67 protein-coding genes (1 of these 67 cut by a window edge) are annotated in these 87,440 nt (G+C 37.7%); 36 read left to right on the top strand and 31 right to left on the bottom strand.

Annotated features, from left to right (window positions below):
* The first annotated feature begins 1,533 nt into the window (after positions 1-1,533).
* From metA to aceK, 4 genes are all read left to right on the top strand, one after another.
* Entirely contained in the window at positions 1,534-2,463 is a 930-nt protein-coding gene (gene metA, locus ACTH6U_RS05685; RefSeq protein WP_336428572.1) for a homoserine O-acetyltransferase MetA, read from the top strand.
* 365 nt (positions 2,464-2,828) lie between these two features.
* Positions 2,829-4,427, top strand: coding sequence for a malate synthase A (gene aceB, locus ACTH6U_RS05680; RefSeq protein WP_441831789.1), 1,599 nt, complete (start codon positions 2,829-2,831; stop codon positions 4,425-4,427).
* A 56-nt stretch (positions 4,428-4,483) separates the two neighbouring features.
* On the top strand, positions 4,484-5,791 hold the full coding sequence (gene aceA, locus ACTH6U_RS05675; RefSeq protein ID WP_294101347.1) for an isocitrate lyase: 1,308 nt from the start codon (positions 4,484-4,486) through the stop codon (positions 5,789-5,791).
* 111 nt (positions 5,792-5,902) lie between these two features.
* Positions 5,903-7,642, top strand: a complete 1,740-nt coding sequence (gene aceK, locus ACTH6U_RS05670; protein ID WP_441831788.1) for a bifunctional isocitrate dehydrogenase kinase/phosphatase — start codon at positions 5,903-5,905, stop codon at positions 7,640-7,642.
* Positions 7,643-8,146: 504 nt separating this feature from the next.
* On the opposite strand, the gene ACTH6U_RS05665 is transcribed toward aceK, so the two are convergent.
* On the bottom strand, positions 8,147-8,788 hold the full coding sequence (locus ACTH6U_RS05665) for a bifunctional 4-hydroxy-2-oxoglutarate aldolase/2-dehydro-3-deoxy-phosphogluconate aldolase (RefSeq protein WP_294350019.1): 642 nt from the start codon (positions 8,786-8,788) through the stop codon (positions 8,147-8,149).
* Positions 8,789-8,812: 24 nt separating this feature from the next.
* Positions 8,813-10,663 carry a phosphogluconate dehydratase gene (gene edd / locus ACTH6U_RS05660; RefSeq protein ID WP_441829000.1) on the bottom strand — a complete coding sequence of 617 codons (1,851 nt, stop codon included), beginning with the start codon at positions 10,661-10,663 and terminating at the stop codon, positions 8,813-8,815.
* A 341-nt stretch (positions 10,664-11,004) separates the two neighbouring features.
* Between edd and ACTH6U_RS05655 the strand changes: the two genes are divergently transcribed.
* From ACTH6U_RS05655 to ACTH6U_RS05645, 3 genes are all read left to right on the top strand, one after another.
* The gene (locus ACTH6U_RS05655) at positions 11,005-11,796 is read left to right on the top strand and encodes an N-acetylmuramoyl-L-alanine amidase-like domain-containing protein (RefSeq protein ID WP_441831787.1); all 792 of its coding nucleotides are present in this window, start codon (positions 11,005-11,007) and stop codon (positions 11,794-11,796) included.
* Positions 11,797-12,243: 447 nt separating this feature from the next.
* Positions 12,244-12,513, top strand: a complete 270-nt coding sequence (locus ACTH6U_RS05650; protein WP_294101358.1) for a helix-turn-helix domain-containing protein — start codon at positions 12,244-12,246, stop codon at positions 12,511-12,513.
* Positions 12,514-13,050: 537 nt separating this feature from the next.
* Positions 13,051-13,944: an N-acetylmuramoyl-L-alanine amidase gene (locus tag ACTH6U_RS05645; RefSeq protein ID WP_294101360.1), complete on the top strand. Its 894-nt coding sequence runs from the start codon at positions 13,051-13,053 to the stop codon at positions 13,942-13,944.
* 63 nt (positions 13,945-14,007) lie between these two features.
* On the opposite strand, the gene iclR is transcribed toward ACTH6U_RS05645, so the two are convergent.
* Positions 14,008-14,838, bottom strand: coding sequence for a glyoxylate bypass operon transcriptional repressor IclR (iclR, locus tag ACTH6U_RS05640; protein WP_294101364.1), 831 nt, complete (start codon positions 14,836-14,838; stop codon positions 14,008-14,010).
* A gap of 209 nt (positions 14,839-15,047) precedes the next feature.
* On the opposite strand from iclR, the gene metH reads away from it, so the two are divergent.
* The 3 genes from metH to ACTH6U_RS05625 all read left to right on the top strand — a co-directional run bounded on the left by metH (position 15,048) and on the right by ACTH6U_RS05625 (position 21,076).
* Entirely contained in the window at positions 15,048-18,734 is a 3,687-nt protein-coding gene (gene metH, locus ACTH6U_RS05635) for a methionine synthase (RefSeq protein ID WP_294350025.1), read from the top strand.
* A 67-nt stretch (positions 18,735-18,801) separates the two neighbouring features.
* Positions 18,802-19,392 (top strand): hypothetical protein, encoded by a 591-nt coding sequence (locus ACTH6U_RS05630; protein ID WP_294350028.1) that lies wholly within the window; start codon positions 18,802-18,804, stop codon positions 19,390-19,392.
* Positions 19,393-19,597: 205 nt separating this feature from the next.
* Entirely contained in the window at positions 19,598-21,076 is a 1,479-nt protein-coding gene (locus ACTH6U_RS05625; protein ID WP_441831786.1) for a tetratricopeptide repeat protein, read from the top strand.
* Positions 21,077-21,218: 142 nt separating this feature from the next.
* Here the strand turns inward: ACTH6U_RS05625 and lysC are convergent, their stop codons facing one another.
* Positions 21,219-22,595, bottom strand: a complete 1,377-nt coding sequence (lysC, locus tag ACTH6U_RS05620) for a lysine-sensitive aspartokinase 3 (RefSeq protein ID WP_441831785.1) — start codon at positions 22,593-22,595, stop codon at positions 21,219-21,221.
* Between the two features lie 354 nt (positions 22,596-22,949).
* Between lysC and pgi the strand changes: the two genes are divergently transcribed.
* The 3 genes from pgi (at position 22,950) to ubiA (ending at position 26,255) form a co-directional block, all read left to right on the top strand.
* Positions 22,950-24,596, top strand: coding sequence for a glucose-6-phosphate isomerase (pgi, locus tag ACTH6U_RS05615; protein ID WP_441831784.1), 1,647 nt, complete (start codon positions 22,950-22,952; stop codon positions 24,594-24,596).
* A 246-nt stretch (positions 24,597-24,842) separates the two neighbouring features.
* Positions 24,843-25,364, top strand: a complete 522-nt coding sequence (ubiC, locus tag ACTH6U_RS05610) for a chorismate lyase (protein ID WP_294101383.1) — start codon at positions 24,843-24,845, stop codon at positions 25,362-25,364.
* A gap of 36 nt (positions 25,365-25,400) precedes the next feature.
* A complete protein-coding gene (gene ubiA / locus ACTH6U_RS05605; RefSeq protein WP_294101385.1) occupies positions 25,401-26,255 on the top strand; it encodes a 4-hydroxybenzoate octaprenyltransferase in 855 nt (284 codons plus the stop codon).
* Positions 26,256-26,360: 105 nt separating this feature from the next.
* Here ubiA and plsB read toward each other — a convergent pair whose 3' ends face one another.
* Complete coding sequence (gene plsB, locus ACTH6U_RS05600; protein ID WP_441831783.1) at positions 26,361-28,877, bottom strand: glycerol-3-phosphate 1-O-acyltransferase PlsB; 2,517 nt, start codon at positions 28,875-28,877, stop codon at positions 26,361-26,363.
* Between the two features lie 126 nt (positions 28,878-29,003).
* Between plsB and ACTH6U_RS05595 the strand changes: the two genes are divergently transcribed.
* Together ACTH6U_RS05595 and lexA are read left to right on the top strand one after the other, a co-directional pair.
* Positions 29,004-29,378 (top strand): diacylglycerol kinase, encoded by a 375-nt coding sequence (locus ACTH6U_RS05595; protein WP_294101391.1) that lies wholly within the window; start codon positions 29,004-29,006, stop codon positions 29,376-29,378.
* Positions 29,379-29,514: 136 nt separating this feature from the next.
* Complete coding sequence (lexA, locus tag ACTH6U_RS05590; RefSeq protein ID WP_294101394.1) at positions 29,515-30,132, top strand: transcriptional repressor LexA; 618 nt, start codon at positions 29,515-29,517, stop codon at positions 30,130-30,132.
* Positions 30,133-30,404: 272 nt separating this feature from the next.
* Here the strand turns inward: lexA and zur are convergent, their stop codons facing one another.
* Positions 30,405-30,920 (bottom strand): zinc uptake transcriptional repressor Zur, encoded by a 516-nt coding sequence (gene zur / locus ACTH6U_RS05585; protein ID WP_441831782.1) that lies wholly within the window; start codon positions 30,918-30,920, stop codon positions 30,405-30,407.
* 991 nt (positions 30,921-31,911) lie between these two features.
* Here zur and ACTH6U_RS05580 point away from each other — a divergent pair.
* The 7 genes from ACTH6U_RS05580 (at position 31,912) to ACTH6U_RS05550 (ending at position 38,318) form a co-directional block, all read left to right on the top strand.
* Positions 31,912-32,505: a fimbrial protein gene (locus tag ACTH6U_RS05580; protein WP_441831781.1), complete on the top strand. Its 594-nt coding sequence runs from the start codon at positions 31,912-31,914 to the stop codon at positions 32,503-32,505.
* Positions 32,506-32,602: 97 nt separating this feature from the next.
* Complete coding sequence (locus ACTH6U_RS05575) at positions 32,603-35,092, top strand: fimbria/pilus outer membrane usher protein (protein WP_441831780.1); 2,490 nt, start codon at positions 32,603-32,605, stop codon at positions 35,090-35,092.
* A gap of 33 nt (positions 35,093-35,125) precedes the next feature.
* The gene (locus ACTH6U_RS05570) at positions 35,126-35,863 is read left to right on the top strand and encodes a fimbria/pilus periplasmic chaperone (protein ID WP_294101402.1); all 738 of its coding nucleotides are present in this window, start codon (positions 35,126-35,128) and stop codon (positions 35,861-35,863) included.
* A 10-nt stretch (positions 35,864-35,873) separates the two neighbouring features.
* Positions 35,874-36,365 (top strand): fimbrial protein, encoded by a 492-nt coding sequence (locus tag ACTH6U_RS05565; protein ID WP_441831779.1) that lies wholly within the window; start codon positions 35,874-35,876, stop codon positions 36,363-36,365.
* Between the two features lie 11 nt (positions 36,366-36,376).
* Positions 36,377-36,868, top strand: coding sequence for a fimbrial protein (locus tag ACTH6U_RS05560; RefSeq protein WP_294101406.1), 492 nt, complete (start codon positions 36,377-36,379; stop codon positions 36,866-36,868).
* A complete protein-coding gene (locus ACTH6U_RS05555) occupies positions 36,868-37,398 on the top strand; it encodes a fimbrial protein (RefSeq protein ID WP_336428591.1) in 531 nt (176 codons plus the stop codon). Before ACTH6U_RS05560 ends, ACTH6U_RS05555 begins: the two co-directional genes overlap by 1 nt.
* Before the next feature lie 65 nt (positions 37,399-37,463).
* Complete coding sequence (locus ACTH6U_RS05550) at positions 37,464-38,318, top strand: MrpH family fimbial adhesin (RefSeq protein WP_441831778.1); 855 nt, start codon at positions 37,464-37,466, stop codon at positions 38,316-38,318.
* 104 nt (positions 38,319-38,422) lie between these two features.
* On the opposite strand, the gene ACTH6U_RS05545 is transcribed toward ACTH6U_RS05550, so the two are convergent.
* From ACTH6U_RS05545 to ACTH6U_RS05510, 8 genes are all read right to left on the bottom strand, one after another.
* Positions 38,423-38,902 (bottom strand): FidL-like protein, encoded by a 480-nt coding sequence (locus tag ACTH6U_RS05545; RefSeq protein ID WP_441831777.1) that lies wholly within the window; start codon positions 38,900-38,902, stop codon positions 38,423-38,425.
* Positions 38,903-39,901 (bottom strand): winged helix-turn-helix domain-containing protein, encoded by a 999-nt coding sequence (locus ACTH6U_RS05540; protein ID WP_441831776.1) that lies wholly within the window; start codon positions 39,899-39,901, stop codon positions 38,903-38,905.
* Positions 39,902-40,362: 461 nt separating this feature from the next.
* The gene (locus ACTH6U_RS05535; RefSeq protein WP_441831775.1) at positions 40,363-42,372 is read right to left on the bottom strand and encodes a TonB-dependent receptor plug domain-containing protein; all 2,010 of its coding nucleotides are present in this window, start codon (positions 42,370-42,372) and stop codon (positions 40,363-40,365) included.
* A gap of 134 nt (positions 42,373-42,506) precedes the next feature.
* Positions 42,507-43,352 (bottom strand): ModD protein, encoded by an 846-nt coding sequence (gene modD, locus ACTH6U_RS05530; RefSeq protein ID WP_294101414.1) that lies wholly within the window; start codon positions 43,350-43,352, stop codon positions 42,507-42,509.
* Positions 43,349-44,167: a class I SAM-dependent methyltransferase gene (locus ACTH6U_RS05525; protein WP_434720933.1), complete on the bottom strand. Its 819-nt coding sequence runs from the start codon at positions 44,165-44,167 to the stop codon at positions 43,349-43,351. Before ACTH6U_RS05525 ends, modD begins: the two co-directional genes overlap by 4 nt.
* The gene (locus tag ACTH6U_RS05520) at positions 44,167-44,946 is read right to left on the bottom strand and encodes an ABC transporter ATP-binding protein (protein WP_441831774.1); all 780 of its coding nucleotides are present in this window, start codon (positions 44,944-44,946) and stop codon (positions 44,167-44,169) included. The genes ACTH6U_RS05525 and ACTH6U_RS05520 overlap by 1 nt, the downstream gene beginning before the upstream one ends.
* Complete coding sequence (locus ACTH6U_RS05515; RefSeq protein WP_336428601.1) at positions 44,943-45,947, bottom strand: FecCD family ABC transporter permease; 1,005 nt, start codon at positions 45,945-45,947, stop codon at positions 44,943-44,945. The genes ACTH6U_RS05520 and ACTH6U_RS05515 overlap by 4 nt, the downstream gene beginning before the upstream one ends.
* The gene (locus ACTH6U_RS05510; RefSeq protein ID WP_336428603.1) at positions 45,944-46,999 is read right to left on the bottom strand and encodes an ABC transporter substrate-binding protein; all 1,056 of its coding nucleotides are present in this window, start codon (positions 46,997-46,999) and stop codon (positions 45,944-45,946) included. Before ACTH6U_RS05510 ends, ACTH6U_RS05515 begins: the two co-directional genes overlap by 4 nt.
* Before the next feature lie 202 nt (positions 47,000-47,201).
* Here ACTH6U_RS05510 and gntR point away from each other — a divergent pair, with 202 nt between their 5' ends.
* The 3 genes from gntR to gntU all read left to right on the top strand — a co-directional run bounded on the left by gntR (position 47,202) and on the right by gntU (position 50,518).
* On the top strand, positions 47,202-48,197 hold the full coding sequence (gntR, locus tag ACTH6U_RS05505; protein ID WP_434720908.1) for a gluconate operon transcriptional repressor GntR: 996 nt from the start codon (positions 47,202-47,204) through the stop codon (positions 48,195-48,197).
* 423 nt (positions 48,198-48,620) lie between these two features.
* Complete coding sequence (gene gntK, locus ACTH6U_RS05500) at positions 48,621-49,157, top strand: gluconokinase (RefSeq protein WP_441831773.1); 537 nt, start codon at positions 48,621-48,623, stop codon at positions 49,155-49,157.
* Between the two features lie 2 nt (positions 49,158-49,159).
* The gene (gene gntU / locus ACTH6U_RS05495) at positions 49,160-50,518 is read left to right on the top strand and encodes a gluconate transporter (protein ID WP_294101424.1); all 1,359 of its coding nucleotides are present in this window, start codon (positions 49,160-49,162) and stop codon (positions 50,516-50,518) included.
* An 84-nt stretch (positions 50,519-50,602) separates the two neighbouring features.
* Here the strand turns inward: gntU and ACTH6U_RS05490 are convergent, their stop codons facing one another.
* The 7 genes from ACTH6U_RS05490 to ACTH6U_RS05460 all read right to left on the bottom strand — a co-directional run bounded on the left by ACTH6U_RS05490 (position 50,603) and on the right by ACTH6U_RS05460 (position 56,852).
* On the bottom strand, positions 50,603-52,099 hold the full coding sequence (locus ACTH6U_RS05490) for an ATP-binding cassette domain-containing protein (RefSeq protein WP_441831772.1): 1,497 nt from the start codon (positions 52,097-52,099) through the stop codon (positions 50,603-50,605).
* Positions 52,100-52,273: 174 nt separating this feature from the next.
* Positions 52,274-52,588 carry a hypothetical protein gene (locus tag ACTH6U_RS05485; RefSeq protein WP_441831771.1) on the bottom strand — a complete coding sequence of 105 codons (315 nt, stop codon included), beginning with the start codon at positions 52,586-52,588 and terminating at the stop codon, positions 52,274-52,276.
* On the bottom strand, positions 52,575-53,051 hold the full coding sequence (locus ACTH6U_RS05480; RefSeq protein WP_336428609.1) for a hypothetical protein: 477 nt from the start codon (positions 53,049-53,051) through the stop codon (positions 52,575-52,577). Before ACTH6U_RS05480 ends, ACTH6U_RS05485 begins: the two co-directional genes overlap by 14 nt.
* 4 nt (positions 53,052-53,055) lie before the next feature.
* Positions 53,056-54,306, bottom strand: a complete 1,251-nt coding sequence (locus tag ACTH6U_RS05475; RefSeq protein ID WP_441831770.1) for an HlyD family efflux transporter periplasmic adaptor subunit — start codon at positions 54,304-54,306, stop codon at positions 53,056-53,058.
* Positions 54,296-55,519, bottom strand: a complete 1,224-nt coding sequence (locus tag ACTH6U_RS05470) for a TolC family protein (RefSeq protein WP_441831769.1) — start codon at positions 55,517-55,519, stop codon at positions 54,296-54,298. The genes ACTH6U_RS05475 and ACTH6U_RS05470 overlap by 11 nt, the downstream gene beginning before the upstream one ends.
* A 3-nt stretch (positions 55,520-55,522) precedes the next feature.
* Complete coding sequence (locus tag ACTH6U_RS05465; protein ID WP_441831768.1) at positions 55,523-56,440, bottom strand: hypothetical protein; 918 nt, start codon at positions 56,438-56,440, stop codon at positions 55,523-55,525.
* Entirely contained in the window at positions 56,391-56,852 is a 462-nt protein-coding gene (locus ACTH6U_RS05460; protein ID WP_294101443.1) for a hypothetical protein, read from the bottom strand. Before ACTH6U_RS05460 ends, ACTH6U_RS05465 begins: the two co-directional genes overlap by 50 nt.
* 208 nt (positions 56,853-57,060) lie before the next feature.
* Between ACTH6U_RS05460 and ACTH6U_RS05455 the strand changes: the two genes are divergently transcribed.
* Positions 57,061-63,693 carry an Ig-like domain-containing protein gene (locus ACTH6U_RS05455; protein ID WP_441831767.1) on the top strand — a complete coding sequence of 2,211 codons (6,633 nt, stop codon included), beginning with the start codon at positions 57,061-57,063 and terminating at the stop codon, positions 63,691-63,693.
* A gap of 72 nt (positions 63,694-63,765) precedes the next feature.
* Here the strand turns inward: ACTH6U_RS05455 and ACTH6U_RS05450 are convergent, their stop codons facing one another.
* From ACTH6U_RS05450 to ACTH6U_RS05425, 6 genes are all read right to left on the bottom strand, one after another.
* Positions 63,766-64,587 (bottom strand): helix-turn-helix domain-containing protein, encoded by an 822-nt coding sequence (locus ACTH6U_RS05450; protein ID WP_441831766.1) that lies wholly within the window; start codon positions 64,585-64,587, stop codon positions 63,766-63,768.
* A 520-nt stretch (positions 64,588-65,107) separates the two neighbouring features.
* Positions 65,108-66,334, bottom strand: coding sequence for an SGNH/GDSL hydrolase family protein (locus tag ACTH6U_RS05445; protein WP_441831765.1), 1,227 nt, complete (start codon positions 66,332-66,334; stop codon positions 65,108-65,110).
* Positions 66,306-67,466 carry an SGNH/GDSL hydrolase family protein gene (locus ACTH6U_RS05440; RefSeq protein ID WP_294109836.1) on the bottom strand — a complete coding sequence of 387 codons (1,161 nt, stop codon included), beginning with the start codon at positions 67,464-67,466 and terminating at the stop codon, positions 66,306-66,308. Before ACTH6U_RS05440 ends, ACTH6U_RS05445 begins: the two co-directional genes overlap by 29 nt.
* A complete protein-coding gene (locus ACTH6U_RS05435) occupies positions 67,453-68,871 on the bottom strand; it encodes an MBOAT family O-acyltransferase (protein WP_336430997.1) in 1,419 nt (472 codons plus the stop codon). Before ACTH6U_RS05435 ends, ACTH6U_RS05440 begins: the two co-directional genes overlap by 14 nt.
* 263 nt (positions 68,872-69,134) lie before the next feature.
* Positions 69,135-69,941, bottom strand: coding sequence for a protein bax (locus ACTH6U_RS05430; RefSeq protein ID WP_294109832.1), 807 nt, complete (start codon positions 69,939-69,941; stop codon positions 69,135-69,137).
* 624 nt (positions 69,942-70,565) lie between these two features.
* Positions 70,566-71,582 carry a LacI family DNA-binding transcriptional regulator gene (locus ACTH6U_RS05425; protein ID WP_441831764.1) on the bottom strand — a complete coding sequence of 339 codons (1,017 nt, stop codon included), beginning with the start codon at positions 71,580-71,582 and terminating at the stop codon, positions 70,566-70,568.
* A gap of 314 nt (positions 71,583-71,896) precedes the next feature.
* Here ACTH6U_RS05425 and ACTH6U_RS05420 point away from each other — a divergent pair, with 314 nt between their 5' ends.
* From ACTH6U_RS05420 to ACTH6U_RS05405, 4 genes are all read left to right on the top strand, one after another.
* A complete protein-coding gene (locus ACTH6U_RS05420) occupies positions 71,897-73,156 on the top strand; it encodes an MFS transporter (RefSeq protein ID WP_294109826.1) in 1,260 nt (419 codons plus the stop codon).
* Between the two features lie 50 nt (positions 73,157-73,206).
* On the top strand, positions 73,207-74,415 hold the full coding sequence (locus ACTH6U_RS05415; protein WP_294109825.1) for an adenosylhomocysteinase: 1,209 nt from the start codon (positions 73,207-73,209) through the stop codon (positions 74,413-74,415).
* Positions 74,416-74,517: 102 nt separating this feature from the next.
* Complete coding sequence (locus tag ACTH6U_RS05410; RefSeq protein WP_336430996.1) at positions 74,518-74,835, top strand: putative quinol monooxygenase; 318 nt, start codon at positions 74,518-74,520, stop codon at positions 74,833-74,835.
* Entirely contained in the window at positions 74,832-75,833 is a 1,002-nt protein-coding gene (locus ACTH6U_RS05405; protein WP_441831763.1) for a Gfo/Idh/MocA family protein, read from the top strand. The genes ACTH6U_RS05410 and ACTH6U_RS05405 overlap by 4 nt, the downstream gene beginning before the upstream one ends.
* 76 nt (positions 75,834-75,909) lie before the next feature.
* Here the strand turns inward: ACTH6U_RS05405 and ACTH6U_RS05400 are convergent, their stop codons facing one another.
* The 4 genes from ACTH6U_RS05400 to ACTH6U_RS05385 all read right to left on the bottom strand — a co-directional run bounded on the left by ACTH6U_RS05400 (position 75,910) and on the right by ACTH6U_RS05385 (position 79,628).
* On the bottom strand, positions 75,910-77,055 hold the full coding sequence (locus ACTH6U_RS05400) for a DUF4056 domain-containing protein (RefSeq protein ID WP_441831762.1): 1,146 nt from the start codon (positions 77,053-77,055) through the stop codon (positions 75,910-75,912).
* Entirely contained in the window at positions 77,055-78,200 is a 1,146-nt protein-coding gene (locus ACTH6U_RS05395) for a BamA/TamA family outer membrane protein (protein ID WP_441831761.1), read from the bottom strand. The genes ACTH6U_RS05400 and ACTH6U_RS05395 overlap by 1 nt, the downstream gene beginning before the upstream one ends.
* Complete coding sequence (locus tag ACTH6U_RS05390) at positions 78,200-79,192, bottom strand: hypothetical protein (protein ID WP_441831760.1); 993 nt, start codon at positions 79,190-79,192, stop codon at positions 78,200-78,202. The genes ACTH6U_RS05395 and ACTH6U_RS05390 overlap by 1 nt, the downstream gene beginning before the upstream one ends.
* A gap of 253 nt (positions 79,193-79,445) precedes the next feature.
* Positions 79,446-79,628 (bottom strand): hypothetical protein, encoded by a 183-nt coding sequence (locus ACTH6U_RS05385; RefSeq protein WP_294109814.1) that lies wholly within the window; start codon positions 79,626-79,628, stop codon positions 79,446-79,448.
* A 258-nt stretch (positions 79,629-79,886) separates the two neighbouring features.
* Here ACTH6U_RS05385 and ACTH6U_RS05380 point away from each other — a divergent pair, with 258 nt between their 5' ends.
* The 6 genes from ACTH6U_RS05380 to ACTH6U_RS05355 all read left to right on the top strand — a co-directional run.
* Positions 79,887-81,344, top strand: coding sequence for a DUF4026 domain-containing protein (locus ACTH6U_RS05380; protein WP_441831759.1), 1,458 nt, complete (start codon positions 79,887-79,889; stop codon positions 81,342-81,344).
* 69 nt (positions 81,345-81,413) lie between these two features.
* The gene (locus tag ACTH6U_RS05375; RefSeq protein ID WP_434720850.1) at positions 81,414-81,872 is read left to right on the top strand and encodes a regulatory protein RecX; all 459 of its coding nucleotides are present in this window, start codon (positions 81,414-81,416) and stop codon (positions 81,870-81,872) included.
* Between the two features lie 253 nt (positions 81,873-82,125).
* Positions 82,126-83,529 carry a carbohydrate porin gene (locus ACTH6U_RS05370; protein WP_441831758.1) on the top strand — a complete coding sequence of 468 codons (1,404 nt, stop codon included), beginning with the start codon at positions 82,126-82,128 and terminating at the stop codon, positions 83,527-83,529.
* Between the two features lie 211 nt (positions 83,530-83,740).
* Entirely contained in the window at positions 83,741-85,099 is a 1,359-nt protein-coding gene (dcuC, locus tag ACTH6U_RS05365; RefSeq protein ID WP_294109806.1) for an anaerobic C4-dicarboxylate transporter DcuC, read from the top strand.
* Between the two features lie 336 nt (positions 85,100-85,435).
* A complete protein-coding gene (locus tag ACTH6U_RS05360) occupies positions 85,436-86,695 on the top strand; it encodes an aromatic amino acid transport family protein (RefSeq protein ID WP_441831757.1) in 1,260 nt (419 codons plus the stop codon).
* Between the two features lie 320 nt (positions 86,696-87,015).
* On the top strand, positions 87,016-87,440 hold the beginning of the coding sequence (locus tag ACTH6U_RS05355; protein ID WP_294109801.1) for a bifunctional O-acetylhomoserine aminocarboxypropyltransferase/cysteine synthase. The gene runs 850 nt beyond the window's last position; the window shows 425 of its 1,275 coding nt (coding positions 1-425); the start codon lies at positions 87,016-87,018; its stop codon lies beyond the right edge, outside the window.

The raw sequence follows: 87,440 nt of genomic DNA, 5'->3' as shown, positions 1-87,440 counted from the left end.
TGTTGAATCGCGGATAAACCGCAATGACAGTCAAGCCCTCGCTGAGGGAGAGTCGATGGCCGTTTAAACATTGATAATGAACCCATCAAAATGCACAGGTAAAACTGAGCCGTTTTACCCTCAGAATAAATCGATTAATACGTTTGGATGAAGATAGTAGGGAACTGCCAGACATTAATTAAGCCAAGAAGCCACCCATAGGGTGGCTTTTTTGCGTTTGGGGTTTGGTAATCCGATGCGGAAATGTTTAATCGCGGACAAACCGCAATGACTGTCAAGCCCTCGCTGAGGGAGAGTCGATGGCAGTTTAAACATTGACAATGACTCCATCAAAATGCACAGGTAAAACTGAGCCATTTGACCCTCAGAATAAATCGGTTAATACGTTTGGATGAGGATGTTAGTTGCATTTGAATGTGGGCACATATCTGTTATGAATGGATATGTGCAATATAAAGTAGTAAGTAACAGCTCACTTGTTTAGGGTAAAAATGAATATTTATCTGTTTAATACGTTTGGATGGGGATGTTAGTTGTATTTGAATGTGGGTACATATCTGTTATGAATGGATATGTGCAATATAAAGTAGTGAGTAACAGCTCACTTGTTTAGGTATAAAAATGAATATTTATCTGCTTAATACGTTTGGATGAAGATAGTAGGGAACTGCCAGACATTAATTAAGCCGAGAAGCCACCCATTGGGTGGCTTTTTTGCGTTTGGGGTTTGAGCAATCCGATGCGGAAATGTTGAATCGTGGACATACCACAATGACAGTCAAGCCCTCTCTGAGGGAGAGTCGATGGCAGTTTAAACATTGACAATGACTCCATCAAAATGCACAGGTAAAACTGAGCCATTTGACCCTCAGAATAAATCGGTTAATACGTTTGGATGAGGATGTTAGTTGCATTTGAATGTGGGCACATATCTGTTATGAATGGATATGTGCAATATAAAGTAGTAAGTAACAGCTCACTTGTTTAGGGTAAAAATGAATATTTATCTGTTTAATACGTTTGGATGGGGATGTTAGTTGTATTTGAATGTGGGTACATATCTGTTATGAATGGATATGTGCGATATAAAGTAGTAAGTAACAGCTCATTTATTTAGGTATAAAAATGAATATTTCTCTGCTTAATACGTTTGGATGAGGATGTTAGTTGCATTTGAATGTGGGCACATATCTGTTATGAATGGATATGTGCAATATAAAGTAGTAAGTAACAGCTCACTTATTTTTTAATCTATAGATTTCAATGGTAATCGTTCTACTGCTTTTATTGCCATATCTCATACAAAAAAAGTCTAAGATAATCGTTTATACAAAAATTATCATGGATGAATAAAAAACGTATAAAATCAATTGAATATAATTTTGATATACTCGGGTTCTTAATAGGGCAAGGTTATGAGTATGAAATTTTTTCAACTGACCTTGAAATGCTCGACAAGGTACGTAACATTAGTTAAATTATTTAGCATTCTAGAAGTCTAAACGTATAAATGTATATAAAAGGGGATGAACGATGCCAATTCGTTTACCAGACGAGCTACCTGCAGTGAATTTCTTACGTGAAGAGAATGTTTTTGTCATGACCACGACAAGGGCTAGTCTTCAGGAGATACGCCCCTTGAAAGTCTTATTATTAAATTTGATGCCAAAAAAAATTGAAACTGAGAATCAATTTTTACGTTTATTATCAAATACTCCGCTACAGGTTGATATCCAATTATTACGGATTGATCAGCGTGAATCTAAAAATACGCCAACAGAACATTTAAATAATTTTTATTGTGACTTTGAAGATATTAAAGACCAAAATTTTGATGGGCTAATTGTTACAGGTGCTCCTTTAGGATTGGTTGAATTTGAAGATGTTGCTTATTGGCAAGAAATAGAAAAAGTGATCGCATGGGCTAAGTCTCACGTCACATCTACTCTATTTGTTTGTTGGGCTGTACAGGCTGCACTAAAGGTTTTATATGAATTACCTAAATGGACAAGGAAAGAGAAATTATCAGGTGTTTACCAGCATGATACAGTAGCCCCATATTCGCTGTTGACTAGAGGGTTTGATGCTTCATTTTACGCACCACATTCACGCTATGCTGACTTTCCCGAAGATCTTATCCGCCAGTACACTGATTTAGATATTCTAGCGAGCTCACAGGAAGCTGGTGCATATTTGTTTGCTTCAAAAGATAAACGTTTAGCCTTTGTGACAGGGCATCCTGAATATGATGGAGATACCCTCGCTTTAGAATATTGGCGTGATTTTAATGCAGGGATCTCTCCTGAGTTACCTTGTAATTATTTCAAAGATAATGATCCAAATAATGATCCAATTGTTAGTTGGCGTAGCCATGGGCATTTATTATTTTCAAATTGGCTAAACTATTTTGTGTACCAGATCACACCGTTTGATCTTACTCATATGCAACCAACATTAGATTGAAATCAATATTAAATTCTAAATTTAATTGTCATTACTTAGACAATATTTTTATAAATTGAATTATACTAGTTTATAAGTTTGATTTAACTAATTCCCTCCGAGTTATGGCAGCTAATAAAAAGCTGCTTTTTTATTTTTAAGATAAATTATCAAAAATAAAATTCCCTTCGTAATCGCTTGATTTAACGAATATTTAACATTTTTATTTTAAGTAAAGGAATGTTAAGTCAATTTTTTAATTGAATTAAATTTATTATTTATCAATTAGATAATCTATTTTTTAATTAAAATGGAAATCGTTTTTGATTTATTTTGAATTTAATTCTATCCTTGATTCATAGTTAGCCATGAGCGAGGATTGACCAATGGAACAGCAGTTATCTATATCTGATTTAACATTTATAAAAGATATTACCCGTCAAGATGAAAAGGTATTACATGCTGATTCTATTGCTTTTTTATCGGAATTAGTTGACCGTTTCTTTGTTCGTAGGGAACAATTACTGAAAGATAGAATCGGAAGGCAAGAAATAATTGATTCAGGTACGTTGCCAGATTTTATTTCGGAATGTGATTCCATTAAAAATTCACAATGGAAAATACAGAATATACCTGAAGACTTACAAGATCGTAGAGTTGAAATAACTGGCCCTGTCGAACGGAAAATGGTGATTAATGCCTTGAATGCTAATGTGAAAATTTTCATGGCTGATTTTGAAGACTCTCTTTCGCCTTCTTGGGAAAAATTAATTGATGGCCAAATTAATTTAACAGATGCAATTAAAGGCGATATTTCTTATACCAGTGACAATGGAAAAGTCTATCAACTTAAATCTGATCCTGCTGTTTTGATTGCACGAGTACGTGGGCTGCATTTAGATGAAAAACATGTACTTTTTGACGGTGTGCCTATCCCTGGTGGTTTATTCGATTTTGCACTTTATTTTTTCAATAATTATCAAGCCTTATTAGAAAAAGGAAGTGGTCCGTATTTTTATATTCCTAAATTGGAGTCATGGCAAGAAGCCCTGTGGTGGAGCGATGTATTTAGCTTGGCGGAGGATATGGTAAACATACCAAGAGGGACAATTAAAGCCACTATATTGATAGAAACGTTGCCAGCAGTATTCCAAATGGATGAAATCTTGTACCACATGCGCCATCACATTGTGGGTTTAAATTGTGGCCGCTGGGATTATATTTTCAGTTATATCAAAACATTGAAAGAACACTCAGACCGAGTATTGCCTGATCGTCAGGTTGTGACTATGACTCAAGAGTTTTTAAGCGCTTATTCTCGCTTATTGATTAGAACCTGTCATCGCCGTGGTGCTTTTGCTATGGGGGGGATGTCTGCATTTATTCCTAGTAAGGATGCGCAAGAGAATCAAGCCATTTTGGTTAGAGTAAAAGCAGATAAAGAGTTAGAAGCTAAAAATGGACACGATGGTTCATGGATAGCGCATCCAGGACTTGCCGATACGGTGATGGATGTTTTTAATCAAGCACTTGGTGGAAATAAAAACCAGTTACAGGTATCTCGTGAATCAGATGATGAAGTAACCGCAGAGCAGCTATTGCAGCCTTGTGCTGGTGAGCGAACGGAAGCTGGAATGCGAGCTAATATTCGAGTAGCGGTACAATATATTGAGTCGTGGATTACGGGTAATGGTTGCGTGCCTATCTACGGATTGATGGAAGATGCTGCAACAGCCGAGATATCAAGAACTTCAATTTGGCAATGGATCCGTCATGGCAAGGTTTTATCTAATGGCGAAAAGGTAACTAAGTTTCTATTTGAAGAAATGCTAGATGAAGAGTTACAGGTTATTCAAAAAGAGCTTGGTGATAAGCGTTTCCAAAGTGGTCGTTTTCGTGAGGCAGCTGATTTGATGCGTAGGATAACGACACAAGACGAGCTTATCGAGTTTTTGACTATACCTGGTTACCAATTAATAGATTAATCATTCAGTAAATATAATCCGATAGACCTTACATATTCTTATAAAGGACATTAACCATGACAACATCGCGCTTAGAGCAAATCTCTCAATTAGAAAATGAATGGAAGAAGCCTCGCTGGAAAGGCATCACACGCCCTTACTCGGCTGAAGAAGTGATTAAACTACGTGGTTCCGTGAATCCAGAGCATACTTTGGCGCGTAAAGGAGCAGAACGCTTTTGGGCACAACTAAATGGTGGTTCTAAAAAAGGTTATGTAAATGCATTAGGTGCCTTAACGGGGGGGCAAGCTTTACAACAAGCTAAAGCTGGTATTGAAGCCGTTTATTTGTCTGGGTGGCAGGTTGCTGCGGATGCTAATACAGCATCGAGTATGTATCCTGACCAATCTCTTTACCCTGTTGATTCGGTTCCGTCTGTAGTACAAAAAATTAATAATACTTTTCGTCGAGCAGATCAAATTCAGTGGTCGAATGGAATTGGACCTGACAATAAAGAATATATCGATTTCTTTTTACCGATTGTAGCTGATGCTGAAGCTGGATTCGGTGGCGTATTGAATGCATTTGAATTGATGAAAAATATGATTGAAGCAGGTGCGGCAGCGGTTCACTTTGAAGATCAACTCGCAGCGGTTAAAAAGTGCGGTCATATGGGGGGAAAAGTGTTAGTTCCAACCCAAGAAGCTATTCAAAAATTAGTTGCTGCACGTTTAGCAGCTGATGTTTCTGGCGTACCAACACTTCTTATTGCAAGAACTGATGCAGATGCAGCGGATTTATTGACTTCTGATTGTGATCCTTATGATGCTGAATTTGTCACGGGTGAGCGAACGTCTGAGGGTTTTTTTCGTACCAATGCAGGTATTGAGCAAGCAATCAGCCGCGGTTTAGCCTATGCCCCTTATGCTGATTTAGTGTGGTGTGAGACGTCAAAACCTGATTTAGATGCGGCTCGTCAATTTGCCGAAGCTATTCATGAACAGTTTCCTGGTAAGTTGCTGGCTTACAACTGCTCTCCATCGTTTAATTGGAAGAAAAATTTAGATGATGCCACGATTGCTCGTTTTCAAGATGAACTTTCCGCGATGGGATATCGTTTTCAATTTATTACCTTAGCGGGTATTCACAGCATGTGGTTTAACATGTTTGATCTTGCTCATGCATATTCTCGAGGTGAAGGGATGAAGCATTATGTTGATAAAGTTCAAGAATGTGAGTTTGCTGCGATGAATAAAGGCTATACCTTCTCTTCGCATCAACAAGAGGTAGGAACTGGTTATTTTGATAAAGTGACCACAGTAATCCAAGGTGGAACATCTTCTGTGACGGCATTAACGGGATCGACAGAAGAAGAACAATTCTAGTTTTAGTGATGAGATATCGGTTTTATTTTGATTTTTGAATCTCTGTTGTTTTGGTGTATCTGTTTATTTTTAAGGCACGTCACGGTGCCTGTTTTTTTATTGGGGGATAAAATGACATTAGCGACTGAACAGATAATTGCCCAAACTATCTTGCAAGGATTTGATGCTCAATATGGCCGATTCTTAGAAGTTACCTCTGGGGCGCAAGAGAGATTCGAACATGCGGATTGGCATGGCGTTCAGTATGCGATGAAACAAAGAATACAACTCTATGATCATCATGTTGGTTTAGTTGTCGCACAATTGCAGTGCATGGGACTCGCTCAATCTTTGACACCGAATAGACTGTCACAGATTAAGCAAGTTTATGTGACACTCTTGCCTGATTATCCTCGTTTTGAAATTGCAGAAAGTTTTTTTAATTCAGTTTATTGCCGTTTATTTCAGCATCGAAAACTAACGCAGGAGAATCTATTCATTTTTACCTCGCAGCCTGCAAGACGTTTTCGTTATTTACCTCGCCCATTATCTCGTGAATATAAGTCTAAAGGTAATTTATCAAGTTTACTGTTTTCCATATTGAATGGTTTATCTTTGAGGTTACATTGGCGTGATTTAGCTTTTGATATTCAATGCATCATGGAAACGTTAAAAGGGCGATTTCCTCATATAGAAAATAAAAATATTAACTTACATGTTGCCAATGAATTATTTTATCGAAATAAAGCCGCTTGGTTAGTGGGGAAAATTTATATTGATGATGAAGTTCACCCTTTTTTATTGCCTATACATCATGATGATGAAGGTAAAATTTACATTGATACATGCTTAATTGAATTTGATGAGGCAAGCATTGTGTTTGGCTTTGCTCGCTCTTATTTTATGGTTTATGCGCCATTTCCAGCTGCGCTAGTTTTTTGGTTACGAGAAATTTTACCCAGTAAATCTATCGCTGAATTATATATGGCAATTGGTTGTCAAAAACATGGTAAAACAGAATACTACCGTGAATATCTTGCTTATATTAATTTCTCTCGTGAGCAATTTTCCATTGCACCCGGTGTTAAAGGTATGGTTATGTTGGTTTTTACATCACCATCATTTGATCGCGTTTTTAAAATAATTAAAGATGAATTTGCACCACAAAAAAATGTGACTAAAGAGCGGGTTCAAGAGTGTTATCGCTTAGTGAAAGAGCATGACAGGGTTGGTCGTATGGCTGACACTCAAGAATTTGAGAATTTTATTATTGAGAAACGTTTCATTAGTGATGAGCTAATGAATGAATTACAAAAAGAGGCAGCATCAAAAATAGAAGATCTTGGTGACAAGATATTGATCCGTCATCTTTATATGGAACGAAAAATGGTTCCGCTTAATATTTATATGGATGAGGCGAATGAAGAACAGCTAAATCACGTACTTGAAGAGTATGGCTGTGCTATCAAGCAGCTAGCAGCAGCAAATATCTTCCCCGGCGATATGTTATTTAAAAATTTTGGCGTAACGCGTCATGGGCGAGTAATTTTTTATGATTATGATGAAATTTGCTATATGACCGAGGTTAATTTTCGTCATATTCCAGAGGCTTTGTATCCTGAGCAAGAACTCTCTGCGGAGCCTTGGTACAGCGTTGGGGAACATGATGTTTTTCCCGAAGAATTTGCATCATTTATCTGTCAAAATCCCAATATTAGAGATTATTTATATCAGCACCATAATAATCTTTTTTCTGCTAATTATTGGCAAGAATTACAAAACAGAATTATTAATGGTCATGTAGAAGATGTTTTTGCTTATAGTGAGTCATTACGTTTTTGCCACCGTTTTACTGAGACGGTATGCGATTAAAAATGAAAATAAAAAAGTGTTAGATGGATGTCAGTGACGGGCGCCAATTGCGCTAGGCATGTATAAACTCATAAGCTAATTAATCTGCTGAGTATGGGAGAGTAAGTTAGCTAAAAGCTGACAGGCATCGACTAAATTGTTGGATATGCATAATGTGATCTAAGTGATTAGAGCTCAATTTTAATGCTACCTTATCGTATGATGATTATAGCTAGGAAGTGATTATTCTTATTGGTGATAATTATTTGATATTAAAGATTAAGAAATTTTTGATTGAAATCCATTTGATTAAAAAATGTTTTGCTTATTTTATTCTACATTGAGAGGCTCTTACCTAGTTGGGCTAGGTGGTGAACCTCTCATCTTGATTACGTTGATTATTAGATGAAGATTTTCAATTCAAACGCTTTTATAAAAAAAAACGACCTGTAAAAATTAACAACTTCTCTATTTAATGATTTTTGACGTAATCATTAAATATCTAATATTATGATGATCTAAAGTTTAGGCTTTAGTCCCTAAAATTGCTTCTTGTGCTAATTGAGTGATTTTTTCATAGTTACCAGAGGTTAGAGCCTCTTCAGGTACTAACCAAGAGCCACCAATACATAACACGCTATCTAGGGCCAGATAGTCACGATAGTTGGCAAGTGAAATACCACCTGTAGGGCAAAATTTGACTTGTGAAAATGGTCCGGCGATGGCTTTTAGTGCTTTAACGCCACCATTAGCTTCAGCAGGAAAAAATTTAAATTCTTTTAAGCCATAGCGCATACCTAGCATGAGCTCTGATACTGTCGAAATTCCAGGTATCAAAGGAATATTTCCTTGCGTCGCTGCACTTAATAAATCATCTGTAAGGCCAGGGCTAATAGCAAACTGCGCACCCGCTTCGGTCACGGCAATAAGCTGTTGAGCGTTAATTACAGTACCAGCACCGACAATTGCATCAGGTACTTCTTTGGCAATTAAACGGATTGCATCAATAGCACATTCAGTACGTAATGTGACTTCAAGTACCTTAATTCCGCCTTTAACTAAAGCTTTAGCTAAGGGCACTGCTTGTTCTAGTTTATTGATGACAATGACAGGAACAACAGGGCCTTGTTCAAGTACACTTTTAGCGGTCATTTTCCAATTATTCATACGTTATCCTATTAATAAAATAGATTAGAACTCGATACAGCAAGCGCCTTCTTCCGCGCCAGATAAGTTTCGCCTTAATGCACCAAATAATTCTCTACCACAGCCAATGCGTTCATTACTGAGGTCTGGCTGATAAGGTTGACGGGCTATGAGGTCTTTTTCATCGACCAATAATGATAATTCGCCCGTTAATGCATTTACACGAATAATATCACCGTCTTTTACTTTAGCTAAAAGGCCATTATTGTAAGCTTCAGGTGTGACATGAATGGCAGAAGGTACTTTACCTGATGCTCCAGATAAACGGCCATCAGTGACTAAGGCAACTTTGTAGCCTTTATCCATTAAAACGCCTAGGGGTGGCATCAGTTTATGCAGTTCAGGCATCCCATTAGCGGAGGGGCCTTGAAAACGTACAACGATGATGCAATCACGATTGAGCGCACCGGATTCAAATGCAGGTGTAATATCATTTTGGTTATTAAATACGATAGCTGGTGCTTCAATAACTAGATTTTCTTCTGGGACTGCTGATGTTTTTATCACTGCTCGACCTAAATTACCTGAGACTAATTTAGTGCCACCATGGGGAGAAAATGGATGTTTAATATCAGAAATGACCTTATTATCATAAGATGTTTCTGGGCCTTCACGCCATTCTAATTTCCCATTATTTAGCCATGGTTCTAAGGTGTAGCGAGAGAGACCAAAACCTGCAACAGTATGTACATCTGGATGTAATAAGCCTTTTGTTAGCAACTGTCTGATGAGTAGTGATACACCGCCTGCGGCTTGAAACTGATTGATATCTGCTTGTCCGTTAGGGTATATGCGGCAGATCAACGGTACGACGGCAGAAAGATCAGAAAAATCATCCCAATTGATAATAATGCCTGCTGCTCTAGCAATTGCAACGAGATGCATCGTTAAGTTAGTTGAACCACCTGTCGCAAGTAGTGCAACAATACCGTTGATGATGACTTTCTCGTCAACGAGTTGTCCTACGGGTAAATAGTGACCTGATTGCTCAGTTAGCCGCGTAATTTGGTGTGCAGCAGCATTCGTCAATGCTGTTCGTAATGGGGTATCTGGTTGAACAAATGATGAACCTGGAAGGTGTAGCCCCATCACTTCCATCATCATTTGGTTTGAATTTGCTGTGCCGTAAAATGTACATGTTCCTATGCCGTGATAAGACGCGGCCTCAGCTTCCAATAGCGCATTCCTATCGACTTTTCCTTCAACATAGAGCTGGCGGATACGTACCTTTTCTTTGTTTGGTAGCCCCGTGGTCATTGGCCCTGCAGGAATAAATATTGCAGGTAAATGGCCAAATGACAGTGCTGCAAGCATTAAGCCTGGGACTATTTTGTCGCAAATGCCTAAATATAAGGCACCATCGAACATATTATGAGAAAGGCCTATCGCGGTTGACATGGCAATGACATCGCGACTGAGCAGTGAGAGCTCCATGCCATCTTGTCCTTGAGTCACGCCATCACACATTGCAGGCACACCAGAGGCGACTTGCCCAATAGCGCCAGCTTCAAGTAGAGCGGTTTTTAACTGTTCAGGGTACCTATCATAGGGGCGATGGGCAGAAAGCATATCGTTGTATGAGTTGATAATGGCAATATCAGAGTGGGTCAGGCTTTTTAATATTGTTTTTTCGTTACTTTCACATGCAGCAAAACCATGAGCTAGGTTACCGCAAGCAAGTTCAGCTCTATGTACTGTTGAGCTACGAGCTTGTTTAATTTTGTTGAGATAAGCTTCTCGCGTTTTCTTAGACCGAGATATTACACGTTGAGTAATGCGTATTATGTCGTTATTTACAACTGGAGAATCTTCCGCTACAAGGTTGTTATTGCTCATAATAATTGCTCCATGTCACTAAAAAATGATATGTCTACAAAACGGGTGTTTGTTGTGACTAATGAATATTTTATTTGTTAATAAATCAATACAGGTATAAATGCATTCAAAATGTTACCGGTAACATTGTTGAATGAAAATGAAAATGTTGCAATGACAAAAATGATCATTCCAACTTATCTGTGATCTGTATCAAAATTAATTTTTAGTGTTTTTTAAAATAGTATTGGGTTTTATTATTAAATGTTCATATTGAATAGATGAATTTATTCATAAAATTAAGGTCTATTGATCTGTCATACGATGAGGAATATGTGTAATGAAAAGAGGAAAAAAGCACGATGTATAAATGTGTGGGTGCTGTGGTTATCTTTTTAGCTTCTCATTGGGTAAGCGCTGATGTGGTTTTTACATCGGGTTCTTATTCAATTTTAGAAAATGTACTAGTAGAGAGTCAAAATACCCGACAAGAGCTGAAAACTAAAGCTATCACACAGACCTTGCTAAGCACGCCTTATAGCAAGAGTACATTGAATATGAATCCATTATCAGTAGAACGGCTAATTGTGGATTTGAATGCGATGGATTGCATGACTTTCATTGAATACACGGAAGCGTTTAGGCGTGCTGAAAATTATCAACAATTTATTTCTAATCTTATTAATATTCGTTATATAGACCAACAAGTTACTTTTAGTAACAGACGCCATTTTTTTACTGATTGGGCTCAAGAATCTAAACCCATTGCCGTTGATATCACTACAATGATTAGCTCACACGCAGTTCCTATTGAGAAAAAACTAAATAGGAAAGGTAATGGAGGTTCATTCATTTCTGGTTTAGGCGTTAAGGCTAGGTTAATAAACTACATACCGACACGTTATGTAGATGAAGGTTTAATCGAATTATTAAAAACGGGAGATTATATTGGGATATATTCTAAAAATCAGGGGTTAGATGTTACCCATGTTGGTATTGTGATTAAAGAAAACAAGCAAGTTGTATTTAGAAATGCATCATCATTACGTCATAATTTAAAAGTGAGTGATGTAGAGCTTAGGCATTACTTAGATGATAAAGTGGGAATTATTGTTTTTAGGTCAAGTTTAGATTATTACTCTGACATAAACTAACTGAGTGCCTATTATTTAATACTTTAGTCATTATTTTCATATGAAAACATTTGTTTAATAAGTTTCTATAAGCTATTCATAATCTAAAGATTAACTTATCTTTATTTATAAAAAATAAAAATAAGTTAAATTTAATGTATTGAATTTATTTGTATTAGTTACTAATTATTTCTGGTGTTATTTAAAGTGTAAATGAATATTAAATTATCGGAATAATAAATGATTTTTTATTTTATCTATAAAACTAAGGTGATTGGAAAATTCATTTATAAAGCAATAGATTGCTCTTAAAAATAATACGGATGTCTCTTATCTTCATTAGAAAGTAAGGTTAATTCCTATCAATTTTTAACTTTTGATTGTTCATAACTATTTTAAATGTAAGGGATTAATTTTATAATGAATAATACTAGCTAAGTCTTTCTTTTTATTTTTTTGGGGGAAGGTATGCATATACCGGATAAAAAAAATATTTATGCATTATTAGGAAATCATTTACGTAAAGCTAGGGTTGGTAAAGGCTTATCGGGAAATGAGTTAGCCGCAATTATTAACTTAAGTCAGCAACAAATTTCTCGTTATGAGCTTGGAATTAATAAGTTAAGTTTAGATAAACTCATTGAAATTGTTATTTTTTTAGAGATAGATATTGATGATATTACGAGTCTTATATCTAAACAGGTTGAGTATGAAAAAGGAGTATGTCTTGCTGATTAAATAGCCTGTCGATATTTTATGATTTTAAAAAATAAAATTGTATAATTATAAATAACAACCGAAATCTTGACATGAGTTACCATTGTTATGTGTAATGGGGTAGATAAGAAATCTTATTTAATTTTCCTTAAGTTATCTTAGTAATCACAGTATAACCGCCAGATAATATATTATTAAGTCGTCATAATATAAAGTGAGTATTGTTACTATAACTTATTACTAACTGGATGTTTATGTTGTGATCTTTAAAATAAAAATCACACAGAGATTGAAAAATAAGCCTTTATTTTTAACGTTTAAAGAAAAGTTGTTCTTTAAACTAGAGAAGTATAAGGCTTTAAATTAACAAGTATAAATTTAAAATAATCACCTAATACTGTTTTAGGTCATTAGGGGTGAATATATAATTGTTGTATAAAAATAGTATCAGATGTTTTTATAAAAACCCTTTTCTAAGGTATATCACCTTTTTATAGTGTTATTTAGCACTGTATGTTTAAATAAACAACTAATAGAAATGGAATAGGGTACGATAAGATGTACAAAGGAATAGGGATATTTATTATATTCTTACTTATTGGGTGTTCAAGCCCATCATCACAAACAGGTTATTACCTCGACCATAGTTACTCGTCAAAAAATACCAGTGAAAGAATTCAGTATGTTGTGCTGCACTATACTGTTTCAGATGATGAGCAATCTATTAAGATACTGACAAAAGGCAAAGTGAGTTCTCATTATCTTATTCCAAGTCAGCCGCAACAGAAAAATAATCAACCTATTGTATTGCAATTGGTTCCTGAATCGTTAAAGGCGTGGCATGCAGGAGATAGCCGTTGGCTTTATCATACTAGTATGAATGATAGCTCAATTGGTATTGAGATTGTGAACGGAGGTTTCTCTGATGATAAAAAAGGGAATAAAACGTGGGCTCCGTTTAATGATATTCAAATTGTAGCGCTTATCCCGTTAGTTAAAGATATTATGCGGCGTTACAATATTCCTCCAGAAAATATTCTTGGTCATAGTGATGTTGCTCCGCGACGTAAACAAGATCCAGGAAGAGCTTTTCCGTGGCAGCGGCTATCACAACAAGGCATTGGCGCTTGGCCTGATCCTAAAACGGTCACTAAATATTTAGCGGGTCGAAATGTGAATGAGCCGACGAATATCTTACAATTACAAAAAGCATTAAAATTTTATGGCTACTCTGGAATACCATTAACAGGAAAACTTGATAGGGAGACACAAAGTACTCTTCGCGCTTTCCAGTTACATTTCCGGCCTCGAGATATTGACGGACGTGCAGATGCAGAAACTGAAGCTATTGTATTTGCGTTGATTGAAAAATATCGCGATATGTCACGATTTAAGGCATATCAGCAGAAAAAACAGTCAGAAGAAAGCTTTTCTAATCAACATGGGGATTAGTTCGTATTTTTCGTAACTGTTTAATCATCTTAGTGATCCATTTAAGTCTCTGTGAATATTTAATTAACGGTTCGCACCATATTCACGGCTGATTTCTTTTGCTGCTTTGATGACCATAGCGCCGAGCTCGGTAATTCGGTCATCAGTGATACGAGATAGGGGGCCTGAAATTGAAATAGCAGCAAAGGCCTCTTTATGCTCATCGTAAATACAAGCTCCGATACATCGTAAACCAAGGGCATGTTCTTCATCATCATAAGAAAATCCTTGTTTTTTAGCTTGTTGTAGATTCTCTTTTAATGCAGAAGGATTAGTTAATGTATGAGGCGTGTAGGCGTGTAAGCCTTTTTTACTGAGTAGCGAAAATAGTTTTTCTTCGGTAAGGTTCGCAATAAAAGCTTTACCTGCTCCCGATGCATGTAATGGGAGCTTGCCACCAATCGGTGCCGACATTCTCATCAAAGCATTACATTGAACCTGATCAACAATCACGGCATCGTATTCACTACGATCGAGAATGGCTAAATTAACCGTTTCACCAGATCCATCCATCAAACGACGTAATATTGGATGTACAAGTGCGAGTAAGTTGCGGCTTTCAAGAAAACTACTGCCGATAATGAATGCATTAGATGCGATGACCCACAGTCCTAAATCGCCTGTCTGGCGTACAAAACCATGTTGCTCTAACGTCATCAGTAGGCGATGAGTGGTTGAGTTAGGTAAACCTGATTGAAGAGCGATATCGGTTAATGCAATACCGCCAGTTGATTCAGAAATATATTCCAAAAGTGTCAGTCCACGACTTAATGATTGGACTTGTCCTGCTGCTGTAGCTCCACTGGCAGGGCCTTTTGCCTTTTTTAATTTTTTTGTAATTGGTGCAGTCGCCATTAAGTCTCTCCTGACTGGAATGTATTTTTGTTTCTATTATGAATGATTTCCCCTGAAAATACTCATCGGATCAGTGAGAAATTAGATCTGGAGGCAACCTGAGAAACTCTCATCACAGCGATAAATTTTCTAACTGAAAGTTGTGATAGGATGTGAGAGCGAAAAATTTAACTTATTATTTGGGTGTCCGATTTCAGGAGGGCAGTGCAGTGTCCAGTAAAATCAAACAATTAGAACAAGAATTAAAGAAGCGCATCTTAGTCCTCGATGGTGCTATGGGAACGATGATCCAGCGCCATAAATTAACCGAAGAACAATTTCGCGGTGAAAGATTTGCTGATTGGCCTAGCGATCTAAAAGGTAATAATGATCTTCTCGTACTGACGCAACCGGATATTATCCGTGAGATCCATAGCCAATATTTTGAAGCTGGCGCGGATATTATTGAAACCAATACATTTAACTCGACGCCAATCGCGATGGCTGATTACCGAATGGAAGCTCTTTCCGCTGAAATTAATCAGGTTGCTGCGCAGATTGCGCGTGAATGTGCTGATGAATGGACGCGCAAAACACCAGAGCAGCCACGTTATGTCGCGGGTGTTTTAGGTCCAACTAACCGAACTGCCTCGATCTCCCCCGATGTTAATGACCCTGCATTTAGAAATGTGACCTTCGATTTGCTGGTGGATGCTTATCGTGAATCAACGCGCGCTTTAATTAATGGTGGTGTTGATTTAATCATGATCGAAACCATTTTCGATACGTTAAACGCCAAAGCAGCTATTTTTGCGGTAGAAAGTGAATTTGAAGCACTCAATATTTATTTGCCCGTGATGATTTCTGGCACGATCACCGATGCATCAGGTCGAACGCTATCTGGGCAAACGACCGAAGCCTTCTATAACTCTTTACGTCATGCACAGCCATTATCATTTGGCCTTAATTGTGCATTAGGCCCTGATGAGCTACGTCAATATATCGCTGAATTATCTAGAATTTCTGAGTGTTATGTAAGCGCTCACCCAAATGCAGGTTTACCTAATGCGTTTGGCGAATATGATCTTGATGCACAAAATATGGCTGCGCAAATTCATGAATGGGCGCAAGCCGGATTCTTGAATATAGTCGGGGGTTGTTGCGGAACCACGCCTTTGCATATTCAAAAAATGGCTGAAGCAGTCAAAGGTTTGGCACCACGGCAGCTCCCTGAATTACCGATTGAATGTCGATTAGCGGGCCTTGAGCCACTTAATATTGGGCAAAAATCATTATTTGTTAACGTGGGTGAGCGTACTAATGTCACCGGGTCAGCAAAATTTAAACGCTTAATTAAAGAAGAAAACTATCAAGAAGCGTTAGATGTTGCTCGTCAACAAGTTGAAAGTGGCGCACAGATTATTGATATCAATATGGATGAGGGAATGCTGGACTCTCATGCTGCAATGGTGCGATTTTTGAACTTAATTGCCGGTGAACCTGATATTTCTCGTGTGCCGATTATGATTGACTCCTCTAAATGGGAGGTTATTGAAAAAGGTCTTAAGTGTATACAGGGTAAGGGGATTGTTAACTCTATTTCGATGAAAGAAGGAGAAACCGCTTTTATCGAACATGCTAAATTAGTACGTAAGTATGGGGCTGCAATGGTTGTTATGGCCTTTGATGAGATTGGGCAAGCGGATACTCGTGAACGAAAAATTGAGATTTGTCGCCGTGCTTATCAAATATTAACTGAAACCGTTGGTTTTCCACCTGAAGATATTATTTTCGATCCTAATATTTTTGCGGTAGCGACGGGTATCGAAGAACATAATAATTATGCGGTTGATTTTATTGAAGTCTGTAAAGATATTAAGCAACAACTGCCGTATGCGATGATTTCAGGTGGTGTATCCAATGTATCATTCTCATTTAGAGGAAATGATGCTGTTCGTGAAGCTATCCATGCGGTTTTTTTGTATTACGCGATTCGAAATGGCATGGATATGGGGATCGTAAATGCGGGGCAATTAGCCATTTATGATGATTTACCCTCAGAGTTAAAAAATGCAGTTGAAGATGTCATTTTAAACCGTCGGGATGATGGTACTGAGCGTTTATTAGAGCTTGCAGAAAAATATCGCTCGACAGGGTCAGAAGAACAACAAATACAGCAAGCAGAGTGGCGAAGTTGGGAAGTTGAAAAACGCTTAGAGTACGCCTTGGTTAAAGGTATCACTGAATTTATCGTTCAAGATACGGAAGAGGCGAGAGCACGTGCAACAAGTCCAATTGAAGTCATTGAAGGTTCTTTGATGAACGGAATGAACGTGGTAGGAGACCTGTTTGGTGAAGGAAAAATGTTTCTGCCACAAGTCGTGAAATCCGCCCGAGTCATGAAACAAGCTGTTGCTTATTTAGAACCGTATATTAATGAATTAAAACAGTCGAGTAGCAGTGCAGGTAAAGTCCTACTGGCGACAGTGAAAGGCGATGTACACGATATCGGGAAAAATATTGTTGGTGTAGTTTTACAATGTAATAATTATGAAATCATTGATTTAGGCGTTATGGTGCCGTGCGAAACTATTTTAAAAACCGCCCGCGAGCAAAATGTCGATATTATTGGTTTGTCTGGGCTAATAACACCATCCCTTGATGAAATGGTGCATGTCGCTAAAGAGATGGAAAGGCAAGGTTTCTCGTTGCCATTATTAATTGGCGGCGCAACAACTTCTAAAGCACATACTGCGGTTAAAATTGAACCTAATTATGTTCGTGGGCCAACCACTTATGTCTCTAACGCTTCTCGTACCGTTGGGGTTGTTTCTGCATTACTTTCTGAAATAAAAAAACCAGAATTTGTAGAACGTACACGTCGTGAATATGAAACCGTCCGTCAGCAACATGGGCGCCGTAGGCCAAAAACACCGCCTGTTTCTCTTGATGTTGCGCGTGCGAATTCGGTAAAAATTGACTGGACAAATTATCAGCCCCCTGTACCTAATTTCTTAGGTGTTCAAGAAGTAGAAGCCTCTATTGAGGTATTGCGCCATTATATTGATTGGACTCCTTTTTTCATGACGTGGTCTCTCGCGGGTAAATATCCGCGAATTTTAGATGATGAAGTAGTGGGCTCTGAAGCTCGTAGGTTATTAGCTGATGCCAATGAGATGTTAGATATGTTGGCAGAGAAAAAACTGCTGACGCCTAAAGGTATTTTTGGTTTATTTCCAGCAAACAGTGTAGGGGATGATATTGAAATTTATCACTCTTCATTGCGTGATAGCGTTCAGGCTGTTGGGCTTAATTTACGTCAGCAAACATTGAAAACTGATTTTCCAAATTATTGCTTATCGGATTTTGTTGCACCTAAAGAGAGTGGTAAGGCCGATTATATCGGTGCATTTGCCGTGACTGGTGGTTTAGAAGAAGACGCGCTGGCTGAGCAATATGAAAATGAGCATGATGATTATAATAAAATTATGCTTAAAGCATTAGCAGATAGATTGGCGGAAGCATTTGCAGAATATTTACATCAGCAAGTAAGAATGCGTTATTGGGGCTATGCCGCAGATGAAAATTTGAGTAATGAAGAGCTCATTCGTGAAAATTATCAAGGAACACGGCCTGCTCCAGGGTATCCGGCTTGTCCTGAACATACTGAGAAAGAAAAGATTTGGCAGTTACTGGACGTTGAAACGCAGGTCGGCATGAAATTGACGAGCTCATTTGCGATGTGGCCGGGAGCTTCGGTATCGGGTTGGTATTTTAGTCATCCTGATAGTAAATATTTTGCGGTGGCGCAACTACAGAAAGATCAAATCGAAGATTATGCAAAGCGTAAAGGGATGTTAGTGACTGAACTTGAGCGCTGGCTAGCACCTAATTTAGGTTATGACCCGGAGGACTAATGGATCAGTGGATTGATTTTTCATGCATTAGGCACCATCTTATAGCTATGACATTCAAAGGGGCCAAATGATGAGCTATGAATTTATTATTGAAGAAAAACTACCATCAGCGTCAGTTTTTCCTTATCAGATTCAAAATAGTGCAGCGCCAGAAACGTTCATATTGAGTGAAGATGCTGTAAGCGCCATGATGAGTATTTTACAAATTATGGATAAGCTTGATACAGATGATTCACTCAATGAACACTGTTTTAATCAGATATGGTTAAGAAGTGAGTTAACTCCGGCGAGAGCAGAAGAAATCTATTTATTTCTTGAAGAGCAAGAAAAAGTAGAACCTCTACCTTCTGATGAGGAAATTACGGCTTTTCATCAAGCACAAAAAGATGAAGATAAACTGTTATCTCAAGAAAGTGCTAAAGATGGGATGATACCGGTACATAAGTTTTCGACTAATGATGGCTGGTTAGTGACATCTAAAGAAAGTGGATTGATTGCAGAGACTTTTTCGCCTGAGTTAATTAAAGAAAATCATTTTGTGATCTCTCAGATTTCAAGTTTGTGTAATATTAGCCATCCAAAACTAGAAGTGATATTCATCGAATGGGGCAAGTTTAATTTATTTGCCAGTAAACATGGTGGTTATCGAGTTAATTAATCGATAGTGTTTATTTTTGATTTGGCTTCTTACTTGTAAATATGACTGTTCAGTGCAGCTAAGGTCTTGGAGTATTGAGTGGTTAGCTGCCTGAATTTTTATCCGCTATTCTTGCTCAATTTCATTATTTTAAGCTTGAGTCCCTTATGATTTTTTTATTGAGGTGTTATGTTAATAACATCATTCTAGTTAATGGATTAAATCGATGAAATTACACCATCTATTGCTGGGTCTGTGTATTAGCTATATCCCTTTTACACAAGCTGAATCGGTAAAAGGGGACTCAATAAAAGAAAAATCTCAGACCCTCTTAGTACAAACAAAACAGAATGATTTTCCTGCTGAATTTAAAAAGAAAATGACACAGGCATCTAATGGCGATGTGAATGCGATGATTGATATCGGCATTGCTTATATGGATGGGACTGAGTTTTTAGAGGCTGACGATAAAATCGCCTATCGTTGGTTTAAAAAAGTCGCTGATTTAGATAACACGGATGGTGATTATTACCTCGGTATGTTATTACAAAACCAGAAGAAATACACTGAAGCCGCAAATTGGTACCGCAAAGGTGCAGAGAAAGGTGACGCCTATTGCCAATATGCCATGGGATTTTTATATGAACGTGGTCTAGGGGTCAAAGAAGATGATAAGCAAGCCAAGGCATGGTATTCGGAAGCGGCAGAGCAAGGGCAAGCGCACGCTCAATTTGCGTTAGGTATGTTTTATCATGATGGTTTAGGGGGCGATGTTGATTATCAAAAAGCCCGTGAATGGTATGAGAAAAGTGCTGAAAATGGCATATCAGCAGCCTTTAATAATCTTGCCGTGATGTATGAGAATGGTGAAGGGCTTGAAAAAGATGATGCAACTGCCATTTATTTATATCGACAAGCTGCCAATATGGGCTCGGCAATTGCTCAAACAAACATGGGTGATTTTTATCAAAAAGGCCATCCCCTAATCGAAAAAAATAGTTATCAAGCAATTTATTGGTATAAAAGAGCGGCTTTGCAAGGTGATACATCGGGCCAGCTAGCGATGGCAAAAGCGTATGAGAATGGTGATGGCGTTGGTCTGGATTTAGTGGAAGCTTTTGCATGGTATCAACGTGCTGCACTCAATGAGTCATCGGAAGCAGGCATGAAAGTGGCTGAGTTCTATGAAAAAGGATTGGGGGGAGTAAAACAAGATAATGCTAAAGCCGTTGAATGGTATCTCAGTATGGCAGATGACGATATTACGTCGGCGCAGCTTAAGCTTGCATCGCTTTATTTAGCGGGCGGTTTGAAAGACATTGATATTAAGAATATTGTCGATTGGCTTCAATTGTCAGAAGAAAATAGTATTGATGCAAAAAATCAATTAGCGGTGTTTTATTTAACGGGTACTGGGGTTTCGCAAGATCCACGTAAAGCGCGAGAGTTATGGGAAAAAGCGGCTTTTAAAGAAAACAGTGACGCTCAAAATAATTTAGCGGTGATGTATGCAAGAGGTATTGGGGGCGATAAAAATATTTTTCGCGCTGTAATGTGGTTTGAACGTGCAGAAAAGTTAGGCAATACTAAAGCAAAACAGAATTTGACATTGCTCAAAAATGAAACAAAGGTAAAAGCAAATGAATTGCAATATACCGATGATTTACAAAAAATTTTGATGAAAAGTAAATCTAATAAAGTTTAATCTGAATTAAAATTAGCATAATGATTACCTCATATTTGAATATGCAATAAGGCTGTGTATTGGCTTGGTTTTAAGGCAGTGGCAGACTTAAATATAGACGGTCATGAATACCGTCTATATTTTTAGGAATACTAAATCGTTATTACTCAAACAAATTACTATGCAGTGTGCGAACAATTTCTTCAGCATCATCCCCTGGCACTAATAAGCAGATATTATGGCTACTTGCGCCGTAGCTTATCATGCGAATATTAAATGATTCTAAAGCTCCAAATATTTGTCGACCAAGTCCATTCACTTGTGAAAGTTCATTACCGATGATGGCAACTAACGCAAGATTCTCTTCAACTTCAACACGGCATAGTGCGGATAGTTCAGTCATTAAGGCATTGGTTAATAAGCTGCCGTTAGTGCCTGTTGAACCCGTCGTATCAAGCGTGAGTGCAATGCTGACTTCAGAAGTAGTGATGAGGTCAACTGAGATATTATGACGCAGCAAAATTGTGAAAATTTCAGCAAGAAAACCACGTGCATGGAGCATTTTAAGGCTATGCAGCGTAAGCAATGTTTGTTTACGACGTAATGCCAATGCTCTAAATTGTGGCGGGTTGGTAGTTTTATCACATACAATTGTTCCGCCATCTTCTGGTGCTTTGCTTGAGCCAACAAACACAGGTATACCTGCTCTTACGGCCGGTAGCAATGTGGCTGGATGAAGAATTTTTGCCCCAAAAGTGGCCATTTCAGCTGCTTCATCAAAGGCAATTTCATCGATACGTTTTGCATTCGGTACGACACGAGGATCTGTGGTATAGATTCCGGGTACGTCGGTCCATATGTCAACGCGAGAAAGGTCTAGGACTTCAGCAAGTAGTGCTGCCGTATAATCGCTACCGCCACGGCCGAGAGTGGTCGTTCTGCCTTTTTGGTCACGGCCAATAAAGCCTTGAGTGATCACTACTGCATCGGCTAAGCGAGGGTATAAATGTTGTTGAGCTAACGCTTTTAATTGGGAAAGCTCTGGTTCTGCGCGGCCAAAGTTTTCATCGGTTCTCATCACTTTACGGACATCAAACCATTGTGAGTTAGTACTTCTTTGACGTAAAACCTCAACAAATAACAATGTTGACATCAACTCGCCATGGCTGACCATTTCATCTGTTAGGGCATCAGATGTGGCAAGTGAGGCGGAGTCGGCTAGATGGGCAATATTTTCTAATAAGCGATTTACTTCTTCACGAATAATATCTGCGGTTTGTAGTTTATCAATGATCGCATATTGAATTTCTTTGATTTTTTGCAGTAGCTCGTTACGTTTATCTGCATCACAACCTTCAGCCAGTTCTATCAGTAAGTTGGTAATGCCTGCGGATGCAGACAGCACCACTACACGCACATTACGGTTGGATAGAACAATATCGGCACTTTTATTCATTGCGTCGAAATTTGCGACACTAGTTCCGCCAAATTTTGCGATAACAAACTGACTATTGTCTGGTGAAGGTACGGCAGTATTCATGATTTCAATCCCTTTAGATAAACGTGTTCTTATGCTTTATATATTTAAAATGGCGCTTAGACTCTAAGTATAGAAATATCGGGTTCTATGGGCTCAGTCAATGAAGAATCGATGGAAATCAGTAATTCTAATGATAGGTAATTAATTATTTGTTTTCTCGATATACTCGTTATACCTCAAGTCACATAGCTGTTGATGACTCTGAGCTTGAATTATTTAGGGTTAGATGTAATTAGGTCTGGCTAAATAGGCCATAATTGAGGAATATCACTAGAACGCAGAAAACCGATAAGTCTCGTTTCATTGACGGGGTACAATCTATTATTATTTAAAATTGTTTGGAGAGAGTTATTTATGAGAAGTATTAATCCAAGCCAGACGGCAGCATGGCGTGCGTTAGAACAACATTTCGACCAAATGAAAGAAGTTCATATGCGTGATTTATTTGCCCAAGATAAAGACCGCTTCACTAAATTTTCAGCGACATTTGATGACCAAATGTTGGTGGATTTCTCCAAAAATAGAATTACCCAAGAAACGTTAGATAAGCTTATTGCATTAGCCAAAGAAACTGAGCTGAAAGATGCAATTAAAAGTATGTTTAATGGTGAAAAAATTAATCGTACAGAAGATAGAGCGGTATTACACACGGCTTTGCGTAATCGTGATAACACGCCTGTTTACGTTGATGGCAAAGATGTGATGCCAGATGTCAATGCGGTGCTGGAAAAAATGAGCCAGTTTAGTCAGCGCATCATTAGTGGCGAGTGGAAAGGTTATACCGGTAAAGCGATTACTGATGTAGTGAATATTGGTATTGGTGGCTCTGATCTTGGTCCATTCATGGTAACGGAAGCACTACGTCCTTATAAAAATCATTTAAATATGCATTTTGTGTCGAATGTTGATGGCACTCAAATCGCAGAAACATTGAAAAATATTAATCCAGAAACTACGTTATTTTTGATTGCTTCTAAAACATTTACCACACAAGAGACAATGACGAACGCGCACTCTGCCCGTGATTGGTTATTGGCGAGCGCAAAAGATGAAAAGCATGTTGCTAAGCACTTTGTTGCGTTATCAACCAATGCGGAGCAAGTGGAAAAATTCGGTATTGATACTGACAATATGTTTGAGTTTTGGGACTGGGTTGGTGGTCGATATTCTCTGTGGTCAGCTATTGGCCTGTCTATTATTTTATCTGTAGGTTATGACAACTTCGTTCAATTACTGGACGGTGCTTATGCTATGGATAAACATTTTACGACTACAGAGCTTGAGAATAATATTCCAGTGTTATTGGCTCTGATTGGCATTTGGTATAACAATTTTTTTGGAACAGAAACTGAAGCGATTCTGCCATACGATCAGTACATGCATCGCTTCGCGGCATACTTCCAACAAGGTAATATGGAGTCAAATGGTAAGTATATTGATCGCGATGGCAACCCTGTTTCTTATCAAACGGGCCCAATTATTTGGGGCGAACCTGGCACTAATGGCCAACATGCTTTCTATCAGTTGATCCATCAAGGCACAAAAGTGATCCCGTGTGATTTTATTGCACCTGCAGTGACGCATAATCAGTTGGGCGATCATCATGAAAAACTGCTTTCTAACTTTTTTGCCCAAACAGAAGCGTTAGCGTTTGGTAAAACGCGTGAAGTTGTTGATGCAGAGTTTGCGGCGCAAGGTAAAAATGTTGCAGAGATGGAATATGTTGCGCCATATAAAGTGTTTGAAGGTAATCGACCGACAAATTCTATTTTGTTAAAAGAGATTACACCTTATTCACTGGGTGCATTGATTGCTATGTATGAGCACAAAATTTTCACTCAAGGCGCTATTTTAAATATTTTCAGCTTTGACCAATGGGGCGTTGAGCTAGGTAAACAACTGGCGAGCCGTATTTTACCTGAGTTAGAAGATGGTGATGCTGTAGAGAGTCATGATAGTTCGACAAATGGCTTGATTAACCGCTATAAAATCTGGCGTTAATGGATTAGATTTTTCGCTGAAACAGTCTGTTTAAACACAGGCTGTTTCAATATTAATGATTCATTTATATCTCTAACTCATTATTAATTAATATTATATTAACTTGTTTTTTACAATTCGTGTTGAATATGTGACTTTTTATATAAATTGTTAGCTAACTTTAACCTTGCAGCAAAACAACGTGATATCCTACTTAATAAGAAATAAGATAACTAAACCATGTATTTTATGGTGGAAATTTAAGTAATGGATGAAACGCTTTTTACCTCTCACCCGATTCATTGGTTGCCAGAGGATGATAAAGATAATGATAAATTAGTGCCAGCCAATACCCTTAATTGGTTATTAGAACTTGGCTCTATGACTCAACGATTTGAACAACATAGCCGACAAGTCACTGTGATACCTTATTTAGAACGCTATGTGTCACCTGAAATGTTGAGTGCAGAAGAGGCCAAATGTTTACCGGCAAGTCAGCGTTATTGGTTAAGAGAAGTGATCATGTATGGGGATAATATCCCATGGTTGTTAGGAAGAACGCTTATCCCAGAAGAAACACTCACCGATGATGACCAACAGTTAGTTGATATCGGCAGAGTACCATTAGGGCGTTATTTATTTAGTCGTGATAATCTCACTCGAGATTATATTCATATTGGCTCTAGTGCGAGTCGTTGGGTTCGTCGTTCCTTGCTAAGACTGTCAGATAAACCCTTATTATTAACAGAAATATTTTTACCTGAATCACCTGCATATATTATTAAATAATAAGTAAGAAAGGAGCACGACAAAGTGGAGGGAAGTATGACGCTAAGTAAATGGCATGCATACAGCCGTTTAATGCGTATTGATAGACCCATTGGCTCACTGTTATTACTGTGGCCGACGTATTGGGCACTATGGATTGCGGCTCAAAGTACACCTAGTTTGCATATCTTAATTGTTTTCACCGCAGGTGTATTTTTCATGCGCGCTGCTGGCTGTGTTATTAATGACTTTGCCGATCGCCATTTTGATGGGCATGTGGAAAGAACAAAACACAGGCCTTTACCGAGTGGTGATGTCACCGAAAAAGAAGCCAAAATCATATTTGTGGGTCTAGTTGGCCTTTCGTTTTTACTGGTATTGACCTTAAACTCAATGACTATTTGGTTATCCATCGCGGGTCTTGCATTAGCGTGGGTATATCCTTTTGTTAAGCGTGTTAGTCATTTACCTCAGGTTGTTTTAGGTGCGGCATTTGGTTGGTCGATTCCAATGTCATTTTCTGCCGTCAGTGAATCGCTGCCTTTAGTTTGTTGGTTATTGTTTTTAGTTAATATTCTTTGGTCAGTTATTTATGACACCCAGTATGCGATGGTTGACCGTAACGATGATTTAAAAATTGGTGTGAAATCGACGGCAATTTTATTTGGACGTTATGACAAGGTCATTATTGGTGGATTGCAGCTTTTAATGATTGGCTTATTGATTGTAATAGGCTCTTTAGCAAACTTAGGAACGGCTTATTATATATCATTAGTTTTTGTGTTAGCGCTGTTTATTTATCAGCAAAAATTAATGGTTAATCGTGAACGTGCTCCTTGTTTCAAAGCTTTTTTGAATAATAACTATGTCGGTCTTATTTTATTTATCGGTATTGTTGTGAGTTATTTCTAGCAGTATTAGGAAGATAATAAACGGACAATAAAAAAGGGTAATGCCATGACGCATTACCCTTTTGCTATTCTAATTATCTAACAAGATAACAGACTAAAAATCACGTTATTCTTTTGGTTCAGGTTTCACTTCAGCTGTTTGTTCGGCAACTTTACTTTCAATAACGGGTATCTTTTTAGGTTCAGAAAGCTCATCCGTTTGGCCGACACTTTCAATCGTTAAACGAATTTCTGGTGACATTAAACGGGCGATGACGGCGTAAAGTTTCTTCGCATTTGCTGTGAAAATGTCATTTTCATCGTTATCGATATAGCCTTGCTCTTTTAAGGTATCAACCAGTGTAGAAAATACTGCTTTATCAAAGAATTCAGGTGCATTGATACCATGAAGAACAGATAAACGTTGAGCCAAAATACGACTTTCTTTTTCCAAAGTGTTCCGGCTTATTTCTGGGCTAGCACTGAGTAGAGAAAGTGTAATTGCATAGCGTTGTAGTGTTTCACGGACACCTGCCGCTAACAATTGTAATGGTCGAATACGGCGTGGATTCAGTACTACCATATCGTCATCACGTAAGCCGATAAGTTTCTGATCACTTAGCTCATTAATCAAGGTATCCACGGTTTCTGCTAAAGACTCACTGTCATAACGCATAAACAGTTCAGTTTTAAGGAACGGGTATATTTGCCCTACCTGAAAATGGATATCTTGGCGACTAATGCGCTCATGGTGCAGAACGATACTGGTAATCAACGAAGGTAATACCAGTAGGTGATGGATATTGTTGCGGTAATATGTCATTAAGACGGCATTTTCACGAGGGAGGATAATAATATCCCCCATGCTGTCTTTTTCGACTTCGAATTTATCCATTTGCAATGCATGTTCGAGCAACTGTTCCGCCGTTTTGTTCGGCGTAGTCGCGTCGGCAGTATAAGGCACATTGCGCAATAGTTGCAGATAGCACTCAACTTGTTCGATAAGTTGCTCACGGGTTAAAGAACGTTGGCGCGAAGCAAGCAAAGCGGTTGAACAAAGATTAATGGCATTCGCCGCGGCGGCATTGTTAATATTGACCATGATATTATCTGCCAGCGCGCCAACTGTTGGGTTTAGCCAAGATGGGCGTTGCGGTTCAATAGGGTCAATGGAATCACGCCAATTAGGTACGCGTTGAGTCAGGTATTGAGATAGAGAAATCGGCTGTCCAAAGTTGACATAACCTTGCCCTAAGTTGCGTAACTTACGCAAACCTCGAATCATCGAAAGGAAACCTTCTTTTTCTTTCTCTGCGCCCCGTAGCTCTTTTGCATAGGTGCCGACTTCCATCACATGTTCATAGCCAATATAAATAGGCACAATAGTGATTGGACGTGAGTCTCCACGCAGCATTGCTTGTAATGTCATCGATAACGTACCAGTTTTAGGCGTTAATAAACGACCTGTACGTGAGCGACCTCCTTCAACGAAGTATTCTATTGAATAACCCCGGGCAAATAATTCACTCAAATATTCACGAAATATTGTTGAATAGAGTTTATTGCCTTTGAATGTGCGACGAATAAAAAAGGCACCTAGACGACGGAAAATAGGTCCTGCCGGCCAAAAGTTGAGGTTGATACCTGCCGCGATATGGGGTGGAACGAGCCCTTGGTGATAAAGCACATAGGAAAGCAGTAAATAGTCCATATGGCTACGATGGGATGGAACATAAACAATTTCATGGCCATCTTGCGCTAGCTGGCGGACTCGTTCAGCGTGTTGAACGTTTATCCCTTGATAGAGTCGGTTCCAAGTCCAACTTAGGACTCTATCCGATAAGCGAACAGCTTCGTAAGAAAAATTTGCCGCTATCTCTTCCATCATATTAACCGCATTTTGTTGCGCTTTTTTGAGTGGAATTTTTTTACTGCGCGCTTCATCTTCAACCGCTTTTTCAATTGTTTTTGACGTGAGCAGTTTATTGAACAGTTCATGGCGTACAGGAAGCTTAGGTCCTACCGCGGCTAACCGTTGGCGTGAATAGTGGATCCGAGCAACTCGCGCAAGTTTATTGGCAATAATGGTGTCGGTACCGTGGTCTTGCGCCATTTTTCCGATTGAGACAATCGGTGATAAACGAACAAAACTATCGCGCCCGAGCCAAAGAATGGCAATGAATTTCTGGATACCATTGAGCAGCTTTAACGGCGGTGTTGGTGTATGACCTTCACGTCCTGGCGAGCGACCAAACATCACGGATGCAGGTAGCATCTGAATATCTAAATTTGGATTATTACGATGCAAATCTAAATAAGCATGGAATATTTTCACTGACTCTTTACGTGGATCCGGAGAATAGTAACGAAAAACACGTGGGCCATCATCGATAAATACATAGGCAGGTAATTTAATACCATTGATGTCATTATCAATTAACGGGTCAGGTAGACCGATGGCTAAACATTGGTGACGTAGCGTTAGGAGGTCGGACTTAGAGTGGTATGGCAATACATAAAGCGTAGGCCTATTTGTATCCAATTGCAGCTCAGTAATTGGGTCCGATGGAATTAGTTTACTTTTTACCAATAATTTAAGTGGTAAATTCAACATGTTGTAATATATTTTACGCCATAGTGACATAAATGATTATAGCCTCTTGTTAACAATGCTTCGCAATCATACCAGAAATCAACTGGCAAATCTGTTACTGAGAATTCACTTTGACCGCAAAAAACGATTATTGTTTGCAAATTTTAAGGAATAAATATGGCGAATCAAGATAAGGGTTTAACCCGAGTAATAAAAGCCGCGGGATACTCCCTTAAAGGTCTAAAAGCCGCATGGATAAATGAAGCTGCTTTTCGGCAAGAATCGGTCGCAGCAATTATTGCGATTATTATCGCTTTTTATTTAGATATTAGCTATATAGATAGAATTTTATTGGTCAGTGTTGTTGTGTTAGTGGCAATTGTTGAGTTGATTAACAGCGCAATTGAGGCTGTGGTTGATCGTGTGGGGAGTGAATATCACGAACTCTCGGGTAGAGCAAAAGATATCGGTTCTGCGGCTGTTTTTATCAGTATTGGTTTAGCATTATTTGTTTGGGTAATTGTTTTATGGCAGCGTTATTTTACCATCTAGTCTTGAAAGGCCCTGAAACATAACAAAAGAACCTAAATAGATAGTAAATGCCTAAGTTCAGTGATTTAACTGTTTCAAATCTCAATTTACCTGTATATACTCACAGTCTGACTGTATAAACAAACAGGGGAACGGAATGAAAGCACTGACGGCTCGACAACAACAGGTTTATGACCTGGTGCGTGATCACATCGCGCAAACAGGCATGCCACCTACACGTGCTGAAATAGCAGCAAGCCTAGGTTTTCGTTCACCTAATGCGGCAGAAGAGCACTTAAAAGCCTTAGCTCGTAAAGGTGTAATCGAAATAGTTTCTGGTGCTTCCAGAGGTATTCGTTTGCTGATGGAAGAAGCTAATGATAACCCTGGCTTACCGTTAATAGGCCGAGTTGCAGCAGGTGAACCTTTGCTTGCAGAAGAACACATTGAAAGTCATTATCAGGTTGATCCTGAGTTATTCAAACCACATGCTGATTTTTTATTACGCGTCAGCGGCATGTCAATGAAAGATATTGGTATTATGGATGGCGACCTACTTGCAGTGCATAAAACACAAAACGTTCATAATGGTCAGATTGTGGTTGCACGTATTGAAGATGAAGTGACGGTAAAACGCTTTAAGCAGCAAGGTAACCGAGTTGAATTGCTGGCTGAAAACTCTGAGTTTTCACCTATTATTATCGATTTACGTCAGCAAAACTTTACTATTGAAGGCCTCGCTGTTGGGGTGATTCGTAATAGTGATTGGCATTAGTAGACTGTATTCGTTTTGCTTTAAGTATCTGAATTTTGGCTGGCAGATTTCACTCTGATGTTAGTTATTTCTTAGTGGCGTCTGCCCGCGTGTTTTTATTGCTTTAATATCTAGTTCACATAAAGTGAACAGTTGGCTAGATATTAAGTGAAATTTTTAAATCTTGAACTTAGTTTTTCAACAAGGGTTTTATAGCAATTATTTTATAATAACACTCTTATACCAATGCCGTTATAGGCGCGTTTTCTATCGGTATATTTTTATAACAGCACTCACTTCTTCTTTATAATGGCTTGTTGTTCATGGTTATGCTCACAATGGTCATGGTCTTGACAAGCATTCACTTCATAGCATTCATGACATAATCCATGGTTTTCTACTACGGTATGCCTTAGATGAAACTTATTCTCTCCTGCTAAATCAATAATCGCAGCTTCAATTGTTGTGCAATCACTTTCAGTGACACTTCCACAGATATCACAAATCAGCATGACTGAAATATGACTAGGGTTGTCAACATGATGGCAAATAACGTAGCTATTTGTTGATTCAATTTTATGAATAAAGCCTTGTTCCATTAAAAATTCAAGGCCACGGTAAACTGTAGGGGGTTTTGCTTGAGGTTCAACTTCACGTAATAGGTCTAATAAGTCGTAGGCACTGATAGCCCCGTGCTGTTTCGCTATTAGGCGTAAAACGGTTTCTCGTTGTGGTGTCAATCTAACACCTCTTGACTGGCAAATTCTTTCAGCCATCACAAGCAACATTTCTTCGTTCATTTTTTTCATCTTACTTGTTCCCAACCTTGAAAAACTGAAACGTCTGTTACTCACAAGTTTACCATAGTTTTGTTAGTGATAGAGACTGAAAGCAACAAAGGGTACTCATGGTGAACGGTAAGTAATAATAAGTATATTTGAAAATAGAAAGAAATATAAAAAATAATATAGGGTAGAGTTTATATTTTTTTTATTTATCTATTATTTATCTATTATTTATCTATTATTTATCTATTATTTATCCGGGTGATACATACGATAAACAATTCGCACCAAATATTTAACTTTTAATAAACATTTGATAGAAATGTTATGTTACGTTTTGAACCAATTTCTAATTGAGACTTATCTGAGCAATTTTTATAAAACAAACTATAAGTATTCATTATACGACTATTTTTATCTATTGGTCTTGATGTTTGATTTTAATTGGAATTTTAATTCAAGTTTTACTGTCTATATAGATTTAAATATTGCTTTATTTTTTGTGTTTTTTTGAAATGTTTTGAAATTTTTATAAATAAAAAAGAATGTTTTATATAAATTATTCTAAATAACTACTTTGATTTATGTATTTTATCATGTTTCTAGTTTGTAACTCTGGCATGGTGTTTTTTATTGAAATTTAAAGCTGTATAAACTCATTTCGTGTGTCTTTTTTGACAATAAATATCGAAGTTGTAGAATTGACATCAGAAAATATCAAACGGTATATGTAAAAAACTCATTAAGTGTTCTATATCAATTTTCAATAATTATGAGAGAAACTTAATAATTATTATAAATGAGAATGTTGGCTTCATGAGTTCTGGTCTTTTTAATAAAACGATAAATAAGATGGATCTTATTTATATATACACCTCTAACCTGAGTGAAATTAACAAAGTCGGATTGCTGGAATAATTTCAAGGTTAAATCGATTAAGTAAATGAACTTAATTATTTACCAATAAAAATCAGTAAAGAGGAAGCTTCTTCCTACTTATTTAAAGGTAACGTTTATGAAACTGAATAAATTAGCATTAACTCTAGCTCTTGGTTTTGGTGTCGGTGTTTCTGGTGTTGCATTAGCAGAAGATCCAGTTGTACCTGCAACAGTTGAAAGTTCACAAGGTGAAGTTCGTTTTATTGGCTTTATTAATGATGTTCCATGCTCAATTGATGCCGATAACTTGAAACAAGTTGTTGATTTCGGTGAAATTGCTTTACATGAACTGACTTCTAACCAATTCCGTTCAGATAGCAAAAATTTTGATATCGTATTAAAAAATTGCTCAACTGAAACTTACAAAAACGCGAAAATCACTTTCACAGGTTCTACAATTTCTGGTTTCACAGGTTTTACAGGTGAATTACTAGGCTTAGGTGGAAAAGTGAAAAATGCAGGTATCATTATCACTAATGGTTCTGACAAAGTTGTTGAATTTGGTAAAGAATTCCCAGGAACTGGTACTGGTTATGCTTTAAACAATGGTGATGGCTCAGAAACAACTTTGCATTTCGCGGCTTATGTTAAAGGTAACGAAGCTGCAGATGCAAAAGCAACTACTGGTCGTTTTGACACTGTTGCTAACTTCAAAATCATCTACCAATAAGCTTAAGCTTATTTAGATTGAAACATGTGGCGTTATTTACGCCATATGTTTCTAGCTTATTTTTTATTTTGTTGTTTTTAATTGGCGGCATTATTTAATGAAAAGCATGAAAATCAATTTAATTACAAAATTAATGCTTTTAATGTTAACGCCTATGCTTGCATTTTCTGAAGAAGCTGTCGATTTTAATACAGACTTTTTAGAAGCTGAAGGCACAGAAAATGTTGATTTCAGTAAATTCTCTCATGCTAATTACGTCCCGCCTGGAAATTATTCTCTTGCTATTGAAGTTAACCGTGTAAAGGTGGCGATTGAACAACCAATTATATTTTTTAATCCTAATTACGATGATAAGGTTTCTTTAGCCTGTATTACGCCCGAAATTTATGAATTATTGGGATTAAAAAATGATTGGAGCGCTAAAATAAAATGGCTAAATGACGGAAAATGTTTGGATATCCGTACTATTCCTGAAATGAGCATTCAAGGCGATTTAGCGAAGAATGTGGTGAGTATTAGCATTCCCCAAGCTTTTATGGAATATCAAGACCCTGATTGGGATCCGCCTTCTCGTTGGGATGACGGTATCTTAGGTGCCTTTATTGATTACAATGCTACAGGCCGTGTAGTGAATAAACAAAAAGGTGATAAAGGAACGGAATCTGGCGTAACAGCAACAGGTACCATGGGTGCTAACCTTGGTGTATGGCGCCTAAGAGCTGATTGGCAAGCTCAACAAGGTGATTTAAATAAAGGTAACCAGTCATGGGCTTGGAACCAACTTTATTTATATCGCGCTATCCGTGCATTGAATTCACGCTTAACCATTGGTGAGCAATACTTATCCTCAACGTTGTTTGACAGTATTCGTTATATTGGTGCCAGTTTAGAAACTAATGAATCTATGTTGCCACCGCGTTTACAAGGTTATGCACCAGAAATTGCGGGTGTAGCTAAGACTAACGCAACTATTATTGTTAGGCAGGATGGCCGCATAGTTTATCAATCTGAAGTGAGTCCGGGACCATTTCGTATTCAGGATGTAAACTCGTTTGGTGGCGGTACTTTGGATATCACTATTCAAGAACAAGATGGTAGTACTACAAATTATCAGGTAGAAACATCTCGATTGGGTACATTAACGCGCCCAGGACAGCTTATTTATCAATTTGTTGTTGGTAAGCCAAGTAAAGGTGAGCATAGCACTCAAGGTCCGGCATTTAGCTTAGGTTCCTTATCATGGGGTGCAACAAATAATACCACATTTTATGGTGGTATTTTAGGGTCGTCTGACTACCAAAATATGGCAATTGGTTTTGGTCGTGATCTTGCACCATTTGGTGTGCTATCTGCGAACTTGAATATATCTCGAGCTGTAATGGGGAGTTTAGATAATAACCGAACACTCACTGGTAATTCATATAATTTAACTTACTCCAAGCAGTTTGATGAAATTAACAGTCAAATTACTTTTGCGGGCTATCGATTCTCCGAACGAAACTACATGAATATGAGCCAGTTTATTAGTCGTCGCTATAATGGTGATACGGTTGATAGTGGTAAAGAATTATATACAATTATATTTGGTACGGCATTCCCTGATTATAATACCAATATGTATTTAAATTATTCGCATCAAACTTTTTGGAATAGAGCTTCGACGAATCAGTATAACGTGACAATTTCTAATTATTTTGATTTCGGTAAGATGAAAAATATTAGCTTAAGTTTGACGGCTTATAAAACCAAATCACGCGATAGTGATGATGATGGTATTTATTTAAATTTAAATTTACCACTAGAAAATAATGACTCCAGTATTAGTTACTCAGGATCTTATAGCGGTAACAACCATAGCAATAATGTAAATTACTATAATCGTATTGATAATCGTAGCTCTTATTCTGTTTCAACAGGGACTTGGGATAAAGAAAAAATCACCACATCAGGTATGTATAACTATGATGGGGATACAACTCAGGTGAATGTCAACGGAACCTATATTCAAGATAACCAATCAACGCTATCCATGCAGTTAAAAGGTGGTTTTACGATGACCCCAGAAGGTGGGGCATTACATCGTAATAATTCGATTAGCGGCGGCTCAAGAATTTTAGTTGATACAAATGGAATTGAAGGCATCCCTATTCAAAATGGTGTGACACCAGTAAAAACAAATCGGTATGGTAAAGCGGTGATAACCAGTGTTATGGATTATAATCGTAATAACTTAAAAATTGATTTAAAAAATGTGCCAGATAACGCAGAAGCAATACAGTCAACACAGTATGCAACATTAACTGAAGGTGCCATCGGTTATCGCAAATTTAATGTGATACAAGGTGAAAAATTATTAGGGACAATCAGTCTTGCAGATAATAGTTATCCACCATTTGGTGCTTCAGTTGTGAATGATAAAAAGGTTGAAGTAGGGATTGTTTCAGATAATGGATTTGTTTATTTAGCGGGTATTAACCCATCAGATGCGCTTGAGGTGAATTGGGGTGATAAAACCACATGCCATATTCAACTGCCTGAAAAAATAGATAGTACAATGGCAAATACTATATTACTGCCATGTCGATAATTATAAATATGTTTTAACGTCAACGGTGAAAATATGAAACTTTTAAATAAAGTCAGAATAATAACAGTAATAAGTACTTCTTTACTTGTTCAATCTGCTTATTCAGCGATTGCACTCGATAGAACACGTGTTATTTATAATGAAAATGATAAATCTGTGAGTGTTGGCTTAACCAATGAACACAAAACAAGCCCGTATTTAGCGCAAACATGGATAGAAAACGATAAAGACGAAAAAGTAAATTCACCTTTTATTGTTACGCCTCCGGTACATCGCTTGGAAGCTAATTCAAAGAGTCAGATTAAAATTCAAGCTATTCCTGCGGTTGCACAACTCCCAAAAGATAGGGAAAGTGTTTATTTCTTGAATGTGAGAGAAATACCGCCGCGTAGTGATAAAGCTAATGTTTTACAAATCGCTTTGCAGACTAAAATTAAGCTTTTTTATCGCCCGACTGCGATTTCTACAAAAGAAAGAATGGATATTATTCCTCAGGAAAATGAAATAAAAATCGCGAAACAAGGTGGTAATTATATTGTTAAAAATCCATCACCTTTCTTTTTATCAATAACTAAATTGAAAAAAGGTGCTACGGATACTGAAAACTTTGAACCTGTTATGGTTCCGCCTCGTGGTGAAATAAGTTTAGGAAAATCCGCTGGTGATATTGGTTCATCGCCTACTTTAGTTTATCTCAATGATTTTGGTGGCACCGTTGATTTGAAATTCAACTGTGGTGCAACTGAGTGCACTGTGATACCGAGAAAATAAGGTTGACGTTATGATGCCCATTAAGAAGTTAACTCAGGTATGTTTGTTTTTACTGGCCTTAAATGCCACAGGTGCATTTGGATTCTCAGGGTTTTTATACGTTGAGGTTAAAGGGGAAGTATTAGCAAGACCATGTTCAATTAATGGTGGGCAGACAATTGAAATTGATTTTGGTGATGTTATGACAACACGTGTCCAAGATGAATTTTATAAACAACCATTTGCCTATACTGTCACCTGCAAGGATGGTAGCAAGCCTAAGCTTAATATTTTCGTTGACGGAGTAGCAGCAACGTTTGATCAGCGTCTGTTAAAAACTAGTGTGAATGAATTAGGTGTACTTTTTAAAGCGGACACTAATGATTTTCCACTTAAGAGTAGGCGTAGTTTTAGTTTTGCTAATCCTCCTGCATTAGCTGCTGTTTTAGTTAAAAAAAGTGGTGCCGAGTTGCCTGCAAAAAGCTTTACCGCCAATGCAACACTTAAAGTTGAATATCAATAAGGGTGAGAGATATGCAAAACATGACTAACATTGTTGGTATAGCCTTATTGATGCTTCTATCTTTTGTTTCAATAGCAAAAGATAACGAAACTGCTATTACAATTAAAGGTAATTTGATTACACCACCACCTTGTCGTATTGATGATGGGAAAGAAATTGAAGTTGATTTTGGCAATGTTTCAATAAAATCAATTCAAGGTAACGATCAAAAACGACAAGTTAATTATCAGATTCAATGTGAAGAAAACAAAAATAATTGGGCGATGTACTTAATGCTTAGCGGTGTTAAAAGCACTTTTGATATTAATGGATTAAGTACAGGTGTTGATAATCTAGCAGTTAAGTTTCAATTAGCGGATAAAGAATTAGATCTTGGCAAAAAATATCTCATTAACCCAAGCTCTCCAGGTATTCTTTGGGCTGTATTAGTTAAAAATGGTAACAGTGAATTAAATACGGGTGATTTTGTCGCCAATGCCACATTACTTGTGGAGTATCAATAATGAAAAGTAAAATTTTGTTTATTGCGCTATTCGGATTTCTTGCAAGTCATCTCTCTTTAGCCGCCACCAATAATGTCAAAGTGAAAGGATCGCTGGTTAATGCACCTTGTGTCGTGATGCCCGCTGATAAGAATGTGGAAGTCGATTTTGGTGATATTCGATTGTTAGATATTTATGACTCTAGCTTTCAGTTTCCAAGAAAGGAACTTACTCTAGTTTTGTCTAACTGTGATTTAACTATCGCCAAGAAAATGAAAGTTAAATTCTCAGGTGCTGAACATAATCAATTATTAGGTTTTTTAGCATTAAGTGGTACTGATAATCAAGGTTTAGGTATTGGTGTTGAATTAGTCGATGGGACCGCCGTTAAAATTAATCAATTTTCATCTTTGCTTCCGTTAATACAAGCGGGGAAAAATGAACTGAGATTTAATACCTTTTTAAAGGCAACACCAGAGTCCATTAGCAATAAGCAAATTAAAGCTGGGCATATTGTCGCCACAGCAACTTTTCTATTTGAATATGAATGATTTCATTCTCAACATTCCATATCGTGTTGGAATTAGATGTTTAACTAAATAAAAAGAGAACTGAAATGGGAAAAAGAATACAGCAGTTATTATTTGTACCGTTATTTTTTATAACTTTTTTTAGTTATGCTTCAACTTATTTTTCCTATGTGGAAGAAGTTGTTAGCAGCGGTAGTAGCCATAAGTATTATTTTCAATTTGATTATTGGAAAGCCAGTTCTCCAACGGAAGGTAACCCTTGTGTTTCTGTCTTGGGAGCTGATGGTGCTAAAAAATGTTATTTTACAATAAACCATTTGCACTCAGGTAAAGACACAGGTGGTGTTACGTCACGTATAGCATGGGATTGTCGTATTAATTTTGCAACCTATAGAACAATGGAAGCCATTATTGCCGATGCAAGGGACCAATGTGGACTAACTTTTCCTAAAACAGGAATGAGTGAACATAGTGGGACGATTAAAACAGACGAATGTGTTGGGATTTTTTTAGGGGATAAGCAACGTGATGGGTTATCTAAAATGTTACCGGGGGGAATTTGCGGTATTGCCCCACCACCTGCGGGTAAATGTTATTTTGCGTCTGTCGAGAATAATACACTTGAGCTCGATCATGGAAGTTTGAATGCAGATGAACTCAATGGTAATACGGTATCAAGTATGTTCAGTATTTTGTGTAATCAGGATATGGGCGTGAGAGTATCTTCAAACTTGCAGCAAAATTATGTCAGCTTACGTCCTAATAATGAATTACAGTCTATGGTTACGCTTAATGATCAACCTGCGTCAGTGGGGGTTCTTGTCTCCGCCCGAGCTAACAGAGGTACGCCAATAATAGTTAAATCTATATTAAGAACAAGTGGCTCAGTAGCACCTGGTAAATTTAGTGGTCGTATTACCCTCGTTATGACTATTCCATGATCTAGTCAGCAGAAAAGTTTTGTATTCATCCGTTTTCCCATGTTGACGGTTTTGCCTACTTAAACGTAATTGTTGGTAGGCTTTTTTTTCAATTTATTTTGATGTTATTTTTCTACATGACATGTAAAAGAAGAATAAGCTTCATCTTTTAGAATATAAATATTGTCTTCCATTCTTGTAATGTTGACATAATACTTTATTTTATCTTGTTCTAATTGAATGAAGTTTGAGAATAAATCATCGGGAGTATTATCAGAGGTTGTAATTGATGAAGAGGTGAAATTAACTGCATAGTTACCTTTTTTATCAACAGGTTGATAATTAAAGTAAATTGCTCTATCTAATCGGTAGGTTGCATCTTTATCTTTAATATAGCCGTAAACATTGATTCTGCCTTGATTATCATTGGATGTCAGTATACTCATTTTTGACTTTAAACTGATGCCGTCTGGCGTGCCATTATCTTTAATCCACACAACTTCAGAATGACAAATTTTTATATTGTCATTTCTTTTATTTACGACGGCAGCTGAAACTAAAGCAGTGGTGACAACAATAATGGATGCGGCAATATATTTTTTCATTTAAATTCTCTGGTCATTAATTGATATACAATCATATTTATTGTTTTTTTCTTTACAGATACTGATAGCAATATTTTTATCAAATGAGTAAGTATAGTTTAAATCAGATAAAATAATAACGCGTTTTGGTTCATCACAAGATATATTATATTTTTCTAGTTTTTTATTAACAAAATTTATATTATCGCTTGTTGTTTTTCCTACCATGTCAGTCGGGGTTTGTATTATACAATTATCTCTTTTACTTACAGTAAGATAACTTTTCCCTACAATATTATCCTCTACTGGTGAATCGAATAACATATAAATTGAAGTTAAAATCACTATTATTGAAAAGCTTAATAATAGAGCTCGGGCTATTTTTTTCTTGTTACTGTTTATGATGACGTGTTGTTTATCATCAGAAAAAATATTGTCGTTTTCAATACTTTCATGTGAGGCGTTTTTAATTTTAATAGATTGATTTTCTATGATTTTTTGTTCTGTAGGATTTTGTTCCGCATTATGTGTTTCAGGTTCAATCAATAAATGTACGGGGGGTGTCTCTGCTTTTAATAGTGGAGGGGGTGGAAGATTATCATAAAAATCTAATTTATCATCATGCTGGGTATTAAATTCTTCACATAGAATTGTGTTATCACTATCTTCCATCTCAAATTTAGAGAGATGGCTATCAATACGAAATCCTTTTTTAGGGACAGTGACAATAGATTTAGGATCAATACCCACAATTTCGAGTTTTTTTCGTATCTCGCTGATATAAGTGTTTAAATTATTATTTGAGCCGACAAGTCCATATTCTTCCCATACATTTGTGAGAAGCTCATCTCGAGTTGCAATTCCTTTTTTCATATTTAATAAAATAATCTCATTAAATAATCGAGCGGCAGGTTTTGATAATTCAATGTTTTGATTTTGGTCATCTTTCAGGTAGATACGACTTGTTTTTTGTTCAAAAACAAATTTATTATCGATAGTGTAATCATGTTCTTCAATCATAAATTTTGTGTGCTCTCTAATTTAAAATGGCATAGCAGAGTCACTAAAACCTAGTGCTCAGTTTAAGTTAAATTTTATTTTTTGATAAATTAATTTTTATATTTTATTGTTATTTATATAGTCTAAATAGGGAACCGATTAACTGCAAGTATTGAGCGATGAGCTTTTTTGTAGACTAGTAGCAAATTTATTGAATTGAATGGTTTAGTGTTATTTTAATCTATATATTTTGCTATTGTTAGCTTTTAATTGATGCGATTGATTGCGTTCTGGGTGAGGAAGATATAATAATCTATAAATGGCTAATATTTTCGTTTGAAATGTTGATTATGGGAATAATCCTAGGTAATTGTACTTGCTTTATTTCTTGTTTACATCATTTCTATTATTTTAATAATGTTTTTCTCTATTATGTGTACTGATAGGTAAGGAAAAGAATCCTTACCTATCTTAATTAAGCTTTAGTATTTATATTCTAAACCTAGCCAATAGTTTCGGCCTTCTTCAATATATCCATCAGTATATTCATATGATTTATCAAATAAGTTGTTTGCTGAGGTATTAACAGATAAGCCATGACCTAAATTATAATCTAAACGCAAATCTGTTTTTGAAAATCCGCGAACTTTGTCTTCACTATCAATATAATTGAATGCCCAGCTTCTTGCTTCTTCAGTCACGGTTATGCTAAGTGGTTCATAAGGTGTGAATTTAATCCATGCGAAGGCTTTATGAGTGGGTAATTCGGAGACGTGACGGACGCTGTCATGCTTTGGATCTGCGTGAATATAACTGTAGTTTAAGCCCGCTTCCAACCAATCCGTAAATTGGCCTGTCGTGCCTACATCAATTCCAGCATAATTAACTTTTCCACTATTACGATTTTGTAGTAAATCGCCACCTTTGGGATTATCACCGATATGATGGGCCATAATGGCATCTGTAACTTGGTTATAGTAAGCACTGGTCGTATATGACCATAGTGGAGAAATGTGGCCTTTGTAAGTTAAATCATAGGTAAGTGCTCGTTCAGCATCAAGATGTGGGTTAATGATAAAGCTATCATTGTTTTTCATCTTATTAGTCGTGTAGCGTTCTTTCTGGGTTGGGAAGCGACTTCTATCTGATACAGAAAATTGTACAGTATCATCATTTTCTAAGTGATAGCGGGCCATAACTTCCCAATTGAAGGCACGTTGACGGTTATCATCATAGGTTTCAACACCCGTGACAACATTGTTTTTATTATATAGATAGCGTCTGCCATCATCGCTACTACGCCAGTCATAGCCAATTCCTCCGATAATATCGAGTTTGTCGGTTGCAACCCATTGGTATTCTGTCGCCACTGACCAAGTTTGGTCTTTATAGCGGTCAAAAGGGACAACTTTGTTACTACGAGAACGGTGAACATCTTCTTTCCAATGCCCTGCAAATGACAGCATATCCAGTTCACGTACAGTGAAATCAACTCGCATATCAGCGCCATTGCTGTAGTCATCATAACGACTGTAGTTATAGGTACCATTTTTGTAATCTTTTACTGATTTGTATTGGTGTAAGGTATTTTTAAATGAATCGTGATACAAGCGGCTTTGCAGTGCGATGTCGTTTGTGATCTGAGTTGTTCCATTGAAGTAAATACTTTCTTTATCATATGCAGGCCATTGCCAAATTTGTTGCTTGGCGTTGTTTACATCTGGAGCACTATTTTTATCACCGTCTTGTTTGATGTAGGTGACTACATATTCGTCTGTTTCGCGAGGTGTCCAGCCCATTTTTAACATCAAGCGCTTGTCATCAGTGGCTGAATTGGTACGTCGGCCATCGCTGCCGGCTAATGGATTATTATTTTCGCTATTTGGTAGTCCCATAAAGCGTTGTTTGTATTGGCTACCGCTGACTTGGATAAAACCGAGGTCATTACGCCCACCCAGACGTGCGCTGACGTTATGCGCATTGTCTGCACCGCGAGCAAAGCCTTGATTGAGGCTGATGTCAGCTTCAAATGGTTTTTTAGGCGTCGCTGTGGTTAAGTTAATTGCACCGCCCATTAAATTTGGCCCTTGTAGCAATGAGGTATAGCCAGTAGAAAGTTCCACACTGGATAACTCACTGGTCATGAAACGACCAAGGTCAAGCGTGCCGTCATAAGGTACGTAAGTTGGGATGCCGTCGAAAAATATTGGAACTTGGCGGCTATCAAAACCACGGACGTTCACTTGGGTTTCATTGCGATTCCCTGATTTTTGGATAGCCACACCCGGCAAGGTACTTAGCGCTTGTGCAACGTTTGTTTTATTAAGCTGTTTCATTTGAGATTCAGTGATGACATTTGCGTCAGCTGCGAGAGGGGTACTCCACACCGACATGACATCACGATTTTTTTCGGTCTTTACATCACTTGCAGCATGACCTTGTGCTGTGAATAAAGCCATCCCGACTAAATAGGTTATTTGTTTTATTTTCATTATTGATTTCCAGTTTTGTTTTTTACTTATGATATCGATGTATAATTTTATATATAACGAGTTGTGCGTTTAAATAAATGAAAAAATAACCAGCTCTGTTAGCTAGGCTATTTTTTCAAATGGTGTTTTAGTAATTATTGTTTGAATATATGAACTTTTATATCTCTCGGCGCAGCATAGTAAGGGGCTGAAGTTACTAACAGAGAAACGCCTGTCTGTGCATACTCAGCGATAGTTTGTAGATTGATACCGCCAGCAATCGAAAGACGGCATGATTTATTCTGGGCTCGGATAATCGATTGTAATTGCTCAATTTGCTTTGTAGGCAACTTATCTAATTGAATAATATCGGCTCCAGCTTCAATAGCTAACACCGCTTGCTCGCGATTATCTGCTTCAACAATAATTTGTTTTTCTGGTGCGGCTGTTTTTAAAGTTTGTATATGAGACCGCCAATCATTTGGTTCCGTTAAGCAATTTCGATGATTAGTAAACAGCAAAATACTTTCTGCACTGCCAGCCCTATGTATGATGGCGCCACCTGCAATAATTGCAGTGAGTGCAAGAGGTTTGGTATTAGGGATAGTTTTACGAGTACAAGCTAATTGTCCATCAGGTTGATATTGCTTTAAAATATTGACCATTTGATGGGTATAGTGGCTGATGCCACCACACCATTCTAGTATATTTTGTACTGCTTTCCAGCCTTGGTGCAGAGCTTCAACGGTACCTGACGCACGGATCAACAGGCTTTGAGGCTCGACAATTTGACCATCTTGAAAGAAGCATTGGGTACTGATACCAAGTTTTGCCAACATGCGTTCAGCAATCGCAATGCCACTCACACAGCCGCCTTCTTTTGAGGTAAATGTCATGGTGCCTTGTTGTGAATGCAATCCAAGGGAGCGGGTTGTGAGATCCCCATACTGAATATCATCCAAGAGCAGTTGGTCAATTAATGAGTCAGGTAAATAAATCATAAGGTGAGTTCCGATTCATTAATAACGTCCCAAGAGACCATTGCCCAATCACGAGATGGGTAGGGGATTTGTTTGCCTGAAGCAGTTTGCGCATCGTAATAATGGCGGAGTTTTTCAGTTTCCTCAGCGGTAAGGTTTTTTAACGACCAATTTACGCTATCGGCAAAAGCGGCAAAGCTGTCGAAGCCACTTTTAGTGGGATTTTTAATAAAATCGACGCGGGCATGAATACCTAGCTGATGCAGAATATTCACGGCATAAATATAAGTGGGGAGCCTAATAACTTCACGGCCAATTTCGCGAATAATATTTTCATCAATAAAGGTTGGATTGACCGTGTGGGTGGTGTAAACCCGTAAATTAGTTTGACGGTTAAGTTTTAATAACGCTGTTTTTAAGTCATCAACCAATGTTGAGCGTGAAGCGACGGCGATATCAAATTTCGGGAGCGCTTCCCAGCTGTCTTCCCATGCTAATTTCTTAAAGCTCGCATTATGGATATCCATTTCGTTTGCGCGCTGTTGAGCCATTTCAATCATGCCACCGCTGTAGTCGATACCCATAACTGATTGAAATTGGTTTGCGAGACATAAGCTCACTGAACCGGGTCCACAACCCACATCCAATAAAGTTTGTGCGCCAGTAAAGTCCATCAATTCACGAAAACGTAATAAATAAGGATCATTTGGATTGGCACAATTTTGTGCCATTTGCTGCGCTTTTTTATCCCAATGTTCAGGTTCTTTACGCGAGCGCTGAGCTTGCTGCATATGTTGTTGGTACATGTGTGCAAAATTTAACTGGTGAATTAACATCATTTTTGGCCTTCACAAATCAAGGTTGATGGAAGCTGGAAATGAGCCATGATACTTTGCTCATCCACTGAATAGAGTGCTGACAAGTTAGTGAGTGTTAACATACTTTTTGATGTACCTTGTCTAGCTTGTTGGTGTTTATCAAGCAAAATAACATTATCAGCAATGGCCGCAGCGTGCTGCGGGTGATGGGTGGACATAAATATGGTGATGCCATGGGCTTTTAATTGTTCTATTTGCTTGAGTAGGCGAATTTGGTTACCAAAGTCGAGGCTTGCTGCTGGCTCATCCATAATCAATAATAATGGGTTTTGGATTAAGGCTCTAGCAATCAATACGAGTTGTTTTTCACCCCCACTAAGTGTGCTATATAGGCGTGAAGAGAGGTGTTCGACACCTAACTTATTGAGTTGTTGGATGGCTAAGGTTTTCTCTTTCTCGCCGGGTAGTGAAAATAAAGAAATATGCGGCGTGAGTCCCATAACCACCATATCAATAACGGTGAACGTAAATGGGGTATCGTGAGCTTGAGGTACGTAAGCAATCACTTTCGCGATGTCTAGCTGTTTTAGCGAATTAATTGATTTATTTTTTAAATAAATATCACCACAAATGGCAGGAAGAAGGCCTAAAATGGTCTTCATTAATGTGGTTTTTCCGCAACCGTTAGCACCCAATAGGCAAGTAATCGCACCTTTGGGCAACGTAAGATTAATTCCCTCAATAATGGCTTGGTGATGATAGCCAATAGAGACATTTTTAAGGGATAGAATCGTCATTTAACCCGCCTTGTTTGCAATAAAATAGCTAAAAAGAAGGGGGCGCCGACAGCGGAGGTCAAAATTCCGAGCGGAAGCTCTATCGAAGCAATGGTGCGAGCCAGTGTATCGGTAATAAGCAACATGATTGCACCAATAATCATTGATGCGGGCAGCTGATAGCGAAAGTTAGCACCCACTATCATTCTGGTGATGTGTGGCACGATCAATCCTATCCAACCAATGATACCGGCAATAGAAACGGCACTGGCGGTAATTAGTGTGGCAGAAACGATAAATACTGCGCGGATTAAGCTCACATTAACCCCGAGGCTTTTGGCTTCTTCATCGGATAAGCTGAGTAAATTCATTCGCCAGCGTAATAAAAGCAATGGAATGATACCAATAACCATTAGAGGTAAAACCGCAATCAAATCTTCTTGGGTAATTGAAGATAATCCCCCTAATAACCAAAAAGTAATTGAAGGAAGTTGGGTATAAGGATCGGCTAATATTTTCATCAGTGAAATCGCGGAGCCACAAAGGGCGCTGATAGCGACACCGACTAAAACAAGCGACAAAATAGGGTCATGTTGACGGGCAAATCGAGCAATAAAGCAAACCAGAGCAACAGTAATAAGCCCACCAACGAATGCAGCGAGTTGGATATAAATTAAGGATTGACCAAAGAAAATGCCAATCACCGCCCCCACGCCTGCACCTGCTGAAACCCCTAAAATATCCGGTGAGACCAGCGGGTTACGAAACATACCTTGATAAGCCGCTCCAGCAATCGCCAATCCGCCACCAATTAAAATGGCCGCAAGTGTGCGCGGAAAACGAATTTGCCAAAAAACGGTTCCGTTGCGCGGGTCATCACTTGTGGCTGATGCAGTAAACTCATTGGTAAATAAATGATATAGCTCTTCAAGGGAGAGCGAATATTTGCCATTTGTCAGTGCAATAGTGAGGCTGATAAGTAAAATAATCAGCAGCAATAGGCGTTTTACTGTGCCATTCATGACATTTCCATTAGCTGGGTTATTTGTGCATCAGTCAGTAGTGAATGGTAAAATAAGTCATAAAATTGCTGAATATCTTGCCGAATTGTTTCTTGGATTTTTTTATCAAAATGGCTTTGTAACCTGCGCATACCTAAAAGACGATTTATGCCAGGAGGGCCATCAATCCAACCAAAAGGAACGCCACTAAAGACATATAGTTGACGAGATTTGATGGCATTCAAACCTGTCCATAGTGATGAGGTGTTGATGAATTCAACGGCTTCATTATATTGAGTTATAATGATGTCAGGGTTCCAGTCATACAGCTGTTCCATAGAAACTTCAGTGAGCCCACTAAAACCAGGGATGTCGGCAACATTGCGTAACCCGAGGATTTCAATTGCTTCAGTATGAATTGAGCCTTTAGTGCCTGTTTGTAACCCTTTCGCCCCTCTTGCAAGATAAAAACTGAGGGGTTTAGTTTGCTCAGTTTTAGGCAATTGATTCTGTTGTGCAAATTGAGTGGCATCAGATAAATACTGCTCGGCAAGGAAACTGAGCTTTTCAGCTTGCGGCTCCACGCCGAGTATCTCACCGAGCTGGCGTAATTGCTGCGGGGAATCTTGCAAACTACCCGCGATTAATAAATAAGGAACACCAGTCTGTTTTGCGACCTTTTGTGCTTGAGAACGGTAAGTTTCATCAATATTGCCAGTATCAATAATTAAATCTGGACGGTAAGACAATAATTTTTCTAGGGAAAGTGTGCTGCCACGCCCTGCTAGTCGACCATAAATGGGAAGATTAAGCCATTGCTGAGCAAAGAACCCTGTATCGCCTTTTTTCAGTGAAATAGAGGAAAACCCAACCATTTTTTCAGGGGCGAGAGCGAAAAGAAGCAAGTCAGATGGAGGTCCCGCACTGATAACACGCTGAATTTCAATAGAAATAGGGCGCTTACCAAAGAAAGCTTCTTCGATTTTGCTATGCGTTTTGGCAAAACTAGGTAAGCAGTAAAATGCGCTAAGGGTAACGCAGGACTTAATAAAGTGTCTTCGATTGATTGCCATAGTACGTGATTATCATTGCGCTGTATTTATTGGTATATAGCGCGAAAATTAACGGAGTCATGGCTGAGAGTCAACTATAAAAGTGGGGTTGTTAGAAAAAATCGACAGTTATGTGATGTAAATCAGGAACAAAGATTGCTATCCGGAAAAAGATAGCAGACCATAGCGATAGAAATGGTGCATTGTTGATTATATTGGATATATGAAGAATAGAAGACCCTCTTTGCAGGATGTTGCCGATCGTGTCGGTATCACAAAAATGACTGTGAGTCGCTTTTTACGAAACCCTGAACAAGTTTCTGAATCACTGCGTGGTAAAATTGCCCAAGCAGTTGATGAACTTGGTTATATTCCGAATAAAGCGCCCGATATTTTATCCAATGCAACTAGCCATGCCATTGGAGTATTGCTTCCTTCATTGACTAACCAAGTCTTTGCGGAAGTGATCCGCGGAATTGAAGCTGTTACCGACAAACATGGTTATCAAACAATGTTGGCTCACTATGGTTATCTGCCAGAAAAAGAAGAAGAACGTTTAACATCGTTACTTTCTTATAATATTGATGGCGTTATTTTAGCAGAGCGAACGCATACCGACCGCACACTTCGGATGTTAAAAACCGCAGGTATTCCTGTTGTCGAAATCATGGATAGCGTCTCTCCTTGTTTAGACATTGCTGTAGGGATTGATAATTTTGAAGCATCTCGCCAAATGACGCATGCCATGATTGCTCGTGGTTGTCGAAAAGTGGTTTATATAGGTGCACGTTATGATGAAAGAACCTTTATTCGTCTAAAAGGTTATGAACAAGCGATGCTTGATGCCAAGCTTGAGCCGCGTAATGTGATGACGCAAGAGAGTTCCTCTTATTCGTTGGGCGCGCAATTACTACACAGTTGCAAAGAAAAGTATCCCGATACCGATGGGCTATTTTGTACCAATGATGACCTTGCAATCGGGGCAATTTTTGAATGCCAACGCTTAGGCATAAATGTTCCGAAGGATCTAGCAATATCAGGCTTTCACGGCCATGATGTCGGCCAAGTTATGACGCCAAAGCTCGCCAGTATTTTAACCCCTCGTGACCAAATGGGTCGCAAAGCAGCGGAAATGCTGTTGGCTCGAATGTCAGGTAAGAAGGTGGCGGCGACGCATTTTGATGTGGGGTTTTTTCTTCTAACAGGCGAAAGCATCTAATTTTATCCGTCATATTTCGCGCTGTAGCATTGTTGCCTGCACTCGCTAACTCTAGTCACATACTTGTGTATGCTCCCAGAGCTTAGCTCGATTGGCGCCTAGCCACAACACGAATTATTTAGGATAAAGATCAGGTTATAATATGAATTATTAATTCATATTACTTAGGGTGTTTTATTTGTAATGTTTTAAAGTTTTAAAAATAAAAATATTTCTTATCTTTAAGAATTATTGAAAATTTATATCTTGGCATCCTCTATATTATTGCGATAACTATCACAGAACTGTTTTTTTCTTCGCCAATTTAATTGCTAAATAATGCCCTACTGATGATAATGTTACCCGTAACTTGTTACCGGTAACATTTGTATCGGTTTATAAATAAAAATAGATAAGACCATTTTAATACCTGAGGAGTTTCCTATGAGTGATACCCAAAATCAAAACTATACATTTGTCTTAATGGGGGTATCGGGTAGCGGTAAATCCGCGGTTGCTAACGGTGTCGCACAACAATTAAATGCGGCTTTTTTAGATGGCGATTTTTTGCATCCTAAAACGAATATCTTAAAAATGGCGTCAGGACAGGCATTAAATGATGATGACCGTAAACCTTGGTTAGTTGCACTTAATAGTGCGATTTTCGCGATGCAAAGAACCAATGCAGTTTCTTTAGTAGTTTGTTCTGCGTTGAAAAAAAGTTATCGCGATATTTTACGAGATGATAATAAAAATCTTTATTTTATCTACTTGAAAGGTGATGCGATTGTCATCGAAGAGAGATTGAAAGCGCGTAAAGGGCATTTTTTCAAACCCGAAATGTTGAAATCCCAATTTGATACGTTACAAGAACCAAGTGCAGAAGAAACAGATGTTCATGCTGTTGATATTCGTCCATCTTTAGAAGATGTGATTGCGAACACCTGCTCTGCAATTCGTCATGTTATGACTGAGGGCTGACCATGAACACAACTGTTGAAACATTAAGCACCATGACATTGGTATTGACCGCTGTAGGTTCGGTCGTTTTACTTTTATTTTTAGTGATGTACGCGCGTTTACATGCATTTGTTGCATTAATGATAGTCTCTATCGGTGCTGGTCTATTTTCCGGTATGCCAGTACAAGATATCACTGAAACAATGCAAAAAGGCATGGCAGGTACACTCGGTTTTCTGGCTATTGTTGTCGCACTCGGTGCTATGTTTGGTAAGATTTTACATGAGACCGGTGCGCTTGATCAGGTAGCAAATAAGCTTCTGAATCTTTTTGGTGAGAAGCGAGCGCACTATGCGGTCGGTGTGGCTGGATTAATTTGTGCATTACCACTTTTTTTCGATGTGGCAATTGTTTTATTGATTGGTGTTGTTTTTGCGGTAGCAAATCGTACGGGCCACAACGTTGTTCGCCTTGCTATACCACTATTTGCTGGGGTTGCGGCGGCTGCGGCATTCCTATTGCCGGGACCAACGCCTATGTTAGTGGCCTCACAAATGGGGGCTGATTATGGTTGGATGATCTTAATTGGTCTTTGCGCTGCGATCCCAAGTATGATTTTAGCGGGTCCTTTTTTCGGTAGTTTTATCAGTAAATTTGTTCATATTGATATTCCTGCGGATTATCAGGCACCAAAAACAGAACAAGGTAGAATGCCGAGTTTTGCATTCAGCTTATGTTTAGTGCTATTCCCACTCGTGTTAGTTGGCTTAAAAACGATTGGTACACATTTAGTTGAGAAAGGTTCAAATCTAGAACATTGGCTAGAGTTTATTGGTCATCCATTTACTGCATTATTATTAGCTTGTTTGTTAGCTATCTATGGTTTGGGATTCCGTTACGGCTTGAACAAAGAAAAAGTAATGGAGATTTGTTCAGCTGCAATTCAACCTGCTGGTATTATCCTGCTTGTTACCGGTGCTGGTGGCGTATTTAAACAAATTTTAGTGGACTCCGGCGTAGGCCCTGCGTTAGGGGATTCGTTGATTGGTGCAGGTTTACCAATTGCTATCGCGTGTTTTGTATTAGCGGGGGCTGTCCGTGTCATCCAAGGATCTGCGACTGTGGCTTGTTTAACGACGGTCGGTTTAGTTTTACCTGTGATTAGTGAGCTAGGTTATTCTGGTGCTCAGTTAGCGGCTTTAGCTATTTGTATTTCGGGTGGATCTTTGATCCTCAGTCATGTTAATGACTCAGGGTTTTGGTTGTTTGGTAAATTTACAGGTGCAACTGAGGCTCAAACATTAAAAACTTGGACTGTAATGGAAACTATTTTAGGTACTACGGGGGCGATTGTGGGAATGATTTTCTTTGCATTCTTATAACCCTGTTCTAGAGAGTATTAAAAATTAGCTGAGTTAAACTCTTTAAATTAGAACGCCTACTGTTAAGTAGGCGTTTTTTGCTTATTACCCTAGGGTGATTTTAGGAATAATAATTTCATTGTACCGTTGTGCAATATTAATGGATTTAACGTTGCCTGAGGATAACGCAATATGCCGTGTAAAAAATGGCGTTAATCCTACGTCGTGGGTAGAAAAGAAAATAATCGCATTATCTAGTTCAAATTCTTTTTTCATTAAATTAAGAAATTCGAGTGCATCATGGGATGCCATAAATGAAGTAGACTCATCGAGAAAGATAATTTCTGGTTTCTTGAGTAATGTAAGTGCAAGCTGTAATTTTTGCTTTTCACCAGTAGAGGCGGCGACATCATTAATTAAGGTATCATCCAAAGTTTCTTTACTAATGGGTAAGGTTGGGCAACATAACTTGGTGATATGAATAATCATCGAATTATCAAAAACACCGTGGAAATTAAAATTATCACGGATACTGCCATGAATAAATGTCGAGACACCACTGTGGTAGGAAACTTTTTCTGCGAAAAAGCACTGAGAAATTTCATCGATATTGACATCATTGATCGTAATATCACCTGATGAGTGTGCTGATGTGCCACAAAGTGCTTTTATTAATGATGTTTTTCCCGATCCAGAGACACCCGTAATACCAATAATATCGCCTGAATGAGCTTCAATATCGAGCTGATTAATAATGGTCTTACCGTTAATGTTAATCGTAAGATTTTTTGCACTGAAATGCGCCACAGAATCTGTTGTTATGCCATTAACTTTGAAGTGGACCCGTGGGTTAGTTGTTAATTGATTAATGCTCGATTTAATGTGAAATAGATGTGTTTTTACCATAAATAAGCGGTTAATAGCGCCTGTAATGGAACTTGAAAGACGACCATTAATTATCATAACAGCAATCACCGAAGCTAAGCTTAAACTACCATCTCCGATAGCCAAATAGCTGGCTATATACATGACTATCATGGACAAAAATGTATTTACCTTGATAACTTCCATCCAATGATGATTAGCTTCGTTAAGCTTTAATTTTATTTTTTCATCTTCATTAGTTTTTACATTAATATATTGTTTAAAATGAGTATTATTAGCAAAACAAAGCTCGTGCTTTTTTTGTTCTAAGGAGTAGTACATTGCTGATTTTTCATAGTTAAGACTATTAGCGCGTAACATATTTTTATATGAACGAAAACGAATGTGCAAACATAGAAAAATAAACCCTGCATAGTAGGCGAGTAGTAATAGCGAATATAGGCCTAACATGCCAATAATACAAAAGGAAAATAAAATGGCTAATCCAACATCATAAATTATTTGAGGCTTGATTTCCCATAATTGTAAAATAGAGGCTTCTGTTGTTCTGATTTTTATGGAGGCACTTTTACAGCTAGCCTGTTTTAATAAATTGACAAAATAGCGATTAAAAATACCAATGTTAAGCTTTATTTTTTTAATGTTTTGTTCGTGAATAATATGTTTGATAAAAAATTCTAAGCCAATAACGAAAATGAAAATAAAACTGATATACAATAAAGAACTTACAGATTCGCTATAGACTAACCGAGAGTTAAAAAGGTTTGAGTATAATGGCAGTAGCAGCGCAAACACAATTAAAGGTAATGAGAATAAACTAGACTTTGGTGTTAGGTTGAGTAGCGATTGATATATACCATCTTCACTAAGTTTTTTTTCATGAGAAGAAAATTAAAATAAATTTTTACTTTCAATTAGTTGTGGTGTTATAGCTAGTTCGGTTGTTAAGTTAGTCAACTGACCACTTTGATTTTTGATGATAATATATTTTCCATCTTTTATCTCCATAATGAAGAGTAAAGGTAGTTTTTTCTCACTGAAATCAATAATTTGGATATATTGATAAGTAAAGAAATCGTTATCAATAAACTCGTTGATATGATTCAGAATATATTTATTATCATACGAAATTGCAGGAGTGGTAAAAGGCTCTCCTAATATCTTAAAGTATTGGTTAATTATATCATGGAAATTACTTTCTTTCATTTTCTTCACTTTTAAGGAAGCAAGCATTAACACCGTCACTATCTTCAACAGGTTTTAAGGCTTTAATCGAAATGTTCGGTGTGTTTTTTTTAATTAAGATCGTATTATAAATGGTGTAAGTCATCGCGGCATCTAAAGATATATTATTGCCATAGCTGCAATAGACATCAATAGATTTAACTTTATTATTATCAATTAGCTTTAATGTATCATGGCTAAATGTTAATGATTTTATCATGCTATTACCGTTGCCACCTCCATAATTACGGCTATTACTATCGTTATTGCTATTATTGATTTCTGTGGAATCTTCTAGTTTATCGTCTTCAATTCCCATCAATGTAGCTTTTCCTTTATTTTGTTCGGCAGCCATGGTGCTCGATAATACATTGGCAAGAAGTACCGCCATCAATAAGGTCATGGTTGCCACAGCAGCGGATAATGCAGAGATAAAACCTAGCATGGGGTCACCAAACGTTAAATGTAATGTTATCGCTAATTAATGCGGTTAAATAATTAAGAACAGAGATTTTTTTACTTGATATATAGATCATGACAGGCAAGCCATCGTGTTCCGGCAAGATCATCGTATCCTGCTCTGGTGTAATTTGTACGGAATAAAAACGTTCTTGATTCATTTTTTCACGGTCATTAAAGGAGTCAGCACTAATTTTAGTCACTTTTCCGTGAATGATTTTTTTAAATCCAGGGGAATTCACAACTATTTTTGCAGAGAGCTGAAGTGTAATAAAAGGACGGTATTTTGCCAGTATTTTACCTTCAATAACTCTAGCATTTTGTTGTTTTTTAATAACCATTATTAAATTTGATGCTTCAACATATGAGCCTTTTTCTAAATCTTTTTCAATGCTTAATACAATACCATTGGCTGGCGATAACACACTGTTTGCCCTTATCTTATTTCTCAATAGTTCCATCTGCCCACTATTTTCTAATTTCTCTTTTTTGAGTCTATTGAGCTGAGTTTCATTTTCTTGAATCTCATTGATAAGACGAGCAGTATATTTTTTTTCGGACAGTGCGATTTCTCGTAATAATCCTTGAGAATTTAATTCGCCAGTTGTCATAAGGGCATTCGTTCTACTGATATCTGCATTGTTATTCAATTTTTCAATTTCAGGAGCATGTGCATTTTTTAGTAGAATCTCTTTTTTTTTCAAAATATTAATTTGATTTTCTAATTCACTTGATTCTTTAATTTGTGCAATATATTTAGCTCTTAAATTGTTTACTTCCATATGTAATAGAATATATTCATATAATTCTCTGTATGCACTTAATTTTTTGCTTTTTAAGCTACTTGAGACTGAAAAATATTCAGACTCATTACTAATTTCCCCATCAAGAATTTTATTCAACAAATTTTTGTTTTCTTCTAACTCATTAATTTGCTCATTAGAAAAATCGACTAAATTAGTTAATGTTTTTTCTTGATGAAATACATCTAAATTTGTATAGGAAAATAAAATTTGGTCTTTATTTACCTTATCCCCTGTTTTAATATTAAATTGATTGATAAATCCAGATGCAGGGCTTACTATCTCTAATCTATTTGATACCCCAGAGATGATACCTTCCCCTGGTGAAGAAATTTCAATTTTAGCTAATAGTATATAACCGATAAATATAGATGTTATACCAATTAGTATTTTTACTTTTTTAGATAATTGATACAGTTTTTTAAAATTAATTTTCAATTTCGATTAATTTCCCTGTTAAATGGATGTATTCCATCTTATTTTTCATATCTTCGATCATAAGTTCAGCAATGCGTTTCTCCATTGTTAGCATATCAAATAAAGTATTTACCATTTCATAGAAAGAAGATTGCGATATTTCATATTCTCTTTTTTGACTTTTAATAATAGAATGCATCGTTTTACGTTGCTGTTGCAATCCGGATAACTCTGCTGTATTTGAATTAGATATCAATTTTAGATTTTTAATTTTTGCGGCTGATTCCTTATATTTATAATCAGCTTTAGTTTTTGTTGCTTCATATAATTTTAGTTGAGATTTTTCATTGAGTACTTTATCTATATCAAAAACGTTTAACTTTACCTCCATGCCCATGTAAGACTCGTTACGATTTCTGGTTTGATCAAGATACCGTTCTTCGGCGATGAGACTAACATTAAAGAAAGAGTTTTGCTGATAAGCATTTTCTCTCATGGTATCAGCTTGCATACGTAGTATATTATATTCGGTATTTTGCTGAGTATTCTCACTATCAATAATGGTAGATTCTAGGTTTTTTAGTAAGACTTTTGGAATTTTAACACCTTCAAGCGGAAAAATAATTCCCGATGAAAGTTCAACATTTGATTTATATTGTTCAATTTCTCTTTCTATATTTTGTAGTTCTGCTTCAATTCGTTGGATTAACAAAGAAGCCTGTTCTACATCACTGTATTTAGCTATACCACTTTTATATCGATGAGTAATTAGCTTGAAAATATTTTTAGCATCACTATTTAGATTAGCTGTTGTTTTAGTTAGCTCATTGAGATAATAAATTCCAATTAGATTATTAGTTGTAGATGCATAAAGCTCTTCTTTTTCTTTATTTAGTGATAGCTCTGAAACTTTTAATCTTAGGTTTTTTTCATTGAAGCGATGACTTAATGTACTATCATATACCAACGAAGTTGCAGTAATGTTGTTACTTACACTGCTATCACTATTTTTTATTTTTCCTGAAGCTGATATTTTCGGAAGGTAATAATAATCTGTCTGTTTGGCTTTGAGGTTTTCAGCTTCCAACTCTAATGTTTTTATTTTGATCGGGTTTGAGTTTTCTAATACACGATTAATGAAGGAGTGAAAGCTTTCAACATCCTGAGTAGCTATACTATAACTTGATGATAATAGGCCAAATAATAACCCTAAAGTGATATTCTTAGTACGCATGTGCTACTCCATTGATAATAGTGTTAATAATTTTTTTCTGCTTTCAATGGTGTTTTCTTTTAGCCATTGCGTGGTGTGTTCAATTCTTGACATTTCCTCTGATATTTTTTCATTCTCCGTTTTTCGAGTTATTTGTTCTTCCAATAAATAGGTGGTTAATTTTATTTTCCAGTCGTCATCAGCCGTTTTTATTGATTTTAAAACCGATAAATTTTGTTGTGCTGTGGTGCATAAAGTTAAGAGATGTTCTGAAATTTCACTAGCTAGATCGTTATTTTCAGATGTGGAAATCACTTTTTGCGCTATATTTATATTCACTTTTTGTAATGTATTCAGTGTTTCTTGGATATTATTGAGCTCTTCTGTATATGTTGCTGTTTTTTCTTTTATTTTTTTACTTTCTTTTTGATAGAAAAAGTGAAAGAAATTCAAACTTACTAGTAGCAATACTGAAATAGAGACGCCAAGAATGGATGTTAAGAATGCAAAAGACATTGAATTAAGCGCCATAGAGATAGATGAAATCATGGCATTCATTTTCTCTGAAATATCTCCATCCCCTCCAAGTGATGCTGAAATAGCAGTGATCATCCCTGTTAATCCAATAAAAGTACCGATTAATCCTAATGACACAGTTACCGATGCGGATAGCTTTGTTTGGTTTGAAAGGAGTATATAGTTACTTTGCTTATTTTTATTACATAAGCGATGAAATAAAAAAATAATGAGAGGGTAAATATAAATTCCAATCATAGTGTAGCTTATTTCTGGAGCGAGTAGTAAACATTGCTGAATCATTTCTCGTACTGATTGTAATAAAAAACAAGCGAGAAATGTTGCGGCATAAAAAAATAGTCCAAGATAATACATTTTATTTATAATCCCAATAAATACATGAGTTCCAACCTGGGCAATATTCACTTGTTCCTTGTTTTAGAACAACTTCCTTATTAATTCCCAAATTTTTAATTAGTGATGCCATATAAAGAAGGTTATAGGTGCTTTTTTCTTTGCTGTGGCTTATTCGATCATTTATATAACTGCTTATTATTATTTTTTCATTCTTTGACTTTATTATTTCATTGTTTAGTAAGGATATTTCACTATTTGATAAATGAATTCCCCCCTTGAAATAAATTCGTTTTTTTTGTAGGTCTATTTGAGTCTCTTCAAATCTTAATTCACCATAATTAATATAGGTTTCTGCGGTTTTCATTCCGCTAAAAATAAATACCATGGAGACTAAAATTATGATACATAGCGTTCCACTTAACCCATCAACCATAGGTGCTAGTTCTTCATCTGAGCTGTCATCATCATCTTCTTCTATCATTATAGTTTCAATGCCATTATTAATTTAGGTTTATATTATATTCGCTATTTAAATTAACTCACTTGAGTTTAAGCTCAAAAAAAAGGAGTATCAGACCAATTTATGTTAGCTGAAATATTATCGTTAATTAAAGGTATATAATAATTTCATTGATGACGGCTAACTATTATTAGCTGAATAATCCACTTTTAACATAATGAAATAGAATATGATTAATGAAATTGGCTCGATTGAATCAAAAAATATAGAAATTAAAAAATTTAAAGTACAGGGGCTTGATTTAATCGTAACGAAGCCTGACGGCTCCATTGAAGTTATTAAAAATGGATTGTCTGAAATTATTTTAGGTAATATGAGCTTATCGACTGAGCAAGGGACTATTCTTTCACAAGATGAAATTTTATCATCTATAACATTAAATGTCGGTGCTGATGCGGTTTATATCAAAGAGCAGTTTACGAGTGATACTGTCGAGTTTGCTGATAGCCAGAACATGTCAAATAATAATGAGGAAGGGGTTAACGAACAGAAAGTATTTGGGGATAAGCTGGCAGAGCTAAATCAACAGAACCAAAAACTAGAGCAAACACTTCATATGCTGTCATCAGAAAAAGCTGAACAAGAGGCATTATTGAGCTCGTCACTTACAAAATTAACGGAAGTGAAAAAACAATTAAATCAAAAATCAGAAAAACAAAATCAAGATACCTCAAATGATATCTCTTTTTCTTCGCCCTCTGTATCCACGACCACCCAAGGCAATTCTTCATCATCATCTTCTTCTCAACCTGCAAATAATTCACCTATCACTCCATTGATCGTTAAGCCAAAGATTCAGGCTTTTATTCGAGGGGAATTAAGCGAAGAGTCTGGGAAAAAAAGCGACAATATTTCGAATACTAGCACGCCAACATTTATCGGAATTGTTTCTCCCGATAGCCAGGCTCACTTATCGATTAATGGCGTGAAATACCCTATCAAAGCAGATAAAGATGGTAATTGGTCACTAAAGATGATCCACCCTTTAAAAGATGATCTCTATGAATATACACTGATGGCATCAAACGGAGTGGACAAACCCGTTACGGTGAGTGGCAAATTTACGGTTGATACGCGGTTAGATAGCCTTTTTGTTTGTTTAGATGAGCATTCGGATAGTGGCATTTTAGGGGATAAATTAACCAATAATAAGCTCCCTACTTTTTCAGGAAAAACAGAAGCGGGTAGTCGAGTTACATTAACCATTGCAGGGCAAACATTACAGACAATTACGGATACGCAAGGTATATGGCGCATTAGTGTTGAAAAGCCACTGGTAGATGGAGAGGCAATATATCAAGTAACGGCTACGGATGTGGCCGGCAACAGCAAAACATTAACTGAGTCCGTGCAGATCAAAACGACATTGTTGCCGACAACCCTACAACTAAATGGTCGAGCTGACTTTCTCACTCATCAAACCACCCCGACATTATCAGGGCACTCGGAAGCGCATGCTGATATTCAAATCACCATTGGCGGTCAAGTTTACTCGACCATCGCGGATGAAAAGGGGAATTGGTCGATAGATATTCAAACCCCACTTGGGCAGGGCGCACATTCTTTAAAAGTTAAAATTACTGACAAGGCGGGGAACAGCGAGACACTCAGTGAAACGGTACAGATAGATACCGTGCTACCCGCGGCCGAGGCCACACTGGCACAAAACAGCGACTCGGGTGTGAAAGGTGACCATCTTACCCAAGAAAAAGCGGTGACCTTAGTCGGCAAAACTAAGCCGGGCTCGGCGGCAGTGGTTGTATTTACTGGGCAGGAGTACCCAGTAGTGGTGGGTAAGGATGGGGCTTGGCAGGTAACTTTGCCCGCCGTAACGGAAGATAAAGTCTATGACTATCAAGTCAGGGTAACGGATAACGCAGGGAATGTCGGGGTATTCCACGGGCAATTTACGGTTGATACCCAGGTGGATGCATTATCGGTACACCTAGATGCGGCTTCTGATAGTGGTATGATCGGGGATAACGTCACCAATGATATGCGCCCTCACTTTTCAGGGAAAGCGGAAGCCAATAGCGCCATTGTGTTAATTATAGGTGGGCAAAAACTCACAACCACCGCCGATGAAAATGGCGATTGGACAGCCGTTAGTCAAAAAGGGCTGGCCGATGATCTCTACCATTATCAAGTAACGGCTACGGATGTGGCAGGCAACAGCAAAACATTAACTGAGTCCGTGCAGATCAAAACGACATTGTTGCCGACAACCCTACAACTAAATGGTCGAGCTGACTTTCTCACTCATCAAACCACCCCGACATTATCAGGGCACTCGGAAGCGCATGCTGATATTCAAATCACCATTGGCGGTCAAGTTTACTCGACCATCGCGGATGAAAAGGGGAATTGGTCGATAGATATTCAAACCCCACTTGGGCAGGGCGCACATTCTTTAAAAGTTAAAATTACTGACAAGGCGGGGAACAGCGAGACACTCAGTGAAACGGTACAGATAGATACCGTGCTACCCGCGGCCGAGGCCACACTGGCACAAAACAGCGACTCGGGTGTGAAAGGTGACCATCTTACCCAAGAAAAAGCGGTGACCTTAGTCGGCAAAACTAAGCCGGGCTCGGCGGCAGTGGTTGTATTTACTGGGCAGGAGTACCCAGTAGTGGTGGGTAAGGATGGGGCTTGGCAGGTAACTTTGCCCGCCGTAACGGAAGATAAAGTCTATGACTATCAAGTCAAGGTAACGGATAACGCAGGTAATGTCGGGGTATTTCACGGGCAGTTTACGGTTGATACTCAAATTACATTGACAGCGAGCTTAGACTTAGCGAGCCAAGAGAATTCGAATACCTCAATAACGCAATTAAAGCGTCCACAAATTAGCGGTACAGCTGACCCTGATAGTAAAATTATTGCTGAGTTTAAAGGACAAATTAAAACGGTTTATACTGATAACCAAGGTAAGTGGTCACTGAGTTTTGATGTTGATGCGGAAGTGGGCAAAGAGAACAATTATAAGATAGTGGCGAAAGATGCCGCCGGTAACCAAAAAACGGTGGAACAGAGTTTTTCATATTTACCCTCGTCAGGAGGGGCGGGAGAAGTCCATCCTCCGATGCTTTCAGTGGTATTAGATGTTGGTAGCGATAGTGGTAAGCTAGGCGATTATATCACTAATATAAAAATGCCTAAGTTTACGGGAACAGCGACTAAGGATGCTAAAATAACCTTATCGATTAATGGTGAAGATTTTACGACAGTGGCAGATAGCTTAACTGGAAACTGGGACATTACCGTTAATGAGCAGCCTGAGGGAAATAATCATTATGTTGTCATGGCAGAGCACCCAACCAATGGGCAATTAAAAGAGATATCTGGGAACATTTTTATTGATAATATCGCACCAGTATCTTCAATCGAATTAACCGCAGAAACAGATACTGGCTCTAAAGGTAACTTTATTACCGCACATCAAAAACCAGTATTTACTGGGAAAGGTGAACCTGGATGCAAAGTTACGTTACATTTAAATAATGAATTAGTTTCAACGACGACGGATAGCAATGGTATCTGGAGCTTAACTTTACCTAATGAATTACCTAAATATTTTACTGGGAATTTTAAAATTAATGTCACGGATGCGGCGAGCAATGTATTTGAGAAAACAGCCAAATTGGTTATCAGTAGTCATAAACCAGAGCTTTCAGATATAGATCTTATTAATCCTTCAATATTGGGGAAATTTAATAAAGCTAAATCAATTAATAGTCTTACCCCAACGTTTCGGGGAAAAATAAATGATGATTCTAGTTTAGAGTTTAAGTTTTCTTATTTTCATCAAAATAAGAAACAGAACTATTTATTTCCTATTACTAAAATAGATAAAGATGGAAATTGGAGCTTCACTATTCCAGAAGGGATATTTGACAATGATCGTCGTTATGATGTGGATAATATATCTGTTGTTGCAACGTCTTCTTCTGGAGTTTCTTCGGAAAAAACATTTTATAAGCCTGGATTACAGATAAAAAACTGTATATTGAAAATAACAGGTGAAGTTTCAGCCGAATCTAGTAGTACAGGAGAAAATAATGAACGTCTTAGCTCTAGTCGCTCACCTTATTTACAAGGTTCTATTGAAGGGAGTTCAGATAGGGATGAATTGAAAGGAACCATTTATATCGGAGGTAAAACATATTCAGTAGATTTTGGTAAAAGCCGAAAATCATGGCATTTTAAAGTTCCTGATAATGTTCAACTCCCTTTAGGGGAAGTCCCCTATACCCTAACATTTAAAGATGTTTATGGTTCGGTAAGGGAGGCTTCTTTCTCTGTAGTGATCAGTGATTTTAAATTTTATCTTGACCCTGATACAGACTCTGGAGAGGTTGGAAACAACTTTACTAACCATAAACACCCCGTATATAAAGGCCAAATAACGGCAGGCGGCACGATTTCAGCTAAGGTGAATGGTAAAGATTATTCCATTCAAGCAAATGAGAAAGGGGAGTGGCGTTTCGAAGTGCCTATTAGCGGGGACGGAGCTTATCATATTAGTTTTATTCAAGATGATGGAAGCCTTGCTGTTGCACAAACGACATTAAATATCCTTACTACTGATCCGGTCTTTAATGACTTTCATATTGTGGATAAGCAACTTTATAGTGGCACTCAAGTTTCTAATGTAATTAATCCACAACTGGTTTTTACCTATTCTGGAAATATGGATTATTACCTGATAACGGTGAATGGCAAAACCACAAGACATAATAAACTACAAACTAAATATAATGGTTCTAAAACGACGTTTGCTAATGAGTTAACTTTATCAAATGGTGAGCATACCGCTAAAATTACAGCGTTTGATGTTGCGGGAAATAAAACAGAGCATAAAGTCATTATTAAAGTGCTTAGTGATGAACAAGGTATTACTTCACCGAATATTGAATTTGGTATTAATGATAAACAGTGTATTTCTACAAAAGATGGCAAGTTATTATTTAATCAAAACGAGATTAAGTTTACAGGGATAACAACTTCCGCAGGCCAAATTACGCTAAAAGACATGACGGGAAAAATCATTGGTACGACTAAGGCAGATAATAAAGGAAGTTGGGAATTAACATTGCCTAATAATATTGTTCCCATTGATATAAAGGATGGCAATAATATTTCTCTATCGATTACGGCAAAAGATTTAATTGGCCGCGAAACACAGTTTGATTTTGACTTACTCTATGACGTTACCCCTCCAGAAATAACCGCAACATTAGATGACTTACTTTCAAATAGCGGTGTTATTAATATTAATCAACCCACATTCAGTGGAATTACAAAAGCAAATGCCACGGTATGGTTAACGATTAGTAAACAAAAATATTCAGCCATAGCGGATGCTAATGGTAAATGGAAGATAAAATTAGACGATAAACAAGAGTTAAATGATGGCACTTATAAATATGAAATAGAAGCTCATGATATTCTTGGCCAAATTAGTTTAAATAAATTATCAGGTGATTTTACGGTAAAAACAATTGCCTCGATTAATGGTGAGCTAGACCCTGATTCAGATTCTGGGGAGAAGAAAGATAATCATACCAATGTAAATAAGCCAATATTTAAGGGAGTAACAGAACCAAATGCCACTGTACGGCTCGTTTTCAATAATAAAATGGCATCAACTTATGAAAGCATAGCAAATGAAAGAGGAGAGTGGTCGATCAATGTGGATACCGAATTGAGTGATGGTATCCATGATTATGTGATTTTTGCGATTGATAATATTCAAGGCATTAATGGTAAAATTAAGGGGCAGTTAACCATTGATATGACAGCCCCCGATTTGCTCATTGGCGGTGCAGTGGACCCTACGGACTTTACGACTAAACAGGACATTTTAGCTCGTATTACGACACCGACTTTTGCGGGGATTGCAGAGCCAGACGCTTATTTAGAAATCACAGTTGGTCAAGATATTTATAAGGGTATCCTTGTTGATAAGCACGGAAACTGGAGCTTTACGTTATCAGAACCACTAATAGATGGTGAACATGATTATCAAATAAGGATAACAGATATTGCAGGGAATCTAGGGATAGAAAGTTTAACCGGCAAAGTTACTATTGATACCAAAGCTCCTGAACTTTCTGGTTCCTTAGAGAATTCTACTAACTCTGGGGATAAAAGTGATGATATTACCAATATCAACACACCAAAATTCAGTGGCGTAACAGAGCCTGATGCGTTAGTCGAGCTTAAGATTGCTAATGCGACTTATCAAGGGAAGGCTGATAAAAGTGGTAAATGGACGATATCTGTTACGGATACCTTGATTGATAAAACCCATGATTATCATATTGAAGTAAAAGATGCTGCGGGAAATACGAAGGAGATGACAGGGCAAATTACTATTGATACCAAAGCTCCTGAACTTTCTGGTTCCTTAGAAAATTCTACTAACTCTGGGGATAAAAGTGATGATATTACCAATATCAACACACCAAAATTCAGTGGCGTAACAGAGCCTGATGCGTTAGTCGAGCTTAAGATTGCTAATGCGACTTATCAAGGGAAGGCTGATAAAAGTGGTAAATGGATAATTCCTGTCACCAAGCTACTGGCTGATGGTTCCCATAAATACACGATTGAAGTGAAAGATAAGGCAGATAATAAGGAAATTATAGCAGGCAAAATTACGATAGATTCAACCTTACCCGATACATCTGTTAGTCCTGCACCAGTACCAGTAGAAAATAACGTGGTGATGCCAATTGATATTCCACCAGTTGATAATACGATATCTCAAATAGATATTGATAATCACTATTTCTAGCAAAGCGATTTTAGAAAAAACAGTTGAACCTCAGCATAATAAATGGTGAGGTTCAATGTGTTAAATAATAAATTATTTGAATAATGGGAATGTAGCCGCTGGTTGTGCATGAAAACTTTTAAAGGCAAGTAAAAAATAAGAAACATCATCATAACCGACTTCATGTGCAATACGTGTCATTGGCATATTATCTGCTTTAGATAACATCATGGCTTTATTCATCCGAGACATTAAACTTATTTTAGAAAAACTGGTGTATTCACTCGATAGACGACGTTTTAGTGTTGATGCACTCATATGAAGTTTTTTAGCGACTGTATCTAAAGTACAGCAATGCTTTCCTGCACCATAAAAAATCAAGTCATAGACCTTATCTTTTACTGATATGTTCATTGAGGCATGCAGTGCGGGAATAAATCCATCCACAAATAGGAAAAAAGACAGTATAAAGCTTAAGTGGATGTTAATGACATTATTATTGGAAAGTAGAAGTAGTTCCTTCGTAGCAGAATAAAATACATTTTCAATAATAGGATTTTGTTGTAATTCGGTGTAGCAAATATTATTAACAGATTTTGATTTTGTTTTATTGAGAAACAAAGAAGAATGTTGTTGGTAAAAGCATTTTAGCATCTCGCTGGTTATCGGGATTACATCGACTGCCAATGAGTCATATTTATCACTGCGGATTATCTCAATAGATCCGCCTTTAGGTAGAAAGCAAATATTCGAGGTTGTTAGCGTTTGCCATTGCCCCTCTTCTATTCGTATTTTAATTTCACCTATACTGATTTTTAGTAACAGGGAGTGAGTAAGATAAAAGCTATTTTTTGTTTTATTGGATAGTGTTTCAATATAGGTATGAAACGTTTTTTCACAAAAAGTAATCGACATAAAATAAACCTGAATAAAGTATTACCCATGATTGCAGACCGTAAAATGACTCTGGTTATCGCAAAGAGTGGTTCACGGTTTTTTTCAAAAACAAACCTTGGTATTTATTTGTCTGGAAAATGGTTTGTTATCTGACTCTCATTCAATAAACATCGACTGACAACGATGCTATTTCTCGATTGAACATAGGTGATACTAATTTTATGGTGTGAATATTTATTTAAATAATGGTCACGATTTTTTATGTTTTTTGGGGCGTAAAATAAAGTCGAAAAAAGTCAGACATATTCATATTTCTGATGGTTTAACTTAATGTTTTTATTTGAGTTATTTGTTGGCATTACCGATGTGATGGCAAAATTTCATGGGGCAATAAATAAAAAAGTCAGAAAAGTCCAAAGTGGAATAGCGGGAAATTCTTTAGAGTATGAGAACATGCGCAGGAAAACTAACAGGAATAGAATATAAAAATGGCAGGAATACATATCCCTGCCGTTCTCGTTGATAATATTTAAAGCAACTAGTTTAGCAGTTGGTTCAATTGGCTGTATAAACCTTGTGCACTTTTCTTGTAACCATCAACAGACAAATGTACGTTATCAGGACGCGCTAAATCTTGAGCCGCCCATGTTCGAATCGAACAAGGCCCTCCCATAAAGGCTTGCCAATCCCAGAATAACGTATTTTCTTGGGCTGCTACTTTCTTCTGTATTTGAATTACATTCATTAAGTTAACTGGCATTTGTGCCTGACAGGTTGCGGCGTTACTGAATTTGATTGAGTCGTTTGGCCCAACTAATAAAATTACGCTATTAGGCACCTGTTGGCGGATTAAGCGAATTTTTTCGCTTAAAACTCGCTCATAAGCTGCTAGATCTAAGGTATCGTTAAAGGCCTCATTGGTACCGTAAGCTAAGATCACCATATCGGGCGACATTTGTGCCAAGGTTTCACTCCATTGTGGTTGCCATTTATCAACCATACTCAGAGTAGCGCCATTTAAACCGAGCGCAGAAAGCATCACGCCAGGTTGTGTTGAACGCAGCAACCAACCGCCAATTTTTAAATTATTTTCTTTACCCACTGAAACTTGTGCGGGTAGTTGAGTATTAACTGGCGATGAGAAGCGCCAACTGCTACCCGTTGCAGGCAAAGAAAGTACGGATGATGCCGCAGGAGAAACATTCATCTGCGTATCAGAGGTTGTCTGGTAAAGCGCTTGTAATTGATAGTTTCCTTGTGCGGGCTGTAATGGCTTTAACAATATGCTATTACTTGCGGCGGCAGGTTGCGCAATTAAGCCGCCCAAGGGGTAATCAAAGCGTTCATCTTTACGGCTTGAAAATAGTGTCCATTGTTTTTTATCACTCACGCGATTAATGGTGGCAGTTCTTTGCCCCGGAACCGAGATTGGTGGTACAAAACCAAGACCCGCATCCCCATAGCGTTGTTGAAATAATGTTCTCAGATTACCACTAAAAAAGTCAGCCGCAGTGTGTGAGTCGCCTAATTGGACAATATGAACCTGTTGGTTACCTTGGCGCAATTTACTGGCAAAATGGCCCAGATTGGGTTCTGCATTATTTATCAGTTGCCCTTGTTCAGTGGCTGGTTGGCCTTTTGATGGGGAAACTGTCGTGGTTCTATCCGCTGTATTTTGGCAAGAAAGTAGCCCAAGCGACAGTAGCGTAATGACGCTAGCTGCGGCTAATTTTCGACTAACTTGACGTAGATTGTTCAGTTTCATGAGGTTCCTTTGCTTCCTCTTCGAAATGAATGAGTGAAAAAACTTTTTCAGCAATGGCTTGTTGTCCTTTTGTGCTGAAATGGATCCCATCACCACTTCTTAATTTAATTGTGCTGCTTTCATCCCCAATATAGTCGGAATAAGTGTCATTTTTATATTTTAAGACATCATTCGCGGAAAAATAAATTTCACCGTGATTCTCGACCTCGGATTGGTAAAGACTTCTTAGGAATTTCATACCATCAGATAGCGTATTCTTACGCATATTGGGGGGGCCAACCCAAATCACATCGACATTGTGCTGGCGAGCGGTCGATAATATATCACTAATACGCTCACGATACACCTGTTCCCAGCCTTCGCTTTTAAATTTGACATATTTATAGCCTGCTTGAGGTGGCATATCCCATGGGTCATTTGGCCCTAAAAAGACCACTAATACTTTAATATTAGGATTATCATTCAACGCCTTGGCAATAGTTTGTGGCCAATTAAAAAAGCGAGGATAGGCAAGCCCTGTACTTTGCTTACTTAAATTAATGCTATCGATATTATATTTTTTCAAGAGCATGTTTTTAACGTGGGGTGCGATGCCTTGCATCATCGAATCCCCTGCAAAGAGTACTTGATCCCCTTTGGCGATATTGGCGATATGCTTCGGTACGATGGGGATGTTTTGCTTAGCTGTAAACGTGCCAAAATGAACTTTGGTGTTATTTGTTCTTGCTTGTGGGCGCTTAAGTAATTCAGGAAAAGTGACCGATAAGGTTTCTGCGGGATAAACATAGCCATTTAGGAAATTTAGCCCAACACGATAATCATGAGGAAAATTGAGTTTACTGTGCTGATTGGCTAAAGCTTCCGCTGCTTTCTCTTCTTTCGCTTTCTGTCCAGAAGCATGGTAGGCAAAAGAACTCCCCGCTGCTTGTATACCCTCATTTAAATGAGCGCCATAGTCCCATGTGGCGTTTCCTGCCATATTTGACCATGGAGTATCCTGATGATACTTCTGCTGCCAGAAGCGCTCTAATGAGCTTTGGTTCAACCAGATGAGTAATAAACCTGCAATCAATACAATAAAGAGTACTTGCCCGGCTTTTATCAGGGTATTTTTAAACTCAGAAGTTAGCATAAATAAATCCTGGCATTCCAGATGGAGAAAGCATAAACATAATGGTAAGAACGATAGCCAATGGAATGGGGTAGTAGTACCAAGGAATTTGTTGATATTTCTTTGCTATGTAATGGTAACTTTGAACAAAACAAGGGTAAGCAAGTAGTAGCACCCAAAAAGCGATAATTAATCCAAGACTGGCACTGACAGAGGCAATAAATCCAGGTGCAATAATTTGATTGAGCATCATGATTGCATCATCAAAAGTTTGGCTGCGGAAAAATATCCAAGCGAAGCACACAAAGTGGAAGGTAATAATACGCGACACTAGAGTCGAGAGTGTTTTGTTCGGTAATGTTTTTGTCCAACCTAATTTTTCCATACAGAAACTTTTAAGGTTGAGTAATACAATCCCTAAACCATGTATTGCTCCCCACACCACAAATGTCATTGCGGCGCCATGCCATAACCCTGAAATTACCATTGCGAGAAAAACGTTGGTATTCATTCGACTAAATCCCTTACGGTTGCCACCTAATGGGATATAAACATAATCGCGAATAAAGGTTGATAAGCTAATGTGCCAACGCGCCCAGAATTCTTTGAGGTTGGCGGCCATATAAGGTGCATTAAAGTTAACGGGTACTCTATAGCCAAGTAATAGCGCAATACCTGTGACTAGGTTGGTATAACCAGAGAAATTAAAATAGATATTCCAAGCATAGGCGTAGGTTGCCACTAAGATTTCTCCCGCACTGTATCCAGTAGGGGCATCGAATACGGGATTAACATAGTTCTCGGCAAGAAATGAGCTAAATAAAAATAGCTTAACTAATGCCAAGCAGATAAGCAGTATTGCTTTTCGGGTGTCTAATATTGTCCGAGTTTCAGCTTGTATTTGCGGTAGGAAGTTTTTTGCTCGGTTAATTGGGCCTGCGACGATGCTAGGAAAAAAGGCAAGGTATAAAGTGACATCAAAAAAGTCAGCTTTAGTTATTTCCTTACGGCAAACCGAGACTGTGTAGCTAACGGAATGGAAAGCATAAAAGGATAGGCCTAATGGCGCGAGCAACTCAATAATAGGCAGCCCAACACTGAAACCGAATTTGTCTAATGTTTGTTGTATGGTTTCTTGGAAAAACGAATAGTATTTAAATAAAGTAAAGCAGCCAATAATTCCTGTGGCTAGAATGACATAAATCCATTTATTAGTGAGCCAATTTGTTAGCCAGTTAGTTAATAGATAAATGAAAAAGGTATAGCCGAATAATATATAAGCAAAGTCAGGGCTAAATGAATAAACAAAAAAGTAGCTTGCCGTAATAAGTAAGCCATTTTGTAACTTTGCGCTTGGTTGACAACTCCAATAAATAAGGAAAAACACTAAAAAAGAGCCAAGAAACTCAAACGAGAAAAAATTCATGTTGGACTCAAAATGTTAATTATTTTAGTAGTAAGAAGATGCCCTATGATATTTATTATCATGCCTTATGCAATAAGATTATTGCTCGTCATATTTCAAGCAGGTGCGTTGTTGGTCTCTCTCAACGACTTAAGTCACATACTTATGTCTGTTCTCTATATTGATGTGCTTTTTTAGGCGCTGATTTATCTTAGTTGGCTCAATAAAAAAATCCACTCTATTGAGAGTGGATTTTTTAGTGTCTTGTACCTGGTGATACAAAATTAAATGCGAGTTATTGCTCTTTTTTGAGCTTGTGTAATCAATTCTTCGTTACTCGCGTACATCTCTTGTAAATAGCGGTTATAAGTAGAACCTAACTCTGAGTAGCCTTTCATATCATTGATAAGTTTTGTGGTATCTAACTCATCAGTTGATTTACGTTGTTTCGCTCTTGAATTACGTAGTGATTCATAAGCATTGTGGGTATTCATATTCTTCATATAGGCGGTTACGGTGCCTTCAACTGAAGAGTATACAGAATAACCTTTAACTTTCCCTTGTTTAGCCTGACACCCGCTTCCGCAGCGCATTCCAAACAAATTACCATTTTGTGTTGCTAGTTGAGATGTACCCCAACCTGATTCTGTTGCAGCTTGTGTCGCCACTAAATGTGTCGGCATGATATCCACACGACTGAGTAATTTATCCCAGTTAATACGTTGTGGGTTATTACATTTCATACCATAGCTATCACATATTTGAGCCAGTTGGCGTAGCTCTTGTGCGCTCCACTTCTTGTTTTTACGCACTGAAAGGAGCCAGTTTCGCTCTTCCATAATCTGTTGATTGACTTTTTCAATCACGGGGACAACCGTTTTCAAAAACGCTTTCTTACGTGGTGTACCAGTTGGGTATTTTCGCAAATCAGGCAACGATGTTTGAGCTTGATTTGTGCTCTGCACTGCCTTGTGAGAATACTCTTTTTTGAGCATGGTACTGGTGCTGGTAGAGCCTAAACTAAGACTCGAAAATAATAGTAAAAATAAGAAAGCGAAGACGGCTTTTGTCCTCATCGTTCGAGAGGGCATTTGCTTCTCCTAAGTATCTCTGAACAAAATTCGACCGAATAGTAGCAGAATAATTTTTCATGAGCTACTTATATCCGGCTGACATTAGCTAAATTTCTGTATTGTTTTGTTATGGTTTGAGGGTAAATTAAATTTATGTTTATTTTTTAGTGGTTAGCTAAAATAATTTATAGTACCTTTTGGTTATTTATAAATTATTATTACTTATTTGCCTTGATGTTGGTGTTACATAAGTTAAATTTGATCAAAATACAATCAATTCATGTACTTATTGAAAGGTTATTTTGGTTAATAAATGAGCGGTTGATGGTGTGTTTTTTAATCAAATTGAGAAATGCATCTTTTTAGGAATGTTTACATGTCCTAGTAATGAGTAAGAAAGTGGTGGGTAAAACACAATAAAAGAAAAGTAAATTTAGCATAGGTTTTATCTAAAAAAATCATTTTAAAAGGTCGTGAAAATGGAGTGGGAGGTGACATATTTTGATTAAATAATCTCTTTCTTGGGTGATAAATTGTAATGCTGATAATGTTAATATTACCTATTAGTTAAATGTCTCTGGAAAGGGTGAATGAGTGACTATTTTAATAATGAGTCATTGAAGAATGATCACCCAGTATAAATTAGCGGGTCGAATTGCGGGGAACATAAATAAGTTCGATGAGTTCTTTTTGCTCAGTGACTTGAATATCATTTGCCCTATCTATAAGCATTTTGATTGCTAAGGCACCTATATATTCGGCAGGGATCTGTACCGTTGATAATTCAGGATATAAATAATGACAAAGGTCTGTATCATTAAAACCAATAACAGCGATGTCTTGTGGTATCTCAATATTATGTTTTCTTGCCGCACGATAAATGGCGCCTGCAAGTAAATCATCATCACAGATAACGAGATTAGGCTGGGTTTGGAGTAATATTTCTGCGCGATAAGTCGCTTCTTCAACAGAGAAAGTTGAATATTCAAGATGCAGTGTTTTATTTTGGTGTTCTAGTGCATTAAATTTACTTTCGAATATGCGATGTCGTCTAAGAAAATGCCTTCTAGGGAATTCAGCGCGAAAGTAACCGATTCGATAACGATCTGATTGCTGAATGTATTCGATGATTTTATTCGTTGTTTCAGTAATATTAAGCTCAATATCAATATTGTCTTCATTATCGGGCTCAATATAGACGATTTGTTTTCTATAACTGGCTAATTTGAGCGTAAATTCATCACTACAAGCATATATAATGCAGCCACTTATTACTTTACTTTGAAAAAGGGAAATGAGTTTATCGCACCATTCATCATTAGCGATACTGTCGAGGAGAATAACAGAATAACCTGATTTAGCAGCCGCTATCTCCGCGGCATAAATAACTTTTCCAAAATAGGGTTGTTGTAGATCAGGTACCACAAAGGCAATATTGGTTGATGAACCATTACGTAGCATTTGAGCGCTGACATTAGGTTGATAATTTAAGTCTTCAACGACAGCTAAAACGCGTAATCGAGTGGTTTCAGAAACCCTACCTTTTGATTTACCGCTAAGAACAAGTGAAACAGTTGATTGTGAGACATTTGCTAATTTAGCGACATCTTTACTATTAATAGAGGGTTGATATGTCGAACTATTCTTTTTTTTAGTCATAACGCAAATACCTTTTTTTATAGCAAGTGTAACAAAGGTCTAGGATAATAAGGTGGATATTAATTTGTTTTACCTCGTCTTATTTATAGGGTGAAAATATGCACTATTAATATGAGTAAAGCGAATGAGTAAAGTAAATTTATTTAAGCCAATTAAATAAGTAATACGTATGACTTACTGTGAATTACCTCACATTAGGGAATAATAATCATATGTATGATGCGATGGTCGGTACTATAGTTTGGTCAGTAATTTATAGTTTGGCCGATAATAGCGGTGACATAAATGGCATCCTACAGCTAACGGGTGATTAAATGAGTACAATATTTAGATTAAAAGTTGTGTCGTTTTTACAGTATTTTATTTGGGGGTCTTGGCTCGTGACCTTGGCATCGTATCTATTTAATACGTTGCAGTTTAAAGGGAGTGATATTGGATTAGTTTTTAGTTCATTGGGTCTCGCTTCACTTTTTGCACCTGTAGTGATTGGTATGGTTGCAGATAAAATTAATAATCGAAAACTGGTATTTATTACCCTGCATTTGCTTTCAGCCGTTACCTTAATTTTAGTGGCGTATAGCACCAGTGTAACCATGCTATTTTTAGTTTTATTATTGAATTTAATGTTTTATATGCCAAGTATATCGATGTGTAATAGCATCCTATTTGAGTTACTAGAACAGCAAAAATTAGAATCAAATAAATATTTTCCTAAAATTCGTGTATTCGGTACTGTCGGCTTCATTGCTGCAATGTGGACGATAAGCCTGTTAAGACTTGAAACGAGCCATTATCAGCTATTTATCGCTTCGGGTGCTTCTGTTGTCCTTGCCATTTTCTCGCTCACCTTGCCAGCGGCTAAACCTGTTGATAAATCTGAGAAAGAAGCTATCGCGACGTCTAACTTTAATATGAAAAACATTTTATTCGTTTTTCAAAAACATAATGTTGTTGTATTCCTCTTTTTTGCGATGTTGTTGGGTTCGGTTTTGCAAATCACTAACACTCTGGGTGTGCCTTTCTTGCAAGATCTGGCAAAAAATCCAGAGGCTGAAGGTTCATTATTTGCAAGTTTTCCAACGATCTTCTTGTCTATTTCTCAATTTTCAGAAGTCTGTTTTATTTTAGTGCTTCCTTTCTTACTTAAGAAAATCAAAATAGAGACCATCTTATTATTCAGTATGTTGGCGTGGATTTTACGTTTTGGTCTATTTGCTTATGGTGATTTCTCAACCATTGGTACTTTCGTACTTCTGTTATCAATGATTGTTTATGGCTGTGCGTTCGATTTCTTTAATATTTCAGGTTCTCTTTTCTTAGATAAAGAAATTCCATTGCAATATCGCTCAACTGCCCAAGGGATATTTACGACCTTTGTGAATGGTTTTGGTACTTACCTTGGTGCGATGTTAAGTGGTTGGGTACTTGATTTAAATACGGTTAATGGCGTTGTTGACTGGCACATGTTCTGGATTGTTTTTGCCTGTTATACCGGCTCATTCACCATTCTTTATTCAATTTACATGTTGCTTAGAAAACCGTCAGATTCACAAGGTGAAACTGTTAACCACTAGAAATAGATGTGGTTAGTTGTGAAAACGCAACAATATAATAGGTGGAAGTGATGTTGAACGAAACTGAGTACCGTATTAAAGATTTAAGTCTAGCGCCGCAAGGAATGAAGCGTATTAATTGGGCGAAAGCACATATGCCAATTATGCAAAGCTTAATGATCCGCCTTGAAAAAGAGCAACCGTTTAAAGGCCTGACTATCAGTATTTGTCTACATGTCGAAGCTAAAACGGGTGTGTGGATTGAAGCGCTAACTAAAGGCGGCGCTAAAATTGCAATAACAGGCTCTCCGGGTTCAACGCAAGATGAAACAGCGGCTGCATTAGTCGAATATTACGGTGCTCAGGTTTTTTCACAACGAGCAGAAGATTTCGCTGACCATATTAATTATTGCAAAGAAATTTTACGCGTAGGGCCCGATATCATTGCTGATAATGGGGCTGATTTACATGAATTGATCCTCACTGACCCTGAGTTTAGCCATTTACAGACTAAAATATTAGGGGCAACCGAAGAAACCACGACAGGAGCGAATCGTCTGCGCGAAGATTTCTCTGCAAATCTTTGGCCGACGCTAGTTATTAATGATACTCAAGCTAAGCGGATCATTGAAAACCGTTATGGTGTGGGCTCATCAGTGGTTGAAAGTATTGCTCACGCGACTAATGTCATGATCCACGGTAAAAAAGTGGTTGTGATTGGCTATGGTTATTGTGGCTCCGGTGTTGCTCAACGATTCAGAGGAATGGGGGCACATGTTACTGTTGTTGAAACTAACCCGTTAACACGTCTTGAGGCTCACTTGGAAGGTTTTTATACCGCACAGTTGAGTGATGCTATTCCTGATGCAGATTTTGTTGTGAGTGTAGTGGGTCGTGATAACGTGTTAACAGCTAAAGATTTTCTCTTAATGAAAGACAAAGTTATTATTGCTAATGCAGGCCATTTTCAACGAGAAGTTGATGTTGAAGCATTAAATGAACTTGCCGAATATAAAGAAGAAATCATACCGAAAATCAATCTATATCAATTGAAAAATAAAAAACAACTGTACCTGATGTCGGATGCAAATTTAGTTAATTTGTCTGCCGGAAATGGTAATCCAATCGAAGTGATGGACTTGGGATTAGCGTTACAAACCTTGAGTCTGGAGCGTATCGCTTTAGCGAGTCAGTCATTAGCTAAAATACCTCAGCCGGTACCTTATGATATTGAAATGGCAGTGGCTGAATTGGCATGTGACAACTGGATCAATCATTAATTGTATTTTAACTAGCTCGTAGAAGATGTTTTTTATAGGTCATTCTACGAAAGTTAATGCAACAGTGTGTGAAAATTTAAATCAGCTCATAAGAGAGTGTGTATGGAAGAGATGGGGCATTTTGTTACCGCTGAGGTTTATGTCAATTCACCATGGTCAGTTGAAGAAGCAAAGGTGGCAATAGATGCATTTTGCTTAGCGATGCGTCAGGAACCTGGCTGCTCACTGGCATATGCATGGCAGGACAATGCTGATCCTAGTCGGTTTATTCTATGGGAGCGCTATGACAGTCTTGCTGCTCATCAGCAACATTTTACCTTACCTCATACGCAGGCCTTTATCCAAGCCGGTTGGGTTAAACTGATCCGTGCATTTGAAACTACGTTATCTGATGATGAGCCCAAGGAGCCTACTCGATGATTAATTGGGGTATTTTGGGAACAAGTTTCATTTCTGGGGTGATGGCAGATGCAATTGCCGGTGTACCGGGGCATCAAGTTTATGGTGTTGCAGGGCGTTCAAGTGCCAATCTGGCTGCCTTTTGTCAGCAGCATCCAACAAAACATGTGTTTAATGATTATGCACAAATAATTGCTGACCCAGAAGTCGATGTGATTTATATCGCTTTACCTAATCATGTACATCATGAATATATTCTTCAGGCCGCTCGTGCAGGAAAAGCTATTTTGTGTGAAAAATCACTCTCTGTTGATATGGAGAAAACACAAATTGCATTAGCAGCAATAAAAGAGCATAAGGTTTTCTTTCTTGAAGGATTGATGTATTTGCACCATCCGTTGATTACTGAGTTAGTCGCTCAATTGAAAAGTGGTGTTGTGGGTGAAGTTCGCTCAATTACTGCACGTTATGGTGCTGATATTGTAAAATTTGTTAATCCAGACAGTCGAGGTGCGATTTATAACCTTGGTTGTTATCCCGCATCTTTAATTCACTTAGTCATGCAGCTTAGTTATGGTGAAATGGCAAATCGCTATCAAATAGCGGCAAACGGTAGACGAGGTGCAGATACTAATATCATAGAAACTTCAGCGCTGTTAACTTGGCCTGGGCTTGCTGTGGCACATCTACATTGTGTAGAAGATTATGGCATGTTTTGGGATTTTAGTATTCAAGGTAGCGCAGGAACCTTGCGCATTGAAAGTAACCCTTGGTTACCAGAGGTTCAAGGAAATGTGATAACTGTTATGCCTTATGAACAACCTGCTCAACGGATTGAAATTTCAGCTGAAGGTGATGCTTTTTATTATCAAGTCCAAGCGGTTGGAAATGCGTTAATGCAAAAACAGCTCGAAGCAAAGCGTCCAGCGGTGGGTTTACAAGATTCATTAGAGATTATGCAATTGTTAACGGAATGGGAAAGTCAGGCGCTTAATTTTAGTGATAATTTTTGCCATTAGTTAGCAATATAGACGAATGATTTAAATTTGATATCTATGCCGTGAATTAATAAGGTTCACGGCATAGATTATATTATTAAGGGCGCAAAATTTGTTGTTGTGCATCTTGCGCTTTGGCCGCTTCAGCCAGTAGTGAAAAGTCAGAAACTGTCCAATAATGTGTCGATGTGGGAAGCTGCCCCATATTTGTTGTTGGTAATAAGCGTAATTCAGCTAATTGTGTAAGTGAATAACCAAGGTAGCTATCTGGCAGGCTTAATCGCAAACCTTCCGAGGGGATCATTTGAGTTGGAAATAAAGGTAATCGATTATCTTTAGTTTCATAGTCTCTGGTTAACACAAGAAACTTTTCTGGAACGCGTTGGTAACTGTTCCACCAAATACCATCAACTTTATCAAACATTTTACGGGAATCTTGCTTCTTTTTATCACCGAGTTGATGTAATGCTACAGGGAGTATTTGCGTGATGGATTGAGCGTACATAGGTAATGATTGTGCTCGACCTTGTAAAATCAATGTCATCGAAAGTCTTGCCCCCAATAAGTTCGAATACAAATCTTCAGGGGAAAATGCCGAAATACCTTCAGAGAAACCTGGTACAGATTGGTAACCATACCATTGGGCTATTTCATGCCATGCGGCAAGTTGGAATGCAAGTTTTGCGGCTAAATAAGCGCTGAGGGTATAGCGTTGCTTTGCGGATTGTGGCGCATGAAATGCGCTAAAATGAATTTGTCTGCTTGTCAGCTCATTACTGAGTGTTAGCGACCATTCTTGGCCAAGACGTGGATAAATTTGGCTAAATAAATAGAATGTATAATCGGCGGTGTCTCGGACATGGGAGACATCAATAAAACTGCCTTTATCTGTGTATAATAATCCGACTTTTTCATGACTGACTCCCATCAACGCAGCAGCTGCGCCCACAAAGCTATCATTATAATGATGTTCGCCGAGTTTATCGGCCTCAACGATATTGTCGATGGTATAAAAAGGAACAGGAACTCCCAAAAGCTGTGCCTGTAAGTCATAACCAAATGCACAGCAAGCTCTCAAACCTTGTGGTGGCTCTAATTCATCAACGACAGGCCAACTTTGCAAGGCTTCTTCTTGGCTATCGCTCGTTAAAACAGGGGCAATAATTGATAAGTTCTGTTTTTGGGTATTTTGGCAAGCCGCTAAAAATACCGTCATGCATAAGATAATAATAGATTTATACATTAGAATGCCTCACCCACCTGAAAATAAACCCCGGTGCTATTTCGACCAATACCAAAATCAAGGCGTACATTCATTCTCGGTTTAAATTCAAAGCGATAACCAACGCCAACCGTAGGTAGCCAGTGCCCTTCACCTAATGAAGAGGGGGAGTCACTCATGGTACCAGTGCCAAGCCAGCCGACGACACCGTGTCGCCAATCGAGCTTATGTCTTAACTCAATTTGGCTGGTGAAAATATTATTATCACGGTAACGTCCTTCATAATAACCGCGCATCCGGTTGCCATTACCGAGCAGAGACAGTTGATCCCAAGGAACGTTACCCGTTGTAAAACGGGCATAATTATCGATAGCAAAAACGGTCTTGCCAGTTATTTCATGGTAATAAGCATATTGGAGTTGAGTGGTTTGAAAGCGCGTATCACTACCAAAACTAGGTGCAAAATAGGTGTAGATTACTTCAAAGGCTTGGCCTTGGTGTGCATTAGGTAAGAAGTCACGGCTATCATAGCTAAAATAAGTACTCATACCTGAATTGACTACTGAGCGTCCACCAATGGTTTGTGAAAAGTATTTTCGTGCTCCTGCATCTGGGTCACTGGCGTTCATTGATGAAAAATGCCACCCTAATCCAAAATAAGTTGCATCAGTGAGTTTGTATAATGCTCTTGGGGTAATTTTGAATTCTTGGGAATGATACTTTTCTTTATTATTATCATTTTTCCCTGCGGCGTAACCTTTGCCCCAATAATAAGTGGGTACATTGTTTAATGTCCCTGAAATAAATAATCGCCACTGGTCGTTATCAATAAAATTATAGTTGGTAAAATTAATACCAAAAGCCCCTGTTGAAGAAGCAAAACCACTTAAGCCAATCGAAGAGGGCTGTGTGATTTTATCTTCTTTATCAATACGGTACAGTCCAACTATAGCCGTACCGACTCCCAGTCCCATTTCAGGGGTATAAAAAGGCCCCGGAAGTATTCCCCAATCAACCGTTTTACTTTCATCAAAGCTATTTTTACCACCAAGCTCATTGAGCCAGCCATCAATTTGTTGGCGTTCAGGTAAAATTTGTGCCTGAGATATTGGCATAATAAAAAGGCTGAGCAATGTCAGCCTTTGAAGAACATTCAGTTTTAGCATTAAAAACGGAACTCTCCTGAAATAAAGAAGCTATTTCGGTTATTGAAACCAATTTCAGTGAGTACATTAAAGTTACGAGTAAGCTCGACTCGAGCACCTACGGTATTATTCCATTTATGGGCAAGGTGCTGTTCAACATCGAATTTCACATTACCAATAAATGATGGGTCTTTCATAAAGAAATCAAGTTCTTCTGGTAATGATAATTTACTGACATCACCTTTAAAACGTTGAGTGATATCTTGATACATAGCACCAGTCCAAATTTGAATTTTGGTATTTCCTTGCCCACTAATTAATGGTTCAAAAATAAATTCATAACCAACACGAGGGGTGATAACAAACGCAGAAATTTCACCATCAAGAATATCAAGACTTGTTCTTGTATAATTGAAATCTAAAGTCCCAAAAAATTGGTTATAGCCACCAGCAAAGGTGACACCACCTCCATAGGTTTTACCTTCAAAGTCTAAGACAAAGGGTAGGTTTTCCCACATAGGATCGGGGCTTCCTGCAAGATAAATACCAGTAATATTTGTTTTAGATGTACCTTTAGTTTTTCCGTAAACACCATACATATTCATAAAAGGAAATACCCACGTGTCTAATTTTAGCATGTGAGATTCATTTTTTTCGCGGGTATGGCCTGTCTCGACAGAGATTTTAGACAGTAGGGCTTGTCCTAATGGTTTATCAGAGCTGAAACCAATTTTATCCACCACAATATCTTGGCGCATATTCATATAACCATAACTTGCCCCAAATGGTTCAGGTAAATCATAGCCTCGGGCGCGCGCTTCGTCTCCCCAAATAGGCAGTACTCGTGACTCTGTAGCAGAAGAACGAGTAATACCCCCTTCATTATTACTTTTCGGCGCACCAGACTCACTCATGGTCATGGAAAATAAAGGACGATCGTTATCAGCAAAACTGGCAGGAATAGAAATACAAGATGAAAGGATCAGCGCAGCGCTGAATGATATGCGTGTCATAAGTGAACTCAATATACGAAAAATAAAGAAGAGAGAAATGGAATAAGCTACAAAGCTCATTCTTCTTCGTAGAATATTAGCATAGTATTTGGCTTTTATGATGGCTCATGATGCTATTTTATATTCACCTATTAGTGAATATAACGAGGGTTGATAGTTAATTAAGGTTAATAATATTGCGGCTAAGTTTAAGGTTTGTGCCGTTATTCATTATAATCGGCACAATAATTAGCATAAGCGATGAAATTAAACGCTATTTCTTATTCTGTTGATGAAAATGAACACGTTCATGGAAATAGGTTTTTAAGTGCTCTTCCATCTGGTGGACTTTTTGCTCTAATGCATTGATGAGTACATCATCGTTATTCATATCAAATACGCGTTGCATAGCAAGGTCATCAACGTATTCTTTTTGTTCGTGAGTTAAATTAGACATATTTCATAACCTATATTTTGATGCAATTGAATTATTTTATCGACTAAATATCATTGAACCGATAATCAATAGAGCACTATTGTGCCTTAGTGAATACGGGATGAAAAGTAGAATAAATTATTGTCGAATAATGATAATTCATTAGCTTAGACGAAATGCAAAGTATTAAATCACAATATAAAATTGTTAAGAATAATCACAATATTCTTAATGAATTTAAGCTGATATCCTCAAGTAAATAAATAATGGGTCAAAATAATGAACAATAAACAACAATACCCTGATATTGCGGCAGGGAAAGGCGAAAAAGAAGCATCTATGATGGTGGCGATCCCTGGATCTGAACTGACATCTTCATTACTTGAGAAACGTTTAGAGCAACAAACGTATTTTACTGAAGGTGAGGTTGATTATATCCCAGAAGATGGCGGTTTCTTTTTCTCATGTAAAAAAGATGAACAAGAGTTACGTTTTTATATTTCTCTTGTTGATAGCGATCCGGAATATTCAATTAACCCGTATTTTGCTACCGATCCAATTAGTCCTGAGTTATATGCAGAGGCTAGCTCTGCACCGCAAGCGGTTATCATTGAATGCATGTTCCAAGAGCAACCGCTTGTTAGTTATCTTCAACAATTAAAAATTATTCAAATACTCGTACCTGATTTGTTATTGGGTTTAGATCTTTCTGCGGCAGGTAAAGTATTTACACGGGAATGGCTAAACTTCCAATTAGTGGATGATTTGATGCCGAGTGTGGACTCTTTATATGTGGTTCATGCCATTTACGACCAAGATGAAAATGAGGAGCAAACGGAAGAGGATCGAGCACCAACCATGTATTGGTTCCATACGCATGGTTTAGCCCGTTGCGACCTTTCTGAAGCTGAAATTATTATTCCACATCCGATTGCTTCTTATTATGGTATTCCCGAATTATTTTGGAGTTTTGTGAATAACAGTATTACTCAGAGCAAGATTGTATTTAATGAACCTATTTTTATTGGGCAAACACAAACTGGTCATGAGTATTTGGTTGCGGTACCGTTTGAAGAAGGTTTGTTGCATGTAGGGCAATCGACATTAGTTGATGATTTAAAACCGCTTGAAGAGATGAATTTTGAGTTTGGTGATACAAATTCAGCACGTTTTATGGGGGATTGGCATGATCGTGATGAATCTCACCAGCATCCCTCCGTGATGTTATTTCGTGTCACTCAAGAAAATCCGACCCTTGAAAGCTTTTTTCAAGGGTTTGAAGATCAAAATGCCATGATGTTCATGCGCACTGATGAAGAAACCGCTGATATGTCCCGCAAGGCCAAATTACGCTGGGAATATTTCACGCATATGTTAGACAATTATGGGCCAAAGCCGGTTGTGCAGAAAAAAGGTTTTTTTGCTAAATTTATGGGGAAATCGGAAGAACAAGCGGATTCAGATTGGCGTTTCTTAGTAAAATGCGGTATTGGTTATCATGATGAAGAAGAAGACTATGATGGTCATGAACATATGTGGTTTGAACCGATATCATGGAATGGTGAGCAATTTGAAGGGCGTTTAATTAACCATCCGTTCTATGTACAGCATATGCAAGAAGGGGAAGTTTATCCGTTAACACGAGATGATATTACGGATTGGACTATTTATTTTCAAGATGGTAGTTATACACCTGATACAATCTATAAATTACTCAGTGGTGCTCAAGTTCATTAATCTTGGTTGGGCACAGGTTACGTTGAAAAATCAATGTGCCCATAAAATTAACGACAATAAGATAACAATATGAATGACCTTGAGCTTTATCAATATGCCCTTTTCTTACTTTCTCGTCGTGATTACGGAAGGGCTGAACTATTCGCCCGTATGAAGCGCCGTATGTACGAAAAAAACGATAGAATTATTGATGAACTCTTAATTGAAAGAGTGCTTGCCAAGCTGGATGAACAACACTTTCTTGATGATGATCGTGTTGTTTCTTTGTTGATGCAGAGTTACGTGCGCAAGGGCTATGGACCATTGCGCATTAAGCAAGAACTGCGGCAAAAAGGATTCATTGAAGCATTAGTTGAGACCCATCTTGAAAATGTCGAGGTCGATTGGTTCGAAAAAGCTATTGAAGTACGAACTAAGAAATTTGGCGATGATTTACCTTCTGATTTTAAAGAAAAAAGTAAACAAGTTAGGTATTTACAGTCCAGAGGTTTCTTTGGTGACATGATTTATGAACAATTCAAAAATTAAGCCATTTTATTAGTAATTGGTCTTTTTTCTTTCTTTTTATCCTTTCTCGTTAACGGTTGTTGGTCATTATCTTCAATTGAGTTACATCAAATAATGATACGAAAACTCTTATTTTCATCATTACTGTTAACGTTAACAGTAATTTGATTGTATACTCATGTTCATAATCTAAACAATATTTTTGTTTTATATAAAAACAATGTCAGTTGAGCTGCAATTTTAGCTTATCGGGTTAATTCAAATAGGTATCAATATGAAGAAGTTTTATTTGTCCGCCATTGCAGTGGCTTTGGTTGCAGTTCTTCCTATCAATAGCCAAGCAGAAACAGATCTCAGTCGTATTGAAGAAAGATTACAAGCACTTGAAAAAAGAGCTGAACAAGCAGAACAGCGTGCAGCTACAGCAGAACGTAAAGCGCAAGAGCTTGAGCACATCATGATGACTCAGAACGTTGTACCTCAAGCTAGCCAATCTGCATTACCGGCAGAAACTGTACCTAAAAAAACGCAAAAATCAGCCCCAGGAGTGCAATACAACAACGATTTTGGTGAATTGAAACTTTATGGTGATGTTGAATTTAATATGGATGCTGCGAGTCGCAAAGGGCAGATTACGTCGGTTCGTACAGCGCTTGGTAAAGGTAATGAGCCTAATAAAAGTGATAATTGGGATATTAATGGACGTATCTTAATTGGGCTTGATGGCAAACATATGAAAGATAACGGTAACTATGCGGGTTTTTCAGTACAGCCGCTGGCAGATATGACGGGGAAAATGAATTTAGATGATGCGGCATTTTATTTTGGGCAACAAAATAGTTGGGAAGCTAAATTAGGGCGCTATGAAGCTTATGATATGTTTTCATTAGGTCAAGATACCTTTATTCAATATTCTGGTAATACGGCGAATGATCTTTATGGTGACGGTTTTGGTTATATTTATATGATGAAAGAAGGCCGTGGTCGTTCAGGGGATGGTGGCAGTGTTCAATTATCTAAATCGTTGGATGATTGGTATTTTGAAATTAATGCGTTAGTTGAAGATGGCACTTCTTTGTTTGATGACAAAACGTATCATGGCTATCAATTGGATAATAAAAAAAATGTGATTTATTTGAGGCCTGTGATTGCATGGCAGCCTAATGATTTTAAAGTTGCAGTCGCAATGGAATCTCAAGTTATCAATAATGCTTATGGCGATACGGTGGAGGGTAAATGGCAAGACATGTCAAAACGTAATGGTTACGGCATGACGGTAGGCTGGAATACGTTAGCACAAGATCCTGATAATGGACTTCAACTGACATTGAGCACTGCTTATTTAGATGCAACTTCTGAAAAAGATTTATCGATAGGCGGTTTTGGTTTATGGCGTCGTGCTCAGCTCGGCTATATCTTTGCACATAATGATATTAAAGATTTTAACTCAGATAAGATATCGTCTGATCCAAACTCTGTATTAAACTCAACACCGGGTAAATACGATATCCACACTATTTATGCTTCTTATGAATTACCCCAAATATTGGACTTAGATAACTATAAAATTTACTTGGGGGCGTATTATTCTAGAATTAATACTGATACCCATAATATGATTAATAGTCACGATAACGACCGTTATGGTGCTCGTGCCCGCTTCAAATATTTTTTCTAAGATAATTATTGTTTCCCTAGCGAGTACTTATTGTTAGGGAAATGAACCTCGTTTTTTCTTCAAAAAAAGAATTATTATTTTTTTTCTTGTACTTTGTCTTATTTATATATTAAAACCATCTGCTGTTATGATTAATATCAGTGAATTTAGCTTAATTATTCGGCAGAGTATTTTTCTATAATTACAAAATGAGACAGGGCAGGAGAAACAAATGATTGAGCTCTTAATCGGCGTTATCGTCGCTATTGGAGTTGGCCGCTACATTATAAAAGGCTATTCAGCAACGGGTGTGCTAATGACCGGAGGTATTTTACTTCTGATCATTACTGCAATGATGGGAAAAAGTGTATTACCTGAATCTGTAAAAGCGACGGGGTGGCGCGTAACAGATATTTTGGAATACATTAAATTCCTATTAATGAGCCGAGGTGGCGACCTTGGCATGATGATCATGGTGTTGTGTGGGTTTGCAACTTATATGACTCACATAGGTGCTAATGATGTGGTGGTTAAAATTGCATCAAAACCACTAAAAATGATCAACTCGCCTTATATCTTGATGGTTGCGGCATATATTATCGCTTGCTTAATGTCACTGGCAGTTTCATCCGCAACAGGTCTTGGGGTGTTGTTGATGGCGACATTATTCCCTGTGATGGTCAATGTGGGGATTAGTCGAGGTGCCGCAGCTGCAATCTGTGCATCTCCGGCTGCGATTATTTTAGCACCAACTTCGGGTGATGTTATTTTAGCTGCGAAAGCCGCTGAAATGCCGTTGATTGATTTCGCCTTCAAAACGACATTACCTATTTCAATCGCGGCAATTGTGGCGATGTCTATCGCACACTTTTTCTGGCAGCGTTATCTTGATAGAAAAGAAAATGTTAAAACTGAAATGCTTGATGTGAATGAAATCAAAACTCATGCACCGGCATTTTATGCAATCTTGCCATTCACGCCAATTATTGGTGTATTGGTCTTTGATGGTAAATGGGCGCCTGAACTACACATAGTGACGATTATTGTTGGCTGTATTATTTTAGCCGCAGTGATTGAGTTTATTCGTAGTTTCAGTGCCAAGCACGTTTATGGTGGTTTAGAGGTTTGCTACAAGGGAATGGCAGATGCATTTGCCACCGTTGTCATGCTGTTAGTGGCCGCTGGTGTATTTGCTCAAGGTCTTAGTACGATTGGCTTTATTAAAGGGCTAATTGACCTTGCACAATCTTTCGGCTCAGGCGCTATTATCATGATGATTGCCTTGGTAATTATTACAATGTTAGCGGCAATGACCACAGGTTCAGGTAATGCACCTTTCTATGCATTCGTTGAGTTGATTCCGCATCTTGCCAAGCAAATGGGTGTGAATCCTGCCTATTTGGTTATTCCAATGCTACAAGCTTCTAATTTGGGGCGGACGTTGTCTCCAGTTTCTGGTGTGGTGGTTGCCGTATCGGGGATGGCGAAGATTTCGCCATTTGAAGTGGTGAAAAGAACATCTGTTCCTGTACTCGTTGGGTTGGTCGTTGTGGTCATCGCGACAGAGATCTTGGTGCCGATTTATCTTTAATATTTAATTAAATATTAATACAGATATAAATGGTTAGGGTTAATTTAAATCCTAGCCATTTTTTTAACTATTAATTAGTTGTTTTTAATTATTAACGTTGAAATTAAAAAGCGAATAAACCTTATTAATACGTTTTATCCCTATTTTAGTAGGGTTTTTTTAAACGAATGATGAATTTTTCTCTGCTTACCTCGACAAATATCATTTAATTAACATCATTTATGAGATCTGTGCCAAAAAGTGCAACAAAATTTTAAATTAAGCTAGGTAGTGCTCTTGGTTTAATGCAGAATCCGCTCATCTTTTTACAACAATGTTAATGATGAAAATTACTTTATGAGCACAATAGAAAAACCACTAAGTATTGCAGAGACGTCAGTCAGTAAATGGACCTATAAGGATTTCACTTGGGTTTTATCTTTATTTGGTACTGCTGTGGGGGCAGGCGTACTTTTTTTACCAATTAAGGCTGGTGCGGGTGGTTTCTGGCCGCTAGTTATCTTGGCATTACTGGCAACTCCCATGATTTGGTTGGCTCATAAAGGGTTAGCACGTTTTGTATTATCAGCTAAAAATCCAAATGCAGATATTACCGATACTGTTGAAGAACATTTCGGTAAAGTTGGCGCAAATATTATTACGTTCGCATATTTTTTCGCGATTTACCCGATTGTCTTAATTTATGGGGTTGGTATTACCAATACGGTAGATTCTTTCCTCGTTAATCAGATTGGTTGGGCACCGATTCCACGTTGGTTATTATCTGGTGTGCTGATTTTTGCAATGACTGCTGGGGTTGTTTTCGGTAGAGATTTGATGCTGAAATTGACATCTCTAATGGTTTATCCTTTAGTCTTCATTTTATTAGCATTATCACTGTATTTGATCCCAGAATGGAATACGTCAATGTTAGATGTTGCGCCTGATTGGGCGGCATTACCAACAGTTGTTTGGATGGCCATTCCATTAATTGTATTTTCATTTAACCATAGCCCAATTATTAGCCAATTTACTAAAGACCAACGTCAACAATTTGGTGATAAAGCTATCATTAAAACGGATATGATCACCGGTGGTGCGGCTATCATGTTGACTGGTTTTGTGATGTTTTTTGTTTTCTCTGTTGTTTTATCGCTTAATCCTGCTGAATTAGAGATTGCGAAGAGAGAAAATATCAGCGTGTTATCCCATATTGCGAATATCAATCCATCACCTATTATTTCTTATTTAGGGCCTATTGTTGCATTTGCTGCCATTGTTTCGAGCTATTTTGGTCATTTTCTCGGTGCGCATGAAGGCTTAGTTGGCTTAATTAAATCTCGCTCATCGTTCTCAGTGAAGAAAATTGAAATAGCCTCTATGCTATTTATTGTTCTGACAACGTGGATAGTCACTATTCGTAATCCAAGTATTTTAGGGATGATTGAAACTATGGGGGCGCCAATGATTGCGGCTATCCTATTCATCCTGCCAGTGGTTGCAATGCGTATTGTTCCTGCGATGAAAAAGTTCAGCACATCTAAGTTGGCTCAAGCATTTACATTGCTTTGTGGTTTAGCATCAATAACTTCCGTTATTTATGGTGCATTCTTGTAATCGCTTTTGTTTTTCTGTATCAACCTCATATCGCCTATTTGGCTGTGTGAGGTTTTTTTATATCTATAAGTTATGACATATAAGAAATAATCCGAGAAATAAATAGTGCTATTGGTATTCAAAGTAGCCATCTAGATGTATAACTGAGAGAAGCAGGTTAGATGAAATAATTTCAAGTGAAGATAGTTGTTTGAAAATTACGCTTAGGTAATATCGATTGGTATATAACAGTCAGTAACAAATAATGGTCGCCTTATAGCTTAGTTAAATCGGCTTGTAGTGAGTAGTACCGTTTTGGTGCGCTATAACAAGGATAAAAAATGAAATTAGAAACATTATCGATTCACGCAGGCTATTCTCCAGACCCAACAACGAAATCTGTTGCAGTGCCAATTTATCAAACTACGTCCTATGCCTTTGATGATACACAACATGGCGCTGATCTATTTGATTTGAAAGTGGCGGGGAATATATACACTCGTATTATGAATCCAACTAATGATGTATTGGAACAGCGCGTCGCTGCTTTAGAAGGTGGGATTGCGGGGCTTGCTGTTGCATCAGGAATGGCTGCGATTACTTATGCGATTCAAACAGTGGCACAAGCAGGGGATAATATTGTTTCCGTTGCTAAGTTATACGGTGGAACCTATAACTTACTCGCCCATGCGTTACCTCGTTTAGGGATTAAAACACATTTTGCTGAGCATGATGATTTAGCTGCGCTTGAAGCGCTGATTGATGA

It is taken from the genome of Providencia sp., from assembly GCF_052096715.1.
Classification (GTDB): domain Bacteria; phylum Pseudomonadota; class Gammaproteobacteria; order Enterobacterales; family Enterobacteriaceae; genus Providencia.
Note: the sequence above shows the minus strand (reverse complement) of the source record. Positions and strands in the feature narration are given on the sequence as shown.

Coding starts and splice junctions, on each gene's coding strand:
- metA (WP_336428572.1), top strand. CDS start 1,534: ATGCCAATTCGTTTACCAGACGAGCTACCTGCAGTGAATTTCTTACGT.
- aceB (WP_441831789.1), top strand. CDS start 2,829: ATGGAACAGCAGTTATCTATATCTGATTTAACATTTATAAAAGATATT.
- aceA (WP_294101347.1), top strand. CDS start 4,484: ATGACAACATCGCGCTTAGAGCAAATCTCTCAATTAGAAAATGAATGG.
- aceK (WP_441831788.1), top strand. CDS start 5,903: ATGACATTAGCGACTGAACAGATAATTGCCCAAACTATCTTGCAAGGA.
- ACTH6U_RS05665 (WP_294350019.1), bottom strand. CDS start 8,788: ATGAATAATTGGAAAATGACCGCTAAAAGTGTACTTGAACAAGGCCCT.
- edd (WP_441829000.1), bottom strand. CDS start 10,663: ATGAGCAATAACAACCTTGTAGCGGAAGATTCTCCAGTTGTAAATAAC.
- ACTH6U_RS05655 (WP_441831787.1), top strand. CDS start 11,005: ATGTATAAATGTGTGGGTGCTGTGGTTATCTTTTTAGCTTCTCATTGG.
- ACTH6U_RS05650 (WP_294101358.1), top strand. CDS start 12,244: ATGCATATACCGGATAAAAAAAATATTTATGCATTATTAGGAAATCAT.
- ACTH6U_RS05645 (WP_294101360.1), top strand. CDS start 13,051: ATGTACAAAGGAATAGGGATATTTATTATATTCTTACTTATTGGGTGT.
- iclR (WP_294101364.1), bottom strand. CDS start 14,838: ATGGCGACTGCACCAATTACAAAAAAATTAAAAAAGGCAAAAGGCCCT.
- ACTH6U_RS05630 (WP_294350028.1), top strand. CDS start 18,802: ATGATGAGCTATGAATTTATTATTGAAGAAAAACTACCATCAGCGTCA.
- ACTH6U_RS05625 (WP_441831786.1), top strand. CDS start 19,598: ATGAAATTACACCATCTATTGCTGGGTCTGTGTATTAGCTATATCCCT.
- lysC (WP_441831785.1), bottom strand. CDS start 22,595: ATGAATACTGCCGTACCTTCACCAGACAATAGTCAGTTTGTTATCGCA.
- pgi (WP_441831784.1), top strand. CDS start 22,950: ATGAGAAGTATTAATCCAAGCCAGACGGCAGCATGGCGTGCGTTAGAA.
- ubiC (WP_294101383.1), top strand. CDS start 24,843: ATGGATGAAACGCTTTTTACCTCTCACCCGATTCATTGGTTGCCAGAG.
- ubiA (WP_294101385.1), top strand. CDS start 25,401: ATGACGCTAAGTAAATGGCATGCATACAGCCGTTTAATGCGTATTGAT.
- plsB (WP_441831783.1), bottom strand. CDS start 28,877: ATGTCACTATGGCGTAAAATATATTACAACATGTTGAATTTACCACTT.
- ACTH6U_RS05595 (WP_294101391.1), top strand. CDS start 29,004: ATGGCGAATCAAGATAAGGGTTTAACCCGAGTAATAAAAGCCGCGGGA.
- lexA (WP_294101394.1), top strand. CDS start 29,515: ATGAAAGCACTGACGGCTCGACAACAACAGGTTTATGACCTGGTGCGT.
- zur (WP_441831782.1), bottom strand. CDS start 30,920: ATGAAAAAAATGAACGAAGAAATGTTGCTTGTGATGGCTGAAAGAATT.
- ACTH6U_RS05580 (WP_441831781.1), top strand. CDS start 31,912: ATGAAACTGAATAAATTAGCATTAACTCTAGCTCTTGGTTTTGGTGTC.
- ACTH6U_RS05575 (WP_441831780.1), top strand. CDS start 32,603: ATGAAAAGCATGAAAATCAATTTAATTACAAAATTAATGCTTTTAATG.
- ACTH6U_RS05570 (WP_294101402.1), top strand. CDS start 35,126: ATGAAACTTTTAAATAAAGTCAGAATAATAACAGTAATAAGTACTTCT.
- ACTH6U_RS05565 (WP_441831779.1), top strand. CDS start 35,874: ATGATGCCCATTAAGAAGTTAACTCAGGTATGTTTGTTTTTACTGGCC.
- ACTH6U_RS05560 (WP_294101406.1), top strand. CDS start 36,377: ATGCAAAACATGACTAACATTGTTGGTATAGCCTTATTGATGCTTCTA.
- ACTH6U_RS05555 (WP_336428591.1), top strand. CDS start 36,868: ATGAAAAGTAAAATTTTGTTTATTGCGCTATTCGGATTTCTTGCAAGT.
- ACTH6U_RS05550 (WP_441831778.1), top strand. CDS start 37,464: ATGGGAAAAAGAATACAGCAGTTATTATTTGTACCGTTATTTTTTATA.
- ACTH6U_RS05545 (WP_441831777.1), bottom strand. CDS start 38,902: ATGAAAAAATATATTGCCGCATCCATTATTGTTGTCACCACTGCTTTA.
- ACTH6U_RS05540 (WP_441831776.1), bottom strand. CDS start 39,901: ATGATTGAAGAACATGATTACACTATCGATAATAAATTTGTTTTTGAA.
- ACTH6U_RS05535 (WP_441831775.1), bottom strand. CDS start 42,372: ATGAAAATAAAACAAATAACCTATTTAGTCGGGATGGCTTTATTCACA.
- modD (WP_294101414.1), bottom strand. CDS start 43,352: ATGATTTATTTACCTGACTCATTAATTGACCAACTGCTCTTGGATGAT.
- ACTH6U_RS05525 (WP_434720933.1), bottom strand. CDS start 44,167: ATGTTAATTCACCAGTTAAATTTTGCACACATGTACCAACAACATATG.
- ACTH6U_RS05520 (WP_441831774.1), bottom strand. CDS start 44,946: ATGACGATTCTATCCCTTAAAAATGTCTCTATTGGCTATCATCACCAA.
- ACTH6U_RS05515 (WP_336428601.1), bottom strand. CDS start 45,947: ATGAATGGCACAGTAAAACGCCTATTGCTGCTGATTATTTTACTTATC.
- ACTH6U_RS05510 (WP_336428603.1), bottom strand. CDS start 46,999: ATGGCAATCAATCGAAGACACTTTATTAAGTCCTGCGTTACCCTTAGC.
- gntR (WP_434720908.1), top strand. CDS start 47,202: ATGAAGAATAGAAGACCCTCTTTGCAGGATGTTGCCGATCGTGTCGGT.
- gntK (WP_441831773.1), top strand. CDS start 48,621: ATGAGTGATACCCAAAATCAAAACTATACATTTGTCTTAATGGGGGTA.
- gntU (WP_294101424.1), top strand. CDS start 49,160: ATGAACACAACTGTTGAAACATTAAGCACCATGACATTGGTATTGACC.
- ACTH6U_RS05485 (WP_441831771.1), bottom strand. CDS start 52,588: ATGAAAGAAAGTAATTTCCATGATATAATTAACCAATACTTTAAGATA.
- ACTH6U_RS05480 (WP_336428609.1), bottom strand. CDS start 53,051: ATGCTAGGTTTTATCTCTGCATTATCCGCTGCTGTGGCAACCATGACC.
- ACTH6U_RS05470 (WP_441831769.1), bottom strand. CDS start 55,519: ATGCGTACTAAGAATATCACTTTAGGGTTATTATTTGGCCTATTATCA.
- ACTH6U_RS05460 (WP_294101443.1), bottom strand. CDS start 56,852: ATGATAGAAGAAGATGATGATGACAGCTCAGATGAAGAACTAGCACCT.
- ACTH6U_RS05455 (WP_441831767.1), top strand. CDS start 57,061: ATGATTAATGAAATTGGCTCGATTGAATCAAAAAATATAGAAATTAAA.
- ACTH6U_RS05450 (WP_441831766.1), bottom strand. CDS start 64,587: ATGTCGATTACTTTTTGTGAAAAAACGTTTCATACCTATATTGAAACA.
- ACTH6U_RS05445 (WP_441831765.1), bottom strand. CDS start 66,334: ATGAAACTGAACAATCTACGTCAAGTTAGTCGAAAATTAGCCGCAGCT.
- ACTH6U_RS05440 (WP_294109836.1), bottom strand. CDS start 67,466: ATGCTAACTTCTGAGTTTAAAAATACCCTGATAAAAGCCGGGCAAGTA.
- ACTH6U_RS05435 (WP_336430997.1), bottom strand. CDS start 68,871: ATGAATTTTTTCTCGTTTGAGTTTCTTGGCTCTTTTTTAGTGTTTTTC.
- ACTH6U_RS05430 (WP_294109832.1), bottom strand. CDS start 69,941: ATGCCCTCTCGAACGATGAGGACAAAAGCCGTCTTCGCTTTCTTATTT.
- ACTH6U_RS05425 (WP_441831764.1), bottom strand. CDS start 71,582: ATGACTAAAAAAAAGAATAGTTCGACATATCAACCCTCTATTAATAGT.
- ACTH6U_RS05420 (WP_294109826.1), top strand. CDS start 71,897: ATGAGTACAATATTTAGATTAAAAGTTGTGTCGTTTTTACAGTATTTT.
- ACTH6U_RS05415 (WP_294109825.1), top strand. CDS start 73,207: ATGTTGAACGAAACTGAGTACCGTATTAAAGATTTAAGTCTAGCGCCG.
- ACTH6U_RS05410 (WP_336430996.1), top strand. CDS start 74,518: ATGGAAGAGATGGGGCATTTTGTTACCGCTGAGGTTTATGTCAATTCA.
- ACTH6U_RS05405 (WP_441831763.1), top strand. CDS start 74,832: ATGATTAATTGGGGTATTTTGGGAACAAGTTTCATTTCTGGGGTGATG.
- ACTH6U_RS05400 (WP_441831762.1), bottom strand. CDS start 77,055: ATGTATAAATCTATTATTATCTTATGCATGACGGTATTTTTAGCGGCT.
- ACTH6U_RS05395 (WP_441831761.1), bottom strand. CDS start 78,200: ATGCTAAAACTGAATGTTCTTCAAAGGCTGACATTGCTCAGCCTTTTT.
- ACTH6U_RS05390 (WP_441831760.1), bottom strand. CDS start 79,192: ATGACACGCATATCATTCAGCGCTGCGCTGATCCTTTCATCTTGTATT.
- ACTH6U_RS05385 (WP_294109814.1), bottom strand. CDS start 79,628: ATGTCTAATTTAACTCACGAACAAAAAGAATACGTTGATGACCTTGCT.
- ACTH6U_RS05380 (WP_441831759.1), top strand. CDS start 79,887: ATGAACAATAAACAACAATACCCTGATATTGCGGCAGGGAAAGGCGAA.
- ACTH6U_RS05375 (WP_434720850.1), top strand. CDS start 81,414: ATGAATGACCTTGAGCTTTATCAATATGCCCTTTTCTTACTTTCTCGT.
- ACTH6U_RS05370 (WP_441831758.1), top strand. CDS start 82,126: ATGAAGAAGTTTTATTTGTCCGCCATTGCAGTGGCTTTGGTTGCAGTT.
- dcuC (WP_294109806.1), top strand. CDS start 83,741: ATGATTGAGCTCTTAATCGGCGTTATCGTCGCTATTGGAGTTGGCCGC.
- ACTH6U_RS05360 (WP_441831757.1), top strand. CDS start 85,436: ATGAGCACAATAGAAAAACCACTAAGTATTGCAGAGACGTCAGTCAGT.